Raw genomic sequence first — 113,838 nt, forward strand, 5'->3', positions numbered from 1 at the left:
AACCGAGCAGTTTGTTGATCTGCTTAAACGGGACAATCTCAGAATCGAGCGGATTCTGTCCCAGGGCCACCGCTCTCCCGAACGCGGTTGGTACGATCAGGATGAACATGAATGGGTGCTGGTGCTAGAGGGGGAGGGGAGGCTGGCGTTTGAGGACGGGCGCGAAGTCAGCCTGACAAAGGGCGACCATATCAATATCCCCGCACACTGCCGGCATAAGGTTATCTGGACCGATCCGGATCAGATAACCGTCTGGCTGGCTGTTTTCTACCGCTGACTCAGCCTTTCAGCAAGCGACGGCTCTGGCCCGGCGTCTCGGCGAAATAGCGTTTGTAAGCGCGGGAAAAGCTGGAGGCATCGGCAAAACCCAGTTCGGTGGCGATTACCGCCAGTCCCAGACGGGTATCGGTCAGTAATGTACGTGCGCGGTGCATACGCCGGTCCATCACATACTGTTGCGGTGTCTTGCCCAGCGCGTGCTGGCAGAGATAGTAAAGGTGGCTTTCGCTCAGGTGCATAACAGAGGCCAGCTCTGCATTGCCTGGCGGCTCAGCCAGTCGCTGGTCAATAAAGCCATTCAGCCGCTCCAGATTGAGGCGCTGGCGGGCGGGCGGCAAAGGCTGCTGAGATCCGTACATTTGACCAAACTGTGTCATAAACAGCGATACCAGCTGACAGTTCAGCTGGGGGTTGTCGTTCGAACCCTGATTTCTCAGCTGGCTGGCGGCGAAGTCCAGCAGCGGCGTTACCTGTGGATTGAGGGTGATAAAACCCGGATGGCTGAACAGGGTCTCGCTGAATGACAGATTGCAGGCCTGTTCCAGGGCTGCGATATAAGGGTCCAGCGGTGCCAGGTCGATTACCAGCAGCTCACTTTCGTCACCCAGTCCACTGAACAGGTGCTCGGCATCGCCCGGCACAACGGCCGCATTGCCGTAGCCCAGGCGTCGGCCTCCGTTCTGAAATTCACAATCCATCTCACCACGCCAGCCGATCAATACCTGGGCATAGTTATGGCAGTGCTCGCCGCTCTGGCGAGCGATCAGATTGCGTCGTGCCTGACTCCGTATCACTGCGGACATCCGCTAACTGACGGTGCTTTAGCAGTCTGGGTCAGGTTTTTCAGAGTCTGGGTCAAAGGTGAAGCTTCTCTTGTCGTTACCATTTAACAAATTCTAACCACAAGGGATTCGACGATGCAATTGAACGCCGATCAGGTTGCCGCGGCACTGCCGTGGGAAACCCTGATTCCTGCCTTGCAGGACATCTTTACACGCGAAGTCTGCGCTCCGGTGCGACACCACCATAGCCTGAATGTGCCGCAGGAGCCGGAGGCAACTCTGCTGCTGATGCCCGCCTGGCTTGAGGGAGAGTATCTCGGGATTAAGCAGGTGAATGTGTTTCCGGGCAACAATGCCCGCAATATGCCCGGCCTCAGCAGCCACTACCTGCTGAGCTGCGGTAAAACCGGTCAGCACCTGGTGCAGCTGGAAGGAAACGAGCTGACCGCACGCCGCACCGCGGCAGCCTCGGCACTGGCATCGCAGCTGCTGTCGGCTGGAACCGCCAGCCAGATGCTGATGGTCGGTGCAGGCCGCATGGCGCGTCGCCTGATTCCGGCACATATGAGTGTCCGGCCGATCAAAACGGTGTATGTCTGGGACCGGAACCCCCAGGCGTGTGAGGCGCTGGTTACAGAGCTGCAGGCGCAGGATATTGATGCCCGTATCTGTGCCGGTGATCAGCTGGAAACCTTAGCGGCCCAGGCCGACATCATCAGCTGCGCCACCATGGCGAACGAGCCTGTGATCCGGGGCGACTGGCTTAAGCCGGGCGCGCATCTCGATCTGGTCGGCAGCTTTACCCCGACCATGCGCGAGACCGATAACGCAGCGCTGCAACGGGGTGCCGTCTTTGTCGATACCCGTGCCGGTGCCCTGAGTGAGACCGGCGACCTGATCATCCCGATCGCCGAAGGCGCCTTCAGCGCCGACGATATCGAGGCCGAATTTTCCGAACTGTGCAGTGGCGCACATGCTGGCCGTTCCGGATTGCCGGATGCGGCAGACGCCATCACCGTCTTTAAATCCGTGGGCGATTCCCGGGAAGATCTTGCGGCCGCAATTCTGGCCTATCAGCACAGCACGGACTAGCGCTGACCGGACGGCCATTTGCACGCAGCATCCTGTTCTACATAAAAATAACAACCCGGAGGCGGACTCAGCTCCTCTCCAGAGGCATAGATATGTCACAGAACCAACTACGCAATATCCCGGCCCCCCATCTGGCGGTGGCGCTGATTCCCATCACATTGACGGTCGCCCTGTTGGCGATCCAGATTTTCTACTACGACGACTTCACGCCGCATATCGCGCTGGCGATCGGCTTTGCCATTACCGCGCTGGTCGGCTGGGCGCAGGGCTACCGCTGGAAAGATATTGAGTCGGGTGCCTTTCATGTACTTCATGTGGCGATGCCCTCCATTGCGACCCTGATTGTGGTGGGGATGCTGGTGAGTACCTGGATCGCCAGCGGCACCGTGCCGATGCTGATCTACTACGGACTGGAACTGATCGATCCCTCCTGGTTCCTGGCGGCATCTATGCTGCTCTGCTCGGTGGTATCGCTCTCTATCGGTTCCAGCTGGACGACGGTGGGCACTATCGGCCTGGCGCTGGTCGGAATCGGCACCGCCTTTGAGATCCCGATCTACTGGACGGCCGGTGCGGTTGTCTCCGGCTCCTTCTTCGGCGATAAGGTTTCTCCGCTGTCGGACACCACTAACCTGGCGGCCGCGGTAACTGAGACCAATGTCTTCGATCATATCCGTAATATGATGCCGACCACCTTGCCGGCGATGCTGATCGCTTTCGTGATCTACCTGGTTGTCGGCGGCCAGTCCTCAGTCGATGCCTCCCAGCTGGAGCAGATTGCACTGTTTAAGGATGGCCTCAGTCAGCATTTTGAGATGGGCGTCCTGTCGATGCTGCCGCTGATTGCCGTAATGGCGCTGGCCTTCAAGAAAGTCTCTCCTATTCCTGCGCTGTTTACCGGTTTCGTGCTGGGCGCACTGGTGGCGGCATTTAACTATGGCTATGGTCTCAACGATATTCTGACCTTTGCCCACAGCGGCTTTAAAATCAGCACCGAGACCGCCTCACTGGACAGCCTGCTGAACCGCGGTGGCGTTTCCTCCATGACCTGGGTGGTGACACTGATGATGTTCGCGCTGGCCTTTGGTGGCGCGCTGGAGCGGACCCGTTGCCTGGAATCGGTAGTGGCATCCATCATGAGTCTGTGCAAAGGCTTTCGCGGACTGCAGACCAATGCCATCCTGACCTCTGTCGCAACCAATGTGGTGTCGGGTGACGTTTACCTGTCGATCGCACTGCCGGGCCGCATGTATGGGCCGGAGTATGACCGCCTTGGCTACAGTCGTCTGAACCTTTCCCGTGCCATTGAAGAGGGCGGTACTCTGGTTTCACCGCTGATTCCATGGAACGCCGGGGGGGCTTTCGTTATCGGGGCTCTGGGGCTGACCGTTGTGTCAGGTGATTACAGCACCCTGCTGTATGCGCCGCTGGCATTTGCCTGCTGGTTGTCACCGGCCATCGGCATCCTCTATGCGCAGACCGGGTGGTTCTCAAAACGCGCCGGGGCCGCAGAGTCCGTTAATGCTGGCGGAAAAACGACAAATAAAGTGAAAGCAGGAAAGGAGATCGCCTGATGTATCACCCCGACTCTGAGCATTCTGCTGATACCCGCTCTCAGACGGTAGCCGTGATCGGAGCCGGGGTTGTCGGTCTGTGCACGGCGCTGGAGGCACAGCGCCGTGGCTACCAGGTCACCCTGATCGATCGAGACCAGCCGGGACTGGGTGCCTCATACGGCAACGCCGGCTACCTGGCGACCGAGCTGATCGATCCGCTCTCGACCCTGAAAACCCTGAAATCGGCCCCGGCTATGTGGCTGAATCCACATGGCCCGCTGGCGATTCCGCTGGGTTATCTGCACCGCATTGCGCCCTGGCTGTTGCGTTTCGTGGCGGCTGCCTTGCCGCGTAATGCTCAGCGCAGCCAGCAGGGGCTGCAGGCGCTGAACCGCGCATCGGTGGCGGCCTGGGAGCGCTGCCTGGAAGATATCGGTGCCACTGAACAACTGGTGCGCTCGGGTTACCTGCTGGTCTGGGAGTCGGCCGCCAAACTGGATCAGGCGAAGACCCATGCCCGCTACCTGGCCGAACAGGGTATCCGCACCGAACTGGTGATGGGAGAGCGCCTGGCGCAGCTTGAGCCTGCACTGGCCGAAACCAGCCATCATGCACTGTATTTTCCGGATGCCAGCCGCGTGCAGGAACCCTACCGGCTGTGTATGCAGCTGTATGCGGCGTTTAAGGCCCGGGGCGGCTACTTTTTGCAGCAAGCGGTTGAAGCTGTCAGCCTCTCAGGCAATGAGGTCAGTCTCGAAACCACCGGCGGGGCGCTGGCCTTTGGCCGGGCGATCGTTTGTGCCGGTGCCTGGAGTAAATCGTTGCTTCAGAGCGTTGGCATTGAGGTGCCGCTTGAAGCTGAGCGAGGCTATCACCTGACGATTGACGCCCGCACGGGGCTGCTTAACCATCCGATCGGTTCGGCTGAACGGCGTTTTGTCATGACGCCGCTGGAATCCGGCTTGCGGGTGGTTGGCTTTACCGAGCTGGGCGGTCTGGCCCGGCAACCTCAACCGCGTCGCTTTCGCTCGCTGCGACACCATAGCCGGGCGCTGCTGACACCGCTAAAAGATGAATCGCTGGCAACCAGCGAATGGATGGGCCACCGTCCGACACTGCCGGATTCACTGCCGGTGATCGATATGCATCCGGATCATTCGCAGCTGCTGTTCGCCTTTGGTAATCAGCATCTGGGACTGACACAGGCGGCGATCACCGCTGAGATGGTGGTCGCACTTATGACCGGCGATGAACCGTCGATCGATCCGGAACCCTTCCGCGTCGATCGTTTCTGAACAGCCCTGATACGGGGCATGAAATGGAGCAGGGATGCTCCGTTTTTCAAAGGCGTGTTTAGCTTTGTCGGACTTAAGCGCTGACCAGCAACTCGTGGCCGATTACCTGATTGATCATCGAGTAGGGGATCTTGTACTTCTTACCGTCATATTTTATGACAGCATAATCGAAGCACATCTGAATAATGGTGCAGCTGACGACCTTATTGCCATCGGTAATACGAACAATATTGCGGTTGTGAAGGATGATAGCCACGGAAACCCTGCTGAATGCTGTTGATAAAACCGGATACTGTCCGGCAGATTGAAGCCACCCGCTAATCAGGGGCCGGCACGATTTTAACCCGAACCCGGGTGCAGGACTGGCCTGAAACTGCTGGATAATTGTTTCAGGCTCTCAAAGCGCTTGGCAGGCCCGGCGCTGAAATATGATATCAGGCGATATCACTAAGCCGAGAAGCACTTTCCGGCCCCTGAGGGCGGCTGGCAATAGGGCTATTTTACCGGTATGACGATCGGAGCGTCTTTTGCGTTCAGGGAAAAGACAACGATCCTGGCGGGCTCGGTCGCGCTGGCATTCTTTGATACCAGGTGAATGTCCTCGGGAGATTCATAGAAGGTATCGCCAGCAACTAAAGTCACCGGTTCACTGCCTTCGACCTGCATGGTCACCGCGCCCTCAATAATATAGGCAAAGATATGGGCATCATGGCGGTGCTTTTCCGAGGCCATACCCGGTCCGTACTCGACGATCAGCATGCTGCCCTCCTGGCCTGGGAAGCCTTTCAGGGGTTTCTGCATCAGTGGGGTCACGCTGGCTTCATGGGCCAGAACTGAAAATGAAACACAGCTGATGCTGGCGGCGAAAATTGCTTGGCGTCCGAACTGTGATAGTTTTTGCGCGAGCTTCTGTGAGAGTTGCTGCGAGAGTTTCATGGTTATGCTCCAGATAGGGTTGTCTGTGCAGCCCTGATCAGAGCCGCACGACTTACAAATAGGTAAAACACGCGTCTTCAGGCGCGCTAAAGACGCGGTCATTAGCCTGAGTAGATCAGTCCGAATTAGCCCTGATTACTTCGTTGCGCGATGCAATCCGCCCATCCTTGTCGACCCAGATCTGGTAGGGATTGCCGAATACCTGATAGCGGCTGAAAACGGCGTTGTCCCGGTCCCAGGCCAGTGGAAAGCTTAGCTGCCAGCGTTTGGCAAAGGCTTTTACCCAGTTCTCGTCGATGTAAAAGCCTTTGACGATTCCGATCCACTGGTTTTCCTGATCGTCGGCAGCGATTTTGCGTAGCTTGGTCAGCTGGGCTTCACAGTCAGGCCAATGAGGCATCGGGCAGAGACTGTCGAGAAAGACCAGGCTGACCGGTTTGCCACGGTATTGTTTTAACTCCAGGGTATTGCCTTCCAGACTGTTAATGCTGAAAGCGGGGGCGCTGTCTCCGGGTAGAGGTTTACCGGCGAAGGCTGGTACCGACAAGGTGGTCAGCAGCAGGGCGGTGGTTAATCTGTTCATAGTGTCATTCCTGTTGTGACCGGTTAACGAAGCTGACGGATATAGTGCTGCAGGGCTTCACCGCTGCCGCTGAACTGCACTTCGCCATCCTTTAGCAGTACATGTGCCGGGGTTTGCCAGAGCTTATATTTACGCAGCAACTGGAAGTGCTGATCGACAATCAGAGGTTTACTCCGGGGGAAGGCCGCCTGATAGTCTTTCAGGTAAGCCGGGGTGATATTCAGGTCCGGAGATATCCATATGCGTTTCACGTTTTCGGAGAAACTGGCCGGTAAGGCTGCGACCAGTGGCTCAGGCCCGTGGCCGACGTAAGAATCCCAGATGTTGACGAATACCAGGTGCTGCCAGCCGGGGCCGGCCAGTGAAACCGGCTGATCATCCAGGCTACGGTAGTCCGCCATCGCCACGCTGCTTGCCATACAAAGCGATAAGAGTATCTTTTTCATGCCTTAACTCCCCTGTGTCACTGCGTCGATTGCCGCTTCCAGCGAATCGGTGGTGAGGTGGGTCCGCATGCGGACCATGCCATCCCGGTCGATCAATACCTGAGTGGGAGTGCCTATCACCTTGTACTGACTGGTCAGGCTGCCATCGGCATCAAATACAGTGGGTAGCTTGTAGCCCTTTTCGTCGAACAGCGTCTGCACATTGCGGACCGAGTCATTGAAGCCCACGTTGATGGTAAGGACTTCAAGTTTGCCACGGTACTTGTCGTAGGTTGCATCGAGGTGAGGCATCTCCTCCAGGCAGTAAGAGCACCAGGTGGCCCAGAATTTCAGTAATACCGGCTTATCGCCCTTGTAGCTGCTCAGGTCAAAGGTTTCACCGTTGAGGCGCTTAGCCGTGAATTGAGGAGCCGGTTCGAGGTTATTTCCGGCGTTAGCCAGCGGACTCTGAATGGTCAGAGCCAGCAGGGCAGATGCCAGCAGGGTGGAATGTTTCATAGGGGTTCTCCCTGGATGAGTTAAAGTGAAACTGGTTCAGAAGCTACGGCCGGCTGTCAGCAGCAGGTACTCACCGCTGCCAAGCATCATCAGGCCGAGTATGAATTTGGAAACATTGAGCCAGTGCCCGGAACGGGGCAGTCGATTGAGCAGTGGGCTGAAGGTACCGACGGCGATCAGCAGGGTGCTCATGCCGTAGGCAAACAACACCAGCAGCAGCGCCCCCCAGAGCGGGTTCCCCGCAGAGGCGACATAGATCAGCAGCATGCCCAGGACGGGGGATGTACAGGGCGCGGCGATCAGTCCGGATAAGGCCCCCATCACAAACAGGTAACTGCGACGCCCAAGTGCCCAGCGGCGGGCATCAGCCTGAAGGGCCCAGTTGGGTAGCTGAATCCAACCCACCATCCATGCCGCCATCAGCAGGCAGAGATTGCCAATCAGGAACAGGGTGGCCGGGTGGGTGGCGATGCTGCCAAACAGCTGTCCGGTCAACGCGGCCAGTACGCCCAGCAATCCGTATACCATCGCCAGTCCGGCGACATAGATCAGTGCGTTGCCAAACCCCTGGCGAGGCCGGCCCTCTTTGTTGCTGCCAGCGAGGACACCGACGGTTATCGGCAGTAAGGGGTAAACACAGGGAGACAGACTGGTGAGGATGCCTGCGACGATCACTATCGGTATTAACAGCAGGGACAATTCGCCACTTTGCAGGCTTTGCTGAATAAAGGATTCCATCTCAATTTACCTCGGGTCTGTATGTCGCGACAGTCGCGACGACGGCTGTGCATTTAGCTTGTCCGGCAGTGTGGCGCGAGGCTGAATGACAACCAATGACGGGCCGGAAAAATCACCTTAAATCCCACTGAAAGTGCAATGAAATCCTGGTGAAATATTACTGAAACCCTTGTAGTTAAAGGCGTTCAGGGGTTAACTGGCGGGCGTGAGAGCAGAAGCGGTTCTCAGAGAACGTTGGACAAGGCAGTGGAAGGTCTTCGTTACTGCCTGTCCGGACGGCTATATCTGATCCCGATGGTTAACGCCTGTTTTGAGAGATGGAATGAGTTTGTATCGATTTGCCGGATTCGAGTTTGATGCAGAGCGTGGGTTGCTGATTCGCGATGGGAATGAGCAGAACGTTCGCCATAAGGTTGCCCGGTTAATCGCATATCTGATCACCCACCGGGAACGGGTCGTCAGTAAGGAAGAGTTACTGCAACAGCTTTGGGATCATGGCGAATACCGTGAGAACTCGCTGACCCAGAGCGTGCGCGAAGCACGGCGTCTGCTGGGTGATTCCGCACAGCAGCCAACGTTTATCCGTAACTTTCCGCAACGGGGCTATCAATGGATTACGGTAACCGAAGTTGTGTTGCCAAAATCGCTGGAAACAGAGCACGAAGTTGGGCCAGAGCCCGCCCAGTTGGATGATACGCCTGTAGCCACCGAACAGCCTCTGCCCGGCAAGGCCCTCCCGGAGAAACAGCCGATAGCGGGAACCTTCCGTCGATACCAGATTGTTCTGGTATTGCTGGCCGCACTGCTGATCACTTTTATTCTTTTCAGACCTGTCACCGATAACCAGCCCGCATCGGAAACAGCCGCCGACAAACCTTCGCAACAACGACTCATGGTATTGCCCTTCATCAATGAGACGGGTGACCCGTCTCTGCAATGGATGGAGATGGGGCTGAGCGATATGCTGGCAACGTCCCTGGCGCAGGGCAGTCAGAGGGCGATTACCGCCCCGGCCGCCAGTCATAACCTGCTGGCTGTAGAGGGGCTTGCATGGCCTCCTGAGCCGGAGTCACTGCAAGCGCTGATGCGGCAGCAGAAAATTGATCTTTTGTTATACAGCCGGGTCAGCCTCTATCGTGATCAGCAGGTGCTGAATATCCGCCTCTACCGCTCTGATGGTACGGTTACTCAGGGCAGTATCAGCTATCCGCAGCTGGCGATCGCAACCAGTGCCGTTGCGGCCCAGCTTAAGCAACTGATAGATCCGCATCCCGGCACTGGCGAGTTACCACAGATGGCGGCCCATCCGGCATCGGTACAGGACCTTGTGCGTGGCTTGCAGGCCCTGCAGCAGCAGGGGGCCGCGCTGGCCGATAACTACTTTAGCGCCGCGCTGTTGCAGGACCCGGGCAACCGCTGGGCACAGGCTTACAGTGCCAAAACATCCCTGCAGCTGGGGCGTTGGCAGCAGGCAAGTAGCCGACTCAGTGAGATCGACAGCAGCGGTGACACGGCCCTGGCTAACTTTATCTGTCGCTGGCAGGGAGAGATTGCCTACCGCCAGGGAAGTCTGGATTCTGCGCACCAGCAGCTGACGGCCTGTGCGGTGCTGGCCGAAAACAGTCATGACCGGCGTATTGAGTATGAAAGCTATCGCCTGCTGGCTCAGATTGCCCACCAACAGTACAACTGGTCGGAGTTTCGCCGCTGGAACCGCCTGGCAGCGGGGTTAAGCGATGCCGATGGTGGCCTGGAGGTGCAGGCCGAACGGCTGTTCTATCTTGGCAACCCTGTCGAGTCCGGGCTGGAAAAAGACCCCTACAATGACTTGTTGCAGAACGGGCCGCGCCTGAAACAGGCGCTGCTCTACTTCCAGTCCCTGGCTAACCAGCCCCGTATCGCCGCCACCCGTTTCGCCCTGGCACAGAACTATACTTTGCCGCTGTCCGAACGTGAGTCTGCGCTGAAGGAAGCGGTGATGCTCTGGCGCAGCCTGAAAATGCCTTTTGAGCTGGCCCAGGCGCTCACCTATGAAGGCTTCTACCGGTTGCAGTTACATCAGGGTGAGCGTGCCATTGAACCGCTTGAAGAGGCTATCCGGCTGACAGAACAGCTTGGCGCACAGTGGCTGCAAGAGCAGGCGCGCTTCTACCGGGCCTTTGCTGACCTGGATATAGGGCTGGCGCGAGGTGGTGATCCTGATCCGTCCGCCTTGCAACGATCTGTACAAGGATTTGACCGCCTGCTAGCAGAAGGGACGCTGCCGCAAAAAGAGCAGGCCGATGCGCGAGTCCTGAGTGGCTGGGCACTGGCAGAGCTGGGCCAGCTTGAGGAAGCCAGACAACGCCAGCAACAGGCGCGTACTTTCTATCGGGATAACCAGATGGATATCTCCTTCGGCTATACCCTGTACTCCCAGATGTGGATTGCCCTGCTGCAGAACAATCTGGAAGAGGTGGTCAGGCTGGGCCGCGAGCCAGTGCAAACCCGGTTGCAGCTTCGTTACTTGGCAGAGGCCTACCATCGTCTGGCGCGTTACGAGGACGCCGCCGAGACATTTGCCGCCATTGCGACGAAGTTTTCAGAGAGCTGGACCGACGATGATCGTCAGATACTGAAGCAGTATCGGCTGAATCCGACGCAGGGGCTGGGAATCTTACCCAGCGCCCATCTGGTGTACTGTGAATCGGATTGGCAGGTGGAAACCGCGCTACTACCGGTCAGCCAGATAAAATAGGGCCAAAGCTGGATGTTCGGAAAACGGCAGCCTGTGCTCCGTAAATCGCTCAGCCGCAGGTTTTCCGAACAGGGGGCGTAATCCTCGTTGCCGCCAGGCAGTATGGAACTGCTAAATGTCGCTGCTTAATCCCTGCCAGACCCCGGCTGCCATAGATCGACAAAGACCCGAGGCGCCACAAGTTTGTCATCCATCGCCATCAGACTGAGTACCGCCAGGTAGCTATCCTCTGTCGCGGAAAAATGCTGCTTCCAGTAAAAGGATACAGCGCTTTCCTATCGGGTCAGCCCAAGATACTCGCGATTGGTGTAAGTACCATATCTCCGCCGGACCGCCTGACACTGCTCAGTAAAACTCTCTTCGCTAAAGTGCTCCGGCACCGGACGCGGAAAGTCCCGGATATGGGCGGTATTATCCAGCCGGTTGGCCGTCAGCATAATGTTATCCATCAGCGGCGTCGCAAGCGCCAGCAGCTGCTGATCGGTCTGGTTAGTCAGGTCCATATAACTCTCCATAGAGCGTCTTCAGATAGGTAGGTTGGTGATGCGGAGCGTAGCGACTAATCCCAACATTGTTGTGAAGCTGACAATATTGTCGGAGATCGGATCCCTTTGCTGGGATTCGTAAGCTCACCGCCAGCCTACACCTATCTCATTGGTAATACTGTCATAGCCTCTCTCTGTGGGAACCAGTGACAGATAACTTCCGTGGAAGGGTTACCGGATTCGGAAGTTTTACTTAAGTCTATTCTTGAAGGCTGGCTTTGATACAGAATATTTAGGTATGCTGCATTAAATGGATATTAACTTATGGGAGTGTTTTTCCCAATATTGGGTCTGAAATTATAGGGGAGTTATGCGTCTAGTTACTGGTGGAAAATGCTTGTCTTCAAAGATAGTAAGGCTGATAGATAAACATGATAGGTTCTCATTCGCTGTTGCATGGATGGGTTCAAATAATCGCGCATTTGAAACAGTTTGTAAATCAAGGAGTAAATTAAATAAAGCGGTTGTAGGGACTCACTTTTATCAAACTAGCCCTGATGTTTTGGACGAGTTTTCATGCGCTGATAATTTTAGATTTTTTTTGCAGCCTAATGGGGTCTTTCATCCAAAAGTTTATCTTTTTGAGTCTGTTGATAATTGGGATATTCTTATTGGGAGCGCAAATTTTACAAATGGTGCCTTTGCAGAAAATACAGAGTTATTAGTTCATATATCGTCTATGGATACTGATGATAATATAAAATCTGAAGTGGAAAATACTATCCTTGATTACTGGAAAAAAGCGAACGTAGTCACACAGGAAGAAGCTAGGTCATATAGAGAACTCAGTAAAATACAAAAGCCTTTTCTTCAGCGATTATCAGGTGATTATTCGTCTTCTGGGGTTGGGAAAGCACCCATTTATACTGACGTTATGAAAATGTCTTGGGAAACCTTTCTGGAAAAGGTTAAAGCAGATCCCTATCATGGATTTTCCGAACGTTGCGATTTATTGACTGAGGTGAATAACTGCTTTAAGAAACACTCTTCATTCTCTGAAATGGGTTTGGGGGTTCGTAAAACAATTGCTGGTCTTCCTAATGAATGGAATGAAAATTGGGCTTGGTTTGGAAGTATGCGAGGGGCAGGGTACTTTCATCAGGCAATAAATAATAATGATCCGTATATTTCTGAAGCACTAGATAGTATACCGGTTGAGGGCAGGGTTGATCGTTCTATGTATCTTGAATACATAGATGTTTTTCGAAGAGCTTTTCCAAATGGACGTGATGGAATAGGTATTGCTAGCAGGCTGCTTGCACTAAAGAGGCCGGACCAGTTCATTTGTCTTGATTCGAAAAATAAGACAGTCTTATTGAATGATTTCAATGTAAAGAAAAGCGGGCTTGATTATGATAGGTACTGGGATGATCTTATTGCAAGAATTACAGATTCTGTATGGTGGAATACTCCCCGTCCAGTTGATGACGTAGACAAAAAAGTTTGGGATAGTCGAGCTGCAATGCTAGATGCAATTTTTTATCAGCCCTAATAACCTCTATCATTTACAGGATGTTCTTTTCTCGCTGGTAAGCATCTTCCTGTTTGGCCTGATAGCCTATTCCGATTCGGGATTTTCCGGTAACTACTTCTGCTTTCTCTGGAGCCAATACCTTGGTGGTGGGCAATTGGAGATGGGGCCACTCTGGTTTATCGCCCAGCTGTTGGTCTAATGCCTGCTATTCGCCCTATGGCGTGGTTTGAGGCCCGGTATACCTCAGTCGATTCCGGCACTGCCCGGACATGGTTCTATATTGCTATACACCCTGGCACTCGCAGTTGCCGGAATTGCTGTGCGGGGTTTCTATGCCCAGGATGAGTGAATTCGTATCGGCGCATTGATTCCGGCAGAACCGGTGTACCTGCCGAAATATATCAGCCTGTTTATCATCGGTATCTTGGCGGGCCGGGGGCGTTGGCTGCTTTTGTAGTGGCGCTGGTGGCTCGGCAGATGCCCACGCTATTACCGAAAAGCGTCAACTGGCAGCTGCTGTGGGGTGGGCTGGAAGCCTTTGTCTGTGTGGGCTTTATACTCGGCTTTCTGGCGATAGGCCGTTCAATCCAACCGGGCACCGGGTGGCTTAAGCTAAGCGGCTGCGTCTACGGTGTTTACCTATTTCACGTATTCAGCGTCGTCGGAGTACAGATGGCGATTATTGATTATCAGCTGTCTGCCATGCTGAAATTCCTGATCGTTACGGTGCAAACCAGCAGGGCGGGTTCTTCCTATCATCCTGCAACTTGATGTCCTCGCTGCTGGATAAAATCGTCCTGGCAACAGGCGCGCAATCTCTCGGGTGTTGTTTGTTTGGCGATAACCAGCATCTCGAATTTAGCCGATGTGAACAACCTCCTCAGTAACCACAGTTAGGTGTGGTAATTAGCAAAGTATTGCAAGCGAAATAGGTGTAGGCTGGCGGTGAGCTTGCGAACCCCAGCAAAAGGGGGCTAATTTCGGCAATATTACCTGCTTCATGGCAGTGTTGGGATTCGTCGTTGCACTCCTCGTCACCAACCTACGCATACTTTCACAGTCTCGGAGCGTGGGAACCAGCATTAAACTAATATCCCAAAAAAACACCCCACCGGTTAATACCCGGCGGGGTTTAAATTGTGCGCCGCGGCCAGGCGGCGCACGTCCCAACTGAAGCAGTGCCGGTTGCCGTCGGCAGCTGTTTCATCCCGGGCCGCGGAGTGGTGGCCCGGTAAGGTCAGATTGTGGGTGTTGCCACCCTCCCCAGGCCGAAGCGATTGTTTCGGTTAGGGGCCATAGCTTCCGTGTTTTCCTCCTTATTTGTCCTTAAATTTCGGGATGATGTGGTTGCCGTATTCGGCAATGATCTGTTCTTCGTCACCGTTATCCAGGTAGATGTTGAACTGGGTGGTGCCGGCTTCTTCCAGGTTCTTCAGTTTGGCGATATGGTCGTCGACGCTGCCGAGGACACAGAAGCTTTTGATGATGTCTTCGGAGATAAAGTCCAGGTAGGGGTTATCGCTCTGTCCGTGCTTGGAGTAGTCGTAGCCTTTACGCTGTTCGATGTAGTCGGTCAGGCTGCGTGGCACCAGGCCGGAGTCGCTGCCGTATTTCTCGACGATATCGGCGACGTGGTTACCCACCATGGCCGGGAACCATTTGGTTTTTTCCAGGCAGCGATCCATATCGCCGAAGAAGGCGGGGGCGGCGGCCTGTACCTTGAAGTTGGACATATCGCGGCCTGCGGCTTCACCGGCTTCGATGCACTGGTCCTTAAACCATTTGATCAGGCCTGGGTCACCGATCTGCAGGATCACGCCGTCGCCGACTTCACCGGCAGTGGCCAGGGCTTTAGGGCCGTAGGCACCGATCCACACCGGCAGCTCGTAGCCGTCTGCCCACGGTAGCTGTACCGGGTTCTCGCACTCGCCGTAGGTGACTTCGTCGCCGCGCACCATCGCTTTTACTTTCTGGGTGAATTCGGCAACGCGGGCCAGCGGTGCCGGTTTTTTACCCATCACACGCATGGAGGAGTCGCCACGGCCGAGGCCGATATCGATACGGCCCTCACTCTGGGCTGCGAGGCTGGCGTAGAGGCTGGCCGCCAGTGACCAGTCACGGATATTGGGGTTGGTGACACAAGGGCCGAAGCGCATTTTGCTGGTGTGCTCCATGCACATCGCCATGGCGACGAAGGACTCACGCCAGAGGATGTGGGAGTCGTAGAACCAGCAGTAGTCGAAGCCAGCTTCTTCTGCCTGACGGACCAGGTTACGGGCGCGGTTTGGGCTGACAAAACCTTTAAAGGTAATTCCGAATTCCATGATAATTCCTCTTATTCTTGTTTTACGGTTGTCTATTAATCGTTAGCTATCAGTGACGCGGTGGCTGGATGCTGATACCGGCGTGGGTAAAGGGCACATCCTTGGAGATGTTCAGCCGGATCAGGATCGGGGTGATCGCCTCGATGCAGCGGGCGCTTTCGGCCAGACCGGCGTTGTAGGCTTTCACATCCAGTGACTGCAGCAGGCTGATCACCTTCTTCTTGGCGTCCAGCTGATTACCGCAGACCAGGATGTCGCAGTTGATCGGCTGCTCCAGGTTATTCAGGGTGGTGGCGGAGACGTTGTGTAGCGCGCCGACCACCGGAATCTCTTCACCCAGTAGTGCCTGGGCGGCTTCAGTGGCTGAGCCTTCCGGTGGCATCTCGACGGCCTTCGGGTTGCCCGGTGCCAGCGGTACCACGATGTCCACCAGTACTTTGTCGGTGAGGGCCGGTTTCAGCTGCTCCAGGGTGGCGTCGTGGGCGCTGTAGGGCACCGCCAGAATCACCAGCTCGTCGGCCTGTGCTGTGGCACCGAGGTTATCGCTGCCGCTGATAGTGGCGGCACCGTTATCCAGCTGCTGTTGTAGCTCGGCGGCGCTTTCAGCAGCGCGCTCGGCATCCCTTGAACCCAGTACCACCGGAATACCGGCCTGAGCGAAGCGCAGGGCAAGCCCTTTTCCCTGAGGGCCTGTGCCCCCGATAATTGCGACTGTCATCTGAATAGATCCTCTTTGTGGGGACGAAGCAGGTCGGCGGCCTGGCTCTGGCAGCGCTGCCAGTCCAGTCCGCGGAAAATAATCACCGGACATTTGCCGCTCTTACTCATCAGCAGTCCGGATGCAGCAGCCAGTTCATCGGCGAAGGCGGGTACGGTGACCTTAAGCTCATGGCCCCAGGCATCGTGGTCGCCTGCCATATCGATCTTGGCGGGTACGTTGGCCAGGCCGATGGCGACATTGACCAGCCCGAGACGCCAGGGACGGCCAAAGGTATCGCTGATGACCACGCCGAGCTGGCAGCGGCTGTCGTTTTCCAGTTGCTCACAGAGGCGGCGGGCGCTGATATCGGGGTTATCCGGCAGGGTAATCAGCTGGCCTTCCTCTTCGGCATTGGATTCATCGACGGCGGCGTTGGCGCAGATAAAGCCCAGATGGTGTTCGGCAATAATGGTGCCTTCTTCCTGATCGGGCCTTTTGCTGGCGCGGATCACCCGGCGCGACTGGCTCAGGATCACCTCAATCTTGCGTGGGTCCTTGCTGACCTCCTGTGCCAGTGCCAGAGCCTCATTGGAGGGAGTCACGTCGGCCATATTGATAATGGCGCCCTCGGCTTTGGAGATAATCTTGTGGGCCACCACCAGAATGTCGCCGTCCTCAAACTGCATACCGGCTGCGTTCATGGCTTTGCTGATTTCAGCGGCGACGTCGTCACCGGGGGCAAAGTCAGGCAGGCCGGGCAGGGCGATCACTTCCATACGATCAGCCATACGATCGGTCATTTGATCAGACATGGGCGGCTCCTCCCCGTGATGTTCTGGCTTTGTGGTGATCGAGGCCGGTGCTACGGTCGAGGTGGCGCATATCTTCCGGCAGGTCAATATCCTGGCTCAGGTCTTTCAGGCGCAGACGCTGGCAGGGCAGGCCGCGGGAGATCGCCTGCTGCTGGTGGGCGGCGGCGGAGTCTTCGCCATAGCAGAACGGGATCGCGTCCGGCGGGCAGCTGAGCAGGGCGTTGGTGCCGCCATCCTTGGCATCGGCGATCACCACGCCCTGATGCAGGCTGTCGTTTTCGCCCAGTTTATTGATCAGCCGGCTGACCTCGTCGACATTAAGCCGGGCGATATCCGCCGGGATTACCAGCTGGGCCTGATAGCCCTGACGCAGGCTCCAGGCAGTGGCGCGGTCGATGGCATTGCAGAGGCCATCGGCTTCCGGTTCCAGCAATACGCTGCAACCGTAGCGGTCGGCGATATTGCGGATACTGCGGGCATCGGTCACCACCAGCAGGTTGTAGTCGGCAAACAGGCGGCTGAAAAAAGCCAGGGTGTTCTCGAACATCTCCAGTGCCAGGGCGCTGCGTACCTCGTCGCTGAGGGCGGGACGCAGGCGTTGCTTGGCGGCGGTCGGGTCTTTCATCGGCACCACGATATTGATGCGGCTGGCGCTGTCGGTCGCGAAGCTGTGTCGCAGGTTAAAGCGATTCATGCGGGTCTCCTCAGCTGGCTTTGCAGGGCGAATTCGATGGTCTCTTGCAACAGCTGTTTCTTTTCCTCCTGACGGCTCATCAGGGTGTTGGTCACCGTGACAGCCAGCCCCTGCTGACTCAGTGTTTCCTGCCAGTGGCTGTCCTGCCGGTCGATCACCAGCGCATCAATCAGGCCCTGATAGAAGCTGGCGATGCCGCTAAGGTCGCTGCTCAGGCCGGTGCTGGCGAGCATCCGGTCGGCCGGGCCTTTAACCGTTTTGCCGCCGATCAGCGGTGAGATGGCAATGCGGTAGGCGGGGCTGTTTTGCAGCGCCTCGCGGATGCCGGGAATCGCCAGAATCGGCGCGATGCTGACCAGCGGATTGCTGGGTGCAAAAATAATCAGGTCGCTGTCGGCGATTGCCTGCAGTGCTTCCGGGGTGGCGCTGGCTCGCTCGGCACCGTCAAAGCGGATCGACTTCACCTCCGGCTGGCAACGCTGGCGGACAAAATATTCCTGAAAGCTGAGCCAGCCGTCCGGGGTTTCGATGCGGGTCTGTACCCGGTCATCGGTGGGCAGGGTGATCGGGATATCGACCCCCAGGCGCTCGGCGATCTCACGGGCGATCTCGCTCGGACGGCGGCCCAGTCGGCGTTGCTGGGTGCGGTAGATATGGGTGGCAATATCCATATCCCCCAGCTGCATCCAGCATTCATTGCCGAGGCGTTCCAGGCTGTTGAGTACCCGGCTGCTGTCGCCGCGCAGGCCCCAGCCGTTACCGCGGTCGATCAGATCGGCCAGTGAGTAGGTCAGGGTATCGATATCCGGCGACACCCAGAGGCCGTGAAACTCCTGATCGTCGGCGATATTGCCGATAATGTTGAGGTTCCAGCGGTACTGGCTGGCGGCGATCCCTTCTGCCGCCTTAGCGCCGCCGACGCCACCGGCCAGCAGGGTGATCTTTGGGTGGGCATGGCTCATGCGGCACCTCCTGCCACGACGATCTGCTGTGCCGGGGTGTAGAACGGGGCCGCGGGATGTGCTTCCGGTAACGGGTAGCGCTGGTGGCTGCCATAGAGGGTGCTGCGCTGGCTGGCCTCGAAACCGGCACGGTGGATCTGCTCGATCATATCCTGCGGCGTCACTTCCTGGCCGTGCTGGCCACCGGCGGCGCGGGAGATGCTCTCGTTCATCAGGGTGCCACCCAGGTCGTTGGCCCCGGCGCGCAGCATCTGGGCAGCCACATCCGGCCCCATCTTCACCCAGGAGGCCTGGATATTATCGATCTGGCCCTGCAGCACCAGCCGCGCGACGGCATGCATTTTGAAGTGCTCGTCGCGGGTCGGGCCGGGACGCACCTGGTCCGGGTTGTCGTTGTAGAGCGCGGTTTCGTAGTGGATAAAGCCCAATGGTACGAACTCGGTAAAGCCACCGGTTTCCTTCTGGATATCACGCAACAGGATCAGGTGCTCGGCCCAGTGACGGGGCTGGTCGACATGGCCATACATAATGGTGGAGGTGGTGCGCACGCCGACACTGTGGGCGGCCTTGACGATCCGCACCCACTCCTCGGTGGTGAGCTTGTTCTTGGTCAGCTGCTTACGGACCTCGGTATCGAGGATTTCGGCGGCGGTGCCCGGCATCGAACCCAGGCCAGCTGCCTTCAGGTCACGCAGGAAGGCTTGCGGGGTCATGCGGGCTTTCTTGCTGCCATACCAGATCTCGAACGGCGAGAAGGCGTGGATATGGATCTCCGGCACCCGCTGCTTAATGGCGATCAGCAGGTTGCGATAGTAGTCCTTGTCGATATCCGGGTGCAGGCCGCCCTGGACGCAGACCTCGGTGGCACCGCGGTTCCAGGCCTCTTCGGCACGGTCGGCGATCTCCTCGAAGGAGAGGAACTCGGCGCCCTGGTCTTCACGTTTTTTGGCGAAGTTACAGAAGCGGCAGCCCATATAGCAGACATTGGTAAAGTTGATATTGCGGGTGATGACGAAGCTGCCGTGGTCGCCGCAACGCTGCTGGCGTACCCGGTCGGCGGTCTGTAACAGGGCGCTGTATTCGGCACCGCGAGCGGCAAACAGGGTGATGGCGTCCTGATGGTTCAGCTCTTCGCCATCCAGTGCCCGGCACAGAATATCGGCGGTATCTGGATCGATCTGGCCCAACAGCTGTTCCAGCTGGGGGGCGGCGAGTGGGTGGTTGATACGGGTCAGGCTGTTCATGGCGGGGCTCCTGTTACTGACACTGCTGGGCGGCCAGCCCGTTGGCGGCGGCCATCTGCGGCAGACGGGAGGCGATATCCTGCGCCAGGTAGCGTCCGCTGTTCTGTTGATAGGCTGGGTAGACGGTGAGCCGTTCCTGCAGCTCGTAGCCCAGCCCGGCACAACCCTGACGCAGGCTGTCGATCTGCGGCCAGGCACGTTCCGGATTGATAAAGTCGCGGGTTAAGGGTGAGATGCCGCCCCAGTCGTTGATACCGGCAGAGACATAGCTGCCGTAGCGTTCTTCCAGATTCGGTGGCGCCTGCAGGCTGATCGATGGATCGAGGATCAGGCGCGCAACGGCCAGGGTGCGGCGCATATCGTCCAGGGTGGGCTCTGGTTGCCCGGCCATTGCTGTGCCGGGCTTGGCGCGGAAGTTCTGTACGATCACTTCCTGGATATGGCCGTACTGCTGGTGGATGGCGTTGATCGCCAGCAGGCTGTCGATCCGCTCCTCCCAGGTTTCACCGATCCCGATCAGGATGCCGGTGGTGAACGGGATATCCAGTTGTCCGGCGCGTTCCAGGGTGCGCAGGCGCTGTACTGGCACTTTGTCCGGACAGGCGTAGTGGGGGAGGCCCTTCTGCAGCAGACGGCGGCTGGTGTTCTCCAGCATCATCCCCATGCTGGCGGCCACCGGCTTGAGGCGGCGCAGCTCATCTTTGCTCAGGGTGCCGGCGTTAACGTGGGGTAGCAGGCTGGTCTGTTCCAGGGTCATCTGACAGACCTGCTCAAGATAGCCCACCATGCTGTTATGGCCCTGTGCCGCCAGCAGGTCCCGCGCCAGCTGGTAGCGCTGCTCGGGCTTCTCGCCGAGGCTGAACAGCGCTTCCTTGCAACCGCTCTGCTGGCCCTGCAACAGGGTGGTCATCACCTGTACCGGGGTCAGCAGCTCCGCTTCGCCCGATTCGGGTGTCTTGACGAAGGTGCAGTAGCCGCAGTCGTCACGGCACATATTGGTGAGGGGGATAAATACCTTGCGGGAGTAGGTGATGATCTCTCCCCAGTGGCGGTCCCGTAGCTGAGCGGCGGCATCGCACAGTGCCTGCAGGTCAGGTCCCTGTGTATTGCCGAAGCTGATCGCTTCCTGTCTGGTTATTGCGGCGCTTCTGGTCACTGTGCTGGCTCCCGATTTATTGTTGTTTGGAGTGGCTCAGATAAAAGTTTTACCATTTGGTCTAATTAGGATTAGCACGAGTTTTACCGTTTGGTAAATAAAAATCTTTGACGGTACAGCATCGGGCAGACGGGATCAGAAGGCGTGACTGAGCGCGGCAACGCGCAGGCGCTGTCGCAAATATGTCGCTTTGCAACTGGCTGTAAACCGACCGGCGATTATGCGATCAACCCCAGATATCATGCGGGTATAGGCTGTACGCCTGAGACCGGAAAAGGCCCGCTTGGGGTGTCGTGATTGGTTATGTTCGGGTCGGGATGTGCGGGGACGATTCAGAACTGAAAAAGCGCCCAAAAAAAATTTCGGACGCTTTCTGAAAATCTGACTTTTTAGTCAGCTCTGGCGGTAGAGTCGACCGGGATAAGCGATCTGATCAGTGCTCGGCACCGATACCGCGCAGTACAATCTGGGTCAGGAAGCTGGCGGCGGCGTCAAAGTCGGATTGCTCCAGCGCCGGTTTATTCAGCAGCAGCTGGATCTGGGGGGCGAAGTCGGCGTAAGTCTGGGTACCGGCCCAGATCACGAAGAACAGGTGTTCCGGATCGATCGGGTCGATCTTGCCGGCCTCGATCCAGCGTCGCACCAGTGCCGTGTCACGCTCGAACTGCGGTTGCAGGTGGCTGATCAGGTATTCCTTGAGTATCGGCGCACCGTTGATTACCTCATGGGCAAAGACGCGGGATGCGAAGGGGTAGTCGCGCGACAGCTCCAGCTTGCCGCGGATATAGGCGCTGATCATCTCCGCAGGTTCCGCGCTGCTGTCCTCGATAAAGCTCATCTTTTCCAGCCAGAGGTCGAGGATATTCTGCAGCACCCGGCGGTAGAGATTCTCCTTGGAGGAGAAGTAGTAAATCATGTTCTGCTTGGAGATACCGGCTGCCTCTGCAACCGAATCCATAGATGTGCCACTGAATCCCTTCTGGGCGAATACTTCTTCCGCCGCTCGCAGGATACGGGCTTCCTGCTGGATTCTTGCCGCCGATGGTTTGCGGGTGGTTTTTTCTGTCATGCGCTTCCGTTTTCGATCATGCCAAAGAGTGGTGCAGTGACTGCTGTCGCGACAGTTTTATTGTCGCTGGCAGGCCTGACCTGCGTTGCCGGGCGCGACTCTACCACAGGCTACCGGCAGAGTTTAGTCTAGCGTGCGGCTATCTGAGAACGGGTAAAAAATAATCAATTCAAGGTTTGACTTAATGGTAAAAACTGGCTTTACTGAGTTGCAAGTTTTACCAGCTGGTAAAGTTTCTTCTGATAAGAATCTTACCGGCTGGCGTTGCAGGCAGTTGGTTAGTTGCCGCTAAGTTCCGCTGCTGCAGCCTGATAACAAAAATAAGATTGGCCATAAGTAAGCCGTGTCTTCCCCCGATGTTTTCAAGGGCCGGACCGATGCATAGATCTCCCGACAGAGGAGGCGCATAGGGAAGGTACCGACGGAATCTCAAAAGAGTGAGGAGAAGTCATGTTGGATCTGAATGTAAATGGTGAGCGACTTTGGCAGAGCCTGATGGAAATGGCTCAGTTTGGCGCAACCGAAAAGGGCGGCTGTAACCGCCTGGCACTGACCGATAACGATAAGAAGGCGCGAGACCTTTTTGTCGCCTGGTGTGAAACCGCTGGCTGCACGGTCAGCGTTGATAAGATGGGTAATATCTTTGCCCGTCGTCCCGGAAAGAATAACGATCTGCCGGCCGTTGGCACCGGTAGCCACCTGGATACCCAGCCCACCGGTGGTAAGTTCGATGGTGTCTTCGGCGTACTGGCCGGCGTCGAAGTGCTGCGTACCCTGCACGAAAACAATATCGAAACCGAAACCGCACTGGAATTTTCTGTCTGGACCAATGAGGAAGGCTCGCGCTTCCAGCCTGCGATGCAGGGGTCCGGCGTCTATGTTGGCCGTTTCGACCTGGAAACCGAGTGGAACAAGACCGACGTTAATGGCATCCGCCTCAAGGACGAGCTGGAGCGGATCGGCTATCTTGGTGACGAGGAACCCGGCAGCCGCAATCTCGGCGCCTTCTTTGAGACCCATATCGAGCAGGGGCCGATCCTTGAGGATGAGGACAAGACCATCGGTATTGTCCGCCTGGGTCAGGGAATCCGCTGGTATAACATCACGGTTCGCGGGCAGGAGTCCCACTCCGGCACCACGCCGATGCACCTGCGCAAAGATAGCATGGTGGCCAGCGCCAAAGTGGTGACCGAGATCGAAGAGATCGCCCATCGCTTCGAGAACGGCCTGGGTACAGTTGGCTTTATGCAGGTCTATCCGAATTCCCGTAACACTATTCCCGGTGAGATCACCTTCAGCGCCGATCTGCGTAACCCCAATCCGCAGGTGCTGGAAGAGATGCACAACCAGCTGACCGGCTTCTGCGATAAATTGGCAGGCGAGCGCGGGCTGGAGATCGAGGTCGACCACTTCTGGTACTTTGCGCCGGTGGAGTTTAACGCCTCTGACGATGTGAAGGCCGCCACCGAGAAACTGGGTTATTCCCATATGGATATCTACGCCGGTGCCGGTCATGACGCCTGTTATATGGCGGATCTGGTACCCAGCGGGATGATCTTTACCCCCTGTGAAAATGGCATCAGCCATAACGAAATCGAGAACACCACGCCCGAACAGTGTGAAGCCGGTGCCAATGTACTGCTGCATACCATGTTGGAGGCCAGTGCCCGTATCGCCCGCGGCTGATACGGAAAACGCGAGCAGGGCGGTGTGCTGAAAGGCCCCCTGCAATTTCCTTGCTACAACAAAAACAAATATCTTTGAGGGATCGCATGTCTAGTAAATCAGTAAAAGTAGGTGAGTTTTACGAACTCGACGCTGGCGCCGACCTGGCGGACAGTGCCTATTACAACGAGGACCTGGCGCCGACCAAAGTGGCCGACCGCACCTGGAACAAGACCAATATTGCTGCCCTCTGGGTGGGGATGGCGATCTGTGTACCGACCTATACCCTGGGGGGCGTACTGACCGCGTACTTTGGCCTGTCGGTAGTGGAAGCGCTGATCACTATCCTGCTGGCAAACGTAGTGGTGTTGCTGCCACTGACCCTGAACGCCTTTCCCGGCACTAAGTACGGCGTGCCGTTTCCGGTGCTGCTGCGCTCGTCGTTCGGTGTTACCGGCTCTAATATTCCCTGCCTGATCCGTGGCCTGGTAGCCTGCGGCTGGTTTGGTATCCAGACCATGTTTGGTGGCCTGGCGATCCACCTGCTGTTCTCGGCACTGTCCGATAGCTGGGCCAGTCTGGGCTCGGTGGGTGAGGTGATTGGCTTCTTTATCTTCTGGGCGCTGAATATCTTTATCGTGATTCGCGGATCTGAATCGATCAAGTGGCTGGAAACCGTCGCTGCGCCGCTGTTGTTGGCGGTGGGTGTGGGCCTGATGGTCTGGGCCGGTGGCAAGGTATCGCTGACCGAGGAGCTGAGTGTCCCGGCTAATCGTCCCGAAGATGCCGGTTTCTTCGGCTACTTCTTCGCCGGCCTGACCGCAATGGTCGGCTTCTGGGCCACCCTGTCGCTGAATATCCCGGATTTCAGCCGCTTTGCCCGCTCCCAGAAGGATCAGGTGATCGGGCAGATTATCGGCCTGCCGCTGACGATGTTCTTCTTCGCCGCCCTGGGTGTGGTGCTGACAGCCGCCTCTGCAACGCTGGTGGGCGAAACTGTATCCGATCCGATCAGCCTGATCGGTAAGATCGACAGCCCGTTCTGGGTGATTACCTCGATGATCCTGATCATCATCGCCACCCTGTCCACCAACACCGCTGCTAACGTGGTCTCCCCGACCAACGACTTCCAGAACATCGCACCGAAGTACATCAACAACACCCGTGGCGTACTGCTCACCGGATTAGTGGGCATCCTGCTGATGGGCTGGGAGCTGCTGAAGAAGATGGGCTGGGTGGTCTCCGATGTCAGTGTCGAGAGCATGTACTCCAACTGGTTGCTGGGATATTCCAGCCTGCTGGGGCCGATCGCCGGCATCATGATTGTCGACTACTTCCTGATCAAACGTCAGAAGCTGGATCTGGTGGCGCTCTATGCCGAAAATAGCCAGTACGCCGGCTTTAATAAGGCGGGCTTTATCGCCTTCCTGGTACCGGTAGGGCTGACGGTGATATCGCTGACCTTCGATGTACTGGGCTGGTTCTATAACTACGGCTGGTTTACCGGTGCTATCTCCGGGGCGCTGCTCTATTACCTGATCGCTGCGCCGGGGGAGTCCGTGGCCAGTGCTGATGAAGCTGGCCTCGCCACACGATAACAACCTTAATCATTTCAATATCCCGCCACCCGGCTGCTCTGTGCAGCAGCCGGCGGGCACTTTATGTCTGCGCTTCAGGCAGAGAGAAGGAGAGTCCTATGTCCCTATTGATCCGTGGTGGCACCGTGGTCACCCATGAACAGAGTTTCCGTGCCGATGTTTACTGTGTCGATGGCAAGATTGCCGCCATTGGCGAAAACCTGGATGTCCCGGCTGATGCCGAAGTGGTCGACGCCGGCGGCCAGCTGCTAATGCCGGGCGGTATCGACCCCCACACCCATATGCAGCTGCCGTTTATGGGCACGGTCGCCAAGGATGACTTTGAATCCGGCACCGCGGCCGGTCTGGCCGGTGGCACCACCTCGATTATCGACTTTGTGATTCCTGCGCCGCAGCAGTCGTTGCTGGAGGCTTACCACCAGTGGCGCGGCTGGGCCGAAAAATCGGTAGCCGATTACAGTTTCCATGTCGCGATCACCTGGTGGGATGACAGCGTGCGTGAGGAGATGGGTGAGCTGGTCAGCAAATACGGCGTCAACAGCTTCAAGCACTTTATGGCCTATAAGAACGCCATTATGGCCACCGACGATATCCTGGTGGAGAGTTTCTCCCGCTGTCTGGAACTGGGGGCGATCCCGACAGTGCATGCCGAGAATGGCGAGCTGGTCTATCACCTGCAGCAGCAGATCCTGGCCAAGGGGATTACCGGGCCTGAGGGGCATCCACAGTCACGCCCGCCGGTGGTGGAAGGTGAGGCATCGAACCGTGCCATCAGCATCGCCAACACCCTGGGTGCACCGATCTATCTGGTGCATGTCTCGGCTGAAGAATCGGTGGATGCGATCCGCTACGCCCAGAATAACGGCCAGCATGTGTTTGGCGAGTGTCTGGCAGGCCATCTGGTGCTGGATGACAGTGTCTATCAGGACTCAGACTGGGGCCGCGCCGCAGCCCATGTGATGAGCCCGCCGTTCCGCCCTAAAGGCCATCAGGATGCACTCTGGAAAGGGCTGCAGGCCGGTACCCTGCACACTACCGCTACCGACCACTGTGCCTTCTGTTCCGAGCAGAAAGCGGCCGGTAAGGATGACTTTACCAAGATTCCTAATGGTACTGCCGGTGTCGAAGAGCGTCTCAGCGTACTGTGGCAGAAAGGGGTCAATAGCGGCAAGCTGACGCCAAACGAATTTGTCGCCATCACCTCTACTAACACCGCCAAGATCTTTAATGTGTTCCCGCAGAAGGGCGCGATCGCGGTGGGTTCTGATGCCGACCTGGTGGTATGGGACCCGGCGGGTACCAAGACCCTTTCCGCCGATACCCATATGTCCAATATCGACTTCAATATCTTTGAAGGAATGCAGGTGACCGGTATTCCGACCACCACGGTCGCCAACGGTAAAGTCGCCTGGCAGGAGGGCGAGCTGAAAGCCAAAGCCGGTGACGGCCAGTACTTCAACCGTCCCGCCTACGCCAGCTACTACGATGCGCTTAAAAAGCGTAATGAACTGGCAGCGCCTGCCGCCGTTAAGCGCGGCTAGCCCCACAGCTGTCTCTGTTCAGCCGCCTGCTTCCGGGCGGCTGATTCGTTTTATGGGTAATGCCAGAGCGTTGGCGCAAAAAAAGCCCGAATTATACTGCTATGCTTTATCGGACATTCCCCCGGACTTTTCGAGCCGGTGTAATCCGCCCATCTCAGACCTGAAGCGGCTGGCTAGCGGCCGCCAATGGCAGGATATTTGAAAGGGAGGGCCGGGGCAGGTTATATACTGCTTCCGCATCGGGGGTGTTAAGGGACCAGGCCACAGGATGGAGGCTTATGATAAGGCAGTCTGATTGCGTCATCTTTCTTCTGATTTTCCCGTTTAGCTTCGCTGTAGCGGCTGGTGCCGCGATGCTGACCCACTCAGCAGCGCCGCCGTGGCGGTCTACACAATCTGATCCGGGCGCGAGCCTCATCTCCCTGATCCCCGCTTCCTCTATGAAAGATACAACAGGTCTGAAAGATACAGCAGGCCAGCGGTCTGAGCCGGAGAGTGTCGACTATATCCTGATCGCTATATTTCGGCGCAGGGGGGGCCAGCTTATAAATAGGGATGTGCTATGAAGTTCAGGGGTAGTATCCGCAGCTATTTTATCCAGCTGATGATCGCAGTACTTGTTGTTACCGCCCTGATCTGGTCGGTAAGTACCTATATCGTGACGAACTATCGGGGTATTTCTCAGCACTTTGTCGAAGATGATGTCGTGTTTCTGGAGCAGTTATCGGACTATTCGTTACAGATTACCCGTGCTCATGCCGCGACACTTCGCATCATCCGGGAAGGAAAAGGCTCAGCCGGTGCCCGTTATGACCAGGCAAAAATTCATCTCGACAATATCGGGAAAGTGATCGAATCGATCGAAACCTCTGGTAGCGGCTCGGTTATTGACGGTGAGGAGGAAGAGGGCAATGCGATTGATTCGCGCCGGCTGGTGCCGAATCTCACGGTTTATCTAACCCGTCTGGTCGATGCGGTTGAAAATATGACGCTGAAGCCAGAAGCGGTGGAGCCCTACCTCAGAGAAGCGGCCGCCGCCTACCTGACTTTCCAGACGGAGATCTCCCAGCTGATTGTCGAAGTCGGACTTGAAGTGGAGCAGGAATACCACGAGGAGCTGGACCTGGCCGATGCGTTGTCCTTTTGGCTGACTGCGATCTCTGCACTGGCACTGACTGCCGTGTTGATGGTGGCCATGTTCAGGGCCAATCGGCTGACCCGGGATCTGGAAGTCATCAGGCAGGTCTTGCTGCAGTTAGGGGACGGTAAGCTGGATGTCGCTATCCCGGAACGTTTCCAGCAGAAAGAGTTGCAGCAGATGTCGGCTGCACTGCACTTCTTTAAAGAGACACGGTACCGTCTCAGCAGCACCATGCAAGCCCTCGAAGAGTCGAAACAGGAGCTGGAATCGCGGGTTAATCAGCGCACAGAAGAGCTGACCGCAGAGGTTAACCTGCACAAGCAGGCCCAGCAACGGCTGAAGCTGGCGGCGGAAGTGATGCGTTCGACCAGTGAAGCGGTGGTGATTACCAATACCTGTAATCGTATCGTCGACGTGAACGAAGCCTACTGCTCCATTACCGGCTACAGTCGCGATGAGGTGATTGGTCGTAATCCCTCCGTAGCCCGATCGGGCATTCATGACGATGACTTTTATCGGGAGATGTGGCGTTGTCTGAAAAACGACGGTCACTGGATGGGTGAGATCTGGGATCGGCGCAAGAGTGGAGAGGTCTATCCGAAGTGGCTGGCGATTAATGTCGTCGTTGACGATGAAGGTGAGGTGACCCATCACGTGGGTGTCTTTACTGATATCAGTGAGTTGAAAAGTAAGGAGGAACAGCTGCGCCGGCTGGCCCACTATGATCCGCTGACCGGATTACCCAATCGCGTGTTGTGTAAAGAGCGAGTAGAACAGCAACTGATCCGCGCAAGACGCTCAGGCAACAAGCTGGCATTGCTGTTTATCGATCTGGACCGTTTTAAGCATATCAATGACTCCCTGGGGCATGCTGCCGGCGACGAGCTGTTGGTAACCATTGCACGCCGTCTGGAAGAGAACCTGCGCCAGAGTGATACGGTTTCCCGGCGGCAGGAGAGTAGCTACACCGTCGCCAGGCTGGGGGGCGATGAATTTATTGTCGCGCTCAGCGATCTGAATGATATTAAGTATATCGGCGAAATCGTCGAGCGACTGCAACGCGCTATCCAGTTGCCACTTAGCCTGTGCAACAAACAGGTGACGGTCGATTCCAGTATCGGAATCGCGATCTACCCGGAAGATGGTCTCGATTACGATGAGCTGACACGGCGTGCAGATACGGCAATGTATCGGGCCAAAGATTCGGGGCGTAACCAGTTTGTGTTCTTTATCGAGGATATGAACCGGCAGGCCCATGACCGGCTGGCACTGGAGATCGAACTGCGTGATGCCCTGGCTAAGGACCAGCTGGAACTGCACTACCAGCCCAAGATATGTACCTCCACCGGAAAGATGACAGGAATGGAGGCGCTGGTACGCTGGCAGCACCCGGAGCGGGGAATGGTCGCACCTCTGGATTTTATCCAGGTGGCCGAGGATATCGGACTGATTGTACCGATGGGAGCCTGGGTGATGCAGACCGCCGCGGAATTCTGTCTGCAACTGAACCAGGGCCGGTCACAGCCATTGCAGATGGCCGTCAATATATCGCCACGCCAGTTCCTGGATAAAGGGCTGGTGGGCAAAGTGGCGGAAACCCTGAAGCAAACCGGCCTGCCAGCCAATCTGCTGGAGCTGGAGATTACCGAAAGTGTGGTCGTGGAAGATATCGAGGACACTATCCTGAAGATCGCTGAGATCCGGGCACTGGGCGTTAAGATAGCACTGGATGATTTTGGTACCGGCTACTCCTCCCTCAGTTACCTGCGTCGGCTGCCCATCGACACCCTGAAGATAGACCGTAGTTTTATCGTGCCACTGGACAGTGTCAGTGCCGAGCGGGAAAAGCCAATTGTTGAAGCAATTATCCGTATGGGTCAGCAGTTGCAGATGAAAGTGGTGGCAGAAGGCGTGGAGACGGCTAAACAGCAGGAGATCCTATGTAATCTGGGCTGTGACCTGCTGCAGGGTTACTACTTCAGCCCACCGCTGTCTGCCGCTGAAATGAAGGAAAAACTGCAACACAATACAGCCGGACAACCGGCCGAACAGGTTGGCTGAGAGAGCCAGCCTGTCAGGCCGAAGGGCCTGAAACAGGTCTATCCTGAAAGGACGACATTTGTTGTATGCGGGCAAGCCGCATTCTGAGACCAGGACAACAGACAAGCGGGTATTGCACCATGGGCAGCATGAGCGTTCAGGAGGCGATACAGGGAGGTGTGCCAGATTCTGCAGTGGTAGAGCAGATCCTTCAGGGAGACACCTATCTGTTTGAAGTGATCATGCGGCGCTATAACCAGCGCCTGTTCCGGGTGGCCATGTCGGTGCTGGATGATCAGGATGAAGCGATCGATGTGGTACAGGACGCCTATGTCCGCGCTTACGAGCATCTGGGCCAGTTTGAAGGCCGGGCCCGCTTCTCTACCTGGCTGACCAAGATCGCTGTCTACGAAGCCAAGACCCGTGCCCGGCGGCTGCGGCGCTGGATACCGGGTGATATCGACAGCCTCGATGCCGCCGAGCCGATCTTTAACTCCATGCTCGGCAATGAGCCGGCTAATAACACCCATCATCTGGAGCTGCGCGCGTTGCTGATCAAGGTTGTCAGTGAACTGCCGACCGAATACCGCATGGTACTGATTCTGCGTGATGTGGAGGGACTGGATACGGCAGAAACCGCTGAGTGCCTCGACCTGACCGAAGAGAATGTCAAAATCCGGCTGTTTCGTGCGCACAGTAAACTGCGCCAGTTTATCCAACTTGATGCCCGTGTGGTGCTGGATGAATTTCTTGGCTTTGGCGGCGCGCAGTGCGATGGCCTGGTGATGGCCGTAATGCCGGTGATTGAGGTCGGTACCTCCGACAGCCCACTCGACCGGCTGCTGAACTGGTTTAGTGCGTTAAAAAACTCACTCTTTGTCGGAAAGCGTTGACTTCTTTTCAGCTAAAAACTGTAACCGAACCGGACGTCGTGACTCTGTTAGGGGGATCTCTTTAACAGAGGAACGAACCGTGAAACTTCATCCTGAACCCGGACGTAAGTCGCTATCGCGTTGTATCCGGGATTACCTGATACCGAGTTACTTGACCGTGCTACCGGTGGCACTGGCCGTGGCACTGACCGTGGGCTACGCATCGGCTGACTCCGATGAGCACCACAACCACCACCACGATCATCATGGACACCATGACAGCCACAATGACCGCATCAGCCTGAAAGAGGGCAAGTCGATCTTCCGTTACGATACCTTTGGCAGTGAAGCTTTCTTCAGTGATGCCCTGATGCTGCATGAACCGCTGAACAGTGTCAGTCCTGAAACCGCTCTGGCAGTCGGCCTGAAGGTGGATATTAAAAAACTCCCGCAGGAGGTTATCGATGCACTGAAGGCGGGAGAGGTGGATCTGAGTGATCCTGCTGTCACCCGTTTATTGCTTGAGCTGGATGCTGTGGTGGGAATCCGGGCCAAGGTGGAAGGGGAACAGATCACCCGGGTCGGTATTACCTGCGCGCTCTGTCACAGTGAGGTAGATGACGCCCTCACTGAAGGTATTGGCTACCGGCTGGATGGCTGGGCCAACCGTGACCTGAATGTCGGTACTATTATCGGCCTGTCGCCCAACCTGCAGGCGATCGCCGACCTGCTGGGGGTTGATGTCGCTACCGTAGAAACTGTACTGGCGTCCTGGGGGCCGGGTAAATTCGATGCCCACCTCAATCTTGATGGCAAGGGCCTGCGGCCGGATGGAAAAACCGGTGCCGTACTGATTCCACCTGCCTTCGGACTGGCGGGGGTCAACCTCGCAACCTATACCGGCTGGGGCACCGTCAGCTACTGGAACGCCTTCGTTGCCAACCTGGAGATGGGTGGCTTAGGCACCTTCTTCGATCCGCGACTGGATGATGCGGTGAAATTCCCCATCGCCGCTGCCAACGGCTTCTTCGACGTTCGTAACGATCCCGACCTGATCACTAAAAAGCTCCCGGCTCTGCACCACTACCAGCTGTCGCTGGAAGCGCCACGGCCATCGCGCTGGAGCTACAACCGCTGGGCCGCGCGACGCGGACAGAAACTGTTTAATGGCCGCGCGGAATGCTCCACCTGTCATGTGCCACCGCTGTTTACTGAGCCTGGCTATAACCTGCATACCCCGGAAGAGATCGGTATAGATAATTTCCAGGCGATGCGTTCACCCACCGAGAAGTACCGTACCACACCCCTGAAAGGCCTCTGGACCCATACCAAGGGTGGCTTCTACCACGATGGCCGCTTCGCGAAACTGATCGACGTGGTTGATCACTATAACAACCACTTCTCACTCAACCTCAATGACCGGGAAAAATACTATATCGTCGAATACCTGAAATCGCTCTGAAGGTGATGGCCTGCTCCTGTGAGAGTGCTATATCGCTTTCAAGGGAGCGAGGCCTGTCAGCTGATCGATGCTACCTGTTGATGCAAATTATCAATATCGTTTGTCGACAATTATATGTCGCTATTGAGAATGCTACTCGATTCTAGCTCGTTGACTGTAGATGATACTTAGTCGAGTTGTTTGTTTTTTGTGCGATTTAGCTGCAAGTATTAGGTTTATTGCTACGAATCGGGTGAAATTTATACCTTTGTTGTAGATATATTAGTGAGTGGGTTCATTAGAATCTTTCGCTCTCGAATGGTTGATTGTTGACAATGTTGTTTCGAGAAATTGCCGCCCATACCTCCTGGTATCGGGCGGTGTCTTCTTAACTGACTCTTCTGAGGCAACCTCAGATACATGGAAGGTGAGAAAGATGAGCAGTGATAAAAATAAAAATGAAGACCAGCTGGTAACTGAAGAAACGGAATTTCAATTTAGCGAGGCTGAAAGAGAAGAAGCTCAGAGGTTAACCATAAAGATAATGCTGGATGAAACTGTATTGGATGATGACTGACTGCGAATGCGGTCAGTTCTGAATCCGAACCAACATTATTGCCTGGATACCTGAGTCTTAAAAGGGAGCCTTATTTCATTCGTGAGATAAGACTCCCTTTTTTATGCGCTCTTTATCTGCCCTGTCAGCCAGCACAGCGCCGGGTCGTTGCTAAATAGCGGGTGTGTGACCAGCTGCATTTCCGCCACCGGCAATTCCTCTGGCGCTGCGATCATCCTCAAGGGCAGCATCTGGCAGAACAGTTCTGCCATCGCTTGCGGCAGGGTGATGATCGCATCGGTAGCGGCGGCGATGCGGGCAGCGGCCATGTAGTTGATGGTGCGGGCGATGGCGCGTCGCTGCTGTTGCTGCTCGCTGAGCCAACTGTCAATTGGGTTACTGCTGGCACCGCTGAGGTCGGAAAACACTACATGCGGTTGCTGCAGGTACTGGTTTAGATTCAGCCGCTCGCCTATCTGCTTATTATCCTTTGCTGCCAGACAGCTGTAGGGCTGGCTTAGCCAGGCTTCACTGAGCAGGTGGCCGGGCAGGGGGTAGCTGCAATCGATGCCAACGACCAGATCGACCTTGCCGGATTCCAGTTCCTGACCAAAGGTTTCCGGCGAGATGATATCGACCTCAAGCTGCATGTTCGGTGCCGATTTCTGCATCCGGGCTACCAGATCAGGGAAGATCACCGCTTCGAAGAAGTCGGTACAGGCAATGGTGAAGCGTCGGCTGCTGCAGGCCGGATCAAACTCGCCGGGCGGGGTCAGGGTCTGGTTTACCAACTGCAGTGCCTGTCGTACCTCTGGCAGGATCGCCAGTGCCCGGGCTGTTGGCTGCAGGCCATTGCCGCTGCGCACCAACAGCGGGTCATCAAACTGCTGGCGCAGTCGGTTGAGGGCATGACTCATGGCGGACTGGCTGAGGAACACCCGCTCGGCGGCGCGGCTGACATGGCGTTCTGCCATTAATGCGTCAAAAATAACCAAGAGATTAAGATCGAAGTTACGTAGCGGGTTCATCGCCTCGCCTTATATTATTAATCTGGTGCATTATTCATCTCATAGAATGCATTTCAATAATGATAAGCCTGAGGATAGGATTTTCAAAACCAACGAACAAGCCCAACCGGTGTTCGCCTTGCTGGCGGATTCCAGGCTTGGTCACCGGTTTCCAAAAATAAGGAGAACATCGATGTCCGACAAGCCAACCCGTAAAGCCCTGATTGCCGATGCTGATTCAGCGATCTACACCACCATGGGAATGACCTATATGGATTTCCCGCCGGTATCCGATCTCAATGCCTCTGATGCTGAGGTAATCGTATCCGGCGTACCTTTTGATCTGGCCACCTCAGGCCGTTCCGGGGCGCGTTTTGGGCCACAGGGGGTACGCCAGGCTTCTAATCAGCTGATTTGGGAAGGGGCACGCTGGCCCTGGCCGTTCGCACTGGATGATCACCTCAGTGTTGCTGATTCCGGCAACCTGTTCTTTAAGCACGGTGAGCCACAGACATTGGTGGAGAACCTTGAGGCCCATATCAGCAATATCCTGGAGGCCGGAAAGTCAGCTCTGACCTTTGGCGGAGATCACTTTATTACGTTGCCGGTGCTGCGTGCCTATGCCAAAAAGCACGGTCCGGTGGCGGTGATCCACTTTGATGCCCATACAGATACCTATTCAGGTGGCACCAAGTATGACCACGGCACCCTGTTTCATCATGCCGTGACCGAAGGGCTGATCGATACCGAGCGCTCGCTGCAGATCGGTATCCGCACCACTTATGATTACGATAACCACCCCTTTGAGGTGCTGGATGCGGCCTGGGTTAATAAGTATGGCCCTGAAGCAGTACTGGAGAAGATCCATAGCCGGGTGGGTGATCACAAGGCTTACGTCAGCTTCGATATCGACGGTCTGGATCCGGCCTTTGCGCCGGGTACCGGCACGCCGGTTGCGGCGGGAATCAGCATCGATTGCGCCCTGAAGGTGATCCGCGGTATGCAGGGTCTCAACCTGGTCGGGATGGATGTGGTGGAGGTGGCACCGGCCTATGATCACGCCGAGATCACGGCGTTGGCAGGGGCGACGCTGGCACTGGAATACCTCTATGTGCTGGCCGCTAATAAGGGGGCAGAGTAACCGGCAGGGGAAAGCAAAGTTAAATAATGTTTACTAAAATCTATTTTAATGTATACATTGTGCCTTTCCTGAGATTGTAGTCCGGAGAGACTCCCTTGCTAAAGACCCGATTAAACCACTCTATGCAGTTCGCGCGACTTGATCCGCTGTTCCACGGTTTTGCCCAGATCGGTTTTCAGCAAAACCGCCTCAGCGGTTTGTTGTTTATCATCGCGATAGCGCTGGGCTCGCCCTTGATGTTGCTGGCAGCACTGGCGGCAGTGGGCACAGCGTACCTGACCGCCAGCTGGCTGGGAGCAGACCGGAAGGACCTGCAGGCGGGACTCTATGGCTACAATCCGGCCCTGATGGCGATTGCGCTGGTGATCTGGTTGCCGCTGTCATGGTCGCTGGTGCTGATGGTGCTGGCAGGCGGTGCGGTCACGGCCCTGATTATGTATGCCTTCCGCCAACATAGCCGGATACCCCCTTACTCGGTGCCCTTTATTCTCACTGCCTGGCTGATGCTGTTGCTCAGCCTTGGTGCGGGGATGGATTTAAATACGCCGGCGCTGTTGAACCACGGCGGGGCCAGCGTGTTTGAGGCCTTTCTGAGCAGCGTCGGCCAGGTCGGATTCCAGCAGGGTGCCCTCAGTGGTGCCCTGATTCTGGCCGCGTTGCTGGTTGGCTCGCTGGCTGCGGGCGGCTGGGCAATACTGGCCGCCGTGGTCAGCCTGGTTCTGGCTCCGCTGTTGTCACCGGCAGCGGGGCTGATCGACAGCGGTATATTTGGCTTCAATGCGATTCTGGCAACGCTGGTGTTAAGTGGTTTATTGCCGCAACACCGCTGGAAAGCAGTCGTTATTCTGTCGGCCATTACCGCCACCGTTGTGCTAACGGCCGTCTTCCTTCAGTTGGGGATAATCGCCTTTACGGCGCCCTTTGTAATGACGGTCTATCTGATCCAGCTGGCTATAAGGCAGTTTTGCAACCCGATCGCTCAGTAGTCGTAGTGCTCGATCGTTTTCCGCACTTGCCACAGGGCGCTCTCCAGTTCGTCCGCATCAACCGATCCCAGCGCCAGCCGTATCGCATGGGGGACATGCTCGGTGGTGGCGAAAGGTTCTGCGGTCGACACTGATATATTGGCTTGCAGCAGCGCCATGACTAACTGGTCAGCCCGCACCTCTTCCGGCAGTTTCAGCCAGATAAAGTAGGCGTTGGGGTGGCTGATATAGTCCAGTCCGGCCAGTAGCTTCCGTGCCAGTATCTGCCGCTTTGCCGCGTCCTCCCGTTTCTGCGCTTCCAGGCGCAGTACAGATCCATCCCTGATCCACTGGCAGGCCAGCGCCGTCATCAGGCCGGGGGTGTTCCAGGTGGTTGCCCGGATGCTGCGTTCTATCTTTGTCACCCAGGGGTCGGGTGCTACCACAAAACCTACCCGCAGCCCGGTGGCGATGCTTTTCGACAGGCCAGAGACATAGACGGTGCGTTCCGGGGCCAGTGCCGCCAGTGGGGGCGGTGGATCGATGGCATGGAAGGCGTAGGCGGCATCCTCAATAATAATCAGCTCATGCCTGCGGGCGATCTCGATCAGCCGCTGTCGTTGTGCCCGATCCAGTACCCAGCCCAGCGGGTTATGCAGGGTCGGCATGGCATACAGTGCTTTAATCGGACGCTCGCGACAGAGCCTCTCCAATGCCTCCAGGTTCGGTCCGTCCGCCAGCGCGGGGATCGGACAGAGTTCCAGCCGTTGCAGCTCTGCTACTGCCTTAAACCCCGGATAGATCAGGGCGTCGGTAGCGACCAGGTCGCCGGGATTAAGCAATGCCGTCACTGTGGTTGCCAGGCCGTGCTGGGCACCGCTGACAATCAGTAACTGGTCCGCTGGTACTGTGAGTCCGCGATACTCAAGGTGATTGGCCATCATGGCGCGTTCATGGCGGCGTCCGGCATGAGGCTGATAGTGCAGCAGGGCCTCCAGATCGCCGGCGGCCGCGAGCTGACGCAGGGCAGAGCGCAGCAGGTCGGTCTGCCCCGGTATCGACGGCGAATTGAAGTTCAGATCCAGTGTGCCCGCTGACACGGCGGGTTGATCGATGCCGTGGCCGGGCGGCAGGGCCGTTTCACGGACAAAGGTGCCGCGCCCGGTCTCTCCGCTGACCAGCCCCATGGCTTCCAGCTCGGCATAGGCCTTTGAAGCGGTGACCAGTGCCACCCCCTTTTCTGCCGCCAGTTGCCGGTGCGTGGGCAGGCGGGTACCGGGTGGCAGCGTGCCGGAGCGGATCTCGGCAGCCAGGGCATCCACCAGTGATTTGTAACGGGCACGGGACATCGTCGATTGTATCCATGACAATAATTTTATTGTCATGATGGTGGCGCATAGACTGCAGCTTCGCAACAACAATAAGACACGGAGCTCGCACGATGCATATCGCAATCCTCACTTTTGATGGCTACAACGAACTCGACTCCCTGATCGCCCTCGGCATCCTCAATCGCATTAAAAAACCGGGCTGGCGGGTTTCGATTGCCAGCCCGACGCCGCAGGTGGAGTCGATGAACGGCGTGGTAATCCAGCGTCATATCGATCTGCAACAGGCCAGCGAAGCCAATGTGGTGCTGGTGGGTAGCGGGATGAAAACCCGCGATGTGGTGGCCGATCCGACGCTAATGGCGCAGCTAAAGCTTGATCCAGAGCGCCAGCTGATCGGTGCCCAGTGCTCCGGTGCCCTTATTCTGGCCAAGTTGGGATTGTTGAGTCAGGTTCCGGCCTGTACCGATCTGACCACCAAACCCTGGGTGCAGGAGGCGGGTGTTGAGGTTCTGGATCAGGCGTTCTTCAGTCGGGGCAACATTGCCACCGCCGGTGGCTGCCTAGCTTCATCCTACCTGGCGTTTTGGGTGATAGCCCGCCTCGAAGGGATCGAGGCGGCGATGGAGGCGATCCACTATGTCGCCCCGGTTGGAGAGAAGGAGGAGGCGGTTACCCGAACACTCAGCAATGTCCGGCCTTACCTCACGGCGGAGGCCTAGTACTTCCTGAGTTTAGCCACGGCACTGGAACAGGCGGCCACCGCTTTGCGGATAGCCGTCTACATCGCAGGGTGTGCCACGCAAACCTGATGCAGGTGTTGTCCGAGGGCACGGACTCTACCTGTGAGTGCCCGAATCCGAGTCCACGAAGAAATGAGCGTCCTTGTGGGGGCTGGATTCAGCCTGGATACCCAGCCGTACTTTCTGAAAACCAGCCGGGTGCGCCCCGGAGGTTTTAGTGAGTTATTCGCTGAACTGACCTGCCGGGAGCGTTCTTTGTGCCCGTATGCTATTTAATCCGGAGCCTTATAAAGATCCCAGCTTGGCTTCTGCCGGACTATCTGAATTCTCCTCTTGGCGGGCTCGGGACCACACCATCAGCAGGACCGAGCCGATGACGATAAAGCCACCGAAGATTCCATTCAGGTTTATCGCTTCCTGAAGCAACACTGCCGCAAAGAATGTCGCGGATATGGGCTCGACACTTGAGAACATCGCAGCATCAAACTGGCGCTTGAGAATCGCGATCCCTTTCAGGAGTAACAGAAAGGGCACCAGAGTACCGATAATCCCGAGAGCAAGCGCCATCCCCCAGCCATATGTAGAGGCGGGGAATTCGGCAAGCCCCAGCAATGCGGGTACGGAAAACAGTGCGACGCCACCAAACAGTGTCCAGGCCGAAGAACCCAGAGTATCGCCCGGCGGCACCCAGCGGGATGTGCCTATGATGAAGCTTGCGTAGAAAATCGCGGCTCCTAAGGCAAACAGAATGCCACTGAGGCCTCCACTGAAATCCCCATCCAGTGTCAGATAGACACCCAGTAAGGCGCCTGCGAGTGCTATTAAGCGCAGAAAATTGAGCTGCTCTTCCCGGCGAACCCAGGCCTGAATGAATACCAGCAGGGGAAAGGTACTGATGATCATAACGGTCTGGCTGACGCTGGACTGTTGAATGGCCAGAAAGTAGCAGAGTAATGCCAGTCCGTTTAACAGGCCTAAACCGCCCGAGCGCAGTCTCAGCTTACGGGTATTACCTGGCATTAGCACCAGTAGAAAAACACTCGGAATGGCATAGCGCAACAGAACAAGCCCCAGGGAGTTGGCGCCATCATCATAGATGCCGCGGGCGAAAATCGGTTGCAAACTGAAGCATACGGATGCCATTGCGATACAAAAAGCGCCCGTTAGATAGGTCCTTATTGGCATTTGCTGATACCTCGAATCTCTTTATCTGATGCGTATTTCAAAATCACCCTCACTGGCTGGAGTTTCATAGAGCCATCGATATGCATTCTGCCCGGCGACGACGGTTGCCGGTTGCGTAATACTGCTGTCAATTGCCCGTTCCCAACAAACCATTTATTCTTCCTTATAAAGTAGTTTTACTATTCTATTGCTCGCTGCGGGATGTTAGAAAATGCACAAGCCAATGCCACCACTGCGGGCCCTGATCGCTTTTGAAGCGGCTGTCCGTCACTCCAGCTTTAAGCGCGCTGCTGAAGAACTGCATATCACCCCTGGGGCAGTGTCCCAGCAGGTGCAATAGCTGGAGCAATGGCTGGGATATCCATTGTTTGTTCGTGAGGTGAGGCAATTGAGGGTGAATGATCGTGGATTGAGCTACTACAGCCGTATTGCGCCGCCTCTGGAGCAGATCAGCGCGGCCAGTACGGCCTTCCAACAGAAGGCTTCAGGGGCGGTTTGCCTATCTCTGTCGCAAACCCTGGCGGCTAAATGGCTGGGGCCACGGCTTGGGGATTTTGTCAGTCGTTATCCGGAGGTTGAAGTGCATATCAATGCTTCGAACAGTCCGGTTAACTTTGCTCAGGAAGCAGTAGATCTGGCGATTCGTCACTTCGATGGCAAGGCCCCTTCATTAAGTGTCCAGCTGCTCTATGGTGATGAAGTAAGACTATTCTGTACCCCGGCCTATCGTGACGCTTTAGATCTGCGGCATCCCAACCAGCTTTTGGCGGCTACCCTTATCATTACGCGGCTCTATCAATATTGGGATGACTGGCTATCGGCCTTTAGCTCTATCGAATCTGAGGCGCGAAGACAGATTACCGCGCTGCATTTCGATCAGGCGATGCTGGCGATTGATGCCGCTAAGCGTGGCCAGGGTGTGGTGCTGAGTAATCCCCTGTTGGTACAGGAGGAGCTGAAGTCCGGTGAGCTGGTCGAGCCGTTTCCACACAGGCTTTCCCTGAATAAGGGATATTACCTTGTTCATCCCAATCTCCATGATCTCAGCCCCTCGGCCCGGATACTCAAGGACTGGTTGCTGCAGCAGTTCTCCCAGTCGAACGCTAGCGACCTGCTCTGAAAAAAAATTGCCGCCAGGGCCTGTCCGAATGCGTCTTTTTTCTCAGCCCGTCGTCTTTATTAGGGAACCTGATAGAGAAACGAGGAATTCAGATGATCAAAGTCGTAAGTTTCAAGATCTGCCCTTTTGTTCAGCGTGTAACGGCACTGCTTGAAGCCAAAAAGATCCCCTATGAGATCGAGTACATCAGCCTGAAAGATAAACCGCAGTGGTTTCTGGAGATCTCACCGCACGGCCAGGTCCCCGTATTGATCACCGAAAACGGACAGCCGCTGTTCGAATCTGATGCCATCGTGGAATACCTTGAAGATGCCTATCCGGCACTGGCGCCCGACCTCAGTCCGGAACAGCGCGCGGTTAACCGGGCCTGGAGCTATCTGGCCAGCAAGAATTATCTGGTGCAGTGCAGCGCCCAGCGCAGTGCCGATAAGGCGACCCTGAGCGAGCGCAGCCAGAAGCTGGAAAAGGCCTTTGCTGCGGTGGAAGCGGTATTGGAGCAGGGTGAGGGCGAGACGCCGTACTTCAATAGCGCGACGATCGGCATGGTCGATATCGCCTGGTTGCCGTTGTTGCACCGTGCCGCGATTATCGAACAGCGCAGTTGCCATGATTTTCTGGCCGGTTACCCTAAAGTGAAAGCGTGGCAGCAGACACTACTGGCGACCGGACTGGCGGAACTCTCAGTGTCGGCGGACTTTGAGCAGGCGTTCTGTGACTTCTATCTGTCCGGAGAGACCTTCCTCGGCGGCCGTAGCGAAAGTTGTGGCGATGGCCGCGCCGATCAGGCCTGCAGCAGCGGTAGCTGTTGCTAGTGAGGGTAGGTTTGGATGAGGAACGAATCCCAACAATAGGGGGCGCGAAAATTATCTAAATTACCGGTATATGGCAGTCTGTTGGGGTCTGTCGCCTCGCGCCTGATCCCAACCTGCTGTTATCTCAAATCTCCGTAGGAGATACGTATCTAAGTAGGATGACCTTTGAACATAGAAACGATCTGGCAGCAGTACAGCAGTAACTTGCGGGGGCTGCTGCTGGCTAAGATCTCCGATCCCCATGATGTGGATGATCTGCTTCAGGAGGTCCTGATCAAGACTCACCAGCATATCGGCCAGCTCAAGTCGCGGGAGAAGCTGAAGCCCTGGCTGTTTCGCATCGCCCATAACACGGTGATTGACTTCTACCGTCGGCGGGGCCGCCAGATCGACCTCACTGAGGATGACCTCTGGTACGGCGAAGAAGCGGCTGCGCTGAATATGAGTGACTGCGTGCTGCCCTTTATCGATGCCTTGCCGCCAGAAACCGCCCAGTTACTCAAGGCGATCGATATCGAGGGCCGCTCGCAAAAGTTGTATGCCGCCGAACTGGGAATCAGTTACTCGACCCTGAAGTCCCGGGTGCAGCGGGGCCGCGCCCAGTTAAGGGCGCTGTTTGAAGATTGCTGTCACTTGGAGTTTGACCGGCAGGGCAACGTGCTGGAGTACGTCGCCAGGTCCGGTTCCTGCAAAAGCTGCTAACGGCTGGCAGCAACAGACAATCCTAACGCTTGTGATCGACCGCTTTCTTGCCGGTCAGGGTGCTGAAATAGCGACGGATCACACTCTGGCCGCTGACCAGCAGGATACCGCTCATCACCAGCGCCGCGCCGAAGATAAAGCCCTGTTCCAGCGATTCATCCAGAATCAGTACGCCAAACAGCATGCCAAACAGCGGTGTCATAAAGGAGAACACGCCCAGCTGTGAGGCGACATACTTACCCAGCAGCCAGAACCAGGTAAGGAAGCTGATAAAGCAGATAATCACCGCCTGAAACAGCAGGCTGGAGGTTGCAACCGTTGTCCAGTTGATTGCGGCGCGGTCACTGAAGATTGCCGCCGCCAATACCAGCACGAAGCACACCAGCAGCTGGTACATCAGGGTCTGGCTGGCAGGGGAACTGGACAGGTTGGAGCAGCGGATCACCACTGTGGTGGCGCCCCAACTCAGACCCGCCAGCAAGCCCAGCAGGTCGCCGATGATCATATCACTGGCGTCCAGCCCGGCACTGCCGCCGTCTTCCCGTCCCAGGAAGGTAATGGCGATACCGCAGAAGGCCAGCAGGATTCCCGCCCACTGGATGCCGTTCAATCGCTCGGCAGGCAGCTTTATATGCAGCCCCAGTGCGGCAAAGATCGGTGCGCTATAAACGAAGATTGAGATATGCGATGCGCTGGTAAAGCGCAGGCCTTCGGCGACAAAGAAGAACTCGGCCGAGAACAGCAGTCCGGCCAACAGTCCCGGTTTCCAGTTCTCCCGCAGGGACAGACTGTCCCGCCGCCAGAGCATAAACAGCGTCAGCAGCACCACGGCGAGGCCGGAACGCAGGGCGATCTGCATCACACTGGCAATATCCTCAGCGGCCAGCTTAATCGAGACCTGCTGCATCCCCCAGGTCATACAGAGCAGTGTCATCAGGCCAATGGCCTGTGCATCGACAGATTTGCGGATCATAGTCGGAGTTCCAGCTTATGTTTATTTTGGGATCTGGTTGGATTATGCCGCTGGTATTTTCTATTGATATAGTGAAATAATGACAACCTATCCCGTGTAGCTGCCAGCCACGGATAAATCTCTTGAGACAGGGTATTGAAGCGATGAAGTCGACCAGTGGCAGCCATATCTATGCCTCCCCGTTTCAGGATCAGTTGCCTGCGCCGCTGTTCTATCGTGCCGAAACTATGCTGGCGGACTCCTGTTACCCGGAACACAGTCATCGCTGGGGTGAATTTGTCTACTCGTTTTGCGGCGTCATGGAGGTCAAGCTGGCGAACAACCACTTTATCGCACCGCCGCCGTATGGCGTCTGGCTGCCACCCGGTACGCTGCATGTGGGACAGAACCGCGATGCTACCTCCTACTGCTCGGTCTATATCAGTGCCGAGTATCTGCAGACGCTGCCACAGAACCCCTGCATCCTGGCGGTTAATCCGCTGATGCGATCGATTCTGGAGTATCTGCGGGATCAGTTTCAGGGGCTGCCGCTGCAGGCAGAGGACCAGCGCCTGTTACTGGCATTGCGGGATCAGCTGGCGCGGGCTGAGTGTGCCGGTAGCTATCTGCCGGATACCGAAGACCCGCTGCTGGCCCCGGTATTAAGGCAGTTGCGTGACAATCCCGGTGATAACCGCTCGCTTGCCGCATTCGCCAGCGCGGTGAATACCGCCGAACGTACCCTGATCCGGCGCTGCAAGCAGGAGCTGGGCATGACCTTTACCGAGTGGCGGCAACGGCTCCGGATCATGGCGGCGCTGTCGCTGCTGTCAGAGGGACAAACCGTCGAGAATATTGCCCTCGATCTCGGCTACAGCAGCGCCTCGGCCTTTATCGTGATGTTCCGCAAGCTGATGGGGATGACCCCGGATGAATTCCGCAAGGGGCAGGGGCGTTAGCGAACCTTCAATTACTAATATGCAGCCAGGTGGCTACGTTGCGCTGACAGGGTGCCTGGCCCCAGCCTGACGTCGGTCGGGGATGAATCCGCCGCGCTGTGATCCTCAATCACAGCAACCGATCAGTATCAAACCGATGACTATAACGCTACGCTTTCATCAGGCCAGTGTCGGAGTTTCGCTGCAGATACTGGCTAATCAGCTACCAGCGTCCTTTACCGCCTAACGGAGATATATCGATGCAGAAAACCATTCTTATTACCGGTTCTACCGACGGCATTGGCCTGGCGACCGCAAAAAAACTGCGGCAGCAGGGGCATCGGGTACTGCTACACGGCCGTAACCCGCAGAAACTGGCGGCCGTCCAGGCTGAACTGGGCGGAGTGTCAGATGGTGGCAGTGTCAGCGGCTTTGTCGCCGACCTTTCCAGCATGACCGAAGTGGAAGCGTTTGCGGCGGCGGTTATGGCCGACACCGGTTCGCTGGATGTACTGATCAATAATGCCGGGATTTTCCGTGCTGCCAATCCGATCACCGCAGAGCAACTGGATCTGCGTTTTGCCGTCAATACCCTGGCACCTTATCTGCTGACCCGCAGGTTGCTGCCTCTGCTGGGGGACACCGGACGGGTGGTCAATCTCTCTTCCGCAGCACAAGCCCCGGTTAACCTGCAAGCCCTGACCGGAGAGGTGCAGCTGGACGACGATTTCGCCGCTTACGCCCAGAGTAAACTGGCGATCACGATCTGGTCTCGTATGCTGGCAGAAGAACTGGGCGAGACAGGCCCCGCGATCATTGCCGTCAACCCCGGATCGATGCTTGGCAGCAAGATGGTACAGGAAGGCTTCGGCGTTGCCGGTGGCGATATCGGTATTGGTGCCGATATCCTGATCCGGGCAGCCCTGTCGGAGGAGTTTGCCGCAGCCTCCGGACGTTACTTCGATAATGACGCCGGGCGTTTTGCCGATCCGCATGCCGATGCGCATAACCCGGAGACCTGTGCTGAAGTGATGAGAGTGATCAAGGCGTTGCTGGCGTGCTGAATATATACAGATGCTGGCCTCAAGATTCACTCGTACTGTCGTTAGCACTAGTGGATGTGAGTGCTGAAGAGGTTGCTCACGGCTAAAGTAACTCGCGCGAAATGTGTGATCTGGAATACAAGGAATGATGCTGTGCAAAAACTGGAGTTGAAAATACCGCCGCTGTTGCTGGTGATGGTCTTTGCGCTGCTGATGTGGTTTCTGTCGGGGATGACGTCTGTTGCCGGAGCAGGCCTTCAGATGGTAGCTCAGGTGGCGTTCGTGCTGGCGTTGCTGGTAGCGCTGGCCGGGGTAGTCGAGTTCCGGCGACGCAGGACGACTACCAATCCGATGAAGCCGGAGGCGGTGTCGCAGGTGGTGAGCAGTGGTATCTACCGTTATAGCCGTAACCCGATGTATCTGGGTTTCCTGCTGGCACTGACCGGCTGGGCGTTATGGCTGTCGAGTGCGCTGGCGTGGCCGATGTTGGTGCTGTTTGTGCTCTATATGAACCGCTTCCAGATCGCTCCGGAGGAGCGGGTACTGACCGAGCTGTTTGGCGATGAGTACCGGCAGTATCAGGTACGGGTAAGGCGCTGGATCTGACAGAAGGAGTAATTGTGGGAGTACTTTCCCGGCACAATGCTATCCAGGCTAAAAGCGTTGCTCACGGCGCGAACTCCCACAAAAAGGTGAAAACCTGAGGGGTTAACCCTTGAGGATGCTTTCCACTTCTTCGATAAACGTTTTCAGCATCTGCAGGCAAATGTCGGCGTCGGCATCGGTCATAGCGTTGCCGTCACGCAGTACATAGCGGCCATTATCCAGGTCGGTGCGGCGGGAGAAGTAGAAGGCGTCTTTCCAGAACTTCGCTGGCTGCGGCTCGGATTTCAGATGCTCGCGGACTACTGCTTCATCCTTAACGTATGGCAGTGCTGCCAGGGCTTTGTGCTTGTAGACCTTTACGACAACACCTTCGGGCCAGTGCATCAGGCGCACGTCCAGGTCCAGTTTGATATCGGCGTTCTCTTTCTTAACGTAGATCTTCTTAACCTCGAAGCTGCCGCGCCACTGGTCGAACATCTCACCAGCGAAAATCTGCTGCTCGATGCCATCAAATTTACGTTCGATCTCTTGGGTAATCTGGTTGATATCGTTAGACACGGTTGCTGTTTCCTGTGCTGAAGTAAAGACTGGGCGCAAGTTACTGAGGCTGAGAGGTGAAGTAAACAGCCCGGCGTGGCGTGATGACGGAGTTATTCTTATCGTTTGATAAGTAAAGTTTAGGGCCTGCCAGGCGGCGGTGCTCAGGGCTGAAGTCTGAGCCTTACCGGAAGCTCGACGGTCAGTGCTGGCTGATCGGGGTCCGGCCGGATCTGTAGCCTGATGGCCTGTAGCTGGTGGTGATCGCCACCGAGTTGCTTCAGTTCCTCTGCGGTCAGTGGCGATTCAAGCCGTTTCAGATAGTAGTGACCGCCGTGGGCGTAGATCTTGTCGCCAACGATGGGATGGCCGAGATGGGCCAGCTGGGCGCGGATCTGATGTTTGCGGCCGCTAAACAGCTGGCACTCTATCAGACTGCGGCCCTGCGTTTGGCTCAGTACCCTGAAGGCGGTTTTACTCTGCTTGGGTTTGCTAAACTGCTCCGGCCGGGCCGGGTCGACCACATACATCTGGCTGCGGATCTCGCTGCCGGACTGTTCCGACAGTTCGCATTCCAGGGTCTGCTGTTGCCACGCCGGACAGCCATAGACCCGGGCATGGTAAATCTTCTGCTCGATCAGCGTATCCAGCTGCTTTTTCCACTTCTTATCGGCAGCCTTATCCTTGGCGATCAGAATCAGGCCGCTGGTCTCGGTATCCAGCCGGTGCAGCAGGTGGGCGTCGTAGTACGGCGTCTGGCGGCGGATCAGCTGGATCAGGGTGTTGTAGAGGTTACGGGTGGTGCGGCTGACCGGCAGCAGCGGTGGTTTATAGACCGCCATGATCTCGCTGTTTTCCCAGATCAGCTGCCAGCGCGTATCGACCGGATCTTCCGGATGACCGGGCAGGGTGATGCTAATGGTCTGGCCCGGTTTGAGTACGGTTGCCGCCGACGCCTGAACGCCGTTCAGCCGGATCTGATCGCTGTCGATCCAGTGGCTCAGCTCGGCCTTATCCATTCGCGCATAGCGCGGCTGTAAAAACTGCAGCAGTGTCTGCTGGCCGGCGTCGAGGCTCTGAAGCAAAACCGGGTACTCAAGGACAAATGGTGATGGCTGGGGCAAAACGGGCGGGCTCGATATCAGACAGGAGGGGCATCATAGCGTAAAGCGCGTGGCAGCCCTACTGCCAGCGATCCTGTTGCTGCTTATCATGCTGGGCCTGCAGTTGCTCTATCAGGGAGGCTTTCTGGGTTTTCAGGCGCTGCAGTTCGATACGCTGCTGAAACACCCGGTCACGCTCCAGGTCCAGCTTATCTTCCAGCTCATCAATACGGTGCTGTAACTGCAGGATTTCAGACTGATGCTGACGTTCCCGCTCGATATCCGGCTTGTTATCGCCATTGCCCCGATGGCGCTGGCCACTGAAGTGCGCCGTTTCTTCCGGGGTACATTGCAGCTCGGAGAGTATATGGTCGTAGACGATCTTCAGCTCGATCGCTTCACGTTCGCTGTAGCGGATATGAGTCTCCAGCGCATGGTGGGCTGCGGCGGCACCAATAGATCCGGCCAGTACTTTTTCCACCATCCAGTGAAACTCGACCAGCTCGATCATCGACAGGCGCTTTTTGTGGCGGATCTGCAGATCCTCCAGCAACTGGTTCAGTACTTCGGCGGTTTTCACCGGGTTGAGGTAGATGCTGAGAAGGGTTTTGGCTTCGATCAGCTTGGGCGCCAGCGCGATATATTCGCGCAGACCTGAAGGACGGGCGCTTTCGGCTGCTTCGCGGGTACTCTGCACCCGGACAAACTGCAGCGCCAGCGAGCGTTCGCTGTCAGAGGCGGGGAAGCAGAAAGAGCCAATCAGATACCCCAGCAGATTAAGGCTCAGCGAGCAGAACAGGCTGTGTGTGACGGCAGGCAGGCCATCGAGGCCAAACAATGCCTGTGGCCGCAGCCAGCTTATCGCCGCCGGGCCTTCGCTGAGCAGGGATGGCGAAAACCAGCCCAGGTTGATCAGGGCGGGCAGCATCAGGGTGTAGCCCCAGACGAGAAAACCGAGGCTGAGACCGATAAAGGCACCGGCCCGGTTGCCGCGGGGCCAGTAGAGGGCGCCGAGCATCACCGGTGTCAGCTGGGAGATAGCGACAAACGACATGCTGCCGAGGGCGACCAGCATCTGCGACTGGCCCAGGATGATACTGAACAGGTAACTGCAGAGCAGGATCAGCACGACCGCCACCCAGCGACACTGCAACAGGTAGCGGCGCAGGAATGCCACGGGCCTGAATGTCTCCAGTAATGGCAGCAACAGGTAGTTGGTGCTCATGGTGGCGAGGGTCATGGTGCTGACAATCACCATCGCCGTGGCGGCAGAAAAACCACCGATAAACACCAGCAGGGTCAGCATCTCATTGCCGCTGCGTTGCGGGATCAGCAGCACAAAACTGTCGGCCTGGTCCAGCGGCAGGGCCATTACCAGTCCGGCGGCGGCCAGGGGTAAAACAAATAGCTTGTTCAGACCGGCATACAGCGGCATCACGGCCATCAGCCAGGGCAGGTGCTTTTCATTGCTGTTCTCCACCACGGCGATATGGAACTGGCGCGGCAGCAGGTAGACCGACATCATTCCCAGCAGGAAACTGGTCAGCCAGACGGTGGCGGGCTGATCGACGCTGAAGCTGAACAGCCGCTGCTGCTGATCCGGCTGCAAGCGGGAAAACAGGTCATCGGTGCCGTCATAGAGGATAAAAGTGACGAAGAAGCCGATCGCCAGCAGGGCCATCAGTTTCAGCAGGGATTCAACCGCCAGCGCCGTCATCATCCCCTGATGGCGCTCGGTGGGGTCAAGCCGCCGCACCCCGAACATTACCGTGAACAGAATCATCAGTACTACCACCAGGCCACCGATAAAGCGCTGTTGCAGGGCATCGGGGGCCAGCTGAATGTCGGTGGTCAGCAGGGCGAAAGTGGTGATGACTGCTTTTAGCTGCAGCGCGATATAGGGCAGGATACCGATCAGGAAAATCAGTGTGACCACGACTGCCAACCCGAGGGAGCGGTCGTAGCGGGTGGAGAGCAGGTCGGCGATGCTGGTGATGCGGAAGTTCTCTTTCAGCCGGATCATCTTGCGCATAATCAGCAGGGCAAACATCAGGCCGAAGATAGCGCCGCTGTCGAATGCCATAAACATCAGGCCGGCGCTGGTGGCAAAACCGACCGCTCCGTAAAAAGCCCAGGAGGTACTGTAGACATTGAAGGCGAGGGCATAGACCAGTGGGTGCAGTGTCAGGCCCTGCTCGCGCACCTGTTTCTCCGACCAGTGCGCAATGCCGAACAGCAGGGTCATATAGCAGAGAATGACGATGATTAACGTCGAGGGTGCAAACATCTTATTGGTCTGAAGTGATGTCGCTGCGGCGAACCGGCCGTACCGCGTCCCTGCCAGAGACGTTAAAGAAGTGCTTTAAATTGCCCTAAGTATAGGCGGTTTAAAACGGATCGCGGCTCAGCAGCGGCGCAGCAGTGACGGTGGCCGGCATCAGTCCCGGTGCCTGATTTCCAGCGTCTGGTTTCCGGCTTTCAGGCTGGCGGCGCAGGTTCTGTTTCCATTCCTGATCTACTATTGAATCGTGCCCTGCACGGCATAGGCCCGGTGACCGGTTCTCTGTTCCGAAAGGAGGTCCATAATGCGTATCGAACCTTATCTGATGTTTGGCGGTCGTTCTGAAGAGGCGATCAAATTCTATAAAGAGGCCCTGGGGGCTGAAGTGGCGATGCTGATGTATTTCCGTGACTGCCCGGAACCTGAATGCATTCCGCCCGGTGCCGGGGATAAGGTGATGCATGCGACGCTGAATATCGCCGGGTATACCCTGATGCTGTCGGACGGTGACTGCAGCGGTGAAAGCAGCTTCAGCGGCATCTCGTTGTCGATCAGCACTCAGACTCTGGAGGCGGCGGAGGCGGTGTTTGGTGCCCTCAGCGAGAATGGCGAAGTACAGATGCCGCTGGCGAAGACATTCTGGTCAGAAGGCTTCGGTATGCTCAAAGACCGTTTTGGTGTCAGCTGGATGGTCAATGTGACGGAGCCTCAGGGCTGACCGGTGCGACAGGCCTTCTAGCCCTGTCGGTAACGCCTTTCCGGTCGGCCGACGCTGCCGTAGCTTACCTCCGCCTTTAGCTGGCCGGTACTGGTGAGGTATTCCAGATAGCGCCGCGCGGTGGTGCGACTGGCACCGATCTCTGCGCCCACCTCTTCGGCATTAAGGGCTTGCTGCTGGCGGGCAAAGACCTCGATTACTTTTTCCAGGGTCAGCGCGTCGACGCCTTTCGGCAGGCGGGTTCCGGGAGTTGCCGCAGCGGGCGTCTCATGACTGGCAGCAGAAGACGCCGGGTTGCCCTGTAGCAGCCGGTCGACATCCCGCTGAGCCAGAGAGTCCAGCTGCTGCAGACGACTGAGGTGACGGCCGTAGTTGAGCAGTGATTCCTGCAAGCGTTCAAACACCAGCGGCTTAAGGATGTAATCAAACACGCCGCCATGCAGTGCTTCACGCAGGGTGGCGACCTCCTGCGCCGCGGTGACCAGAATCACGTCGGTTTTGATATTGTGCGCGCGCAGCTGGCGTAGCAGGTCGAGGCCGGTGCCGGTGGGAAACTGCACGTCCAGTAACAGCAGGTCGGGTTTCAGCACTTCGACCAGGTCTTGCGCTTCGGCCAGTCCGTGGGCGATGCCGACTGTTTCACAACCCTCAATACGCTGCAGGAAACGTTGCTGGATTTCGGCGATCTGCGGATCATCTTCGGCGATAACGATGCGGATGTTTCTGTCCATTATTGACTCACTGCTGTCAGGCTTTCGGAATATAGACGGTAAAGCGGCTGCCGCCCTGGTCGCCGGGTTCGAGTGTAATACTGCCGCCAAGCTGGTTAAGCTGGGCCTTCACCAGGTGCAGGCCGATGCCGTGGCCGTCGTCCTCCTTGCTGGTGACGCCTTTCTCAAAGATCCGCTGCTGCTGGTCGGCGGCAATACCCGGCCCGTCATCCTCGATCTCAAAGATCAGGTCGTTGCCCAGGTCGGTCATGCTCATCCTGATTTCGCCCCCGGGGCCCCTGTGTTGCAGTGTAGCTTCCAGCGCATTATCGATCAGGTTGCCGAGGATACTGACCAGTTGCTCGCGCGGCAGGCGGTCCGGCAGTTCGGTCATATGGCTCTCCTCATCGATCTGCAGCTGCAGTCCCATCTCGCGAGCTCGGTTGTACTTGCCCAGCAGGCAGCCTGCCAGCACCGGATCGGGGATTGCGTCCACCAGTAGCTGAATCAGCGCCTGGTGGCTCTGGGTCTCCTGGCCGATCAACGCTAGGGCCTGATCGCTGGCGCCGATCTGGATCAGCCCGGCGATCGTGTGCAGCTTATTACTGTACTCGTGGGACTGGCTGCGCAGGGTATCGGCATACTGCTGGATACGGGTGAGCTTGCGACTGACCTGGTCCAGCTCATCCTTGCGCCGGAAGCTGGAAACCACGCCGCTGATGCGGCCATCCTGCAGCAGCGGCAGGCGGTTGACGATCAGGTTGCGGTCATGCAGCCAGACTTCCTGGTCAAACTGCGGCTGACCGCTTTCCAGCACATCCAGCATCCGGCTGTCGGGCAGTACCTCCTGTACAGGGCGGCCGATCAGGCCACTGTCGTTATCCAGCCCCAGGGTTTCCACGGCGGCACGGTTAAAGGTGGTGATCTCGCCGCGCTGGTTGATGGCGATGATGCCTTCACGCACCGATTCCAGGGTGGCGTTACGCTCGCCATAGAGGCGGCCGATCTGCTCCGGCTCCAGCCCCGAAATCGCCTTTTTAAAGTGATTTGCCAGCCAGATTGCGATCATAACGCTGAAGATAAACGCCACGACGATGACCGCGATCAACGTCAGGCGGTAGCGGTCGATCACCTGTTCGATGCTGTCTTTCAGGTAGCCGACCGAGACCACGCCGATCAGCTCCGGGCCGTCGGGCGCATAGATCGGCGCGCGGGCGCGCATCGACAGGCCGAGGCTGCCGTGGGCGGTATAGGTGTAGCCGCGTCCGTCGGGAAAGTAGAGCTCTACCTCATCGCTCTCGTCGTCCAGCATCGAATAGCCGATCGCATCCGCCGAAGGGTGGGCGAGGCGAACGCCGTCACGATCACCGATCACCACATAGCGGGCCTCGGTGCGACGGGCCAGGGTCAGGCTGAGTGGGCGCAGGAAGTCTGAATTGCGCGCCAGCACGGCGCTGGCGATCTGGGGCTGGGCGGCAATGGTGGTCGCTACATGCAGGGCGCGCTGGGCGATCTGCTCATCCATGGCGCGGCTGAGATAGTTGACGGCAAAGAGGCCGATCAGGCCGGTCTGCAGCAGGGCGACCAGTCCCAGGATCAGGATCATGCGCGGTTTCAGTTTCAGGTGTCTAAGCGTCAGCAGAGCCATCCGGGTGTCCGTTTACAGCGTTTTTGTTGTTATAGGGCTGCTTAATACAGCGCTGTCTCTGACTCAAATAGTAGCCAGTTCACCCTCCAAAGGCTCATGAACTTTATGAACAAAATGAATTTTATGCCCTGAAAGCTCTTTAAATTCATAAACTTCCGCCATCGATCCCGGAATCCTAAGCTGGCTGTAGAAAATAAAAACAGCCAGGAGTATCCGACAATGATCGCTCATCTCTTTTCCCGCAAACGCTCAACTGTGCTGGCCACCGCGCTGGCAGGCTGCCTCGGTGCCGCTGCTTCCTTTAACGTTATGGCACTGGACAAGGTTCACTTCCTGATTCCCGGCGGCGCCGGTGGTGGCTGGGACAGCACTGCACGTGGCACCGGTGAAGCGCTGTCCAAGGCCGGTCTGGTGGATACCATCTCCTACGAGAATATGTCCGGAGGCGGTGGCGGTAAGGCGATTGCCCACCTGATTGAGGCCGCTGCGCAGGCCGACGATACCCTGATGGTGAATTCCACCCCGATCGTTATCCGCTCGCTGTCTAAAGTGTTTCCGCAGTCGTTCCGTGACCTGACCCCGGTGGCGGCGACGATCGGTGATTACGGTGCTTTCGTGGTGCGCGCCGATTCCCCTTACACCAGCTTCGAGCAGGTGGTCGAGGACTTCAATAACAATCCGCGTTCGGTCAAAGTCGCCGGTGGTTCCGCCCGCGGCAGCATGGACCACCTGGTGGCGGCGCTGGCATTTAAAGCCGCCGGTGGCGATCCACGCCGGGTTAAGTATGTCGCTTATGATGCCGGTGGTAAGGCGATGGCGAGCCTGCTCTCTGGTGAGACCAGTGTGCTGTCTACCGGCCTGAGCGAGGCACTGACACTGGCAGAGGCGGGCCAGGTGCGGGTGCTGGTGATGACCGGTAACAGCCGCTCTGATGCCGCGCCTGAGGTGCCGACCCTGAAAGAACTGGGATATGACGCCAGCTTTGTTAACTGGCGCGGCTTCTTCGGCGCCCCTGGCCTGAGTGATGAGAAGAAGGCAGAGTTTGTCGATACGCTGATGCAGATGTACGACAGTCCGGAGTGGGAGAAGGTACGTGCCCGCTATGGCTGGTCCGAGATCTTCAAGCCGGGCGATGAGTTTGTCGCCTTCCTTGAAAGTCAGGAGCAGTCGGTTGGTGGCCTGATGAAAGAGCTGGGTTTCCTGAAGTAACGGTTGGCTCGCGCAGGCGGAGGCTTCTCCCGGACGTTCTCTGAACTTCGCCTGCGCTCTCTTAATTAATCTGGTTGCAGGTTTCTGATCCCCCACGGTGGGCGCGGACACGCCCGACACTGCTTTTAGCAATACGAGTAGCGTCACGCTCATCCTGACCGAGTATGACGAATGGCCTTTTGCCGTGGGGGCTTTTTCAGCGGCTGATATCCGGAGGATTTCATTTATGTTTCTCAGTAAAGATCAGATCGGTGCCCTGGTGTTTCTCACCCTGTCATTGGTTTACGGATACTACGCCGGGCAGATTTCGATGCTGCCGGGCGACGAATTTGAACCCTTCAATGCGCGCAGCCTGCCGACGGCGCTGGCGGCATTGGGGGGGCTGTTTTCCTTCCTGCTGCTGATCGGCAGCAGTCTGAGTCCGGTCCGGCGCGAGCAGGGTGTGCAGCTGAAAGGCTATGACTTTGCGCTGGTGGCGAAACTGCTGGTGCTGATCGTGTTGTTCGGTCTCGCGCTGAAATGGATCGGGTTCCTGCTTTCTACCTTCCTGTTCCTGATCGGGGGGTACTGGTTGCTGGGCGAACGCCGACCTAAAACCCTGTTGCTGGCATCTCTGCCGTTTGCGCTGGTGATCTGGTTTGTCCTGGCGCAGCTGCTGGATATCTATCTGGCACCCGGTGCCTTGTTCACTCTGTTATCTGTGGGAGGCTGATCATGTTGGATGGAATTCTTACCGGGCTTGGCACGGCCGTGATGCCCTTTAACCTGATGATGGTGGTGGTCGGCTGTTTCGCCGGGACTTTCATCGGCATGTTGCCGGGGCTGGGGCCGATCTCTGCCGTGGCCCTGATGATCCCGATCACCTACGGGCTGGACCCGTCATCCGGCATTATTCTGATGGCCGGGGTCTACTACGGCGCGGTATTTGGCGGCTCCACCTCGTCGATCCTGATCAATGCGCCGGGCTGCGCCAGCACCGTGGTCACTGCCTTTGATGGCTATCCACTGGCGCAGCAGAACAAAGCAGGCAAGGCGCTGGCGCTGGCGGCGTACTCCTCCTTCTGCGGCGGTACTATCGGTGCCATCATCCTGCTGTTTGCCGCGCCGGCGCTGGCCTCGGTATCGCTCAGTTTCCAGTCGGCGGACTATTTTGCCCTGATGTTGCTGGGCCTGACTGCTGTGGCGGCCTTCTCCGGCAAAGGACAGGTACTGAAGGCGCTAATCATGACGGTGTTCGGCCTGATGATCGCGACTGTGGGCACTGATGTGATGTCCGGCACAACGCGCTATACCTTTGGCGCGGTCGATCTGATCGACGGCGTCAGCTTCCTGTTGCTGGCGATGGCGACCTTCGCCCTGGCGGAAGTCGTGATGACGGTGCTGCGCGGTCAGCATAAGGAAGCGGAGCCGGAGATGAATATGGCGGCGCTGGGCAGCATGAAACTGAGCCGCGATGAGGTTAAAGAAGTAGCACCGACTATGGCCCGGTCCTCGGTGTTTGGTTTCCTGGTAGGCGTATTGCCGGGCGCGGGGGCGACGATTGCCTCCTTCCTGGCCTACGGTCTGGAGCGCAACCTGGCCAGTGCCAAAGAGAAGCTGAAATTTGGTAAAGGCGCGCTGCGTGGTCTGGCGGCGCCGGAGTCGGCCAACAATGCCGCGTCGACCGGCTCTTTCGTACCGTTGCTGACGCTGGGTATTCCCGGTTCCGGCACCACCGCGATCATGCTGGGGGCGCTGATCGCTTACGGTATCCAGCCGGGCCCACGCCTGTTTGTCGATAACCCGGACGTATTCTGGTCGGTGATCATCTCCATGTACTTCGGTAACCTGGTGTTGTTGATCCTCAACCTGCCGCTGATTCCGTATATCTCGCGCCTGCTGGTGATTCCGCGTCCGATCCTGATTCCGCTGATCCTGTTCTTCTCGATCACCGGTGTCTACCTGGTGAGCTTTAACAGCTTCGATATCCAGATGATGGTGGTGATTACGGTGATCGCGATCTTCCTCAAGTTGCTGGAATTTCCGATGGCCCCCATGCTGCTGGGCTTTATCCTCGGCGGGATTATGGAGAAGAACCTGAGCCGTTCGCTGACCCTGTCCGACGGCAGTTTCTCATTCCTCTGGGATCGTCCGCTGACACTGGGGATTACCGTTATTGCAGTGCTGTTGCTGGTACTGCCGATGTTACGCAGCCTGATCTCAGCGCGCAGGACGGCTGGCCCTGAAGTGGCCGTCTCGGAAGGAGAGGGCTAAGGCTCCAAAAACTAAGTTTGAGATCAATCATTCTGAAATGCTTTGCTGCCCACAGTGAAGATAGCAAAAGACGTAAAAAGACCTCAGCCCGGATCAGTCCGGACTGAGGTCTTTTTTGTGAGTGAGCTGAGTTGATCGCCTAAGGGATTACGGGTGTAGGGATCGCTTCATAGGAGATGGCGAATTCGATCTCCCAGCTGGTACCGTTCATATTCAGGCGTCCATCCGGTGCACCCGGGTTATCGCCCGGCGAGCCGGTATCCGCAACCTCCCATTGCTCGGTGCGCCCTCCACCGAAGAAGTTACTGAAGTTATCGCCCTGATCATCGTCGTCGAGGCTGTAGAGGTAGTTACGGCCATTGTACTTCGCTGCCGCGAATATACGCACATGATGGCCACTGGTTCTTGCCCCGGCCGAGTTATAGCGGCCAAAGAGAATAGTGACGCCACGGCCTTTCTGCAGTTCGCCGAAGATCCAGTCCCAGGTCGGGTTTTCCCCTTCCCGGGTTGAACTCAGGCCACCCAGTGGAAACGGCGTCGTACCGCAGGAGCCGCCGCTGCCCAGCAACGGATCACTGCCCTGGTGGCGGAAGGCGGCTTTGGCAAACTCACCAAACTCTCCCAGATAACCAAACAGCCCCTGGATCATGCCGCAGAAGCTGGTCGGGCCACCGGTATCAAGATCAAACACTCCGAGACGGCGGGAGAACTTGTCGACCTGGGCCACCAGACTGTTTTCCGGCTCGGCGGTCCAGAACAGTACGTCACCGGCAGCATTAGTCTGGCCGAAGCCACGGATATGCTCCTGCGGCATGCGCCATACCAGAGGCAGGTTGTGATAACGCTCGTGCAGGTACTGCAGGGTATTGGCATGCCCGATCGGGATACACTGGTTAAAGCCTGAGTCCAGGTTAGGGGAGTCAGATTGCCGTACCTCGATCGGGAAGGCCAGATCGGAAGGCACAAAAGTGCTGGGCTCTACCGGTGGTGGCGGCTGGCCGACCAGATCACCCGGTGCAGGCAGGGGCGGCGGCGTGGAGGGTGGATCGGTTTCCACCGGGCCTGCCCCCTGAGCATTGGTAACCTGTGCCGCGACCCTGAACCAGACCGGCGTAAAACTGCTGGCCAGGTCGGCTATATCGATCACTGTCGGCAGGGGTTGTGGTGATAGCAGCACGGTTGCCAGTACGCGCCGCACCGGGCCGCTGCTATCGTCGTTGGGCCTGAGGTCGAATGAGGTTGTAACAGGCGCCTGTTTGCGCCGCTTGTGCTTATGGGCGCTGTGCCGCACCGAGTCGGTCTCGGCCGCAGCACTGTCATTATGACGATCGAACTTCAGTCGCTTCGAAGCGCCAGCTGCCGGATCTGCTGGTACAAACAGGTTGTTAACTACCCAGGCAGGATTGCTGCTGATGCTGTCGCCATGCAGGAATACATTCAGATAGGCCCGGTCGCGGTGGCGCAGTCGCTCCGCCTGGGCTCGGAATTCACCCCAATCAGAATTGATCAGTCTGCCGGTATCAAAGGCAAAAGATACCTGCCGGAATTCAACGGCATTGCTACGGGCCGTTATCTGAGTGAGGGGAATCTGGTCGTCATCAGGGGGCAGTGTGTCGACTGCCTGGGCCTGAAGGTTAAAGGTAAAGAGGAATAGTGTGGTCCATAGTGTCGCCGCCACACTCCTGAGAGGTTTCATGTTGGAGTCCCGGGGCTGTGTAGGGTTGCAGTCTGAGGCACCGCAACCATCCATACTGGAAATTACATAGCATTCCGGGCGTTAATCTGTCTTGTCTGCGGCCCTCACCAATGCAGGTACTGCTAATTCCTAAACCTGCAGGCTGCAGTATAGTTGCCGAAACGGTAAGAGAGATGTCGCAGAGTAATTAAGGTGGCCGGGACACTGAGTCTGACAGTGCCCCGGCCCTCTGCTCTGGCTTGCTGGGGAGAGCAGAGTAGGGGAAGTGTAATGGCGTTCAGGCCAGTTTGAACTGGCTGACAATCGCCTGCAGTTGCTGGCTGGAATCGGTCAGCTCCGCATTGGAGCACTGGGTCTGCTGGCTGCCTTCGGCATTCTCGATGGCCACTTTTTCGATATTGACGATACGGTAGTGCAGGCTATCGGCAAAGTCGGCCTGTTGTTCGGATGCCGAGGCGATCTGCTGGTTCATCTCGCTGACCTGCTCGACTGCATGGGATATCCGTTCCAGGTAGATGCCGGTTTCTTTCACCAGCTCGACACCGGACAGGGCGCTTTCCCGGCCGGATGACATCACCTCGACCGAGTGTTCTGCCCGCTTCTGTAACTCTTCGATAATTTTGCTGATCTCCTCGGTAGAGGCCTGAGTGCGTCCCGCCAGGCCACGTACTTCATCCGCTACCACGGCAAAGCCGCGTCCGGCATCACCGGCCCGGGCCGCTTCGATGGCAGCATTCAGCGCCAGCAGGTTGGTCTGACCGGCGATATCCTGAATCACATGCAATACGGTGCTGATCGCATCACTTTGTTCATTCAGCTGATTGATCACCGTTGTCGCACTGTCCACTTCGGAGGCCAGACGCTGGATCGCATCCACGGCATTGTTTGTTACCTGCATGCCTCGCTGTACTTCCTGGCTGGCGCTTTCGGTCGCAGTGACGGCTTCGCCGGTACTGAGGCTGATGGACTGCACGGACTGGGTCAGTTCATTAATCGCACTTGCCGCTGCGCTGGTATCTTCCTGCTGGCGCACAATGCCGTGTTGGGTTTCGTCGACGTTAGCACTCATGCTTTGGGTAGCGTGATCAATGACCTGGGCCGAGTTGGCGACGCCACTGACAATGTCATGGATCTTGGCAACAAATGTATTGAACTGGGCCGCAAGATCGGCAATCTCATCTTTGCCTTTGACGCCAAGGCGAACCGTCAGGTCGCCGGTACCGCTGGCGAATGTGGTCATATGGGCAGAGATCTCCCGTAGTGGTCGCGTCAGTGAGCGTGCGATCAGTAACGCTATCAGCAATGTTGTGACGCCGGTGACAGAGAATATGACGCCGTAGAGCCATGTCATCGAGTGCACCGGCTGCAGGGCCTCCTGTTCATCTATCTCGGCTATCAGGGCCCAGTTCAGGCCGTTCACATCCAGCGGAGTAAACGAGGAGAGTACCGGCTCGCCGCGATAGTCCGTAATCAGCTCGGTACCGCTTGTACCCTGAAGGGCTGCGCGTACCGAGGAGGTATCAATCGAGCCCTGAAGCGGATTGGCGAAAGCACTTTTTACACTGCGGTTTTTTGGATCAAGGTAGGAATCGGAGCGCATCAGCTTGTCGGGGCCGACCAGATAGGTCTCGCCGGTTTCGCCCAGTCCCGCACGCTGGGCCATAAGAGCATTGAGGTGATCAATTGAGAGTTGCAATGCAATCACCAGCGAAAGTGCGCCACTGCTGTCGTAAACCGGTTTGGCAATAAAGGCCGCCGGTTCCTGATTGGACGGGGCGTAGGGTTTAAAGTCAGCGATGCCCGGCTGCCGGGTGGCGACGACCTGCTGAAACAGCGCAGCCAGATTGGAGTCGGAATAAGGTCCATTGACCAGATTGGTGTTCAGGTCCGCTTCTTCGGCTACGGTATAGAAGATATCGCCATGAGGGTCGATCAGGAACAGGTCGTAGTATTCGTTAATGGACTGGAACTGCTGGAGTACTTGGCGTTCGCGTTCATTCTCTAACCTGGTATGGCCAGTGCCCGCCTGATGGTCAAAGAGGCTGCTGATTGTCGCCAGAGTGTCCAGATCATGAAAGCGCTCCTCAAAATACTCTTCAACCTGCGTCTTTTTGGCCTGACGGACGCTGTTCAGCTCCTGATAGACCGCATGTTCGAGTGCCGCAGATGCCTGACGATAGCCGGTAAAGGCCATCAGCATCAGTGGAAGCAGGCCAATAACGGACAGCGCAATTAGCAGTTTGGAACGGATACTGAGCGAGTCCAGCACGTTACACCTCCCTGTTCGGTGATCCCTATTGTTATTGAATGTAGTTCATAAAACTGCCGGTGCAAGCTAGGAGGTCATAATTAACCCTGTGCTAGAAACGCGCATTTTATTGCCTGTCCGTGCTGCTCTTTGACTTGCTTGGGTCTGAGGGAAATGGTTCGATTGGCCGTTATTTGTAATTAAATTGTTCTTATAATTCGAAAAAACATATTCTTGAGAGGTTGGGTAAGTGGAGGTCCTAGTGTCGATCGGTTAACAATCAGCCTGGTTCAAGTTGCTCAAGCTTTACTACGACCTGCATGAAATTGATGATGCTCTGCCTGATAAAGAACTGATAATTTGCTTCTTGCAGCAGAATGAAAGTAACTCTGCCTGCCGGACATTGGGCGCGTTTATTCCGCAAACCTCGTAGAGCGCTTCCCGTATTCAGCACATCGTGCTGAACCTGGCTTGCGCCGCTACTGAGCGGTGATTGTAAGTGTAGGGACTGACCTTGAATTCAGTGATCAGGGGATTGGGAAAAGAATTGTTGTAAGATTATGCAGATGACCGGCTGGCTTAACGAATAAGCCTGCCGGTTTTATGAAATAGCAGGCTTTAGTTGCGAAAGAAAGCAAGCGTTTGCTGCCCTCTCCAGAATAGGTTTCATACCCGTGAGACGACGATTTTCTTCAAGGTGCTACTTAGACCGAGGGGAGGAACGGCAATATCTTTCTGAAGATCTCCTTCGAGAAGTTTAATGCCCTCTGAGTTAGAGGTATCTCCCTGCTTGCATAACTTATATGCTGCACTTGCGGTAATAACTCTCTCGTCATCTACTTTACAGTAGTTCCAGTTTTGCATCTCGCCGATAATTGATTTCAGCACGATGAATTCAGGATGGGTTTCGCCGGGCTCGTCCCCGGTAGAGACGTCTAAGCGAATGACCTGATAATTCAGCTCAAAACTATAAAGGCCAGTTTTTTCTAAGCTATCAGCGTTCACCAGTCCTTCGGTGTGGTATGTATTGTCAGCATGAAAGGTTTGCGTAAAGAACTGCCGGGTACCATCTGGCTCGATCCTGCCGATGAATCGGTTTCCCGTAAACTCTGTCGGTGTAAAAGCTTTTCCGCGTTGACGCAAGGTTTCGTTAAAGTGGCTGTTAGCCGCTTCCTTGCTTACCAGTTCTGTAACAGTTGTATCCTGACCCCCATTTCTGACAAGCCGATCAATTTCAGCTAGTGTGGCGAAATCATTGCTCGCCAGGTCAAAAGCAGCCGGGGCTGCATTTACCTTGGCATCTTCAGTCAGAGTAATTCCGTTACTGGGATCACCATCCTTATCCAGAGTTTGCAATAATCTCAGAATATTGGAGGTGACTTGGATTGGATTGGTTGTTGTGATGCCCAGGTCTAAAGGTGTTACGGTGTTTTGCGCTGCTACTGCAGGAAACTTGAGGGAGCCAATGGCAAAGGTGATAGTCTCACCACTGCGATACTGGAACTCACCATTTTCGTTGGTAATGCCACCGGTAATTGTCTCAGTTGAATAGCCAATGTTCTTAACCGGACTGTCAAGAAAAACGCCCGTCTGGAGTGGTGCCGGCGTGTCGCCGGATTCATTGCTACTGCCGTTACAGCCAGCCAGTATTAGTGGCGTTACCAGAAGGCTGATCAAGGCCCTGGAGGGGGGGGTATTAAACATAATCCATATTCCCTGCTTAATATTTGCTTATCCTAAGCAACATACTCTCTACTGGTGCACTCCAGCCGACAATATCGTTTCCGAGCCGACAGAAGCATAGGTCACGGCCAAATGATACAAGCTGATCGAGATAATACAACGAAAAAACGCCCGGCGGGGCCGGGCGTAAAACTACAAACCAGAAGATAAGATTTTAAAACCCTTATCAGGTTTCAGGGGTGGAAACGCGGCCTTAAACCTCGTCGCGACCCATAGCGCGCAGGACTTCGTTCAGCTTGTCCTTACCGCCGATACTGTCGTAGAACTTAGGCCAGACTTTCTCAACCGCGCGGTTGGCCCATTTCTCTTCATCGGCCAGGGTGTCGATCTGCATATCGTATTTATTCACCAGTTCATCTTTGATATTGGCTTCAGTTTCGGCCAGCCACTGCACAGAAAACCCGGTTGCTTCTTTACCGGCATTGACCAGCAGCTTCTGCATTTCCGGCTTCTGATCCTGATAGAGGGATTCAGAGATAATCAGTGGCTCAAGCAGGAAGAAGTATTTCAGCTCGGTGATGTACTTCTGGACTTCCTGAAACTTCATGGAGTAGATGGTGATATAGGGCGTATCCTGGCCGTCTACCACGCCTTGCTGCAGGGCGGTAAACGTCTCTGCCCAGGCCATCGGCGTCGGGTTGTTGCCCCAGGACTTATAAGTGTCGATCATGATCTCGTTTTTCGGTACACGAACGATCACGTCTTTCATGTCGTCCAGCTTCTGGATCGGTTTCTTCGAGTTACTGATCACTCGGTAGCCGGAGAAGGTCCAGCCAAGTATGCGCACACCGGCGTCACGCACGGTATTTTCGACCAGCTCATCACCAATCGGTCCGTTAACGATCTTCTCGGCTTCGTCGACGCTCTTAATCAGGTAGGGCAGGGAGAGCATGCCCAGTGACGGGCTGAACGGGGTCAGGTTATTACTGGCGAGGATGGAGAAATCCAGTGTCCCCAGCGCGGCATCATTCACAGTGTCCTGCTCGGAACCCAGCTGGCCATTGAGGAACAGTTTGATCTTGTGCTTGCCGTTGGTTTTCTCGGCCAGGATCTCACCGAACTTTTTGCCGAGTGCTTCCTGGGCGCTGCCACCGCCATCGCCTACGGCCACATTCCAGGTTGCTGCTATAACAGAAGTGCTTGCGCTGAACAGTACAGCGGCTGCGGTCAGTGCTACTTTTTTCGCCAGTTTATTTTTATATTTCACGATTACACCTAAATAGCATGTCAGAAAATTCAACACGGCACTTAATCAGGTGACCAGTTAAGACGGTCAGAAAAATAGCCTGTGTCATCTAAAGCCAGCGGCCGTTTTTAGCAGGATTATTGCTGACAGCTCAGTGCGGGTTATTCTGCCCTGTCAGTTTTTCTGCCTGCGTTTAAAAAGACGCTTTGGTGTAATCCGGATTACTTGTCTCTATTTTTCGCCTGATCGGCGCTGCCCGTCAACAACGAAAATCGCCATTTAGGTACCAGTTAACTTCTACTCAGGGTACCAGTGGTTTATGTGAAAACAGTCGCGTTCTGTCGTGATCAGGCATTAATCCGACCGCCACTGCGCGTCGACCTTAATGGCGATCAGCCGGGCGCTGACACAGACCTCATCATTGCAGAACAGGTCACACTCCAGGCGGATCTTACGCCCGCCGACCTCGGTTATCCTGGCCAGTAAAATCACCTCCGATTCAATATCCACCGGTCGTTTATAGCTAAGATCGAGCTGGGCCGTAGCAAACCAGACCGGATCGCCCACGCCGATCTCCCGGCCGTCCAGCTGGTACCCCTTGGCGATCGCGGTACAGACACAGTGGCAGTCGATGATAGTGGCGATAATGCCGCCATTGAGATAACCCAGAGGGCCGGCACTGTGGTGTGGAGCGGGGCGGAAATAGCAGACTGAATGCTGCTCATCCTGCCAGAAACTCTTGATCATCAGACCGTGGTCGTTGTCCGGGCCACAGCCAAAGCAGTGATTGTTGGGAATCAGATCCTGAAAGGCGTGTTGGTCTTGCATAGCGGAAGCCTCCGTTGCGATGGATAGGCGCAACAGCTGAGGCTGAGTCAGGTCTGCACTCAATCCCTGAGGGGCCGTCCACTGGCATCAGCAGCAGATCAGAGACACAGCCGGTGCTGCGTCATCAATTGAGTGGTGGTTCAAGTCTGGTACAGGGATGCTGCCAGTGCCAGTGCCAGTGCCAGTGCCAGTGCCAGTGCCAGTGCCAGTGCCAGTGCTTCCCGTGGTTGTATCGATCAGATGGCCAAAAACGGAAATCCGGCGATTTTCCGGATTTCCGTGTTACGGACAGGGGAGGACGCGACAGGTTGGATTGCCTTCTCCTGCTTTGGTGGGGACTTGCCTGAGGCTCTGCCTGCATATCCCGAGGGACTGGAATTACAGCTTGTCAGCCACCCAGTCGGCAAAGCGGGTCGGGATACGTCCTGCTACTTTTCGTTCCAGAGCAATATCGCTGTCACCTAAGTGAGCACCCATGTAGCTGTGATCCCGAAAGTAGCCAAACATCTGCGCCAGTTCGCCAGCCCCCGGGAAGAAGCTGGAGAATACCTCTGCCGGGACTTCCTGATAACTGTAGTGCTTACCCTGCTGCGCCAGGGCTGAGAGGATATCGTCAAAGCTCAGCAGGTCGCCGACCAGTGGCAGGTACTGGCCATTACCTGCAATCCCGGGGGCTTTGAATGCCCCGGCGACGGCATCGCCCAATTGGCTGATATCCGCCATATGAATGCTGCGACTGTCGCGGGCGATCGGCAGTACCCAGCCCGTTGATCCATCCTGTTGCGGCTGGGGGGCAAGGTTGCTGAGGAAGTTCTGATAGAAGAAGGCTGCCACTACGTAGCTGTGGTACTTAAAACCGGCCGCCTCGACCAGCGCATCAACCCGGGCCTTATTGGTAAAGTGGGGCACCTCATACTTGCCGCTGCTGATCGCTTCAACATCAGGCAGCGTAGACCAGATGAAATGCTCGATTCCTGCGCTGCGAGCGGCATCAATCGCATGCCTGGCCTGTGACACTTCATCGGTACCGTTTTCCCAGAAATTGGTAACGGCAAAGACGCCGTAGGCTCCCTCAAAGGCCGCTGCCAGAGATTCAGGCTCATTCAGGTCGGCGGCGATTACCTGGTCGGCTTCACCCTGATAACGATCCGGATGGCGGGTGATTGCGCGGACGGTAAAGTCTGTCTGCTTCTTCAGGGCGTCAACCACGCCTTTACCCTGCTGGCCGGTGGCACCCAATACGACGATTACTTTGTTTTCGTGGCTCATGTCCCGACTCCTCTGTGTGATTTAAGGCAACTGAGATCAGTATATTGATTCAGTAATTGCGCTTATATAGCTATCATTCACACAGTATTGTTGCGTTTTCGGGATAGTGGGTGAGGGTTTGTATGATGGACTTTGAGGGTATGCGGGTATTCGTTGCCATTGCCGACAGCGGCACGCTTACCGGCGCGGCAGATAAGCTTGGCCTGACCAAATCGACCGTCAGCCGGCGACTGGCGGCCTACGAGCACCAGATCGGCTGCAGTTTATTCAGGCGTTCAACCCGGTCGATCTCGCTGACGGATACGGGCAGGCAACATTATGAGCGGGTACGAGAACTGATCCATGAGGCGGAGCAGGCCGTCGCCGAGATCGCCAGCGATAATCCGGAGCCAGCCGGCCTGCTCAGGGTATCGGCATCGTTTTTAGCAGGAGAGACATTACTGGCACCGCTGATCTGGCGCTTTATGGAAAAATATCCCCGGGTGAAGGTTGAGCTGTTGATCACCGATAAGTTTGTCGATCTGATTCGTGAGGGTATCGACTTTACGCTGCGTATGGGTGAGTTGCAGGACTCGGAACTGCTGGTACGAAGGCTGGGTAAAGGCTCCCGGGTGATCGTTGCCAGCGCAGCGCTGATGCAATCCCGTCCGACTCCCGAAACATTAGAGGATCTAAAGCGGATTCCCGCGGTGGTGACCGACCCCGGCAAACAGCTCTGGCGATTTGCTTCGGGTGAGTCTGTTCGGGTGAACTGGGCGATCAGCGCTGGCACCATTCCGTTAGCGCTGGAGGCCTGTCTGAAAGGGTTTGGCATGGCGCTGATTCCTTTCGACTACTGTAAGGCTGCATTGGCGAGCGGCGAGCTGGTTCAGCTACTGCCACAGCACCCGTTGCCTGAAGTCGATATCTCTCTGGTGTATCCGAGGTTGCAGCATCAGAGCCCGGCTGCCCGGGCGTTCCTGCATGAGATCCGTACCTCTGACAGCATGGTCGAATGACTATCCCCTGTCAGATGCTGCTATTTGTCTGCGACGGGCAGTGGATGAAGTTGGTCCAGTGGAATAGATATACCCCGTTCTGCAACGATTTTGACGTGGTGCCGCCTTAGCTGACGCGGTTCGGTAACGCCGCAGGAGTGTGCGATCAGGCCAACGCCGTAGCTGACATATTTGTGGTAATTGGCAACCCGTTGGCTTTTGTCGGTGGGGTCCAGACCCTGCTGCAGGCGTGGATTATGGGTGGTGATGCCGGTTGGGCAGGTGTCTTTATTGCACTGCATCGCCTGGATACAGCCCAGAGAGAACATAAAGCCCCGGGCGGAAGAGACAAAATCAGCCCCCACCGCCAGCGCCCAGGCAACTTTAGAGGGCACGATCAGCTTACCGGATGCGATCACCTTGATCCGTTGTTTCAGCTTGCGTTCGAGCAGCAGATTAACCAGCAGAGGCAGGCTCTCTTTCAGCGTCAGGCCGACATAGTCCATCAGCGGCTGCGGCGCGGCACCGGTGCCGCCGTCGGCGCTGTCGATGGTAATAAAGTCAGGTGCACAGTCGACTCCGCGGCGGACGACCTCATTGAGCAGTGTTTCCAGCCAGGCGGTCTCGCCGATCACGGCTTTAAAACCTACCGGCTTACCGGTGACGCGGCGGATACGCCCGATCATATCCAGCAGGTCTGCAGCCGACCGGATATCCGGGTGACCGTTGGGGCTGATAGAGGCCTCGCCACTCGGAATCCCCCTGATGGCCGCGATCTCATCCGTTACCTTGGCTGCCGGCAGGATGCCGCCTTTGCCGGGTTTAGCCCCCTGGCTCATCTTGATCTCGAACATCTTAACCTGCGGATGGGCGGCGACTTCGGCCAGCTTGGCATCACTCAGTCTGCCTGCGCTATCACGCACCCCGTATTTGGCGGTACCGATCTGATAAACCAGGTCGCAGCCCCCCTCCAGATGATAGGGGCTGAGGCCGCCCTCGCCGGTATTCAGCCAGCATCCCGCCAGCCGTGCACCCCGGGAGAGTGCCAGTACGGCAGGGCGGGAGATGGCGCCGTAACTCATGCCGGAGATGTTGAAAAGCGAACGGGTGGCGTAAGGATGTGGGCAATCGGGGCCGATGACCACCTCGGCGGGATCGACCGCATCTTCTTCCAGCGTGGGAAAGGCACAGTTCATAAACAGGATAGTGCCGGGTGGGTCGAGGTTGCGGGTGGAGCCGAAGGCGATCATACGATCAACATCCTTGGCAGCGCGGTAGACCCAGCTGCGTTCAGCACGGTTAAAAGGCATCTCCTCGCGGTCCATGGCGAAGAAGTACTGGCGGAAAAACTCGCCCTGTTTTTCAAACAGGTAGCGAAAACGGCCAATAACCGGATAGTTGCGCCGGATCGCCTGCTTGGTCTGGCGTACATCAGAGATATACATACAGATCACAACCAGCAGGCTGCTGCCAACAAGAAAGATAAACAAAGCCGACATCAGCTCAAGCGAGAACAACAGGAATTGACCGATCTCCAGCATAGGTCCTCCGAAGGCTCCAAGCGGAGCGGTGTCAGAATATGGGGCTTCCTTCAGTAAAGCAGAGCCCGCTGAATCGATGGTGAAAAAGCCTGTGGCAGCCAGCCATGACCGCCGTGTTCAGGTCAACGCTATGCAGAGGGTTGCGCAGGGGGAAGGGCTAAGCAGATAGCCTCACTCTTTATCGACCTGCCAGGTGTCGCGGCGGCTAACTGTCGTGATGCCTGCTGCCGAAGGCGCCGAGTGCGACTGCGCCCGGCAGGTGGCATTTTGACCCACGCGGCCTGGTTACTGCTTTTTCAGTCGATAGGCCAGGGCCGGTCGGGTCAGGCCGAGCAGGCGGGCTGCTTTAGAGACATTGCCGTCGGCGCGATTCATGGCCGCGTTGATCAGCTCCGTTTCCAGCTCATCCATATTCAGGCCTTCATCGATCAGCTGATCGCACAGGTTTTGTTCTGTGCTGGAATTTTCTTCCTCGGCCGGGGTCGCCAGTTGTCCTTTGCTGTTGATCACATTGAGCGGGTGACTCGGTTCGGCCAGCGATGGGAAGAAACACTCAAGATCGATGCTCTGGTTGTTCTCCGCCAGAATCACCCCGCGCTCGATCATATTCTCCAGTTCACGGATATTGCCCGGCCACTTGTAGGCGGTGAGTGCCTGGGTGGCGCGTTCCGATACCCCGAGCGTTTGCTTATTGTAGAGGGCATGGTATTTAACGATAAAATGCTCGATCAATAGCGGAATATCTTCTAAACGCTCGCGAAGTGGTGGTATATGCACCGGGTAGACATTGAGCCGGTAGTACAGATCCGCGCGGAAACGCCCCTGTTTGACTGCCTCTTCCAGGTCTTCATTGGTGGCAGCGACCACCCGCACATCGATCCGGCGGGTGCGGTTATCGCCCACCCGTTCCAGCTCGCTCTCCTGCAGCACCCGCAATAGGGTGGCCTGGGCGCGCGGCGAGAGTTCGATTACCTCATCGAGAAAGATAGTGCCGTGGTTGGCGCGCTCAAACTTGCCTTCGCGCGATTGGGTAGCCCCGGTAAAGGCGCCTTTTTCAACCCCGAACAGTTCGGCTTCAATCAGGTCCGGTGGAATACAGGCGCAGTTAACGGCCACGAAGGGGGCTTCGCTGCGGTCGCTGCCGGAGTGCAGCCCCCGGGCGACTACCTCTTTACCGACGCCGGTTTCGCCTTGCAGCAGTACCGTGACCTTGCTTTTGGAGGCCTTTTTGATCAGGTGACAGACGTTCTTAAAGGCACCGGAGTGGCCGACGGAATTGATCAGGATATCGTCGTCGCTGCCCTGATGGCGGAAGTTGGCTTTAAGGTTATCGATCTGGCGGTGCAGGCTGATCAGCTCTTCGGTGACCGAATCAGGCATCAGGTAACGTTCCTGCTCCTCAAGGTCATCCCACTCATCGGCCGGTTTACCGATGATATGGCAGAAGTCCTTGCCGGTACCGGCGCAGCTGATCTCCTTAAACAGGATTTTGCGACCCATGTAGTAGGTGGAATAGCCGCTGGCATAGCCGATCATCTCCCAGCAGATAGGGTCTTCCGAATAGCCGAATTCGCTGACGTGGGCGTCGACCTCGTAGGAATCAAACCATTTGAACTCGCCGTAAAATTCGCCTTTCTCGACATCAAAGGCCAGTTCCAGCGGTTCGACCTTTACCATCCCCTTAATACTGTGCAGCTGCGGCCCGACAAAGAACGCTTCGGCGCTGGAGAGGTCGGGGCGTACTTTATGTGCCAGCTCGGCATCTTTCAGTCCGGACTGAAAGCCAAAACGCATCAGAAAGCCTTTGGTTCGCTCAACGCCAAGGGTATCGATCAGCTCTTTGCGCAGCGAACTCATCGCCGAAGAGTGGAACAACAACATCCTTCGTTCGTTCAGCCAGATTTTTCCTTCGCTGCTATCAAACTGTATCTCCGCAATCAGATCCTGCGTCTCCGGAAACTCAAGCTTGGCGGCTTTGTTCATGGAACTGTGCTCCAGTCTTTTTGTTTTTATATGTCTGTATTTTGGCACTAAAAGTCACACTTTATAGTTGATTGTCTGTAAACGTGATTAACATAACAAATCCGCGCCGAGCCTCAAGGCAGCTCTGAAAATCTGGCTTCGCTGTGTTTAATCTGGTGTTTTCAGCAGATGATCAAATCATCACTTTCCGTGCTTTGTCTTAATCATTTGATCATCTTTTCACCGGGTGTCGTCAAGCCCCCCGTTCTCGGTTTTGTTCCGGATTACGAATAGTTTCTTAGCTGTTTGTCATTAACAACCTCAATAAAAACAAAGGCTTATTTTGTTTTTTCTGAAGGGCGAAAAATTTTTATTCGCTGTCTGGCACGGCCATTGCTCTTACCCATTCGTGATCAACCGAAAAGTAAGAGAGCGATATGGCCACTGCACAACCAGACAACAGCACCCCCAGCACATCGCCAGGCGCGTTTGAAAACCTGGTGAAGTACGTGAGGGTGCGCAGCAGCGAGAACGCCCGGTTTGTTGAGTTTGACTTTGCCATCAGCGATCCGTCGCTGTTTGTCGAACTGGTGATGCCGCGCGGTGCCTTTGATCTCTTCTGCCAGAAACACAGGGTCGTCCATATGAGTACCGCACAGATGGCCGCGGTGGATGCCGAGATGGAGAAATGGCGTTACGGCACTGAAACCCTGATGGCAGAAAACCACGCCCATTCCGGCCAATAAAAATAATCAGCAGCATGGAACCGTTCGATGAGTATTGAAATAAAAACCGCCACGCTGGAACCCGTCCGAAATACCTTCGCGCACATTGAGCGCCGCTTCGGCGATAAACCTGCGACCCGTTATCAGGAGGCGACCTACGATGTGGCCTCCGATGTGAACTTTCACTACCGCCCCCTGTGGCAGCCGGAGCGGGAGCTGAACGACCCGCGTCGCACCGCGATTGTGATGGCGGACTGGTATGCCTTCCGCGATCCACGCCAGTACTACTACGGCGCCTATGTGCAGCAGCGCGCCAAGATGCAGGAAGTGGCTGAGAGCAACTATGCCTTCTTCGAAAAGCGCAATCTGGCGGCGCGGATGGACGAATCCCTCAAGGCGAAGATCATCCACTGCCTGCTACCACTGCGCCATGTGGAGCACGCCGCCAACCTCAACAACATGTATGGCTCAGCCTACGGCTATGGCACCGCGATCACCCAGGCGCTGCTCTACAACGGAATGGACCGGCTGGGGATCGCCCAGTACCTGTCGCGCATCGGCCTGATGCTGGACGGTAACAGCGGTGATTCGCTGGCGGAATCGAAGCGCTACTGGATGGACGATCCCTGCTGGCAGGGCATCCGCGCCTGCTGCGAAGAGATGATGGTGACCGAAGACTGGTTTGAGGTGTTTCTGGCGCAGGATCTGCTGCTGGACGGTCTGGTCGGCGAACTGGTCTACCAGCAGTTCGACCAGTGGCTGCTGGAAAACGGCGCCCAGGATATCGCCATGCTGACCGAGTTTATGCAGCAGTGGCAGAAGGACACCAATCGCTGGGTCGATGCCACGGTCAAAGTCGCCGTGACTGAATCGGAACAGAACCGGAGTCAGATCGAAGCCTGGATCGGCGGCTGGCGACAGAAAATTGAGGCCGCGCTGGCACCCTGGGCAGAACAGATGCTGGGGCCTGAGGCGCTGGCACAGGCCAGCGCGGTGCTGGACAAGCGTCTTACCAAATCCGGTCTCAGCAGCTAAGGAAGTGACCCATGTCGAAGGTTTATATCGCACTGCAAAACAACGATGACAGCCGCTTTATTGTCGAGGCGATCGAACAGGATAACCCCGATGTCACGGTGATCCATATGCCTGCCATGGTGCGGGTGGAGAACGAGGGGCGGCTGGATATCCGACGTGAAACCGTGGAAGAGGTGATGGGGCGTGACTGGGAGGTGCAGGAGCTGCACCTCAACCTGATCACCCTCGGCGGCAACGTCGAAGAGGACGACGACGGCATCTCCCTGCACTGGAACGAATAACAATAAGGCAACTGATCATGGCAGCTAAGAAACTCAATATTAAAGACAAGTACCGCCTGCTGACCCGCGACCTGGACTGGGAGTTCTCCTACGAGGATCGCAAAGCGGCGTTTCCATTCGAAGAGTTTGAAGGGATCAAGATTACCGACTGGTCGAAGTGGGAAGATCCGTTTCGCCTGACAATGGACAGCTACTGGAAATACCAGGCCGAGAAGGAGAAGAAGCTCTATGCCATCTTCGATGCCTTCTCCCAGAACAACGGCCACCTGAACGTCTCTGATCCGCGTTATGTCAACGCTATCAAGCTGTTTCTGACCGGGGTGTCGCCGCTGGAATATCAGGCCTACCAAGGCTTTGCCCATGTCGGACGTCAGTTTGGCGGTGTCGGCGCACGGGTGGCCTGCCAGATGCAGTCGCTGGATGAGCTGCGCCATGTGCAGACCCAGATTCACGCCATGAGCCACTACAACAAGTTCTTCGATGGCTTTCAGGAATACAGCCATATGCACGACCGGGTCTGGTACCTGTCGGTGCCGAAGTCGTTTTTCAACGATGCCCGCGCGGCCGGGCCGTTCGAGTTTATGGTGGCGATCGGCTTCTCGTTTGAATATGTGCTGACCAACCTGCTGTTCGTACCCTTTATGTCCGGAGCCGCCCACAACGGTGATATGGCGACGGTAACCTTTGGCTTCTCGGCCCAGTCCGACGAGGCGCGCCATATGACGCTGGGGCTGGAGATCATCAAGTTCCTGCTGGAGCAGCATGAAGACAATGTACCGATTGTGCAGAAGTGGATCGATAAATGGTTCTGGCGCGGTACCCGGCTGCTGACCATCGTTGCGATGATGATGGACTACATGCTGCCGAATAAGGTGATGTCCTGGAAAGAGGGCTGGGAGGTCTACTTCGAGGAGGCCGGTGGCGCACTGTTTAAGGATCTGGCCCGCTATGGCATCCGCATGCCGAAATATGCCGAAGTGATCGAAAAGGAGAAAGAACATATCTCCCATCAGGCCTGGTGGACTTTCTACACCCACGGCCATGCTGCCGGTTTTCACACCTGGATTCCAACCGATGAAGAGCTGGACTGGCTGAGCGAGAAGTACCCGGACACCTTCGACAAGTACTACCGCCCACGCTGGGAGCTGGCGAAAGAGCTGGAGGCCAAGGGCGAGCGCTTCTACACCAGCGGCCTGCCGCAGCTGTGTCAGACCTGCCAGATCCCGATGCTGTTCACTGAGATGGACCAGCCGACTAAAACCAGCCACCGCGAAAGCCTCTATAACGGTGAGCGTTACCACTTCTGCTCTGATGGCTGTAAGGACATCTTCGACGACGAACCGGAGAAGTTTGTCCAGGCCTGGTTGCCGGTACACCAGATCTTCCAGGGCAACTGCGGCGGACCGGATGTGCTCGACATCCTCAAGGATTACTACCGCATGAATCACGGCAGCGACAATCTGGATATGAAAGGCTCGCCGGATGAGGCGCGCTGGAAAGCCTGGAAAGGGGTGGCCTGAGCGATTCAGGCCGTTCACGCCAAAAACAAGAATGAACGGGTATCACTATGTCAGTAAGAGCCTTACAGGATAACTACCGCGGCGAGGTGCTGGATGCGCGGGAAAACTTCGGCGGCAACATCATCGTCTACTTCGGCTGGGAGGAGCATCAGTTCTTCTGCGCCGCCAAGGCCTTTCCGCTCAGCCCGGAAATGGGCTGGGGCGATGTGATCGACCAGATCATGCCGGAGGCATTTGCCCAGCATCCTGAGTTTGAAAAGATCGACTGGTCGCAAGCGCAATGGACGCTGGACAACGCGCCGCTGCAGCCGCAGCGAGAGCAGAGCCTGCAGCAGCTGGGCGCCGGTCATAAGTCCTGTTTTCGTTTCACCACCCCGGGCCTGAATGGCTATCAGGGTGCGGGTGTCTGAGGAGGTGGATTATGTCTTATGAAGTCACCATCGAGCCAACCGGCGACGTGATTGAGTTGGATGAAGGCCAGACGTTGCTGGATGCAGCCCTGCGTCAGGGCGTCTGGCTGCCTTTTGCCTGCGGTCACGGTACCTGTGGAACCTGCAAGGTTCAGGTACTGGATGGCGATGTTGATCACGGCGAAGCCTCCGGTTTTGCATTGATGGACATCGAGCGCGACGAGGGCAAGGTACTGGCCTGCTGCTGTACCGCAGAATCAGATCTGACCATCGAAGCGGATATCGATGTCGATCCGGACTTTGCCGGCCACCCGGTGCAGGACTTTGTCGCCACCGTCAGTGAAGTACGCAACCTGTCGCCGACCATCAAGGGAATCTGGCTGTCTCTGGACCGGGATATTGAGTTTCAGGCCGGGCAATACATCAACCTGCATATCCCCGGGGTTGAGGGCGTGCGCGCCTTCTCCATCGCCAGCAAGCCCAGCGACAAGCGCAATATCGAACTGCATGTGCGCCATGTGCCTGATGGCAAGGGTACTACGTATCTGCATCAGCAACTGCAGGTGGGCGACACCCTCGACCTGAGCGGGCCTTATGGCCAGTTCTTTACCCGCAAATCGGATGATCAGGATGCGATCTTTATTGGCGGTGGCTCCGGTGTATCCAGCCCCCAGTCGATGATTATGGATCTGCTGGAGGAAGGCGACAGCCGCCAGATCTACCTGTTCCAGGGGGCGCGAAACCTGAGCGAACTCTACAACCACGAACTCTATCAGCAACTGGCCGGGCAGCATGACAACTTCCATTACATTCCGGCGTTGAACGCGCCGGAGGCAGACGATAACTGGCAGGGCTTTACCGGCTATGTGCATGAAGCGGCCAAAGAGCATTTTTCCGAGCGTTTCAGCGGCCATAAAGCCTATCTCTGCGGCCCGCCGCCGATGATCGACTCCGCTATATCGGCATTGATGCAGGGGCGGTTGTTTGAACGCGATATCCATATGGAGCAGTTCTTTACCGCCGCTGACGGGGCCGAAGGCCAGAACCGCTCGGCACTGTTCAAGCGCATCTGAGCTGAACAATGCCATGAAGACAGCCAACGACAACGAACGGTATCCGATCAGCGTGATTAACCGCGACAGCCGGTTTGTCTGCGATGAATCCCAGACCCTGTTAGGGGGTATGGAAGCGCAGGCACTGGCGGTGATTCGGGTGGGGTGTCGCGGCGGTGGCTGCGGGATGTGCAAGATCCGCATCCTCGACGGAGCGTTTGAGTCGAAACGGATGAGCCGGGCGCATATCTCCGAAGCCGAAGCGGCCGAAGGATATGCGCTGGCCTGCCGGGTGTTTCCACGCAGCCCGATGCTGATCGAATCGGATCACTTCAGCGCTACGGCGCCCGATAACAACCACAATAGCGATAACCATGAGGTCCGGCCGGGGAACGCCGCAACCGGCTGCGACGAGATGAATCAAACCCAGAATAAGAACAGCCAGGGGACGATGTTATGAGAAAAGGTGTGATGAGACCGGGACACGTGCAGCTGCGCGTGCTGGATATGGAGGAGGCTCTGGGCCACTACCGTGATCTGCTGGGCCTGATAGAGGTCGAGCGAGACAGTGCTGGCCGGGTTTACCTGAAAGGCTGGACCGAGGTTGATAAATTCTCTGTGGTTCTGCGTGAGACAGATACCCCGGGTATGGATTTTATGGCCTTTAAGGTGCTGGACGATCAGGTACTGGAACAGTTGCAGGGCGAGCTGGTGGCCTATGGCTGTCAGGTTGAAGTGATCCCAGCCGGTGAGCTGAACGGCTGCGGCCGCCGGGTGCGTTTTGAAGCACCGACCGGACATGTGTTTGAACTCTTTGCCGATAAGGAGCAGACCGGCAAGTGGGGGCTGGATGCGGTAAATCCGGAAGCCTGGCCACGCGACCTGACCGGTATGAAAGCCACCCGTTTCGATCACTGCCTGCTGTATGGCGACGATATTGACGGCACCCTGACACTGTTCCGCGATGTGCTTGGCTTTGAACTGGCTGAACAGGTGGTGGGCGAAGAAGAGGAGAAACTGGCTCTGTTTATGACGGTCTCCACCAAGGCGCATGACGTAGCGTTCATCAAGCATCCGGAGAAAAACAAGTTCCACCATGCCTCCTTCCTGCTGGAAACCTGGGAGGATGTGCTGCGCGCCGCCGACCTGATCTCCATGCATGATGTATCGCTGGATATAGGCCCGACCCGACACGGCCTGACCCACGGCAAGACCATCTATTTCTTCGACCCGTCCGGCAACCGCTCCGAAGTATTCTGCGGCGGCGACTACCACTATCCGGATCACCCCACCGTAACCTGGACCGGCGACAAGCTGGGTAAGGCGATCTTCTACCACGATCGTCAGCTGAACGAGCGTTTCCTGACCGCACTGACCTGATCAGGCCACTGTTGCGACTGCAGCCTGCGGCGGCACCCCCTTCGCCGCCGCAGGCTGTCCCGCACGCCCGTCATAGGATTGAGAACACCCGATGAAAACATTTAAACACTTTATAAACGGCGACTTTGTCAGTTCGTCCAGTGGCCGCCAGTTTGAGAACCGCTGTCCGGTCGACGGCAGCCTGATCGGTATGGTTCATGAAGCCGGACAGGCCGAAGTGGATGCTGCCGTGCAGGCGGCCCGCGCCGCACTGGACGGTCCATGGGGGCAGATGACTCAGGCGCAGCGTATCGAGTTGCTGAACAAGGTAGCCGATCGCATCAATGAACGCTTTGAGGAATTTCTCGAAGCCGAGTGTCGTGACACCGGCAAGCCCCGCTCACTCGCCAGCCATATCGATATTCCCCGTGGCGCGGCCAACTTTAAGGCCTTCTCCGAAACCCTGGCCAACCATCCGACCGAATCCTTCAAGCTGGATACTCCCGACGGTGCCGGGGCACTGAACTACGGTGTGCGTAAGCCGAAAGGCGTCATTGCCGTGATCAGTCCCTGGAACCTGCCGCTGTTGCTGATGACCTGGAAGGTTGGCCCGGCGCTGGCCTGCGGCAACACCGTGGTGGTGAAACCCTCGGAAGAAACGCCGGCCACCACCACTTTACTGGGTGAAGTGATGCAGGAGTGTGGCGTGCCGGCGGGTGTCTACAACGTCGTACATGGCTTCGGGCCGGACTCGGCCGGTGAATTCCTCACCAGCCATCAGGAGATCGATGCCATTACCTTTACCGGTGAAACCCGCACCGGCGAGATCATTATGCAGGCGGCGGCGGTTGGCCTGCGCGATATCTCGATGGAATGCGGCGGTAAGAACCCGGGCATCGTCTTTGCCGACTGCGATATGGATAAGGCGATCGAGGGCACCATGCGCTCTGTCTTCGCCAATTGCGGTCAGGTTTGCCTCGGCACCGAAAGGGTCTACGTGGAACGGCCGATTTTCGACGAGTTCGTCAAACGCCTGGCCGAAACCGCCGCCGGCCTCAAGCTGGGCCGCCCAGAGGACCCGGACGCTAACTTCGGCCCGCTGGTCTCGCTGGAGCACCGCGACAAGGTGCTGAGCTACTACCGGCTGGCAGTGGAAGAGGGTGCCAGGGTGGTGCTCGGCGGTGGAGTCCCCGATATGGGAGCCGAGCTGAACGAAGGTGCCTGGATCGAGCCGACCATCTGGACCGGTCTGTCTGATGATGCCCGCGTTGTCAACGAAGAGATCTTTGGCCCCTGCTGCCATATCCGTCCATTCGACCGCGAAGAGGAAGTGATCGAACTGGCCAACAGCACCGACTATGGCCTCGCCTGTGCCATCTGGACCGAAAACAGCGCCCGCGCCGTGCGCGTCGCCGAACAGATGGAAACCGGTCTGGTGTGGGTAAACAGCTGGTTCCTGCGTGACCTGCGTACCGCATTTGGCGGTGCCAAGCAGTCCGGCATCGGACGTGAGGGCGGAGTGCATAGCCTGGAGTTTTATACCGAACTTAAAAACGTCTGCATCAAGCTCTGACGCAGTCTTTTGTTTTATGACTGCGTTGCCGGAGCGATCTGCGTTGCTCATTAAGCCAGGGATCGCCAGCAAGCTGGCTCCTACGGTAGTGCGGCGGCTCTGGCGATAGGGCACCAACAAAATTCAAATTCAAAAAAGTGTGTAGTCATTATGAATGAACAACAGATTTTACAGGCCGGTGACGAGCTGTATCAGGCGCTGACCAAGCGTGAGACGCTGCGTCCGTTTACCGAGCGGTTTGACGATATCAGCATCGAGGATGCCTACCACATCTCTCTGCGCATGGTGGAACGTCGTGTGGAAGCAGGCGAGCGGGTCATCGGCAAGAAGATCGGCGTCACCTCAAAAGCGGTGCAGAACATGCTCAATGTGCACCAGCCGGATTTCGGCTATCTCACCGATCATATGGTGTACAACCAGGGCGAAGAGATGCCGATCAGTGACAGGCTGATCCAGCCCCGCGCCGAAGGCGAGATCGCCTTCATCCTCAAAAAGGACCTGATGGGCCCGGGTATCACTAATGCCGATGTACTGGCGGCGACGGAATGCGTGATGCCGTGCTTCGAAATCGTCGATTCCCGCATTGAAAACTGGCAGATCAAGATCCAGGACACCGTGGCGGATAACGCCTCCTGCGGCTTGTTCGTGCTGGGTGACCAGGCGGTTGACCCACGCAAGGTAGACCTTGCTACCTGCGGCATGGTGGTGGAGAAGAACGGTTCCATCCTCTCCACCGGTGCCGGTGCGGCGGCGCTGGGCAGCCCGGTGAACTGCGTCGCCTGGCTGGCGAACACCCTGGGCGAGTTTGGTATCGGCCTGAAGGCGGGGGAAGTGATCCTGTCCGGTTCGCTGGTGCCGCTGGAACCAGTGGTTCCCGGCGACTTTATGACTGTTTCTATTGGCGGCATCGGTTCCGCCTCCGTCAAGTTTGTTTAAGGGGTGATGCCATGAGCAAGAAGCTGAAAGCGGCCATTATCGGCCCGGGCAATATCGGTACCGACCTGCTGATGAAGATGCAGCGTTCGGAGTGGATCGAACCGGTGTGGATGGTCGGGATCGATCCTGAATCCGAAGGTCTGAAACGGGCCAGAGAGATGGGCCTGAAAGTCTCCACCACCGGCGTAGACGGTCTGGTGCCCCATGTACTGGAAGATGATATCCGTGTCGCCTTCGATGCCACCTCGGCTTATGTGCATGCCGAGAACAGCCGCAAGCTGAACGAACTGGGAGTGATTATGGTGGACCTGACTCCGGCAGCTATCGGCCCTTTCTGTGTGCCGCCGGTGAACCTGAAAGCACACGCCGAAAAGGTCGAGATGAACGTCAATATGGTCACCTGTGGTGGCCAGGCGACGATCCCGATGGTGGCGGCGGTATCCCGCGTGCAGCCAGTTGAGTATGGCGAGATCGTTGCCACCGTATCGTCCCGTTCTATTGGCCCGGGGACGCGGCAGAATATCGATGAATTTACCCGCACCACTGCGGGTGCGGTCGAGCAGGTCGGCGGTGCCAGGAAGGGCAAGGCGATCATAATCGTTAACCCGGCTGAGCCGCCGCTGATGATGCGCGACACCATCCACTGCCTGACCGAGTCGGAGCCGGATCAGGCCGCGATTACCCGGTCTGTGCACGACATGGTTAAAGAGGTACAGAAGTACGTGCCGGGTTACAAGCTGGTGAACGGACCGGTGTTCGATGGCAATAAAGTCAGCGTCTTTATGGAGGTGGAAGGGCTGGGAGACTTCCTGCCGAAGTACGCCGGTAATCTGGACATCATGACTGCGGCCGGTCTGCGCACGGCAGAGATGTTTGCCGAAGAAGCCGCCAATGGCGTAATTGAATTGCCGTCTCGTTGAGTGGAGGACTGAGAAATGGATATTAAAGGTAAAAACGTAACGCTCCACGATATGAGCCTGCGCGACGGGATGCATGCCAAGCGCCATATGATCTCCCTGGACGAGATGGTCAATATCGCCACCGGGCTGGATGAAGCGGGCATGCCGCTGATCGAAGTCACTCACGGAGATGGCCTGGGGGGCAGTTCGCTCAACTACGGCTTTCCCGCCCACAGCGATGAGGAATACCTCAGCGCGGTGATTCCGAAGATGAAAAACGCCCGGGTTTCGGCGTTGTTGCTGCCAGGAATCGGTACTGTCGATCATCTGAAGATGGCTAAGGACCTGGGTGTGTCGACCATCCGCGTTGCCACCCACTGTACCGAAGCGGATGTCTCCGAACAGCATATCGGTATGGCCGCGAAGATGGAGATGGATACCGTCGGCTTCCTGATGATGGCGCATATGGTCAGCCCGGAGAAGATTCTGGAGCAGGCCCGGCTGATGGAAAGCTACGGTGCCAACTGTATCTATTGCACCGACTCTGCAGGCTATATGTTGCCCGACGAGGTGACAGAGAAGATCGGTCTGTTGCGCAGCGAGCTGAACGCCAACACCGAGGTCGGCTTCCACGGTCACCATAATATGGGCATGGCGATCGCTAACTCGCTGGCGGCGATTGACGCGGGGGCGCGTCGTATCGATGGCTCTGTGGCCGGGCTGGGTGCCGGGGCCGGTAATACGCCGCTGGAGGTGTTTGTCGCCGTGCTGGATCGGATGGGTGTGAACAGCGGTGTCGACCTCTACAAAATAATGGATGTGGCGGAAGACCGCGTCGTTCCGATGATGGATCAGCCAATCCGTGTCGACCGCGATGCACTGACGCTGGGCTATGCCGGTGTCTACTCCTCGTTCCTGTTGTTTGCCAAACGCGCCGAGGCCAAGTACGGCATTCAGGCCCGTGACCTGCTGGTGGAACTGGGCCGTCGCGGCACGGTGGGCGGACAGGAAGATATGATTGAAGACCTGGCACTGACCATGGCCAAAGAGAAGGGGCTGATCTGATGACTGCAGTAACTGAAACGCCAAACGAAGCGGTAAACGCACTGACTGATGAACAGATCGCAGTGCTGGCCGAACATGTCGAGAACGCCGAACTGAAGGCGCAGGACATTACCAAGATCACCAACGAATATCCGCAGATGACCTGGAAGGATGCCTACGATATCCAGTGGGCTATCCGGGCGCGTAAAGAAGCCCGCGGCAATAAGATTGTCGGCATGAAAATGGGCCTGACCTCCTGGGCCAAGATGGCCCAGATGGGGGTCGAAACCCCGTGCTATGGTTTCCTGGCTGACTACTTCTCAGTGCCGGATGGTGGCGAGGTGCGTACCGATGAACTGATTCATCCGAAGATCGAGGCGGAGATCGCCTTTGTCACCAACAAGCCGCTGAAAGGCCCGGGCGTGCATATCGGTGATGTGCTGAATGCCACCGAGTTTGTGATTCCGGCGGTGGAGGTGATCGATTCCCGCTACGAAAACTTCCGCTTCGACCTGAAAAGCGTGGTGGCGGATAACTCTTCCTCAACCCGCTTTATCACCGGCGGCATGATGGCGGATGTAAAAGACCTCGACCTGAAAACCCTCGGTGTGGTGATGGAGATTAACGGTGAAGTGGTGGAGGTTGGTGCCGGTGCTGCCGTACTGGGCCATCCGGCCGCATCGGTGGCGATGCTGGCCAATATGATGGGGGAGCGGGGCGAAGAACTGCCCGCCGGCACCTTCGTGATGACCGGCGGCATTACCGCGGCCGTGACCGTCAATAAAGGTGACTCTATCTGCGTGCGCTACCAGGGCCTTGGCTCGGTGTCGGCGCGGTTCGTTTAAACCCGGTATCCGGGCGACCCTGTCTGTGGCGATGGCAGCAGAGACAGGCTGCCGTGGCCTATGGTGGCCCGGATCAATGGCTCATGACGGGCCGGGAGATTATGTATGCCTATTGCACAGATCAATATCATAGAAGGCCGCAGCGACGAGCAGAAGGAGGCGCTGATCAGGGAGATCACCGAGGCGATCGTGCGTGCCATAGACGCCCCGCCACAGGCCGTGCGGGTGATCATTAACGAGATGCCGAAACAGCATTTCGGTATCGGCGGCGAATCGGCCAAAGCGCTGGGACGCTGATCCTGCCATTGCGGCCAATCCCGCTATTCTAAAAGCCCGCTATGCGGGCTTTTTGCTGTCTGCTTATCCTTTCCTCTGAATTGCATCGCTCCAATCCGGTGACCAATTTAGAAACGAGGGCTATGCTATTGCCTGTCCCGGTGTCGGGTCTGCTCTGACCCACTCTTAACAGGATTTTTCTATGGTTATTGATTCAAGGTTTGTGATTGCCGTACAGGACTTGCAGCGCTCCGCTGATTACTATCGGACGGTGCTGGGGTTCGAAATCAAGGAGATCGGTGATGATGGCTGGCGTGCCTTTGTCAGCGGTAAGGTCTGCATTATGGCGGGAGAGTGTGCGGATGCTATGTCAGCCAGCCAGCTCGGGGATCACTCCTACTTTGCTTATCTGGTGCTGGATCAGATCGAAGACTATTTTACCCAGGTGCAGGCGGCTGGCGCAGAGATTATCAAGCCATTACGTGATGAACCCTGGGGGATGCGGGAGTTTGCGGTCAGGACGGTCGACGGACACCGGATGATGTTCGGTCAGGAACTGTAACGGCTTATCTTAATGCAGTGGCACAGTTAATCGGGTCGCTGGGCTACTGGCGCATCCGGTTTAGGAGACGGATAGGCCAGTGGCCGGGTGTGGATTCTAAACGATTGATTAGATTGACAGGAGGTGGGTCTGGATCTTCGCCCAGGCGGCTTTACCCCTCTCCAGCAGGTCGGCGGACACTTCGGCTGAGAAATCAGCGCTGACCGCGTTTCGGTAGGAGTCGCGCTCGCTGCAGCGTTGGTACCAGGCGCTGACGCGGGGGCAGTCGGCGTAGATGGCTTGCCAGCCAAACTGGACGAGGGTTTGGAAGTAGGGTGCCAGTGAGGCATCGGCCAGACTGAAACTGTCGCCGACAATCCAGCGATGCTCGCCCAGAGCCTGTTCCATATCCAGCAAGGTGTTGCGATAAACCCGAACGGCATCCGCCACATCGGGGGCATCAAGACCCAGCTCCACCAGGCGCTTCTGCCGTTCCCGGCGCGGCTTTTCCGGAATTTTGTCCAGCAACGCCTGTCGCTCCGCCTCGCTTTTCTCCATCAGACCCGGCCGCATCACTAAAGGCCACTGCAGGGCACCGCAGGAGGGATGTAGCTTGTTATCGACATGCTTCATCCAGAAGCGCATCCGGGCGATCGCATAGGGGTCTTCCGGCTTCAGGCGGTGTTGCGGGTATCGGTCGTCCAGGTACTCACAGATAATACTGGATTCGATCACGGCCAGTCCCTGATCGACCAGTGTCGGTACCACGCCGAGGGGATTCAGTTTCAGGTATTCAGGGCGAAGGTTTTCTTTCTTCGGCAACTCTACATGGTGTTTCTTCCATTCCAGTCCTTTCTCGGCCAGCACAATACGGACTTTCTGGGCACAGGGGGACATCGGGTGGGTATATAGCTCCAGCATCACAACACCTCTTTTGGCTCAATCGCTGATCACTCATTCGGTGTCTAACAGCCTAATGGCTGTGCTATTTTGAGATAAATATCAAAGCTGTCATAAGATCTGTGAATCTGATTCACAACTGATTGGGGTAATGGCGTTGGATAAGTGGACCGAGATGCAGGTGTTTATAGAAGCAGCAAAGTGTCAGGGCTTCTCGGCGGCGGGGCGGCAGTTGGATCTCTCCCCCTCGGCTGTCAGTAAACTGGTATCACGGCTGGAAAGCCGCCTGGCGGTGCGTCTGTTTAACCGCACCACCCGCACCCTGAGCCTGACCGAGGCCGGGCGAGTGTTTTATAACCGCTGTGTCATTATTCTGGCCGATCTGGAGGATGCTGAAGCCTGCCTGACCGATTTTGGCCAGGTGCCTCAGGGACTGTTACGGATTAACAGTACGCCGGGCTTTGCCAAGCACCAGCTTATGCCCCGGATGCCAGAGTTTCAGGCTCGCTACCCGCAGCTGGAGATCGACTATCAGCTGACAGGTCAGGCGGTGGATCTGATCGCTGAGGGTGTTGATCTGGCGATACGGCTGGGGCCGTTGCAAGACACCAGCCTGGTGGCACGCAAGCTGGGGGAGAGTCAGCGGCTGGTGTGCGCCAGTCCCGCCTATCTTGAACAGCATGGTATACCGCAGACCCCGGCTGAGCTGGCGCAGCACAACTGTCTGCGGCTCTCGACCAGTGAGCGTTTCAACCAATGGCAGTTTACAGGAAGCAATGGGCCCGAGCAGGTTGACGCGACGGGTAGTTTTATCTCCGATAATGTCGATGCCCTGCATCAGTTTGCCCTGATCGGCGGCGGTATTGCGCGCTTGTCAGGCTTTATGATCGGACGGGACATTGAGGCGGGGCGGCTGGTAGCCCTGCTGCCTGATTATGAGATAGCGCCGCAGCAGATCCACGCCGTCTATCCGCACCGAAAGCATCTGCCAGCCAAGACCCGGGCGCTGGTCGAGTTCCTGCTGGAGGGCTTCACCCCCATCGCGCCCTGGCGTTGATGACTGGCGCTCAGCCTGAAGCTCACAGCGGTGCTTAATCGTTTAATGATTTGCTGAATCTTCTCATTCATCGCTTGATGATTTGATGATCTTTTCATTCAGGTACCTCCCGTTGCGGCCTCCAGTGTTTCGACTCAGGCTGCATGATGTTTCACGAAGTAAATAAATAACTCTATACGTTTCAATGGCTTGGATTCGCAACGTCAATCGAATTTAGGCCAGTCTTCGTTCTGGCACAGGCGTTGCTCTAACTGACTGACACGGTGTTTACACCGAAATTCAGACAGTTAGTGAAGTAGAGCGATGACGTCAATAAATACAACAAAGCGCATCAGAACCGGATCTGCCCCAAGGGTGCAGAGAGCGGTTTCATATCCCCAGCGTCTGGCGCGTTCGCTGGTGACAGCGGCGGTGCTGGTCGCGCTGTCCGGTTGTGAAGCGCCGCTGAATCTTGAAGGTGTGGCGCAGGAGCAGGCCAAGCCGGTACGGCGTACCGACCAGTTTCAGGCGCTGGCATCCAATGACAATACTCTGGTGGCGGTTGGCACTGATGGTCTGGTGCTGCGCCGTGACCGGTCGGCGAGTACCTGGCAGCGCCAGCAGGTGGTGGGCAGTCCCGGTTTTATCGATGTAGCCAGCTGTACCGATCAGAGCTTCGCCGCACTGAGCCTGGAAAGCGAGGTCTGGCTGAGCCGTGATCAGGGGCAGAACTGGCAGCGCACCGCCTTCGATAGCGAAGAGAATATGCTGGCGCTGGCCTGCGCCCCCGATAACAGCCTCTGGGCGGTGGGCAGTTTTTCCACCATCGCCAGCAGCCGGGATGGCGGCCAGAGCTGGAACGCACAGTCGCTGAATGAGGATGCAGTGCTGACGGATATCCAGTTCCTGTCAAAGGATGCAGCGCTGGTGACCGGCGAATTCGGCACCCTGGCGATCAGTCAGGATAGCGGGCATAGCTGGGAAGTTGCCGAGTATATCCCCGATGAGTTTTACCCCCAGGGCGGCTACTTTCGCGATAGGCACAATGGCTGGGTGGCGGGCCTCAACGGCACCATCCTGCATACCGCTGATGGTGGCCGCAGCTGGCAGAGTCAGCCGACCGGCACCGAATCCCCCCTCTATGGTTTTCACGCCAGTGGCCAGCGGCTGTTTGCCTTTGGTGATCACGGCACCCTGCTGGAGCTGAATGGCCAACGGTGGGCTGCACTGGATGCGCCGAAAATCCCCGTTTATCTGCGTGATGCCGAAAGTCTCGGTGACAACCAGTTGCTGGTTGCCGGTGGCTGGGGTGCGTTGTTCACCGTCGATCTGAATCAATAAGAGGCCGCCCGCTATGGATAAACGTTCTCCGCAGGCTCATAAGGCCACTCACTTTCTACACAATCTGGATGTCGCGGTGTTTAACCATCCGCGCAGCATCCTGACCCTGATTCTGGCAATCACGCTATTTTTCGCCGCACAGATTCCCGGCGTCAAGATGTACTCAGACTTTGCTGATCTGGTGCCCCAGAGCCACACCTATATCCAGCTGCACAATGAGATTAAGGCCTCCTTCGGCGGTGCCAATGTGGTGATCGTCGGGGTTGAGGTGGAAGAGGGTGACATCTTCAGCAATGACACCCTGGCGCGGATTCACCGCATTACTCAGAAGGTGGATAGCCTGCCGGGTGTTAACCACAGTCTGGTGTCCAGCCTGACCCACCGCAACTCGCGTAAGGTGTGGATGACGCCGGAAGGTAACGTCAACTCCGAGGCCTATTACGATCCCCAGGGCGAGGCACTGGACAGTGCCGGATTGCAGGAGATGAAGGCCAGCGTGGCCGCCGATCCGCGCATCTATGGCCCGCTGGTCAGTCCGGATATGCGGATGGCGCTGGTCAAGGCGCAGCTGAATGAGGGGCAGCTGGACTATGCGGCAACCTTTAACCAGATTCAGCAGTTACGTCAGGAGGAAGGAGCAGCCGGTATCCGTATCCACGCCACCGGGCAGCCGATGCTGGTGGGCTGGGCCTACCAGTATCTGGACCAGATCATCGAGATATTCCTGTTTACGGCGCTGATTATGCTGGCGCTGCTGATGTTCTATTTCCGCAAGGCCTATGGCGTGTTGATCCCGCTGGCGGCGGTGATTGTCAGCTCGATCTGGGGCATCGGTATCATCTCCCTGTTTGGCTATAACCTTGATCCGCTGGGACTGGTGATTCCGTTCCTGATATCGGCCCGGGCGATGTCCCACGGTATCCAGATCGTCGAACGCTACTATCTGGAGCTGAACCAGAACCCGGATCATAAACGCGCCGCGCGTCAGACCTTCGATAACCTGTTCCGTCCCGGAAGTCTGGGAGTGGTGTCGGATGCGATCGGTCTGTTGCTGATCGCCATCGGCTCGATCCCCCTCAATACCAAGCTGGCGCACTATGCCTCGTTGTGGGCGCTGTGCATCATTATCACGGTGTTGCTGGCGGTACCGTTACTGCTGTCGATACTGCCGAAACCGAAAAATACCGAGGTGCGGCACAATATCTTCCGTAATGTCGGCTACTTCTGTGCCGAGCTGATCTCCAGTGAGCGGGCAGCGAAGAAGGCGCTGATGATCGCCGCGGTGATGCTGGTGGCGGGCTGGTATTTCTCCTCCAAGGTGGTGATCGGTGAGTCCGAGCCGGGCAGCCCGATCCTCTATCAGAGTCATGATTACAACCTCTCCTCGAAAGCGGTGAATGACAGCTTCCCCGGTTCTGAAGAGCTGTATATCGTCGCCGAGACCACGGAGAAGGGCGGTATCAAGCGGCCAGAGGTGCTGGCGGCGCTGGCGGAGTTTGAGAAGCATATGCTGCTCGATCCGGAAGTGGGTGGGGCTAAGGGGATTCCGGATCTGGTAAAACAGGTCAATCGTCTGCTGCACAACGATGATCCGCGCTGGGCGCAGATTCCGGATGACCCGCAGTATGTCGGTGGCCTGATGTTTACCTACATGATGTCCAGTCCGATTCCCGGTGCACTGAATGAGTTTGTCGATACCGACGAGCGGGTGGCCAACCTGGTGTTCTACTACAAGGACCATCAGGGCGAGACGATCCGCCGCGCGATCCATACCGCCAAACAATGGATCGAAGCCAATGAGGGCAAGGTCGAGGGGCTGAGCATCCGCCTGGCGGGCGGCACCATCGGCGTTACCGCGGCGATGAATGAGGCCGCCTATGAGACCAACCTCTGGGTGCTGCCGCTGGTATTCGGCCTGATCTTCCTGTTCGTGATGTTCTTCTACCAGTCGCTGGCGGCCGGCACCATGATGTTTATGGCGATGCTGTTCGCCACCACCCTGACCTACGCCTATATGGGCATCACTCAGATGGGAATCAACATCAACACGGTGCCGATTATCGCTGTGGGGGTCGGTGTGGGGATCGATTACTCCATCTACATGATGGACCGGATACGCGCAGAGATGGTGGCGCAGCAGGATCTGGCGGGCGCAGTGAAGCGCGCCATCAGTACCACGGGACTGGCGGTCAGTTTCACCGCCATTACGCTGATTGCCGGCATCGTGATGTGGGTGCTGTTGTCCGATCTGCGCTTTCAGGCCGATGCGGCCCTGCTGCTGATCGTGATGGTGGTGCTTAACGGTGCGGCTGCCATGTTGCTGGTGCCTGGCTGGGTGCTGGTCTTCAAACCCGATTTTATATGTAAGGCCTATGCGGACGCAGATGGGGTGATCCATACGGAGCGTGCTGCAGGGGTGTCTGTGGTTGACATAAAAGCCTGAGGGGTTAATCAGTAATGACAAAAATAACAACAAACAGAAAATCACTGGTACTAGGCGGGGCAGTGGCCCTGGCGATGGTGCAGGGGGGGACGGCAACGGCGGCGGATGCTGATTGGTCCGGCTTTGTTGAGAATGCCACCTATTACCGAGAAAGCGTGGGACTGTCTAAGTTCCGGAATACCGCCCAGGCGGAGTTTGTAAAACCGCTGGAGAATCGGGGGAGCTGGAGCAATATCACCCTGAACGGGGTATTCCGTGCCACCTATGACGGTGTCTACGACCTGAATGACGACGAGTTTGGCGAAGATGCCCGCGAGCCCTTTCTGGGCTCTAACTGGCATCCCCAGGGCGACGCCACCGGCGGGCCTTTCCTGACCTCCGGTGTGCCGCTGCCCTGTGAGAACGATCCGACAATCTGTAACAACCTCGACGGCTACATGGATCAGGACAGCAATGATGTGCGCTTTCCCGATTTTAACGACCGCTTCGATGCGTTGCGCGAATTCTACATCGATGCCACCAAGCAGCTGGAGAATGGCGATCAGTTCTCGGTGCGCCTCGGTAAGCAGCAGGTGGTGTGGGGCCGTACCGACCTGTTCCGGGTGCTGGATGTGATCAATCCGGTGGATTATTCCCGCCACAATATCTATGACGAGTTGGAAGATATCCGTATCCCGCAGTGGATGGCGCAGCTGGAGTGGCGCATGGGGCCGACCGGGGTATTTGATGACTCCAATCTGGCACTGGTATGGAATTTCGATAAGTTCCGCCCGAGTAACCTGGGTACCTGCGGCCAGGCCTATCGTATCCTGGACGCAGGCTGTTTCTTCAGCGCGTCAATGAACCTGAACCTGCTGCCGGGCGGTGCTTTCCCGGGCGGTGTAAACCCTTACAGTTCCTCAGTGCCGATTATCCACGATGTGGAAGACCCGGACTGGAAGCTGGAAAACACCCAGCTGGGGCTGAAATGGGAAGGGGTCTACGGCGACGCCACGTTCTCCGTCAATGCCCTGCACTACCGCCAGCAGTTGCCATCGCTGCATTTCCGACCGCTGGCACCGGGTGTACCGCTGCCGGCCACCGATGGCGTATTTGATATCCGCTTTCCGAAGGTCAACCTGATCGGTGGTTCCATCGATTATTACTCCGAAGCCACCGATGCGATCTGGCGTCTGGAGACTACCTACACCCAGGGTGAGGAGCTGCCACGGGACACCGACGGTCATAAAGAGACCGATATGCTGCGCTACGTGATCGGTCTTGATAAAAACCTGATCATTCCGGCACTCAATCGCAGCCGTGCCTTCCTGATCTCCGCCCAGCTGTTTGGCCAGCATATCCTCGACCACGAGCGAGATATGCCGGACTTCGAGAAAAACTGGACCGGTACCCTGCTGTTTAAGGGCTGGTGGATGAATGACCGGCTCAGCCCGCAGCTGATCCTGGCTCATGACTTCCGTGCCAATGCGACGGCGATCGCGCCGTCCGTCGAATGGCTGGCTTCCGACAACCTGAAGCTGACCCTGGGGGCCAACTTCAAGCGCGGCGGTAAGGAGACTTTTGACTGGAGCGTTAACGGCTCCGGTACCAACGACTACGAGCCACTGGCACGTTTCAGAAACGGCCCGATCGGCGTGGCCAATGAAGAAGACGAGATTCAGCTAACCCTGCGTTACAGCTTCTGATCAGAATAATAAAAGGTGACAAAGATGAGTTATAAAGCAGCAATCAGCCTGACCCTGCTGGCAGCCTTGCCCGCAGTGGCGACCGCAATGACCGAAGATGACCTGCAGGAGTCCTTCTATCCCTATCGCAATGCCGTTCCGCAGGTCGATGGCCTGAGTGCCGGTACGGTGGTGAATAGCAGTAATGCCGATCAGTTTAAGGCCCGGCTGGACCCGGCGATGTTTAACTTCGTCAAGAACGGTGATTACAGTATCAAGGTAGGGGAAACCACCTCGTTTGATCTGCATGAAAGCTATGTTAACGCCACCCGGGCCAATATGGGCGGCGTGACCCTGGGCGCAGAGCCGGGTCAGATCAGCGGGGCTGATGCCGGACGTCCGTTCCCGCAGGAGCCCTCTGCCAGTGATCCCCGTGCCGGTGAAAAGCTGGCCTGGAACTACAAGTACGGCTATAACTGGGGCGATTCTGCCGCGATTTCGCCGTTCTACTGGAAGTTCCGCAGCATGGACAGCGGCAAGGTCGAGCGTACCCTGAAGTTTAATTTCCACTTCCTGAACTACACCCACCGTACCCAGCAGGAACCGACACCGGCCATTACGCCGAACCCCTCCAACCTGTTCCGCGGTATCTATGTACAGGTGCTGGAGCCGTTTGATGTCAAGAACACCCAGCTGCTGATCCACCGCTATGAGGATGATGCCAAGCGTGATAATGCCTATCTCTATCTGGGGTTCCAGCGCCGGGTACGTCGCCTCTCCAGCGGTCAGGTGACCGATGCCTTCCTCGGCTCGGATATTATGATCGAGGATTTTGAGGGTTATAACGGTCGTATCAGTGATATGAAGTGGACCTATAAAGGCACCCGTACCATGCTGATGCCGTTCTATAACCACAATGAGCAGGCACTGGACAGCGAAACCCACAGCGATGACGATGGCTATCAGGTGGTGAGCTTTACCGGTAAGGGGGGCTGCTTCCCGGATATCAGCTGGCAGCTGCGTAAGGTCTATGAAGTGGAGGCCACGCCGATCGACCCGAACCATCCGATCAGCAAGCGTATCCACTATATGGATGCCCAGACCTTTACCATCCCGCGTACCATCACCTTCGACCGCAAGGGCGATATGTGGAAGGTCTGGACCATCGGCCAGGCTCACCCTGACTACCATCTGCCATCCAACAAAGGTACCGGCGTATCGATCGATGATGCCTTCAGCATGATCGATATCCAGGCCCAGCACTGTACCACCGGTCAGTTTAAGGGCCAGGTCAACCCGGCCCTCAGCCCGGCGAGTAAGTTTACGGTACAGAATCTGCGGGCATCCGGCCGTTAAAATCTGAACCGGCACGACTTGAAAGATAAGCGGCGGGGGAGACCTCGCCGCTTTTCGATTGAGTGGTCGTCGCCCGCATGACTTCAGACCCGATCCAGTTCTACTGCAGACCTGTTCGCGGATGGCAAAGCGTTATCTCCTGCGCTTTTCAGGTTGATTGATGGTCACCCCACCCGGGCAGATAACGCCGCTCAGCCGCCACAGTCTGGCTGAGTTTCCGGGGTAAGTTGGGCGCGGTCTGACTTTTGTCCCGGCGTCATTAAATTCAGATACTGCTCCGATTTGATCGATTGATCAGATTTCAGCCTCGACTTTAGTGTGGGTATCGCCGGATAATCCCCTGCGCACAGCCGTGCTAAAGGGTCCTTAAATCAGCCTTTTTCAGCATGTCCCCCGGCTGTGTCGACTCCTAAATAAAAATAAAGTAGGTGAGGGTAGCGCTATCGGCGTGATCCCCGGGTTTGGTGATTGAAAAATGCATACGCTACAACTGTGGCTGATTCTGCTCGCGTTCGTCCTGATCGTGCTGGAGGATGTGGTCCATATCAATAAGGCTAAATCGACGCTTTTTCTCGGATCTCTGGTCTGGATATTGGCGTTCGTCTTCCCCGAGGGCGGCCATGGTGCCGCTGCAATACAAGAAGCCCTGAACGAAAACCTGTTGGAAATCGCCACGTTATGGCTGTTCCTGATGGCCGCGATGACCTTCGTAACCTATCTCAACCAGCAGGGGTTAATTACCCAGATTGTCTACCGCCTGTTGCCCGCAGCGATGAGCCAGCGGCAGCTGATGCTGATGATGGCGGTACTGGCGCTGGTGTTCTCCTCGCTGGCGGATAACATCACCGCCTCGCTGATTATGTTGTCGCTGCTGGCGTCGCTGAAGCTGGAAAAGCAGGAGATGCTGAAGTTTGCGGCCTTGCTGGTATTTGCGGTGAACTCCGGCGGTGTGGCGCTGATTACCGGCGATGTCACCACGTTGATGATCTTCCTGGCGGACAAGGTCAGTGTGGTGGATCTGTTCCTGCTGATACCGGCTGCGACGGTGGGGGTGCTGGTGTTACTGGGCTGCCTGTTGCGCGGCGCTGATGAAAAGCACTATGAGATGCCAAAGTTTAAGCGTCCGCTGGCATGGCAGGATCAGCTGATCGGTTTACTGTTTCTGGCGACCATCGGCAGCACCCTGTTTCTCAGTGTGTTCTACCGGGTTCCGCCGCTGTTGAGTTTCCTGTTTGGCCTGTCGGTGATGTTCCTGGCTTACCAGCTGATCTATCGTGGCCGTAAGGAACGCCCCAATATCCTCGAATATATGCGCGATATCGAGTTCGATACCCTGCTGTTCTTCCTCGGCGTACTGCTGCTGGTGGGGATGCTGAAAGAGCTCAAAGTGCTGGATCAGCTACCCTTGCTATACCAGTATATGCCCACGCTGTTTGCCAACTACTTCGTCGGGCTGCTGTCAGCCCTGGTGGATAATGTGCCGCTAACGGCAGCGATCCTGAAATCGGGTGTCGAGATGGATAAGGCCGACTGGCTCTGCCTGACCTATGCTGCCGGGGTGGGAGGTTCATTGCTGATTGTCGGATCTGCGGCCGGGGTGATTGCTATGAGCAAGCTGTCGGAGCTGACCTTCATCAGCTACCTGCGCTTTGTTCACTGGATGCTGGCGGCCTATACCGCCGGTTACGCCGCGACCTGGCTGATTGCCAACCTGCTGGTGTAATCAGCGGAATGATCGAGGTTGCAGTCGCGGGCTGCTGCAACTTTGATCTGTCGCTTCTGTCCAGTCGCTGTAACCGGCGTGAAGCTGCTGGCAGCCTTTTCTATCCAGCGCCTCACGGGCCGATACTTCGGAGATTTTATGGCTAATTTCGTTTATATCGCTACCAGTCTGGATGGCTATATTGCAGACAAAGACGGGGGCCTGGAATGGTTAGACAAGATTCCCAATCCCGATAATGTTGATATGGGCTGGGCTGCCTTTATGGCTCAGATCGATGCGCTGGTAATGGGGCGCAATACCTTCGACACCGTATGTGGCTTTGACCTGCCCTGGCCTTATGAAAAGCCGGTGTTTGTCCTCAGTAACAGCCTGACGGAGATACCGGAAGAGTACCGGGATAATGTCGAACTGGTCGCTGGTGATCTGCCTGAGGTCGTCGATCGGTTACACGAGCGCGGCTATAAAAACCTCTATATCGATGGCGGACAGACGATACAGGGGTTTCTGCAGGCGGACCTGATTGATGAGCTGATCATTACCCAGATACCCGTGCTGCTGGGCAGCGGGATACCGCTGTTCGGTCACCTGGCCCGGGCACTGGATTTTGAGTATGTCAGCTCCACGCCTGTGCTGGATGCAATGCAGCAGACCCATTACCGGCGTCAGCGCTGACTGTCCGGTTGCCATGCCAGCATCGTCTCAATCAGTTGCTGTAATTGGGGATGCAGGTGCTTCAGTTTCGCGCTATCCAGCTGATAGCCTGCGCCTTGTTGCAGGTAGGTCGCCTGTGACAGTTCAAGCTGCACGGCATGGATATTCTCAGCCGGCTGCCCGTAGTGACGGGTGATATAGCCGCCCTTAAAGCGCCCGTTCAGCACATGGCTGTAATCGGACTGTTGCTGCAGCGTCCGTTGCAGTGCTGCGGCCAGTGCCGGATCACAGCTAGCGCCATCATGGGTGCCAAGGTTAAAGTCCGGCAGTCTGCCTTCAAACAGCATCGGTACTTCGGCCGCGATGGAGTGGGCGTCAAATAACAGCGCGTAGCCAAACCTTGCTTTCAGACGGTCCAGCTCGGCGCGGAGGCGCTGGTGATAGGGTTGCCAGATCTTTGCGATCGCCTGTTGTCGTGCCTGGTCATCCGGCGCCTGACCGGGCAGGAAGGTAGCCGAACCATCAAACAGTATCTGCGGGAACAGGCCGGTGGTCTTTGTCGCGTAGAGTGGCTGGTCATCTTCCGGCCGGTTAAGGTCGATCACATAACGGGAGTAGTTGGCGCTGATCACGCCGACACCCATCTGCGCCAGAAACGGATACAGCTCAGGCACGAACCAGTCCGTATCAGGCAGCGATTTAGCGTCATCTGACAGTCCGGCGCTAACCGCGTCGCTGAGCTTCAGTCCGGCATGGGGCATGCTGACCAGCAGGGGCGTGGTGCCGGGGCGGAATTCAAAGGCGGCGCTGAGCATCATCTATCTCCTGTGAACGGCTATAACTCTGACTGTATTTAAGCACTTTACCGGTTGTGAATTCTAATGTACATATATGTATATACAATAGGGTTGGTGGCGATAATTCTGTGTGTTACGGTCTGTTTCAGCGGCATTCCGCAACGCAACGGGCTATAGCACAGGTATTAATTTCACAGGATCAGTCGGACACTACAGATGAAGACAAGTTACTTTGCAGAGACGGCTTTGCTGGCTGAGGGCTGGTGCAGCGATGTGCGCTTCGATGTTGAAGATGGGCGCTTTGTGCGGATTTGCGCCGAGGCTCCGGCTGAGGATGCCGATGCAGAGGTGATCCGGCTGGCCGGGCCGGTATTGCCGGGGATGCCGAATCTGCATTCGCATGCCTTCCAGCGCCTGATGGCCGGACTGGCGGAGGTCTGCCGCAATCCCGCTGACAGTTTCTGGAGCTGGCGGGAGCTGATGTATGGCATCGTGGCGAAGCTGTCTCCGGAAGATGTCGGGGTGATCGCCCGCCAGCTCTATATCGAGATGTTGAAGGCCGGGTATACCCAGGTGGCGGAATTCCATTATCTGCATCACCAGCCGGATGGTCAGGCCTACAGCGACCCGGCGGAGACGAGCCAGCGTATTCTGGCGGCGGCCGATAGCAGCGGAATCGGCGTAACCCTGTTGCCGGTGCTCTACAGTCATGCCGACTTTGGCGGCCTGCCCGCGAGTTCTGGTCAGCGTCGTTTTATCCATACCACGGAGGACTACCTGGCGCTGCAATATCAGCTCGACAGCCTGCTGGAGGCCGGCTCCAGGCATCGGCTCGGTAGCTGTTTTCATTCCCTGCGCGCCGTGACGCCGGAACAGATTACTCAGGTGCTGGCACAACATTCGCCGGAGTGGCCGATTCATATCCATATTGCAGAACAGCAAAAGGAGGTGGATGCCTGCCTGGGCTGGAGCGGTAAGCGTCCGGTGCAATGGTTGCTGGACAATGTCGGGCTGGACAGTCGCTGGTGCCTGATTCATGCCACTCACCTCGATCTGTCCGAGGTCGAAGGGATTGCCCGCAGCGGTGCCGTGACAGGCCTTTGTCCGAGCACCGAGGCCAATCTGGGGGACGGGATCTTTCCGGGTACCGACTATCTGCAACATCAGGGGCGCTTCGGGATTGGGTCCGACAGCCATGTCAGCCTGTCGATCAGTGAGGAGCTGAAAATACTCGAGTACAGCCAGCGCCTGCGCGACCAGCAACGTAACCGGCTTTATGGCGTGAATAATCCGGTGGTGGGTGATTTCCTCTACCGGTCCGCCGCACAGGGCGGAGCCCGGGCCTGTGGCATTGAAGCGGGAGAGATCGCCAGCGGAAAGCGTGCCGACTTTATCGTGCTGGATAACAGCCATCCGTTTATCGCCACCGCGCAGCCGGAGCAGCTGATTAATCGCTGGGTGTTCGCGCTGAACGAAAATCCGGTGCTTGATGTCTATGTCGCCGGACAGCAGCAGGTTGCAGCCGGGCGTCATCCGCTGGAGGAGAGAGCTCGCAACGACTTTGCGCAGGTTCTGAAAAGGTTACTCTGATCGATTCCGGAGCGGTGTGCGCTGGTGTGGCGGATGCGCTGGTTACGCCACCAGACAATCACGCCGGTAGCTGACAGCACCGTTATAGCCTCGCCGCTAATGACGATCCGGTAACGGCCGGCATGTACCGGTATTGATGGCCGGTGACGGCAGGTGGACACATGGTCAAGGCCTATCTATTCTGCAAGTTGAGTGACCATTCAAGGTCTGCTGCTCAGAGGAGGGTAACCTCATGACGATTACCGTGACCGGAAGCTACGATTCCGCCTTTCAGATCAGGAATACCCGTGAAGACCTGATTGCGACCGGCATCCCTCAGGAACAGATATACGTGGATGAGGAGAGCCGCCAGCTAAAGGTAATGATTGCCGACGAAACCGAGCCCGAGGTAGAGGATATACTGCGGCGGCATGAAGCCCATGAGATGTTTGTAACGAAAAGCTGATCAATGACTGCCGCCCGGCGACCCTGTCCGGCCGCCGCGGCAGAACCAAAGTCTATTTCTGGTTGGATATAAACATCGCGGTGACAGTGTCCATGGTACCGATATGGTTAATAAACCAGGGCAGCATGGTGTCCACCAGATAGCCGTGAAGCTGATCCAGATCCTGTTCCGCTTCCCAGCGTCCCAGTACCACGCGCATCTCTTCCAGTACGCGCTCGTGCTCACCCTTGTGACAATCATATGGCGGGAAGCCGTAGCGCTGCATTTCGGCTTCTTCCCGGGCGAAATGCTCGGCATTATGCTGGTAAAGTGCGGTTAGTTCAGAGCTGATCCGCTCCAGCGCAGAGCGGTCTTCCCGTGCAGTTTCGATCAGTTGATAGAGACTGTTTGCCAGCACGGTTGCTTCCTGGTGATCGTGGTTCATAAAGTCCAGCGCGACACCCGGGATGTTATTGGCAGTGATCAGTTCCATGCTGTTTTCCTTCGAAATCATTTGATGCCAACAAGGTAACAGTTGTACCTGCTGGCCGACTTGATAACCGTCAATTTCCTGTGCCAGCGACCGACCGCTGGTATTGGCGGATGCGCGCCTCAGGTTGTCACTGGATACTCTTCGTTAGCAGATAGGTGTTTTCCCTGATATATTGCCTGTTCGACTAATCATCCTGAGGTGCGCAGATGTCAAAGACGCTGATAGTGGCCGCCGGCAAAACTGCTGAAGGCGAAGGTTGCCTGCAACCTGTCCTGCAACTGGAGCAGAAGCTGAAACAGATTGGCCTGCCACCCCGGGAACTGGTGATTGAGCCATTGAGTACCGGCTGGCATGCCCCGCGACAGGAGGACCACTTCCGCAGCGGCTGTGCGCCAATCGAAGCGTTGGCGAAGGCAAAAGCGCTGATTGAAGCCGGTACTGCCGCCGTAGTGATTCGCGGTGAGGATAATCTGAAGACCGGCTATAGCCGTGAGCAACGCCATCAGCTGATGGCGATATACGGCGATGAGTATCCGATTACCCAGGCTTACGATGATCTGGCCCATGAGTTCGCCCGCCGTCAGGGGATTGATGCCGATACCTTCCGTGAACTCTGCCAGCAGCTCTACAGCAACTATGAGTGCAGCTATCGCAATGTGATGCGCCAGCCGGTGACTCAGGATGAGCGCTGGTTTCAGCCCCTGACCTCGCTGTTTCGCGGTGTTGACTGTGCTAATCCGCTGGTGGACTTTCATGGCAGGTTATTGCTCTGCAGTCAGGAAACGGCGCAGCTGCTGGATATTCCGGCGACAGAGGTGGTGGAGGTCAAGGGTGTCGGGCTGGGATTTCTGGAGCAGGATGGTCCGCAGCAACTGCGGCAGATTGCGGACTACGAGCATCTGGGGCAGGCCTGGCAGCAGGCTGACCAGCAAGCGGGCGGATACTTTAAACAGAAGTTCAGTGAGCGCAAGGCCTTGCTGGAAAGCTACACCTGCTATCCGGTGGTTCCGATGGCACTGATGCTGAAAAGTGGATTGGTGAGCGGGCCGGAGCAGCTGGCGGAATTTGTCGCCCGGTATCCGCTGACCGTCACCGGCGGAATGAATCTGGCTAAGGGGCCCTGGAATAATCCGGCCCTGAACGGACTGATCAGCATGTATCAGGCATTGCTGCAATCCGACGCATCACTGGGAGCCGTGCATGGCAACGGCGGTCTGGGTTACCGGCAGGGAGTCGCGATGCTGGCAACCGAATAGCGGTCATGGCCAGCTGCAGAAACAAAACACCCCGCAAATGCTGCCATTTGCGGGGTGTTTGCTACAGCCTGTCACGCGGCGATCTTAGCTAACGAAAGCCTCGACCTTCGCCAGCAGCTCTGCGCTGATCTCGATCTCAGACTCATCGTTAATCGCACGGTTTTTCAGACGACGCTGACCCGGCAGGCGGGCTTCAGGCTGATCTTCGATAGAAGCCACCAGATCGGTAATGCGTTCTGCGAATGCTTCGCCGGAGAACGTCTGCGGGTTGATCGCAAAGAAGAACTGACCGGTCTTAGGCGGGCCGCCGGCAGTGCCGGAGAAAGGACTTGCCTGAGTACCCAGCGTGGCACCGGACAGTGCTGCCGCCAGAACCTCTGTTACCAGACCAACGCCGAAACCTTTGTAGCCACCGCTTGGCGCCATGCTGCCCTTCAGTGCGATATCCGGATCGGTTGTCGGGTTGCCGTCAGCATCCAGTGCCCAGCCTTCAGGGATCTCCTTACCGGCACGTGCATGCATCATGATCTCGCTCTTGGCGACGACACTGGCGGACTGGTCCAGTACGAATGCAACGCCACCCTGGCCGTCAGGCGTGGCCAGAGAGAACGGGTTAGTACCGACGACCGGCTTCTTACCGCCGACCGGTGCGATGGAAGCGGGTGCGTTCGTGAAACCCAGTGCAACCAGGCCCTGTTCTGCCAGACGCTCAGTGTGATAGCCCAGTACGCCGCAGTTGTAAGAGTTACGGATGGCCAGGCCGGCACAGCCGTTTTCTTTCGCCAGTTCGATCAGCTTTTCGAATCCGGCATCGATTGCCGGGTGAGCGAAGCCACTACCCGCATCGACAACGACAGCAGACGCAGAAGGCGTGCTGACCTGAGGCTCTGCTTTACCGATGACCTTGCCGCAACGTACGTGTTCGCAGTAGTTCGGTACATAGACCAGACCGTGGCTTTTAATACCGTCACGTTCTGCTGCTGCCACCGCGCGCGCCAGTGAACGGGCACCGTTCTCAGAAGTACCGGCACCTACCAGTGCGTTAAAGCTCAGCTCTTCGATCTGTGCCAGAGTCAGTGTACGAGTCGTCATATGTGTTCAGCTCCTCTCCGTTAAACCATTTATACAGCAGCCTTATGGGATTGCTGCTTGTGCTTCGGCCTGTTCGGATAATGGGCAATTTCCGAATATTCAAATAAGTTATCGTTTACCGAAGCATAAAAAAATTTCCAATAGGAGAATGATCGGTTTATAACAGTGATAGGGCCAATTGTTTTTATTTGAAATTTGTTAAGAAAAACTGATTGCACTTTGTTGGTGCATTATCTGAGAAGAGGTCTGTGCGACGATGGGCTTGAAGTTACAGCAGCTGCGGCATTTTACGCTGGTGGCTGAAGAGAAGGGGTTCCGTAACGCTGCAGCACGGGCTAACCGCTCTCAGGCTGCTATTTCCAGTTCGATACGTGAGTTGGAAAACAGCCTGGGCCAGACCCTGTTCGAACATGGTAATAAGGCGCGCCTGACCCCCTATGGCGAAGCCTGCCTGCCCCGGATACAGGATATGCTGCTGCGCAGCGAACGCCTTGAAGCCGATCTGCTGGCGATGGCCCGGGGTGAGACCGGACAGATCCGTATCGCTTCGATTCCCTCTGTCGCCAGCCAGTTACTGCCGGAAGTGCTGGCCGAATTCACCCTGCGTTGCCCCGAGGTAGAACTGTCGCTGGAGGACGATACGGCTGAGCGTGTCGAGCAGCGCCTGCTGCAGGGGGAGGTCGATATCGCGCTGGGCAACCGGGTTGCCGAGACTGATCAGATACGCTTCCAGCCCCTGTTCAGCGATCCTCTCGGCGTTGTCTGTAGCCGCCAGCATCCCATAGCGCAGCTCAACCGACCGCTGCACTGGCGCGAACTGCAGGGGCAGAGCCTGATCTACAACGGTACCGTCAGGTTACTAAGGCATACACCATTGCATGAAGTGATGGAGGGGGCGCGTTATCGGATATCAAACATGATGTCGCTCTATCCGTTACTGGAGCGTAATGTCGGTATCACAACCCTGCCACGTATGGCCACCTCAGGGGCCCATCCTGAACTGATATGGCTGCCACTTTCGTCACCGGTGGTAGAACGTACAATCGGCATTCAGACTCTGGCCGGGCGCAGCCTGGCTCCACCGGCTCAGGTATTCTCTGAACTCTGCCAGCAGCTGCTCAGCGAGAACCTGAACCCGCAGGGCGAGTAGCCAGATGGTGCTACCAGCCTGCGCCGGGCGGATAGCGGTGCCGGGTCTCCGGGCGATGAATGTGTCTGGCTTAGACGATCTGTGGCAGTAGGAGTATGATGGTAGTGAGAACAGCCAAATTAAGTCTCTCAGGGAACAGCTGCGAACCAGCCCGAGGCTATCTATCTCCGCAGTCAGAATCCGTCCATATCCACCCAGACCAGCACCGCGTTTTGAGCCGATCGTTTTTGCCGTCAGGCTGAATGACGCGCCGATAGCAGAAGGTGCCTGTCAGATCTGAGTATTGTGGCGCTCTGCGAGGTTTTTCTGCGAGCTTTTTCGCGGTAGAACTGGCCAGGCCGGGTTCCCACAGGCTGACAGCCTGACCGACTTGTATGCGGCTTCTCAGCTAAACGCACAATCCTATCCACTACACAGGAAGTTCATTTCATGTCGAATAAAGCATTTATTCTTCAGCGAGTCTGTATCTTTGCAGGGCAGGAATTCGATCCGGATTCGGATGATAAAGTAAAAGAGATCCTGCGGGATAAGTTCAATATCTCACTCCCCCAGCGTCGCTCCCTCAATGAGTCACTGCAAGATGCCGCCAGCGATCATGAGATTGTTGCTCTGATACTACGCTACCGGACATCGGCATAAACTGACCCGTTTCGGTTATCACGGCCCGCCTTGCATAGCTTCTCCCCGAGCCGCCTCAGGGCTTAAGCCACCGCTGCCCGCACCGTCACTGCATGCCTGGTTAGACGCCTGACGTCGTTGATTGTCTTAGGTCGCTGAGCATTGCTCAGGCTGCTTTTCGTTTGGGGGACAGTGCGACATTCGTCGCCGACTGAGGCCGAAGTCTTGGGCATCCCGGGGAAAAATGTGTTATATCGGTGGCAAAATCACTTATTGTTATTGCGGCTTTTAAGATGGCGGATTGCCAAACCACGTTGAGGCGGGGGGCTATGAAGGACACAAACACGCAGAGTATTGAGATACCCGATCAGATGCTACGGGGCTGGCAGCAGACCGTTGACCTCATAGCTGAGCTGTCTGCCATACCGGCATCGCTGATTATGCGTATACATCCGCATGAGATTGAGGTGTTTGCCAGCAGCCAGACAGAGGGGAATCCCTATGAACAGCATGAGATGGCTGAGCTGGGCAATGGCCTCTATTGTGAGACGGTGGTGAATACCTGTGCCGAGCTGTTGGTGGCCGATGCCCTGGCGGACCCTGACTGGGATAACAACCCGGATATCAAGCTCGGCATGATCTCCTACTGCGGGTTGCCGCTTAACTGGCCGGATGAGACCCCGTTTGGCACCATCTGCATGCTTGATAGCCGCGAAAATCGCTATAGCCCCCGTTCTCGGCAACTACTGGAACGCTTTCAGTCATCCATCGAAGCGGATCTGGCGACGCTTTACCAACAGCGGAAGCTGGAACACGCCAACGAAAAGCTGGAACAGCGGGTAAGGCAGCGCACACAGCAGCTGGAAAGGCTGAACCAGCAACTGTGTCGTGAAATTGATCATCGAACCTCAATAGAACGCACGCTGGCCTATAACCGGGAATTCGATGCCCTGACCGGTATCGCCAATCGCTTCAGCCTGGTTGATTACCTGACCCATCAGCTGCAGCGGCATACCGACGGAGATGCCGCAGAAGAAACCGCCGTGCTCTATATCGGCGTGCGTAACTTCAAGTCGATCAATGACAGCTACGGCTATGTCGTGGGTGATAAGGTGTTGCTGGAGATCGCTTCCCGGTTGTGTAAGTCGCTGGCGGCCGAGCATTTTGTTGCCCGTACCACCGGCGACGAGTTTGCCGTGGTGATATCCGCTGAGGCCGTGACCGATCAGGCTCTGCAGCTGCAGCAGCAACTGTTTCAGGCTCTGGCTCCGGTTATCTCAATCTATGGGCATGGGATCAGCCTGTTACTGAATGCCGGTGTTGCGGTAGCGCCATCGGACAGCGACGATGCGGCGGCGCTGATACAGAAGGCCAGTGCGGCGATGAGTGCCAGTAAGGAGCAGGAACAGAGTTGTTGTCTTTACAATGCCGGGACCCTGTCCGCAATTGAGGATCGCTACCAGCTGGAAACCCATCTGGTCGATGCGCTGAAAAACCATCAGATGGCACTGCACTACCAGCCACTGATCTGTACCCGGACAAAACAGGTGCTGGGGGCAGAGGCGTTATTGCGCTGGCATCATCCGGAGTTGGGAAATATCCCCCCGGATCGTTTTATCCCGCTGGCGGAACGCAACGGCCAGATCATTGAGATCGGTAACTTTGTGCTGCGTCAGGCGATTGAGCAGGCGGTACAATGGCAGGCGATGGCGCGCTTTCCTTTGCGCATCGCAATCAATATATCGCCGGTGCAGTTTCGTGACGGCCAGCTGGTCGGCCATATTCAGCAGCTATTGCAATGCTATCGCCTGGACCCCGAACTGCTGGAACTGGAAATAACCGAAGGTGTGCTGTTGCAGGCAGAACATCAGGCCGAGCAGCGCCTTCTGGAGCTGCGCCGACTGGGATTGCGTGTCTCGCTGGATGACTTTGGCACGGGTTATTCGTCACTCAGTTATCTGCAGCGCTATGCCTTCGATACCCTGAAAATTGACCGCAGCTTTATCTCAAACCTGGAAAACAGCGCCAGGGATAAGGAACTGGTGCGCGGCATTCTGGCTTTTGCCCGCAGCCTGAACCTGCACGTGGTTGCCGAAGGCGTGGAGACGCCGGCGCAGGATCATTTCCTGGCAGCCGAACAGTGTGAATGTGGCCAGGGCTATCTGTATGGTAAACCGATGCCGGCGGCGCAGTTTACCGCGCAGTTTCTGAGCTGCGGGCCAGAAGACCTGGCGGGCTGAGGATGGTCGCCATCTTTTCCGGTCGGATGACAACCTGGCGGATCGGTAATGCTGGAAAGCCACCCCGGGAAAGACAGTCAGACCGGACACTGTCCCGGGTGAACGCTAAAATGCAGCGGGGGAGCAGGGCCTGCTGCTAATGATGAGTCGGAAAAGACAGGCTTCTTTTACTGGCTGCGGTACCCCAGCTCAGCGGAGATCGCATTGGCCGTTGCCAGCAATTTTGAAGTGATCTCCTGACTGATCGCTTCGCCCTGCATAAAGATATCGGGCCCTGAGATATTAATTGCAGCCACCACCTCATCGGCGTAGTTCCGGACAGGGGCCGCCAGTGCAGTGGCAAAGTCGGACTGACTGATCGAAAATCCCCGCTCAGATTCTTCTTTTATCCGCTGGCGAAGTTCAGGCAGGCTCTGCGGATTGGGTTTTGGTACGCCGTCCAGCTGGGTTCCCAGGTAGAGTCGTCCCAGCTCTTCATCGCTAATACCGCTCAGCAATACCCGGCCCAGCGCATTGATATGGCAGGGCAGGCGGGTGCCGACCGGTACATTCACCGACAGCCGCTGTGATGCCAGGGCGCGATAGATATAAATAGTGTCACGACCGTCCCGGATGGCCAGGTGGCAGGAGACCGAAGTCGCATCACGTAGATGATTCAGGTGCGGTGCCGCCACATCGATGATGTCGCGACTGGCTAAGAAGGAAAATCCCAGGGAAACCACGGCCGGACCCAGCTCGTAGGTATTGCGCGCCACTTTCTTCAAATACTGCATCTCTGTCAGAGTCTGAACAATACGATAGATCGAAGAGTTGCTGACGCCCAGATACTCCGCCATCTCATTGGTACTCAGTACGCGCTGCTGATGGCTGAACATCTCCAGAATATTAAGACCGCGTGCCAGTGCCGGTACGGTGTAGTCCTTCTCTGCTGTCTCTGTCACTGAGTGCTCCAAAAAGGGGCGCGATGCCCGGATGTGATAAGTGTTCTTTATTCAAATATAAATGAAATTTTAATATATGGAATAGTCTGGGGTTTTTTGTCCGTAAAATCAATTTTGCGTTGCTATATGAAAAAATATTTCATATGTTTGGCTCTGTAAAAGGCGGTTACTAAACTGCCGCGCAGTTTATTCATATGTGGGTTTAATTGTTCATATATGAATAAAAGAGAATCCTGCAACCAGCAGGTCGAATAACGCCACCGGAGATACATAGGTTTTATCATGACCACCGAGACTTCCAAGCCACAGCAGTTCGTTCTTAAAGCCACCTGTAAAGCAAGCAGCGGTATCGTTGCGGCCGTCACCACCTTTCTTTCTGAGCGGGGCTGCTACATCAGTGAGTTGTCTCAGTTTGACGATCAGGATACCGGCCGCTTCTTTATGCGTGCGGTGTGCCATGTTGAAGCCGGTGAGTGCCAGCTGAGCGATATTCAGGGTGAGTTTGAAGCGGTAGCGGGGCAGTTCGAGATGGAATGGGATCTGCACGCCGTCAACACGCCGACCAAAGTGCTGATCATGGTGAGCAAGTTTGACCACTGCCTGGACGATCTGCTGTATCGCCTGCGCAAGGGCGAGTTGAATATGGAAGTGACTGCAATTGTTTCCAACCACCTGGACCTGCGTCCGATGGCTGAGCGCGAAGGCATCCGCTTTGTTTACCTGCCGGTGAACAAAGAGAACAAGCGTGAGCAGGAAGTTGCGCTGATGGAGATCGTTGAAGAGACCGGTACCGAGCTGGTTGTTCTGGCCCGTTACATGCAGATTCTCTCCGACAACCTCTGCGCTGAACTGAGTGGCCGTGCGATCAATATCCACCACTCCTTCCTGCCGGGCTTTAAAGGTGCCAAGCCGTACCACCAGGCCCACGAGCGCGGTGTGAAACTGATCGGTGCCACCGCGCACTATGTCACTGCCGACCTGGATGAAGGCCCGATCATCGAACAGTCAGTACAGCCGGTAGATCACACTTACGGTGCAGACGCTCTGGTTGCTGTCGGCCGTGATACTGAAACCGTAGCGCTGGCCCGTGCCGTGAAGCTGCATATCGAACAGCGCGTCTTCCTCGACGGCAACAAGACTGTGATCTTCAAATAAGGTGACTGACATGGCCCGAATCATCGACGGTAAACAGCTGTCGGCACAGGTGCTGAAACAGGTCGCTGCTGACGTCGAAGCACTGAAAGCAGAGCTGGGCACAACGCCTGGCCTCGCCGTGGTACTGGTAGGTGAAGATCCTGCCAGCCATGTCTATGTGCGCAATAAGGTACGTCAGGCCGGTGAGGCGGGCATCCGCTCCATTGAACATCGCCTGTCTGCAGATATTTCACAAACAACGTTGAATGAGCTGGTTGAGAGCCTCAACAATGACCCGGATGTCCATGGCATCCTGGTTCAGCTGCCACTGCCGGATCATCTGGATGAGGCGGAGATTATCTCTGCAATCGATCCGGCCAAAGATGTAGATGGCTTCCATCCCCTCAACGTCGGCGCACTGGCCGCCGCTCAGCCGGGACTGATTCCCTGCACGCCGCTGGGTTGCATGATTATGCTGCAGCAGGTGCATGAAGATCTGAGCGGCAAAAATGCCGTGGTGATCGGGCGCTCTAACATTGTTGGAAAGCCGATGGCAGCCCTGCTGCTGCAGGCCAGCTGCACGGTGACTATTGCACACTCCCGTACCAAAGATATTGAAGCGGTTTGCCGTGAAGCTGACATTCTGGTGGCGGCCGTAGGTCGTCCGGAGATGGTTAAGGCCGACTGGGTTAAGCCGGGTGCCACCGTGATTGACGTGGGTATCAATGCCATCGAACGCGACGGCAAGCGCAAGCTGGTCGGTGATGTGGACTTCGCTGATGTCGAGCCCGTTGCCGGTGCTATCACCCCGGTGCCGGGCGGTGTCGGTCCGATGACCATCGCCTGCCTGATGAAAAATACAGTGACAGCAGCGCGCGCGCAGTTGTCTGAGACTCACCCGGCTGCTGCAGTCGGGCAATCCTGAATTCCGGAGGGCACATGCCTTTCTCACTCTTAAAATACGGCCTGAATAACGACTATCCGTTCGAGAAGGATGCCGACCTGCCGGTACCCTCCGAGCTGAAATCCAGCTACGACGTCGTCATTATCGGTGCCGGTGGCCACGGTGTTGCAACGGCTTACTACCTGGCGAAATACCACGGCATTACTAACGTGGCAGTATTGGAAAAAGGCTATCTGGGCGGTGGTAATACGGCGCGTAACACAGCCGTTATCCGCTCCAACTACCTGACGTCTGAAGGTGTTAAGTTCTACAGCGAATCGGTGAGGATGTTTAAAGAACTCTCCCACGAGTTCGATTTCAACATCATGTACACCGAACGTGGCCAGCTGACCCTGGCGCATACCGATGCTGCGGTGCGTTCCTTCCGCCAGCGTACTGAAGTGAACAAGCACTTCGGTGGCCGTACCGAGCTGATCGGTCCTAAAGAGATTCAGGAACTGGTTCCAACGCTGAACATGAACCCGGCCCATATGCCGGTTCTGGCAGGCCTGTGGCATCTGGATGGCGCTACCGCCCGTCACGATGCGGTTGCCTGGGGTTACGCCAAGGGCGCGACCCAGCGTGGCGTCGAGCTGCACCAGCTGACTGAAGTGACGGATGTTATTGTCGAGAATGGCAAAGTAACCGGTGTTAAGACCAACCGTGGCACCATCAAGTGTGGTTGCGCGATTCAGGCGGTCGCCGGTCACAGCTCACTGATGGCGGCTAAGGCCGGTTTCCGTATGCCGATCACCACTTACCCGTTGCAGGCGATGGTCACCCAGCCGGTGAAGCCGTTCCTGGACCCACTGGTCAGCTCCTCAGCACTGCACTGCTATGTACAGCAGACCAGCCGTGGTGAGATCGTCTTCGGTGGTGGTTCTGATCCATACCCGCTGTACAACACCCGTTCTACCCTGGAGCTGAAAGAGAGCCTGCTGGCGCATGCGATCGAGATGTTCCCGTTTATGGCGAACCTGCGCCTGATGCGTCAGTGGGCCGGTATCACGGATATGACCTCTGACTACAGCCCGATTATGGGACTGAGCCCGGTAGAGAACTACTACCTGGATGCAGGTTGGGGAACCTGGGGCTTCAAGTCGACGCCGATCTGCGGCAAGACCATGGCCGAGCTGGTTGCCAGCGGTGGCAAGGTGCCGGATCTGATCGCGCCGTTCGCGATGGATCGATTCGATGTCTTCCGTCAGGTTAACGAGATGGGCGCTACGGCGGCCAGCCACTAATCCAGCTATCAGGCGAGGAACAGCACAATGAAAATTATGCACTGTCCGCTTAACGGACCCCGCAATATCAGTGAGTTCGTGCACGGTGGCGAAGTTCGCGAGATGCCTAACCCGGCAACCTGCAGCGACCGTGAGTGGGCTGACTACGTATTCTATTCCGACAATCAGGCTGGCGTGATCACCGAATGGTGGTTGCACGCGCCTTCCGGTTACTGGTTTATCGCCGAGCGCCATACCGTGACTGATGAAATCCTGAAAACCTACGACCCTTCTGAGATCTTTAACCAGCGCGTTGAATTCTCTAAAGAAGACGCTGCAGCGCCGAAGGAGGCGACAGCATGAGCAATCGTCTTGATGCCCCGATGGGCCTGCTGATCGACCGCGAGAGTCAGGTCAGCTTCAGCTTTGAAGGCAAAGAGTTCAAAGGCTTTGCCGGTGACTCGATCGCCAGTGCCCTGGCGGGTAACGGCCGCTGGGTGATGTCCCGCTCCTTTAAATACCACCGTCCGCGTGGACCGCTGACGATGGCGGGTCAGGATGCCAACACCCTGATCCAGCTGGATAAGGAGCCAAACGTCCTGGCGGATCGCGAACTGGCAGCCGATGGCCTGAAGGTATTCGGCCAGAACTATAACGGCTCTCTCGACAACGACCGTGACGCACTGCTGGGGCACTTCTCCCGCTTTATGCCGGTGGGTTTCTACTACCGTTCGTTCTTCAAAGCGCCATTCATGAAGAACAAGGACACCTGGAAGTTCTGGGAACCGACCATCCGTAAGATGGCGGGCCTGGGCGTGCTGGATCTGGATTTCAAGCCTGAGTACTACGACAAGGCTTACCTGTTCCACGATGTGGTGGTTGTCGGTTCCGGTCCTGCGGGCCTGAGTGCAGCGCTGAAAGCCGCTGATGCCGGTGCCTCCGTACTGCTGGTTGAAGAACAGCCTGTGCTGGGCGGCTCACTGACTTACAACCGCTTTGATGCTGAAGGCAAAAAGGCGGATAGCCTGAAAACTGAGCTGCTGGCCAAGGTTGAAGCTCAGGATAATATCGAAGTACTGGTCGGTGCTGCCTGTAATGGTTGGTTCGCCGATAACTACCTGCCGGTCATCCAGGGCAAGCGGATGTACAAGGTGCGCGCCAAAGAGTGCATCGTGGCTTCCGGCTCTTTCGAGCAGCATGTTGTTTTCCGTAACAACGACCTGCCAGGCGTGATGATGAGCAGCGCGGCAACCCGCCTGATGAAGCATTACGCTGTTAAGCCAGGTAACCGTGCCGTGGTACTGACCGGCAACGACGATGGCTACCTGACGGCGCTGGAACTGAACCAGCAGGGCGTTGAAGTTGCTGCCGTGGTTGATATGCGCGAAGCGCCACAGGACAAGTCCCTGGCGACAGCGGTGCTGGCCTGCGGCATCGAAGTGATGAGCGGTTACACCGTTTATGAAGCGATCCCGACCAAAGGCAACAAACATGTGCGTGCGGTTGATGTACGCCAGATCGTTGGTCGCGGTGCTGTCGCTAAGCACGGTGAAACTATCGACTGTGACCTGGTCTGCATGTCTGCCGGCTATATGCCGGTTTACCAGCTGCTGTGTCAGGCGGGTGGTCAGCTGCGTTACGACGACAATGCTTCCGAATTTGCCCTGAGCAACCTGCCGAAGATCCTGCGCATTGCCGGTTCTGTGAACGGTATCCACGATCTGGACGCGGTACTGGCCGATGGCGAGCGCGCTGCTGTCGAGGCGCTGCAGGCGCTGGGTATGGCGGGCGACGCAACGGCACCGGCGGTTAGCTGCAAGCGTCAGGTTAACTTTGACTGGCCGATCTTCAGCCACCCGAAAGGCAAGGACTTTGTCGATTACGATGAAGACCTGCAGGCGAAGGATATCGTCAACGCGACCCGTCTGGGTTACCGCGACGTTCAGCTGGTTAAACGTTTCTCTACCGTGGGTATGGGACCGTCCCAGGGCCGTCATTCGGCACTGCCAACCGCGCGTCTGGTGGCTGATGCTACCGATCGCACTGTGACTGAAACCGGTGTCACCACCGCACGTCCGCCATTCTCGCCTGAGAAACTGGCGCATGTGGCAGGTCGTATCTTCGATCCGTACCGTCGTACTGCGATGCATCACCGTCACAAGGAGATGGGCGCTAAGATGATGCCGGCGGGTAACTGGCAGCGTCCGGCTTTCTACGGTCAGCCGGAGCAGCGTGATCAGTGCATGCAGACCGAATCCAGCCATGTGCGTAACAAGGTGGGCGTGATTGACGTCAGCACCCTGGGCGGCATTGAGCTGCGTGGTGCCGATGCAGCGGAATTCATGAACCGCATCTACACCTTCGCCTTTCTCAAGCAGCCGGTGGGTAAAACCCGCTACGCGGTGCTGACTAACGAACACGGCGTTGTGATCGATGATGGTGTGGCTTGCCGCATCACCGAAGACCACTTCTACGTGACGGCGACCACCAGCGGCGTCGATCGCGTTTACCGCGAGATGATGAAGTGGAACGCGCAGTGGCGTCTGGATGTAGATATCACCAACGTGACGTCTGCGTTCGCGGCGGTAAACCTGGCCGGTCCGGATTCCCGTAAGGTGCTGGAGAAGCTGGCGAAAGATGTCGATCTGAGTCCTGAAGGCTTCCCATACCTGGCGTACCGCGAAGGCAGTGTGGCGGGTATTCCGGCACGTATGCTGCGAGTTGGCTTCGTCGGTGAGCTGGGCTATGAGATCCACGTACCGGCCCGTTTCGGTGAGGCCCTGTGGGATGCCCTGATCGAAGCGGGCAAAGAGTTTGATATCCGTCCGTTCGGCGTTGAGACCCAGCGTCTGCTGCGTCTTGAGAAGGGTCATATCATCGTCAGCCAGGATACCGATGGCATGAGCCATCCGGGTGAACTGGATCTGGGCTGGGCGGTTAGCCGTAAGAAGCCGTTCTTCGTTGGCTGTCGTTCGGTTGATATCGTGATGGCGCAGCCGCAGACCCGTAAGTTGGTGGGCTTCAAGCTGCCACAGGGTACGCGTAAGCCGGAAGAGGGCCATCTGGTTCTCAACGGTGCTGATATCAGCGGTAACGTGACCTCCTGTGAGTTCTCGCCTTCAGTGGGCGCGATCATCGGTCTGGCCTATGTGGGTATTGGCCAGAGTGAAGTGGGCGAGCGATTCCCGATCCGTGTCGACGGTGGTGAGATCGTGCATGCCGAAGTGGTTGAACTGCCATTCTTCGATCCGGACAACAAGCGTCAGGCGCTTTGATAGAGGAAGCTATGACAATGAGTACGATGACACCTGAATCATTCAGCAAGCGTAGCTTTGTTTATCGTCAGCTGGCGGGCGCTGAGTTCGCTGAAGTCGCTGGCGGTGCGCTGGCGACTGACTTTAAAAACGGTCGTGCCCAGGCGGAGAAATCCGGCCTGCTGGACCTGTCTGTACTGCCACGCACCGGTTTCCGCGGTAGCCGTGCAGCCGAACATCTGAAAGCGGCAGGCCTGCCGGTACCGGCTAAGCCGAACCAGGCGGAGCAGTCTGCCAACGGTGAGCTGGTACTGCGCCTGAGCATGAAAGAGTTCTGGGTACTGGGTTCACTGGCGGATAACGGTGCCGCGATTGACGCGCTCAACCAGCGCCCGCTGCCGGACAGCGATTGCTATGCCCTGTACTGTCAGGACAGCCATAACTGGATTACCCTGACCGGCGCGGCGCTGCCGGAAACTATGGCTAAGGTCTGTGGTGTCGACCTGCGTGAAGCCAGCTTCGCCAGAGGGGCGATCGCCCAGACCTCTGCTGCGCGTATCAACGTGATCGTGGTGAACCATGAAGTGAAGGGCATTCCGTGCTTCTCCATCCTCAGCGACAGCGCCTCTGCTGAGTACCTGTGGGAAAGCCTGCTGGATGCGATGGCAGAGTTCGGTGGCGAGGTGATCGGCAGCAACGCGCTGGCCTGATAACTTCGCTTGTCCGACCTTAAAAGCCCGGAGGGATGTTCAGTCCCTCCGGGCTTTTGGTTTTCTGCCCCGGCGCTGCGGCCGGCAAAGAGGGGGCTTAGCCCTCTGCGGTTTCCAGCGCTTCGTTCATCGCGGTCTGAAGCTGTGTAAAGGCCCGCTCCAGTACCGGCATTAAGCCTGCAATCTGCTGTGGACGCTGCTGTTTGGCATGCTGTTCAATCGTGCGGGCAACATCGCTGAGCGCCATGCCATGCATCGTGGCAGCGCTGCCTTTTATCTTATGCGCCTGAATGGCAATGGCCGGGCAATCTTCACGAGTGACGAGGTCGTGCAGCTGCTCCAGCTGACTTTGCATATCGTCGATAAAGATCGCCGTCAGGTTGCCGATCAGTGTCATATCATGTGTCAGTCCGTCGCAGACGGCGGTGAAGTTGTAGATCGGCAGGTCATTGCTGACCTCTGTGGAGTCCGGCGCCTGGCGCTGATCCGGCGTATCCGGCGTGGTGCCGTTTTCTGGGAGCGGGCTGTCAGGAGACTCGGGGGGCAGGGCATGCTTGCTGATCCAGCGCAGCAGAACCCGTTGCAGCTTTTCAGGGTCCACCGGCTTGCTGATATAGTCATCCATGCCGGCGTCCAGGCAGCGCTCGCGGTCGCCGCGCATCGCATTGGCGGTGAGGGCGATCACCGGTACGGCCGGATTCAGCACCGGCGAGCCTTCTGAGCGGATCCGGCCGGTGGCTTCATAGCCATCCATTACCGGCATCTGGCAGTCCATCAGCACCAGGTCATAGTGCTGCTGGCTGAGTATGTCGATCGCCTCGGCACCGTTCTCCGCCAGACCGGCGACGACGCCCAGCCGTTGCAGTAAACGCTGGGCGACCATCTGGTTCACCTTATTGTCTTCCACGATCAGTATGCGGGCGTTGAATCTGACGAACTGATCGGATGGCATGGCGCTGTCCGTTGGCAGGCGCGGGTCTGAACCTTCTGCGGCGGTTGCGGGGATCGGTGTCAGCGGCAGCTCGATACAGAATGTGGAGCCGATGCCTTTGCTGCTCTGAAACTGAATTTCGCCGCCCATTAGTTCGGTCAGCTGGCGCGTGATTGCCAGACCCAGTCCGGTGCCGCCATAGCGGCGCGTAGCTGAGCTGTCCGCCTGGGTGAACCGCTCAAAAAGATGTACCTGCTCTGACTGGCTCAGGCCGATGCCGCTGTCGCTGATACAGAAGCGGATGCGGGTTGCGTCGGGGGTCTCGGAAACGGTTTCGCACTCCAGTCCGAACTCGCCTTTCTCGGTGAATTTAAGCGCATTTCCCAGCAGGTTATGCAGTATCTGCTGGATTCTGCCGGGATCACCCTGATAGCAACAGTGCGATACCCGGTTGTGGTAGCTAAAACTGAGGCTCTTTTCGGCGGCCCGGAGCTGATAGCCGGTTGTGATCTCCTCCAGTAACCTGCACAGGTTGAAATCCCTGTTTTCCAGTTCCAGCTTACCGGCCTCGATCTTGGAGAAATCCAGGATATCGTTGAGGATGCGTAGCAGGGCATTGGCGCTCTTCTTAACCGTGGTTGCCAGACCTCGCTGCTCGCTATCCAGGTTGGTATCCAGCAGCAGTCCGGTGATGCCGATCAGGCCGTTCATCGGTGTACGTATCTCATGGCTCATATTGGCCAGAAACTCGCCTTTGGCCCGGTTGGCGCTCTGGGCATCATCCCGTGCCTGCTCGATCGAGCGCGCGATACGGTGTTGCTCCGATATATCCAGATGGGTGCCGATCATCCGTTTTGGTTTACCGTCCTCGTGCCACTCCACGACCTTACCGGTATCCAGTACCCAGACCCAGTGGCCCTCCTTATGGCGCATCCTGGCTTCACAGACATAGCGGTCTGAGTCGCCGCACCAGTGGGCTTCCAGGCGCTCGCCAGACAGCTTCAGGTCGTCGGGATGGGCGTTATTCAGCCAGGTATCGATATTGGTTGGCTGCAGCTCCTCCAGGCTGTAGCCGATTATCTCTGCCCAGCGTTCGTTGAAACTCACTTCGCCGGTCTGCACCATCCAGTCCCAGATGCCGACATCAGTGCTTTCCAGCACCATCTCCAGCCGGGTGTTGGACTCCGCGGCGGCCAGTTCGGCCAGTTTTCGCTTAGTGATATTGGTGCGGATGGCAATAAACTGGCTGATCTCTCCTGCCGCATCACGAATCGGCACTATAGTGCTGTCAAGCCAGTAAAGTTTGCCGGATTTAGCCTGGTTGCAGATCTCTCCGTGCCATACCTGGCCGGCGTTGATGGTCTGGTACATCTGCTGGAAGAAGGCGTCGTCATGTACACCTGAGTTGAGGATGCGGTGGTTCTGGCCAATCAGCTCTTCGGCGCTGTAGCCACAGGTGCGGATGAATTTGTCGTTGGCGAAGGTAATCGTACCCTGCCTATCGGTGACCGCCAGGATCGCGTGCTGGCTGAGGGCAAACTCCTGCGCGGCCAGGTCCGCCAGGGCTTTCTCCCGCTGGGTGATCTCTTCATCAAGGCGGTCGATGGAGGTGGTGGTTCTTTGCAGGTTTTCTGCCATCTTGTTGAACGAACGCCCCAGAGCACCGATCTCGTCCGCTCCCAGATCAGGGATACGGTGCTCCAGCTGGCCCCCGCCGACCAGCTCGGCTCCCTGGCTGATCCTCTCAATCCGTTGCAGTAAGCCGCGCTTGAGCAGCCAGTAGAGCAGCGCGATCAGCAACAGCCCGATCGTCAGCATCACGGCGATGGTATAGCGGGTGATCGACAACTCCGGATTCAGGGCTTCCTGGTGATCATAGATGATATTGATCGCCCCCTGCGTTTGTCCCACCGGAATGGGTTTGCTGCGCCATAGCAGGCCGTCCTGTGGACGGAAATGCCCCCGGGCATCGGTAGTAAGCTGGTCGGGCAGGCTGTTGCGGTAGCGGGCGATGATCTTGCCGTCTTCGTCGCTGATCAGGGCGGACAGCACCGGGTTGCCGCTGCTGACCAGCTGATCAACCGCGATCTTCAGGGTTTCCTGCTGGATCGCCTGCCAGTCGGCCGAAACGATAATCCAGCCGATGCTTTCGCCTTCACTCAGCACCGGGCTGATAACCCACTGGGTCAGTTCCCGCTGCAGGTT

General features: G+C 56.8%; 104 protein-coding genes (2 of these 104 running past the window's edge). 64 read left to right on the plus strand and 40 right to left on the minus strand.

Features of this window, described 5'->3' with window-relative positions; genetic code table 11:
• Positions 1–277, plus strand: partial view of a cupin domain-containing protein gene (locus Q354_RS0100485; RefSeq protein WP_027855893.1) — the 3' portion only. 38 nt of this gene lie to the left of the window's left edge; 277 of the gene's 315 nt are visible here — the last part of the coding sequence; its start codon lies off the left edge, out of view; the stop codon is at positions 275–277.
• A gap of 1 nt (position 278) precedes the next feature.
• Here Q354_RS0100485 and Q354_RS0100490 read toward each other — a convergent pair whose 3' ends face one another.
• Entirely contained in the window at positions 279–1,082 is an 804-nt protein-coding gene (locus Q354_RS0100490) for an AraC family transcriptional regulator (RefSeq protein ID WP_084332413.1), read from the minus strand.
• A 114-nt stretch (positions 1,083–1,196) separates the two neighbouring features.
• On the opposite strand from Q354_RS0100490, the gene lhpI reads away from it, so the two are divergent.
• The 3 genes from lhpI (at position 1,197) to Q354_RS0100505 (ending at position 5,004) form a co-directional block, all read left to right on the plus strand.
• The gene (gene lhpI / locus Q354_RS0100495) at positions 1,197–2,153 is read left to right on the plus strand and encodes a bifunctional Delta(1)-pyrroline-2-carboxylate/Delta(1)-piperideine-2-carboxylate reductase (protein ID WP_027855895.1); all 957 of its coding nucleotides are present in this window, start codon (positions 1,197–1,199) and stop codon (positions 2,151–2,153) included.
• Between the two features lie 92 nt (positions 2,154–2,245).
• Positions 2,246–3,727 carry a Na+/H+ antiporter NhaC gene (gene nhaC / locus Q354_RS0100500; RefSeq protein ID WP_027855896.1) on the plus strand — a complete coding sequence of 494 codons (1,482 nt, stop codon included), beginning with the start codon at positions 2,246–2,248 and terminating at the stop codon, positions 3,725–3,727.
• On the plus strand, positions 3,727–5,004 hold the full coding sequence (locus Q354_RS0100505; RefSeq protein WP_027855897.1) for an NAD(P)/FAD-dependent oxidoreductase: 1,278 nt from the start codon (positions 3,727–3,729) through the stop codon (positions 5,002–5,004). Before nhaC ends, Q354_RS0100505 begins: the two co-directional genes overlap by 1 nt.
• A gap of 73 nt (positions 5,005–5,077) precedes the next feature.
• Here the strand turns inward: Q354_RS0100505 and Q354_RS0100510 are convergent, their stop codons facing one another.
• From Q354_RS0100510 to Q354_RS0100535, 6 genes are all read right to left on the minus strand, one after another.
• Entirely contained in the window at positions 5,078–5,260 is a 183-nt protein-coding gene (locus Q354_RS0100510) for a hypothetical protein (RefSeq protein ID WP_027855898.1), read from the minus strand.
• A gap of 239 nt (positions 5,261–5,499) precedes the next feature.
• A complete protein-coding gene (locus tag Q354_RS0100515) occupies positions 5,500–5,940 on the minus strand; it encodes a cupin domain-containing protein (protein ID WP_084332414.1) in 441 nt (146 codons plus the stop codon).
• A gap of 115 nt (positions 5,941–6,055) precedes the next feature.
• Positions 6,056–6,523 carry a peroxiredoxin family protein gene (locus Q354_RS0100520; RefSeq protein WP_027855900.1) on the minus strand — a complete coding sequence of 156 codons (468 nt, stop codon included), beginning with the start codon at positions 6,521–6,523 and terminating at the stop codon, positions 6,056–6,058.
• 23 nt (positions 6,524–6,546) lie between these two features.
• A complete protein-coding gene (locus Q354_RS0100525) occupies positions 6,547–6,969 on the minus strand; it encodes a hypothetical protein (RefSeq protein WP_156948101.1) in 423 nt (140 codons plus the stop codon).
• A gap of 3 nt (positions 6,970–6,972) precedes the next feature.
• On the minus strand, positions 6,973–7,467 hold the full coding sequence (locus Q354_RS0100530) for a TlpA family protein disulfide reductase (protein WP_027855902.1): 495 nt from the start codon (positions 7,465–7,467) through the stop codon (positions 6,973–6,975).
• Between the two features lie 36 nt (positions 7,468–7,503).
• Positions 7,504–8,205, minus strand: coding sequence for a cytochrome c biogenesis protein CcdA (locus Q354_RS0100535; RefSeq protein ID WP_027855903.1), 702 nt, complete (start codon positions 8,203–8,205; stop codon positions 7,504–7,506).
• A gap of 322 nt (positions 8,206–8,527) precedes the next feature.
• Here Q354_RS0100535 and Q354_RS0100540 point away from each other — a divergent pair, with 322 nt between their 5' ends.
• A complete protein-coding gene (locus Q354_RS0100540; protein WP_027855904.1) occupies positions 8,528–10,942 on the plus strand; it encodes a winged helix-turn-helix domain-containing protein in 2,415 nt (804 codons plus the stop codon).
• A 275-nt stretch (positions 10,943–11,217) separates the two neighbouring features.
• On the opposite strand, the gene Q354_RS0100545 is transcribed toward Q354_RS0100540, so the two are convergent.
• Positions 11,218–11,445, minus strand: a complete 228-nt coding sequence (locus Q354_RS0100545) for a hypothetical protein (RefSeq protein ID WP_156948103.1) — start codon at positions 11,443–11,445, stop codon at positions 11,218–11,220.
• 352 nt (positions 11,446–11,797) lie between these two features.
• Between Q354_RS0100545 and Q354_RS0100555 the strand changes: the two genes are divergently transcribed.
• From Q354_RS0100555 to Q354_RS0100570, 3 genes are all read left to right on the plus strand, one after another.
• Positions 11,798–12,979, plus strand: coding sequence for a phospholipase D family protein (locus Q354_RS0100555; RefSeq protein WP_084332415.1), 1,182 nt, complete (start codon positions 11,798–11,800; stop codon positions 12,977–12,979).
• Complete coding sequence (locus Q354_RS0100560; protein ID WP_027855907.1) at positions 12,957–13,160, plus strand: hypothetical protein; 204 nt, start codon at positions 12,957–12,959, stop codon at positions 13,158–13,160. Before Q354_RS0100555 ends, Q354_RS0100560 begins: the two co-directional genes overlap by 23 nt.
• A 278-nt stretch (positions 13,161–13,438) precedes the next feature.
• Positions 13,439–13,732 carry a hypothetical protein gene (locus Q354_RS0100570; RefSeq protein WP_156948104.1) on the plus strand — a complete coding sequence of 98 codons (294 nt, stop codon included), beginning with the start codon at positions 13,439–13,441 and terminating at the stop codon, positions 13,730–13,732.
• Positions 13,733–14,277: 545 nt separating this feature from the next.
• On the opposite strand, the gene Q354_RS0100575 is transcribed toward Q354_RS0100570, so the two are convergent.
• The 8 genes from Q354_RS0100575 to Q354_RS0100610 all read right to left on the minus strand — a co-directional run bounded on the left by Q354_RS0100575 (position 14,278) and on the right by Q354_RS0100610 (position 21,922).
• A complete protein-coding gene (locus Q354_RS0100575; protein WP_027855909.1) occupies positions 14,278–15,285 on the minus strand; it encodes a TIGR03842 family LLM class F420-dependent oxidoreductase in 1,008 nt (335 codons plus the stop codon).
• 49 nt (positions 15,286–15,334) lie between these two features.
• The gene (gene npdG, locus Q354_RS0100580) at positions 15,335–16,003 is read right to left on the minus strand and encodes an NADPH-dependent F420 reductase (protein WP_027855910.1); all 669 of its coding nucleotides are present in this window, start codon (positions 16,001–16,003) and stop codon (positions 15,335–15,337) included.
• The gene (gene cofE, locus Q354_RS0100585; protein WP_245600958.1) at positions 16,000–16,797 is read right to left on the minus strand and encodes a coenzyme F420-0:L-glutamate ligase; all 798 of its coding nucleotides are present in this window, start codon (positions 16,795–16,797) and stop codon (positions 16,000–16,002) included. The genes npdG and cofE overlap by 4 nt, the downstream gene beginning before the upstream one ends.
• Positions 16,790–17,491, minus strand: a complete 702-nt coding sequence (cofC, locus tag Q354_RS0100590) for a 2-phospho-L-lactate guanylyltransferase (RefSeq protein ID WP_051559774.1) — start codon at positions 17,489–17,491, stop codon at positions 16,790–16,792. Before cofC ends, cofE begins: the two co-directional genes overlap by 8 nt.
• Positions 17,488–18,453, minus strand: coding sequence for a 2-phospho-L-lactate transferase (cofD, locus tag Q354_RS0100595; protein WP_027855913.1), 966 nt, complete (start codon positions 18,451–18,453; stop codon positions 17,488–17,490). The genes cofC and cofD overlap by 4 nt, the downstream gene beginning before the upstream one ends.
• Entirely contained in the window at positions 18,450–19,697 is a 1,248-nt protein-coding gene (gene cofH, locus Q354_RS24105) for a 5-amino-6-(D-ribitylamino)uracil--L-tyrosine 4-hydroxyphenyl transferase CofH (RefSeq protein ID WP_084332416.1), read from the minus strand. The genes cofD and cofH overlap by 4 nt, the downstream gene beginning before the upstream one ends.
• Before the next feature lie 13 nt (positions 19,698–19,710).
• Positions 19,711–20,853: a 7,8-didemethyl-8-hydroxy-5-deazariboflavin synthase CofG gene (gene cofG / locus Q354_RS0100605; protein WP_245600959.1), complete on the minus strand. Its 1,143-nt coding sequence runs from the start codon at positions 20,851–20,853 to the stop codon at positions 19,711–19,713.
• A gap of 433 nt (positions 20,854–21,286) precedes the next feature.
• Positions 21,287–21,922 (minus strand): TetR family transcriptional regulator C-terminal domain-containing protein, encoded by a 636-nt coding sequence (locus Q354_RS0100610; RefSeq protein WP_027855915.1) that lies wholly within the window; start codon positions 21,920–21,922, stop codon positions 21,287–21,289.
• Positions 21,923–22,372: 450 nt separating this feature from the next.
• Between Q354_RS0100610 and Q354_RS0100615 the strand changes: the two genes are divergently transcribed.
• From Q354_RS0100615 to Q354_RS28110, 7 genes are all read left to right on the plus strand, one after another.
• A complete protein-coding gene (locus Q354_RS0100615; protein ID WP_027855916.1) occupies positions 22,373–23,608 on the plus strand; it encodes a Zn-dependent hydrolase in 1,236 nt (411 codons plus the stop codon).
• 86 nt (positions 23,609–23,694) lie between these two features.
• Positions 23,695–25,185, plus strand: coding sequence for an NCS1 family nucleobase:cation symporter-1 (locus tag Q354_RS24110; protein ID WP_036228138.1), 1,491 nt, complete (start codon positions 23,695–23,697; stop codon positions 25,183–25,185).
• 98 nt (positions 25,186–25,283) lie between these two features.
• The gene (hydA, locus tag Q354_RS0100625) at positions 25,284–26,726 is read left to right on the plus strand and encodes a dihydropyrimidinase (protein WP_027855917.1); all 1,443 of its coding nucleotides are present in this window, start codon (positions 25,284–25,286) and stop codon (positions 26,724–26,726) included.
• A 562-nt stretch (positions 26,727–27,288) separates the two neighbouring features.
• On the plus strand, positions 27,289–29,928 hold the full coding sequence (locus Q354_RS24115) for an EAL domain-containing protein (protein WP_051559775.1): 2,640 nt from the start codon (positions 27,289–27,291) through the stop codon (positions 29,926–29,928).
• A 119-nt stretch (positions 29,929–30,047) separates the two neighbouring features.
• The gene (locus tag Q354_RS24120; RefSeq protein ID WP_051559776.1) at positions 30,048–30,800 is read left to right on the plus strand and encodes an RNA polymerase sigma factor; all 753 of its coding nucleotides are present in this window, start codon (positions 30,048–30,050) and stop codon (positions 30,798–30,800) included.
• Positions 30,801–30,879: 79 nt separating this feature from the next.
• Complete coding sequence (locus Q354_RS0100645) at positions 30,880–32,241, plus strand: hypothetical protein (RefSeq protein WP_051559777.1); 1,362 nt, start codon at positions 30,880–30,882, stop codon at positions 32,239–32,241.
• Positions 32,242–32,656: 415 nt separating this feature from the next.
• Positions 32,657–32,797 carry a hypothetical protein gene (locus Q354_RS28110; RefSeq protein WP_156948106.1) on the plus strand — a complete coding sequence of 47 codons (141 nt, stop codon included), beginning with the start codon at positions 32,657–32,659 and terminating at the stop codon, positions 32,795–32,797.
• A gap of 101 nt (positions 32,798–32,898) precedes the next feature.
• Here Q354_RS28110 and Q354_RS0100655 read toward each other — a convergent pair whose 3' ends face one another.
• A complete protein-coding gene (locus tag Q354_RS0100655) occupies positions 32,899–33,804 on the minus strand; it encodes a LysR family transcriptional regulator (protein WP_027855920.1) in 906 nt (301 codons plus the stop codon).
• 172 nt (positions 33,805–33,976) lie between these two features.
• On the opposite strand from Q354_RS0100655, the gene speB reads away from it, so the two are divergent.
• Both speB and Q354_RS0100665 read left to right on the plus strand, forming a co-directional pair.
• Positions 33,977–34,924: an agmatinase gene (speB, locus tag Q354_RS0100660; RefSeq protein WP_027855921.1), complete on the plus strand. Its 948-nt coding sequence runs from the start codon at positions 33,977–33,979 to the stop codon at positions 34,922–34,924.
• A gap of 95 nt (positions 34,925–35,019) precedes the next feature.
• The gene (locus Q354_RS0100665) at positions 35,020–35,910 is read left to right on the plus strand and encodes an urea transporter (RefSeq protein ID WP_156948108.1); all 891 of its coding nucleotides are present in this window, start codon (positions 35,020–35,022) and stop codon (positions 35,908–35,910) included.
• Here Q354_RS0100665 and Q354_RS0100670 read toward each other — a convergent pair.
• Positions 35,904–37,238, minus strand: coding sequence for an aminotransferase-like domain-containing protein (locus Q354_RS0100670; protein ID WP_027855923.1), 1,335 nt, complete (start codon positions 37,236–37,238; stop codon positions 35,904–35,906). The genes Q354_RS0100665 and Q354_RS0100670 overlap by 7 nt on opposite strands.
• Positions 37,239–37,330: 92 nt before the next feature.
• Between Q354_RS0100670 and Q354_RS0100675 the strand changes: the two genes are divergently transcribed.
• Positions 37,331–37,939 carry a DJ-1/PfpI family protein gene (locus tag Q354_RS0100675; protein WP_027855924.1) on the plus strand — a complete coding sequence of 203 codons (609 nt, stop codon included), beginning with the start codon at positions 37,331–37,333 and terminating at the stop codon, positions 37,937–37,939.
• 306 nt (positions 37,940–38,245) lie between these two features.
• Here Q354_RS0100675 and Q354_RS0100680 read toward each other — a convergent pair whose 3' ends face one another.
• The gene (locus tag Q354_RS0100680) at positions 38,246–39,145 is read right to left on the minus strand and encodes a DMT family transporter (RefSeq protein WP_084332418.1); all 900 of its coding nucleotides are present in this window, start codon (positions 39,143–39,145) and stop codon (positions 38,246–38,248) included.
• A gap of 211 nt (positions 39,146–39,356) precedes the next feature.
• Between Q354_RS0100680 and Q354_RS28600 the strand changes: the two genes are divergently transcribed.
• The 4 genes from Q354_RS28600 to sigZ all read left to right on the plus strand — a co-directional run bounded on the left by Q354_RS28600 (position 39,357) and on the right by sigZ (position 41,779).
• A complete protein-coding gene (locus Q354_RS28600; protein WP_156948110.1) occupies positions 39,357–39,485 on the plus strand; it encodes a LysR family transcriptional regulator in 129 nt (42 codons plus the stop codon).
• 54 nt (positions 39,486–39,539) lie between these two features.
• A complete protein-coding gene (locus tag Q354_RS24125; RefSeq protein ID WP_245600961.1) occupies positions 39,540–40,265 on the plus strand; it encodes a LysR substrate-binding domain-containing protein in 726 nt (241 codons plus the stop codon).
• A gap of 92 nt (positions 40,266–40,357) precedes the next feature.
• Complete coding sequence (locus tag Q354_RS0100690; protein WP_027855926.1) at positions 40,358–41,077, plus strand: glutathione S-transferase family protein; 720 nt, start codon at positions 40,358–40,360, stop codon at positions 41,075–41,077.
• Positions 41,078–41,242: 165 nt separating this feature from the next.
• On the plus strand, positions 41,243–41,779 hold the full coding sequence (sigZ, locus tag Q354_RS0100695) for an RNA polymerase sigma factor SigZ (protein ID WP_027855927.1): 537 nt from the start codon (positions 41,243–41,245) through the stop codon (positions 41,777–41,779).
• A gap of 22 nt (positions 41,780–41,801) precedes the next feature.
• Here the strand turns inward: sigZ and Q354_RS0100700 are convergent, their stop codons facing one another.
• Positions 41,802–42,752, minus strand: coding sequence for a DMT family transporter (locus tag Q354_RS0100700; protein WP_051559778.1), 951 nt, complete (start codon positions 42,750–42,752; stop codon positions 41,802–41,804).
• A gap of 122 nt (positions 42,753–42,874) precedes the next feature.
• Between Q354_RS0100700 and Q354_RS0100705 the strand changes: the two genes are divergently transcribed.
• The 3 genes from Q354_RS0100705 (at position 42,875) to Q354_RS0100720 (ending at position 45,318) form a co-directional block, all read left to right on the plus strand.
• Positions 42,875–43,690 carry an AraC family transcriptional regulator gene (locus Q354_RS0100705; RefSeq protein ID WP_211252175.1) on the plus strand — a complete coding sequence of 272 codons (816 nt, stop codon included), beginning with the start codon at positions 42,875–42,877 and terminating at the stop codon, positions 43,688–43,690.
• Between the two features lie 239 nt (positions 43,691–43,929).
• Positions 43,930–44,733, plus strand: a complete 804-nt coding sequence (locus tag Q354_RS0100715; RefSeq protein ID WP_027855930.1) for an SDR family NAD(P)-dependent oxidoreductase — start codon at positions 43,930–43,932, stop codon at positions 44,731–44,733.
• 132 nt (positions 44,734–44,865) lie between these two features.
• Complete coding sequence (locus tag Q354_RS0100720) at positions 44,866–45,318, plus strand: methyltransferase family protein (protein ID WP_027855931.1); 453 nt, start codon at positions 44,866–44,868, stop codon at positions 45,316–45,318.
• A gap of 102 nt (positions 45,319–45,420) precedes the next feature.
• Here Q354_RS0100720 and Q354_RS0100725 read toward each other — a convergent pair whose 3' ends face one another.
• The 3 genes from Q354_RS0100725 to Q354_RS24135 all read right to left on the minus strand — a co-directional run bounded on the left by Q354_RS0100725 (position 45,421) and on the right by Q354_RS24135 (position 49,245).
• Positions 45,421–45,876 carry a hypothetical protein gene (locus Q354_RS0100725; protein WP_027855932.1) on the minus strand — a complete coding sequence of 152 codons (456 nt, stop codon included), beginning with the start codon at positions 45,874–45,876 and terminating at the stop codon, positions 45,421–45,423.
• Between the two features lie 143 nt (positions 45,877–46,019).
• The gene (locus tag Q354_RS24130) at positions 46,020–46,940 is read right to left on the minus strand and encodes a pseudouridine synthase (protein ID WP_036228141.1); all 921 of its coding nucleotides are present in this window, start codon (positions 46,938–46,940) and stop codon (positions 46,020–46,022) included.
• Between the two features lie 97 nt (positions 46,941–47,037).
• Positions 47,038–49,245, minus strand: coding sequence for a sodium:solute symporter family protein (locus Q354_RS24135; protein ID WP_051559780.1), 2,208 nt, complete (start codon positions 49,243–49,245; stop codon positions 47,038–47,040).
• 298 nt (positions 49,246–49,543) lie between these two features.
• On the opposite strand from Q354_RS24135, the gene Q354_RS0100740 reads away from it, so the two are divergent.
• On the plus strand, positions 49,544–49,957 hold the full coding sequence (locus tag Q354_RS0100740; RefSeq protein ID WP_027855933.1) for a VOC family protein: 414 nt from the start codon (positions 49,544–49,546) through the stop codon (positions 49,955–49,957).
• A 17-nt stretch (positions 49,958–49,974) separates the two neighbouring features.
• Here the strand turns inward: Q354_RS0100740 and Q354_RS0100745 are convergent, their stop codons facing one another.
• The 3 genes from Q354_RS0100745 to Q354_RS28120 all read right to left on the minus strand — a co-directional run bounded on the left by Q354_RS0100745 (position 49,975) and on the right by Q354_RS28120 (position 52,546).
• On the minus strand, positions 49,975–50,688 hold the full coding sequence (locus Q354_RS0100745) for a response regulator (protein ID WP_027855934.1): 714 nt from the start codon (positions 50,686–50,688) through the stop codon (positions 49,975–49,977).
• Positions 50,689–50,704: 16 nt separating this feature from the next.
• On the minus strand, positions 50,705–52,315 hold the full coding sequence (locus Q354_RS0100750) for an ATP-binding protein (protein WP_036228143.1): 1,611 nt from the start codon (positions 52,313–52,315) through the stop codon (positions 50,705–50,707).
• 63 nt (positions 52,316–52,378) lie between these two features.
• On the minus strand, positions 52,379–52,546 hold the full coding sequence (locus tag Q354_RS28120) for a hypothetical protein (protein ID WP_156948114.1): 168 nt from the start codon (positions 52,544–52,546) through the stop codon (positions 52,379–52,381).
• On the opposite strand from Q354_RS28120, the gene Q354_RS0100760 reads away from it, so the two are divergent.
• The 3 genes from Q354_RS0100760 (at position 52,535) to Q354_RS0100770 (ending at position 55,777) form a co-directional block, all read left to right on the plus strand.
• A complete protein-coding gene (locus Q354_RS0100760) occupies positions 52,535–53,524 on the plus strand; it encodes a tripartite tricarboxylate transporter substrate binding protein (protein WP_027855936.1) in 990 nt (329 codons plus the stop codon). The two genes, Q354_RS28120 and Q354_RS0100760, sit on opposite strands and share 12 nt — an antisense overlap.
• A 226-nt stretch (positions 53,525–53,750) precedes the next feature.
• Complete coding sequence (locus tag Q354_RS0100765) at positions 53,751–54,236, plus strand: tripartite tricarboxylate transporter TctB family protein (RefSeq protein ID WP_027855937.1); 486 nt, start codon at positions 53,751–53,753, stop codon at positions 54,234–54,236.
• A 2-nt stretch (positions 54,237–54,238) separates the two neighbouring features.
• Entirely contained in the window at positions 54,239–55,777 is a 1,539-nt protein-coding gene (locus tag Q354_RS0100770; RefSeq protein WP_027855938.1) for a tripartite tricarboxylate transporter permease, read from the plus strand.
• A 139-nt stretch (positions 55,778–55,916) separates the two neighbouring features.
• Here Q354_RS0100770 and Q354_RS0100775 read toward each other — a convergent pair whose 3' ends face one another.
• The 6 genes from Q354_RS0100775 to Q354_RS0100805 form a co-directional block, all read right to left on the minus strand.
• Positions 55,917–57,473, minus strand: a complete 1,557-nt coding sequence (locus Q354_RS0100775) for a hypothetical protein (protein WP_027855939.1) — start codon at positions 57,471–57,473, stop codon at positions 55,917–55,919.
• Positions 57,474–57,750: 277 nt separating this feature from the next.
• Complete coding sequence (locus Q354_RS0100780; protein ID WP_027855940.1) at positions 57,751–59,742, minus strand: methyl-accepting chemotaxis protein; 1,992 nt, start codon at positions 59,740–59,742, stop codon at positions 57,751–57,753.
• 645 nt (positions 59,743–60,387) lie between these two features.
• Complete coding sequence (locus tag Q354_RS27095) at positions 60,388–61,425, minus strand: hypothetical protein (RefSeq protein WP_051559781.1); 1,038 nt, start codon at positions 61,423–61,425, stop codon at positions 60,388–60,390.
• Positions 61,426–61,657: 232 nt separating this feature from the next.
• Entirely contained in the window at positions 61,658–62,671 is a 1,014-nt protein-coding gene (locus tag Q354_RS0100795; protein WP_084332419.1) for a TRAP transporter substrate-binding protein, read from the minus strand.
• Positions 62,672–63,004: 333 nt separating this feature from the next.
• Complete coding sequence (locus Q354_RS0100800) at positions 63,005–63,478, minus strand: PaaI family thioesterase (RefSeq protein ID WP_027855942.1); 474 nt, start codon at positions 63,476–63,478, stop codon at positions 63,005–63,007.
• 378 nt (positions 63,479–63,856) lie between these two features.
• Entirely contained in the window at positions 63,857–64,747 is an 891-nt protein-coding gene (locus tag Q354_RS0100805; RefSeq protein ID WP_027855943.1) for an NmrA/HSCARG family protein, read from the minus strand.
• Positions 64,748–64,869: 122 nt separating this feature from the next.
• Between Q354_RS0100805 and Q354_RS0100810 the strand changes: the two genes are divergently transcribed.
• A complete protein-coding gene (locus Q354_RS0100810; protein WP_027855944.1) occupies positions 64,870–65,745 on the plus strand; it encodes a LysR family transcriptional regulator in 876 nt (291 codons plus the stop codon).
• Positions 65,746–65,765: 20 nt separating this feature from the next.
• Here the strand turns inward: Q354_RS0100810 and Q354_RS0100815 are convergent, their stop codons facing one another.
• The gene (locus tag Q354_RS0100815) at positions 65,766–67,265 is read right to left on the minus strand and encodes an FMN-binding glutamate synthase family protein (protein ID WP_036228145.1); all 1,500 of its coding nucleotides are present in this window, start codon (positions 67,263–67,265) and stop codon (positions 65,766–65,768) included.
• A 285-nt stretch (positions 67,266–67,550) separates the two neighbouring features.
• Complete coding sequence (locus Q354_RS0100820; RefSeq protein WP_027855946.1) at positions 67,551–69,248, minus strand: sigma-54-dependent Fis family transcriptional regulator; 1,698 nt, start codon at positions 69,246–69,248, stop codon at positions 67,551–67,553.
• 416 nt (positions 69,249–69,664) lie between these two features.
• Between Q354_RS0100820 and Q354_RS0100825 the strand changes: the two genes are divergently transcribed.
• The 15 genes from Q354_RS0100825 to Q354_RS0100895 all read left to right on the plus strand — a co-directional run bounded on the left by Q354_RS0100825 (position 69,665) and on the right by Q354_RS0100895 (position 81,744).
• On the plus strand, positions 69,665–69,973 hold the full coding sequence (locus Q354_RS0100825) for a phenol hydroxylase subunit (RefSeq protein ID WP_027855947.1): 309 nt from the start codon (positions 69,665–69,667) through the stop codon (positions 69,971–69,973).
• 27 nt (positions 69,974–70,000) lie between these two features.
• Positions 70,001–70,987: an aromatic/alkene monooxygenase hydroxylase subunit beta gene (locus tag Q354_RS0100830; RefSeq protein ID WP_027855948.1), complete on the plus strand. Its 987-nt coding sequence runs from the start codon at positions 70,001–70,003 to the stop codon at positions 70,985–70,987.
• 11 nt (positions 70,988–70,998) lie between these two features.
• On the plus strand, positions 70,999–71,268 hold the full coding sequence (locus tag Q354_RS0100835; protein WP_027855949.1) for an MmoB/DmpM family protein: 270 nt from the start codon (positions 70,999–71,001) through the stop codon (positions 71,266–71,268).
• Positions 71,269–71,285: 17 nt separating this feature from the next.
• The gene (locus Q354_RS0100840; protein ID WP_027855950.1) at positions 71,286–72,788 is read left to right on the plus strand and encodes an aromatic/alkene/methane monooxygenase hydroxylase/oxygenase subunit alpha; all 1,503 of its coding nucleotides are present in this window, start codon (positions 71,286–71,288) and stop codon (positions 72,786–72,788) included.
• 47 nt (positions 72,789–72,835) lie between these two features.
• The gene (locus Q354_RS0100845) at positions 72,836–73,198 is read left to right on the plus strand and encodes a phenol hydroxylase subunit P4 (protein ID WP_027855951.1); all 363 of its coding nucleotides are present in this window, start codon (positions 72,836–72,838) and stop codon (positions 73,196–73,198) included.
• 11 nt (positions 73,199–73,209) lie between these two features.
• Complete coding sequence (locus Q354_RS0100850; protein ID WP_027855952.1) at positions 73,210–74,271, plus strand: NADH:ubiquinone reductase (Na(+)-transporting) subunit F; 1,062 nt, start codon at positions 73,210–73,212, stop codon at positions 74,269–74,271.
• A 13-nt stretch (positions 74,272–74,284) separates the two neighbouring features.
• Positions 74,285–74,710, plus strand: coding sequence for a 2Fe-2S iron-sulfur cluster-binding protein (locus Q354_RS24145; RefSeq protein ID WP_084332420.1), 426 nt, complete (start codon positions 74,285–74,287; stop codon positions 74,708–74,710).
• A gap of 11 nt (positions 74,711–74,721) precedes the next feature.
• On the plus strand, positions 74,722–75,630 hold the full coding sequence (locus tag Q354_RS0100860; protein ID WP_456085361.1) for a catechol 2,3-dioxygenase: 909 nt from the start codon (positions 74,722–74,724) through the stop codon (positions 75,628–75,630).
• 91 nt (positions 75,631–75,721) lie between these two features.
• Positions 75,722–77,182 (plus strand): 2-hydroxymuconic semialdehyde dehydrogenase, encoded by a 1,461-nt coding sequence (locus Q354_RS0100865; protein ID WP_027855954.1) that lies wholly within the window; start codon positions 75,722–75,724, stop codon positions 77,180–77,182.
• Positions 77,183–77,332: 150 nt separating this feature from the next.
• A complete protein-coding gene (gene dmpE / locus Q354_RS0100870) occupies positions 77,333–78,118 on the plus strand; it encodes a 2-oxopent-4-enoate hydratase (protein WP_027855955.1) in 786 nt (261 codons plus the stop codon).
• 11 nt (positions 78,119–78,129) lie between these two features.
• The gene (locus Q354_RS0100875) at positions 78,130–79,038 is read left to right on the plus strand and encodes an acetaldehyde dehydrogenase (acetylating) (RefSeq protein WP_027855956.1); all 909 of its coding nucleotides are present in this window, start codon (positions 78,130–78,132) and stop codon (positions 79,036–79,038) included.
• Positions 79,039–79,053: 15 nt separating this feature from the next.
• A complete protein-coding gene (gene dmpG, locus Q354_RS0100880; protein ID WP_027855957.1) occupies positions 79,054–80,082 on the plus strand; it encodes a 4-hydroxy-2-oxovalerate aldolase in 1,029 nt (342 codons plus the stop codon).
• Positions 80,082–80,906, plus strand: a complete 825-nt coding sequence (dmpH, locus tag Q354_RS0100885) for a 2-oxo-3-hexenedioate decarboxylase (protein WP_051559783.1) — start codon at positions 80,082–80,084, stop codon at positions 80,904–80,906. Before dmpG ends, dmpH begins: the two co-directional genes overlap by 1 nt.
• Before the next feature lie 105 nt (positions 80,907–81,011).
• Positions 81,012–81,203: a 2-hydroxymuconate tautomerase gene (locus Q354_RS0100890; protein WP_027855959.1), complete on the plus strand. Its 192-nt coding sequence runs from the start codon at positions 81,012–81,014 to the stop codon at positions 81,201–81,203.
• Positions 81,204–81,384: 181 nt separating this feature from the next.
• The gene (locus Q354_RS0100895; RefSeq protein ID WP_027855960.1) at positions 81,385–81,744 is read left to right on the plus strand and encodes a VOC family protein; all 360 of its coding nucleotides are present in this window, start codon (positions 81,385–81,387) and stop codon (positions 81,742–81,744) included.
• Between the two features lie 108 nt (positions 81,745–81,852).
• On the opposite strand, the gene Q354_RS0100900 is transcribed toward Q354_RS0100895, so the two are convergent.
• Entirely contained in the window at positions 81,853–82,644 is a 792-nt protein-coding gene (locus Q354_RS0100900; RefSeq protein ID WP_027855961.1) for a glutathione S-transferase family protein, read from the minus strand.
• Positions 82,645–82,774: 130 nt separating this feature from the next.
• On the opposite strand from Q354_RS0100900, the gene Q354_RS24150 reads away from it, so the two are divergent.
• The 7 genes from Q354_RS24150 to Q354_RS0100935 all read left to right on the plus strand — a co-directional run bounded on the left by Q354_RS24150 (position 82,775) and on the right by Q354_RS0100935 (position 92,858).
• Entirely contained in the window at positions 82,775–83,680 is a 906-nt protein-coding gene (locus tag Q354_RS24150) for a LysR family transcriptional regulator (protein ID WP_051559784.1), read from the plus strand.
• 354 nt (positions 83,681–84,034) lie between these two features.
• Positions 84,035–85,000, plus strand: a complete 966-nt coding sequence (locus Q354_RS0100910; RefSeq protein ID WP_051559785.1) for a WD40/YVTN/BNR-like repeat-containing protein — start codon at positions 84,035–84,037, stop codon at positions 84,998–85,000.
• A gap of 13 nt (positions 85,001–85,013) precedes the next feature.
• Positions 85,014–87,443: an efflux RND transporter permease subunit gene (locus Q354_RS24155; RefSeq protein WP_036228147.1), complete on the plus strand. Its 2,430-nt coding sequence runs from the start codon at positions 85,014–85,016 to the stop codon at positions 87,441–87,443.
• Positions 87,444–87,457: 14 nt separating this feature from the next.
• On the plus strand, positions 87,458–89,128 hold the full coding sequence (locus Q354_RS0100920; RefSeq protein ID WP_027855963.1) for a DUF1302 family protein: 1,671 nt from the start codon (positions 87,458–87,460) through the stop codon (positions 89,126–89,128).
• Between the two features lie 24 nt (positions 89,129–89,152).
• Entirely contained in the window at positions 89,153–90,463 is a 1,311-nt protein-coding gene (locus Q354_RS0100925; RefSeq protein WP_027855964.1) for a DUF1329 domain-containing protein, read from the plus strand.
• Between the two features lie 475 nt (positions 90,464–90,938).
• Positions 90,939–92,186, plus strand: coding sequence for a sodium:proton antiporter NhaD (nhaD, locus tag Q354_RS0100930; protein WP_027855965.1), 1,248 nt, complete (start codon positions 90,939–90,941; stop codon positions 92,184–92,186).
• 138 nt (positions 92,187–92,324) lie between these two features.
• Positions 92,325–92,858: a dihydrofolate reductase family protein gene (locus Q354_RS0100935; protein WP_027855966.1), complete on the plus strand. Its 534-nt coding sequence runs from the start codon at positions 92,325–92,327 to the stop codon at positions 92,856–92,858.
• On the opposite strand, the gene hutG is transcribed toward Q354_RS0100935, so the two are convergent.
• Positions 92,849–93,655: an N-formylglutamate deformylase gene (gene hutG, locus Q354_RS0100940; RefSeq protein ID WP_027855967.1), complete on the minus strand. Its 807-nt coding sequence runs from the start codon at positions 93,653–93,655 to the stop codon at positions 92,849–92,851. The two genes, Q354_RS0100935 and hutG, sit on opposite strands and share 10 nt — an antisense overlap.
• 195 nt (positions 93,656–93,850) lie before the next feature.
• On the opposite strand from hutG, the gene Q354_RS0100945 reads away from it, so the two are divergent.
• Complete coding sequence (locus Q354_RS0100945) at positions 93,851–95,224, plus strand: formimidoylglutamate deiminase (RefSeq protein WP_036228149.1); 1,374 nt, start codon at positions 93,851–93,853, stop codon at positions 95,222–95,224.
• Positions 95,225–95,456: 232 nt separating this feature from the next.
• The gene (locus Q354_RS0100950; RefSeq protein WP_027855969.1) at positions 95,457–95,669 is read left to right on the plus strand and encodes a hypothetical protein; all 213 of its coding nucleotides are present in this window, start codon (positions 95,457–95,459) and stop codon (positions 95,667–95,669) included.
• Between the two features lie 52 nt (positions 95,670–95,721).
• On the opposite strand, the gene Q354_RS0100955 is transcribed toward Q354_RS0100950, so the two are convergent.
• Positions 95,722–96,141 carry a bacteriohemerythrin gene (locus Q354_RS0100955; RefSeq protein WP_027855970.1) on the minus strand — a complete coding sequence of 140 codons (420 nt, stop codon included), beginning with the start codon at positions 96,139–96,141 and terminating at the stop codon, positions 95,722–95,724.
• A gap of 206 nt (positions 96,142–96,347) precedes the next feature.
• On the opposite strand from Q354_RS0100955, the gene Q354_RS0100960 reads away from it, so the two are divergent.
• Positions 96,348–97,397, plus strand: a complete 1,050-nt coding sequence (locus Q354_RS0100960; protein WP_027855971.1) for a beta-ketoacyl-[acyl-carrier-protein] synthase family protein — start codon at positions 96,348–96,350, stop codon at positions 97,395–97,397.
• Between the two features lie 84 nt (positions 97,398–97,481).
• Here the strand turns inward: Q354_RS0100960 and Q354_RS0100965 are convergent, their stop codons facing one another.
• Complete coding sequence (locus tag Q354_RS0100965; RefSeq protein WP_027855972.1) at positions 97,482–98,489, minus strand: Ldh family oxidoreductase; 1,008 nt, start codon at positions 98,487–98,489, stop codon at positions 97,482–97,484.
• Positions 98,490–98,745: 256 nt separating this feature from the next.
• On the opposite strand from Q354_RS0100965, the gene Q354_RS0100970 reads away from it, so the two are divergent.
• The 3 genes from Q354_RS0100970 (at position 98,746) to Q354_RS24160 (ending at position 102,497) form a co-directional block, all read left to right on the plus strand.
• Positions 98,746–99,639: a LysR family transcriptional regulator gene (locus tag Q354_RS0100970; protein WP_027855973.1), complete on the plus strand. Its 894-nt coding sequence runs from the start codon at positions 98,746–98,748 to the stop codon at positions 99,637–99,639.
• Between the two features lie 429 nt (positions 99,640–100,068).
• A complete protein-coding gene (locus Q354_RS0100975; RefSeq protein ID WP_027855974.1) occupies positions 100,069–100,278 on the plus strand; it encodes a hypothetical protein in 210 nt (69 codons plus the stop codon).
• 308 nt (positions 100,279–100,586) lie between these two features.
• Positions 100,587–102,497, plus strand: coding sequence for a bifunctional diguanylate cyclase/phosphodiesterase (locus Q354_RS24160; protein WP_211252176.1), 1,911 nt, complete (start codon positions 100,587–100,589; stop codon positions 102,495–102,497).
• A gap of 167 nt (positions 102,498–102,664) precedes the next feature.
• Here Q354_RS24160 and Q354_RS0100985 read toward each other — a convergent pair whose 3' ends face one another.
• Entirely contained in the window at positions 102,665–103,438 is a 774-nt protein-coding gene (locus Q354_RS0100985; RefSeq protein WP_027855975.1) for an IclR family transcriptional regulator, read from the minus strand.
• A gap of 282 nt (positions 103,439–103,720) precedes the next feature.
• On the opposite strand from Q354_RS0100985, the gene purU reads away from it, so the two are divergent.
• The 6 genes from purU to Q354_RS0101015 are packed head-to-tail and all read left to right on the plus strand — an operon-like array spanning position 103,721 to position 110,702.
• Positions 103,721–104,593, plus strand: coding sequence for a formyltetrahydrofolate deformylase (gene purU, locus Q354_RS0100990; protein ID WP_027855976.1), 873 nt, complete (start codon positions 103,721–103,723; stop codon positions 104,591–104,593).
• 10 nt (positions 104,594–104,603) lie between these two features.
• Positions 104,604–105,497 (plus strand): bifunctional methylenetetrahydrofolate dehydrogenase/methenyltetrahydrofolate cyclohydrolase FolD, encoded by an 894-nt coding sequence (gene folD, locus Q354_RS0100995; RefSeq protein ID WP_027855977.1) that lies wholly within the window; start codon positions 104,604–104,606, stop codon positions 105,495–105,497.
• Positions 105,498–105,511: 14 nt separating this feature from the next.
• Entirely contained in the window at positions 105,512–106,759 is a 1,248-nt protein-coding gene (locus Q354_RS0101000; RefSeq protein ID WP_027855978.1) for an FAD-dependent oxidoreductase, read from the plus strand.
• A gap of 27 nt (positions 106,760–106,786) precedes the next feature.
• Positions 106,787–107,101, plus strand: coding sequence for a sarcosine oxidase subunit delta (locus Q354_RS0101005; RefSeq protein ID WP_027855979.1), 315 nt, complete (start codon positions 106,787–106,789; stop codon positions 107,099–107,101).
• Positions 107,098–110,013, plus strand: coding sequence for a 2Fe-2S iron-sulfur cluster-binding protein (locus Q354_RS0101010; RefSeq protein WP_036228152.1), 2,916 nt, complete (start codon positions 107,098–107,100; stop codon positions 110,011–110,013). The genes Q354_RS0101005 and Q354_RS0101010 overlap by 4 nt, the downstream gene beginning before the upstream one ends.
• Before the next feature lie 17 nt (positions 110,014–110,030).
• Positions 110,031–110,702: an aminomethyltransferase family protein gene (locus Q354_RS0101015; protein WP_027855981.1), complete on the plus strand. Its 672-nt coding sequence runs from the start codon at positions 110,031–110,033 to the stop codon at positions 110,700–110,702.
• A 97-nt stretch (positions 110,703–110,799) separates the two neighbouring features.
• On the opposite strand, the gene Q354_RS0101020 is transcribed toward Q354_RS0101015, so the two are convergent.
• On the minus strand, positions 110,800–113,838 hold the 3' portion of the coding sequence (locus Q354_RS0101020) for a PAS domain-containing protein (protein ID WP_027855982.1). 486 nt of this gene lie beyond the right edge of the window; 3,039 of the gene's 3,525 nt are visible here — the last part of the coding sequence; the start codon falls outside the window, past its right edge — the gene reads right to left on this strand; the stop codon is at positions 110,800–110,802.

The sequence above is a fragment of the Marinobacterium jannaschii DSM 6295 genome, assembly GCF_000620085.1.
Classification (GTDB): domain Bacteria; phylum Pseudomonadota; class Gammaproteobacteria; order Pseudomonadales; family Balneatricaceae; genus Pontibacterium; species Pontibacterium jannaschii.

What these genes read in the sequence shown, in the direction of transcription:
- Q354_RS0100490 (WP_084332413.1), bottom strand. Translation starts at nt 1,082, where the DNA reads ATGTCCGCAGTGATACGGAGTCAGGCACGACGCAATCTGATCGCTCGC.
- lhpI (WP_027855895.1), top strand. Translation starts at nt 1,197, where the DNA reads ATGCAATTGAACGCCGATCAGGTTGCCGCGGCACTGCCGTGGGAAACC.
- nhaC (WP_027855896.1), top strand. Translation starts at nt 2,246, where the DNA reads ATGTCACAGAACCAACTACGCAATATCCCGGCCCCCCATCTGGCGGTG.
- Q354_RS0100505 (WP_027855897.1), top strand. Translation starts at nt 3,727, where the DNA reads ATGTATCACCCCGACTCTGAGCATTCTGCTGATACCCGCTCTCAGACG.
- Q354_RS0100515 (WP_084332414.1), bottom strand. Translation starts at nt 5,940, where the DNA reads ATGAAACTCTCGCAGCAACTCTCACAGAAGCTCGCGCAAAAACTATCA.
- Q354_RS0100520 (WP_027855900.1), bottom strand. Translation starts at nt 6,523, where the DNA reads ATGAACAGATTAACCACCGCCCTGCTGCTGACCACCTTGTCGGTACCA.
- Q354_RS0100525 (WP_156948101.1), bottom strand. Translation starts at nt 6,969, where the DNA reads ATGAAAAAGATACTCTTATCGCTTTGTATGGCAAGCAGCGTGGCGATG.
- Q354_RS0100530 (WP_027855902.1), bottom strand. Translation starts at nt 7,467, where the DNA reads ATGAAACATTCCACCCTGCTGGCATCTGCCCTGCTGGCTCTGACCATT.
- Q354_RS0100535 (WP_027855903.1), bottom strand. Translation starts at nt 8,205, where the DNA reads ATGGAATCCTTTATTCAGCAAAGCCTGCAAAGTGGCGAATTGTCCCTG.
- Q354_RS0100540 (WP_027855904.1), top strand. Translation starts at nt 8,528, where the DNA reads ATGAGTTTGTATCGATTTGCCGGATTCGAGTTTGATGCAGAGCGTGGG.
- Q354_RS0100545 (WP_156948103.1), bottom strand. Translation starts at nt 11,445, where the DNA reads ATGGACCTGACTAACCAGACCGATCAGCAGCTGCTGGCGCTTGCGACG.
- Q354_RS0100555 (WP_084332415.1), top strand. Translation starts at nt 11,798, where the DNA reads ATGCGTCTAGTTACTGGTGGAAAATGCTTGTCTTCAAAGATAGTAAGG.
- Q354_RS0100560 (WP_027855907.1), top strand. Translation starts at nt 12,957, where the DNA reads ATGCAATTTTTTATCAGCCCTAATAACCTCTATCATTTACAGGATGTT.
- Q354_RS0100570 (WP_156948104.1), top strand. Translation starts at nt 13,439, where the DNA reads ATGCCCACGCTATTACCGAAAAGCGTCAACTGGCAGCTGCTGTGGGGT.
- Q354_RS0100575 (WP_027855909.1), bottom strand. Translation starts at nt 15,285, where the DNA reads ATGGAATTCGGAATTACCTTTAAAGGTTTTGTCAGCCCAAACCGCGCC.
- npdG (WP_027855910.1), bottom strand. Translation starts at nt 16,003, where the DNA reads ATGACAGTCGCAATTATCGGGGGCACAGGCCCTCAGGGAAAAGGGCTT.
- cofE (WP_245600958.1), bottom strand. Translation starts at nt 16,797, where the DNA reads ATGTCTGATCAAATGACCGATCGTATGGCTGATCGTATGGAAGTGATC.
- cofC (WP_051559774.1), bottom strand. Translation starts at nt 17,491, where the DNA reads ATGAATCGCTTTAACCTGCGACACAGCTTCGCGACCGACAGCGCCAGC.
- cofD (WP_027855913.1), bottom strand. Translation starts at nt 18,453, where the DNA reads ATGAGCCATGCCCACCCAAAGATCACCCTGCTGGCCGGTGGCGTCGGC.
- cofH (WP_084332416.1), bottom strand. Translation starts at nt 19,697, where the DNA reads ATGAACAGCCTGACCCGTATCAACCACCCACTCGCCGCCCCCCAGCTG.
- Q354_RS0100610 (WP_027855915.1), bottom strand. Translation starts at nt 21,922, where the DNA reads ATGACAGAAAAAACCACCCGCAAACCATCGGCGGCAAGAATCCAGCAG.
- Q354_RS0100615 (WP_027855916.1), top strand. Translation starts at nt 22,373, where the DNA reads ATGTTGGATCTGAATGTAAATGGTGAGCGACTTTGGCAGAGCCTGATG.
- Q354_RS24110 (WP_036228138.1), top strand. Translation starts at nt 23,695, where the DNA reads ATGTCTAGTAAATCAGTAAAAGTAGGTGAGTTTTACGAACTCGACGCT.
- hydA (WP_027855917.1), top strand. Translation starts at nt 25,284, where the DNA reads ATGTCCCTATTGATCCGTGGTGGCACCGTGGTCACCCATGAACAGAGT.
- Q354_RS24115 (WP_051559775.1), top strand. Translation starts at nt 27,289, where the DNA reads ATGAAGTTCAGGGGTAGTATCCGCAGCTATTTTATCCAGCTGATGATC.
- Q354_RS24120 (WP_051559776.1), top strand. Translation starts at nt 30,048, where the DNA reads ATGGGCAGCATGAGCGTTCAGGAGGCGATACAGGGAGGTGTGCCAGAT.
- Q354_RS28110 (WP_156948106.1), top strand. Translation starts at nt 32,657, where the DNA reads ATGAGCAGTGATAAAAATAAAAATGAAGACCAGCTGGTAACTGAAGAA.
- Q354_RS0100655 (WP_027855920.1), bottom strand. Translation starts at nt 33,804, where the DNA reads ATGAACCCGCTACGTAACTTCGATCTTAATCTCTTGGTTATTTTTGAC.
- speB (WP_027855921.1), top strand. Translation starts at nt 33,977, where the DNA reads ATGTCCGACAAGCCAACCCGTAAAGCCCTGATTGCCGATGCTGATTCA.
- Q354_RS0100670 (WP_027855923.1), bottom strand. Translation starts at nt 37,238, where the DNA reads ATGTCCCGTGCCCGTTACAAATCACTGGTGGATGCCCTGGCTGCCGAG.
- Q354_RS0100675 (WP_027855924.1), top strand. Translation starts at nt 37,331, where the DNA reads ATGCATATCGCAATCCTCACTTTTGATGGCTACAACGAACTCGACTCC.
- Q354_RS0100680 (WP_084332418.1), bottom strand. Translation starts at nt 39,145, where the DNA reads ATGCCAATAAGGACCTATCTAACGGGCGCTTTTTGTATCGCAATGGCA.
- Q354_RS28600 (WP_156948110.1), top strand. Translation starts at nt 39,357, where the DNA reads ATGCACAAGCCAATGCCACCACTGCGGGCCCTGATCGCTTTTGAAGCG.
- Q354_RS0100690 (WP_027855926.1), top strand. Translation starts at nt 40,358, where the DNA reads ATGATCAAAGTCGTAAGTTTCAAGATCTGCCCTTTTGTTCAGCGTGTA.
- Q354_RS0100700 (WP_051559778.1), bottom strand. Translation starts at nt 42,752, where the DNA reads ATGATCCGCAAATCTGTCGATGCACAGGCCATTGGCCTGATGACACTG.
- Q354_RS0100715 (WP_027855930.1), top strand. Translation starts at nt 43,930, where the DNA reads ATGCAGAAAACCATTCTTATTACCGGTTCTACCGACGGCATTGGCCTG.
- Q354_RS24135 (WP_051559780.1), bottom strand. Translation starts at nt 49,245, where the DNA reads ATGTTTGCACCCTCGACGTTAATCATCGTCATTCTCTGCTATATGACC.
- Q354_RS0100740 (WP_027855933.1), top strand. Translation starts at nt 49,544, where the DNA reads ATGCGTATCGAACCTTATCTGATGTTTGGCGGTCGTTCTGAAGAGGCG.
- Q354_RS0100745 (WP_027855934.1), bottom strand. Translation starts at nt 50,688, where the DNA reads ATGGACAGAAACATCCGCATCGTTATCGCCGAAGATGATCCGCAGATC.
- Q354_RS0100750 (WP_036228143.1), bottom strand. Translation starts at nt 52,315, where the DNA reads ATGGCTCTGCTGACGCTTAGACACCTGAAACTGAAACCGCGCATGATC.
- Q354_RS0100760 (WP_027855936.1), top strand. Translation starts at nt 52,535, where the DNA reads ATGATCGCTCATCTCTTTTCCCGCAAACGCTCAACTGTGCTGGCCACC.
- Q354_RS28120 (WP_156948114.1), bottom strand. Translation starts at nt 52,546, where the DNA reads ATGAGCGATCATTGTCGGATACTCCTGGCTGTTTTTATTTTCTACAGC.
- Q354_RS0100765 (WP_027855937.1), top strand. Translation starts at nt 53,751, where the DNA reads ATGTTTCTCAGTAAAGATCAGATCGGTGCCCTGGTGTTTCTCACCCTG.
- Q354_RS0100770 (WP_027855938.1), top strand. Translation starts at nt 54,239, where the DNA reads ATGTTGGATGGAATTCTTACCGGGCTTGGCACGGCCGTGATGCCCTTT.
- Q354_RS0100775 (WP_027855939.1), bottom strand. Translation starts at nt 57,473, where the DNA reads ATGAAACCTCTCAGGAGTGTGGCGGCGACACTATGGACCACACTATTC.
- Q354_RS27095 (WP_051559781.1), bottom strand. Translation starts at nt 61,425, where the DNA reads ATGTTTAATACCCCCCCCTCCAGGGCCTTGATCAGCCTTCTGGTAACG.
- Q354_RS0100800 (WP_027855942.1), bottom strand. Translation starts at nt 63,478, where the DNA reads ATGCAAGACCAACACGCCTTTCAGGATCTGATTCCCAACAATCACTGC.
- Q354_RS0100805 (WP_027855943.1), bottom strand. Translation starts at nt 64,747, where the DNA reads ATGAGCCACGAAAACAAAGTAATCGTCGTATTGGGTGCCACCGGCCAG.
- Q354_RS0100810 (WP_027855944.1), top strand. Translation starts at nt 64,870, where the DNA reads ATGATGGACTTTGAGGGTATGCGGGTATTCGTTGCCATTGCCGACAGC.
- Q354_RS0100815 (WP_036228145.1), bottom strand. Translation starts at nt 67,265, where the DNA reads ATGCTGGAGATCGGTCAATTCCTGTTGTTCTCGCTTGAGCTGATGTCG.
- Q354_RS0100820 (WP_027855946.1), bottom strand. Translation starts at nt 69,248, where the DNA reads ATGAACAAAGCCGCCAAGCTTGAGTTTCCGGAGACGCAGGATCTGATT.
- Q354_RS0100825 (WP_027855947.1), top strand. Translation starts at nt 69,665, where the DNA reads ATGGCCACTGCACAACCAGACAACAGCACCCCCAGCACATCGCCAGGC.
- Q354_RS0100830 (WP_027855948.1), top strand. Translation starts at nt 70,001, where the DNA reads ATGAGTATTGAAATAAAAACCGCCACGCTGGAACCCGTCCGAAATACC.
- Q354_RS0100835 (WP_027855949.1), top strand. Translation starts at nt 70,999, where the DNA reads ATGTCGAAGGTTTATATCGCACTGCAAAACAACGATGACAGCCGCTTT.
- Q354_RS0100840 (WP_027855950.1), top strand. Translation starts at nt 71,286, where the DNA reads ATGGCAGCTAAGAAACTCAATATTAAAGACAAGTACCGCCTGCTGACC.
- Q354_RS0100845 (WP_027855951.1), top strand. Translation starts at nt 72,836, where the DNA reads ATGTCAGTAAGAGCCTTACAGGATAACTACCGCGGCGAGGTGCTGGAT.
- Q354_RS0100850 (WP_027855952.1), top strand. Translation starts at nt 73,210, where the DNA reads ATGTCTTATGAAGTCACCATCGAGCCAACCGGCGACGTGATTGAGTTG.
- Q354_RS24145 (WP_084332420.1), top strand. Translation starts at nt 74,285, where the DNA reads ATGAAGACAGCCAACGACAACGAACGGTATCCGATCAGCGTGATTAAC.
- Q354_RS0100860 (WP_456085361.1), top strand. Translation starts at nt 74,722, where the DNA reads ATGAGACCGGGACACGTGCAGCTGCGCGTGCTGGATATGGAGGAGGCT.
- Q354_RS0100865 (WP_027855954.1), top strand. Translation starts at nt 75,722, where the DNA reads ATGAAAACATTTAAACACTTTATAAACGGCGACTTTGTCAGTTCGTCC.
- dmpE (WP_027855955.1), top strand. Translation starts at nt 77,333, where the DNA reads ATGAATGAACAACAGATTTTACAGGCCGGTGACGAGCTGTATCAGGCG.
- Q354_RS0100875 (WP_027855956.1), top strand. Translation starts at nt 78,130, where the DNA reads ATGAGCAAGAAGCTGAAAGCGGCCATTATCGGCCCGGGCAATATCGGT.
- dmpG (WP_027855957.1), top strand. Translation starts at nt 79,054, where the DNA reads ATGGATATTAAAGGTAAAAACGTAACGCTCCACGATATGAGCCTGCGC.
- dmpH (WP_051559783.1), top strand. Translation starts at nt 80,082, where the DNA reads ATGACTGCAGTAACTGAAACGCCAAACGAAGCGGTAAACGCACTGACT.
- Q354_RS0100890 (WP_027855959.1), top strand. Translation starts at nt 81,012, where the DNA reads ATGCCTATTGCACAGATCAATATCATAGAAGGCCGCAGCGACGAGCAG.
- Q354_RS0100895 (WP_027855960.1), top strand. Translation starts at nt 81,385, where the DNA reads ATGGTTATTGATTCAAGGTTTGTGATTGCCGTACAGGACTTGCAGCGC.
- Q354_RS0100900 (WP_027855961.1), bottom strand. Translation starts at nt 82,644, where the DNA reads ATGCTGGAGCTATATACCCACCCGATGTCCCCCTGTGCCCAGAAAGTC.
- Q354_RS24150 (WP_051559784.1), top strand. Translation starts at nt 82,775, where the DNA reads ATGGCGTTGGATAAGTGGACCGAGATGCAGGTGTTTATAGAAGCAGCA.
- Q354_RS24155 (WP_036228147.1), top strand. Translation starts at nt 85,014, where the DNA reads ATGGATAAACGTTCTCCGCAGGCTCATAAGGCCACTCACTTTCTACAC.
- Q354_RS0100920 (WP_027855963.1), top strand. Translation starts at nt 87,458, where the DNA reads ATGACAAAAATAACAACAAACAGAAAATCACTGGTACTAGGCGGGGCA.
- Q354_RS0100925 (WP_027855964.1), top strand. Translation starts at nt 89,153, where the DNA reads ATGAGTTATAAAGCAGCAATCAGCCTGACCCTGCTGGCAGCCTTGCCC.
- nhaD (WP_027855965.1), top strand. Translation starts at nt 90,939, where the DNA reads ATGCATACGCTACAACTGTGGCTGATTCTGCTCGCGTTCGTCCTGATC.
- Q354_RS0100935 (WP_027855966.1), top strand. Translation starts at nt 92,325, where the DNA reads ATGGCTAATTTCGTTTATATCGCTACCAGTCTGGATGGCTATATTGCA.
- hutG (WP_027855967.1), bottom strand. Translation starts at nt 93,655, where the DNA reads ATGATGCTCAGCGCCGCCTTTGAATTCCGCCCCGGCACCACGCCCCTG.
- Q354_RS0100945 (WP_036228149.1), top strand. Translation starts at nt 93,851, where the DNA reads ATGAAGACAAGTTACTTTGCAGAGACGGCTTTGCTGGCTGAGGGCTGG.
- Q354_RS0100950 (WP_027855969.1), top strand. Translation starts at nt 95,457, where the DNA reads ATGACGATTACCGTGACCGGAAGCTACGATTCCGCCTTTCAGATCAGG.
- Q354_RS0100955 (WP_027855970.1), bottom strand. Translation starts at nt 96,141, where the DNA reads ATGGAACTGATCACTGCCAATAACATCCCGGGTGTCGCGCTGGACTTT.
- Q354_RS0100960 (WP_027855971.1), top strand. Translation starts at nt 96,348, where the DNA reads ATGTCAAAGACGCTGATAGTGGCCGCCGGCAAAACTGCTGAAGGCGAA.
- Q354_RS0100965 (WP_027855972.1), bottom strand. Translation starts at nt 98,489, where the DNA reads ATGACGACTCGTACACTGACTCTGGCACAGATCGAAGAGCTGAGCTTT.
- Q354_RS0100970 (WP_027855973.1), top strand. Translation starts at nt 98,746, where the DNA reads ATGGGCTTGAAGTTACAGCAGCTGCGGCATTTTACGCTGGTGGCTGAA.
- Q354_RS0100975 (WP_027855974.1), top strand. Translation starts at nt 100,069, where the DNA reads ATGTCGAATAAAGCATTTATTCTTCAGCGAGTCTGTATCTTTGCAGGG.
- Q354_RS24160 (WP_211252176.1), top strand. Translation starts at nt 100,587, where the DNA reads ATGAAGGACACAAACACGCAGAGTATTGAGATACCCGATCAGATGCTA.
- purU (WP_027855976.1), top strand. Translation starts at nt 103,721, where the DNA reads ATGACCACCGAGACTTCCAAGCCACAGCAGTTCGTTCTTAAAGCCACC.
- folD (WP_027855977.1), top strand. Translation starts at nt 104,604, where the DNA reads ATGGCCCGAATCATCGACGGTAAACAGCTGTCGGCACAGGTGCTGAAA.
- Q354_RS0101000 (WP_027855978.1), top strand. Translation starts at nt 105,512, where the DNA reads ATGCCTTTCTCACTCTTAAAATACGGCCTGAATAACGACTATCCGTTC.
- Q354_RS0101005 (WP_027855979.1), top strand. Translation starts at nt 106,787, where the DNA reads ATGAAAATTATGCACTGTCCGCTTAACGGACCCCGCAATATCAGTGAG.
- Q354_RS0101010 (WP_036228152.1), top strand. Translation starts at nt 107,098, where the DNA reads ATGAGCAATCGTCTTGATGCCCCGATGGGCCTGCTGATCGACCGCGAG.
- Q354_RS0101015 (WP_027855981.1), top strand. Translation starts at nt 110,031, where the DNA reads ATGAGTACGATGACACCTGAATCATTCAGCAAGCGTAGCTTTGTTTAT.